This window comes from Streptomyces sp. NPDC058308, assembly GCF_042880275.1.
Taxonomy (GTDB): Bacteria; Actinomycetota; Actinomycetes; order Streptomycetales; family Streptomycetaceae; genus Streptomyces.
Window position 1 is genome coordinate 115344 of record NZ_JBHVZA010000014.1, and the last position, 115343, is coordinate 230686.

Sequence of the window (115343 nt, forward strand, 5' to 3'; positions counted from 1 at the left end):
TCGGGCCGCCCTTGTCCGCGTAGACACCGGCGGCGGCACGGTTGGAAGCGGTCACCACGAGCGCGCTGTACGGCGCGAGCCGGGCGCCGCCCGCGGACGCGTCCAGCGCCTGCCGCTCCCCTTCACCCCGTGCCTCTTCACCCCGCGCCTCGCCCGGCTCGCGCCCTGCCGTGCGGCCCGGGACCTCGTCCGGTCCGGGTGCCGAATCGTGCTCCACGCGCGCGTGCCCGTCGCCCCTGCTCACGCCCCGGCTCCTTCGCGGCTCCACGTCCCCGACTTACCGCCGGTCTTCTCCTCGACGCGTACGTCGGTGATGACGGCGCCCTTGTCGACGGCCTTGACCATGTCGACGACCGTGAGGGCGGCGACACTCACCGCGGTGAGCGCCTCCATCTCGACGCCCGTGCGGTCGGTGGTCTTCACGGTGGCGAGGATCTCGACGGCGTCGTCCGCCACCGAGAGGTCGAGCTTGACTCCGGAGACGGCCAGCGGGTGGCAGAGCGGGATGAGGTCAGGGGTGCGCTTGGCGCCCATGATTCCCGCGATCCGCGCGGTGGCCAGGGCGTCGCCCTTGGGTACGCCCTCGCCGCGCAGCAGTTCGATCACGCGGGGCGAGACCCGTACGCGGCCGCTGGCGCGGGCGGTGCGGGCGGTCACGTCCTTGGCCGACACGTCGACCATGCGGGCCGCGCCCGCCTCGTCGATGTGGGTCAGTCGCTGCTGCTCAGGGGCTCCGGGGGTGTCCCCCCGGGAAATCGCGGTCATGTGCTTGGCGCTCCCGGTCCGGGCTCCGCGCGGTGCGGCGCGCGGGCCTGTTGTGCGCGACACGGTACCGCGCGGGCGGCCCCCTCAGCCGAGCAGGACCACCTCGACCTCGGCGCCCGGCTCCACCGAGGTGTCATCCTCGGGGATGACGATCAGCGCGTCCGCGTGCGCGAGGGCGGCGATCAGATGCGAGCCGGAACCGCCGACGGGCGTCACGCGGCCCGCCTCCGCGTCGTACCTCCCCCGCAGGAACTGACGGCGCCCCGACGGCGAGCGCAGCGCCTTGTCCGCGAGGAGCTCCGCGCGCGCGGTGGGCCGGTGGACCGTGGGCAGCCCCATGAGCGTGCGGATCGCGGGGCGCACGAAGAGCTCGAAGGAGACGTACGAGGAGACGGGGTTGCCCGGAAGGGCGAGCAGCGGGGTGTGGTCGGGGCCGATGGAGCCGAAGCCCTGCGGCTTGCCCGGCTGCATGGCGAGCTTGCGGAACTCCACGCCGCTGCCCGCGCCCATGCCGTCCTCGTCCTCCGGGTCGCCGATGGAGGACAGCGCCTCCTTCACGACGTCGTACGCGCCGACGCTCACGCCGCCCGTGGTGACGATGAGGTCGGCGCGGATCAGCTGGTCCTCGATGGTGGAGCGCAGCGTCTCCGCGTCGTCGGCGACCGCGCCCACGCGGTAGGCGATGGCTCCGGCGTCGCGGGCGGCGGCGGTGAGGGCGAAGCTGTTGGAGTCGTAGATCTGGCCCTCGGCCAACTGCTCGCCGGGCTGGATCAGTTCGCTGCCGGTGGACATGACGACCACGCGGGGGCGGGGGCGCACCTTCACCGTGCCGCGCCCGATGGCGGCGAGCAGGGCGATCTGCGGGGGGTCGAGGACGGTGCCCGCGGTCAGGGCGCGGTCGCCGGTCTGGACGTCGCTGCCCCGCGCGCGGACGTGCGCGCGGGCCTCTGCGGGGCGGTGCACACGGACCTCGCCGGAGGCTCCCTCGGGGGAGGCGCTGTGGGCCCGCATTCCGGAGACGGGGCCCTCGCCCAGGCCGCCGTCGGTCCACTCCACGGGGACGATGGCCTCGGCGCCGGGCGGCAGCGGGGCGCCGGTCATGATGCGGGCCGCCTGGCCCGCGCCGACGGTGGGCTGCGCGCCCGCGCCCGCGGCCACGTCGCCGATGACGGTGAGGACGGCGGGGAACTCCTCGCTCGCGCCGTCGACATCGGCGACCCGCACCGCGTACCCGTCCATGGAGCTGTTGTCGAAGGGCGGCAGCGAGACGGGCACCGTGACGTCCTCGACCAGGACGCAGCCCTGGGCGTCGAGGAGTTGGAGCTCGATCGGTTCGAGCGGGCGGACGGTCTCGAGGATGTCGTCCAGATGCTCGTCCACCGACCAGAAGTGGTCCTGGGCGGTGATCGGTGTCGTCGTGCTGCTGCTCAAAGTGCTACATCTCCTCGGTGACGTAACTGCGGAGCCAGGCCTGGAAGTCCGGGCCCAGATCTTCACGTTCGCACGCGAGTCTGACAATGGCACGCAGATAGTCGCCACGGTCACCGGTGTCATAGCGGCGGCCCTTGAAGACGACGCCGTGCACCGGGCCGCCGATCTTCTCGTCCGCGGCGAGCTGCTGCAGTGCGTCGGTGAGCTGGATCTCGCCGCCGCGGCCCGGCTCGGTCTTGCGCAGTATGTCGAAGATGTGCGGGTCCAGGACATAGCGGCCGATGATCGCGTAGTTCGACGGGGCGTCGGCCGCGTCGGGCTTCTCGACCAGTCCCGTGACCTTGACGACGTCGCCATCCTCGGTGGCGTCGACCGCCGCGCAGCCGTAGAGGTGGATCTGCTCGGGGGCCACCTCCATGAGGGCGATGACGCTGCCGCCGTGCCGCTCCTGGATCTCGACCATGCGGGCCAGGAGGGGGTCGCGCGGGTCGATGAGGTCGTCGCCGAGGAGTACGGCGAACGGCTCGTGTCCGACGTGCGGCGCGGCGCACAGGACGGCGTGACCGAGCCCCTTGGGGTCGCCCTGGCGTACGTAGTGCATCGTCGCGAGGTCGCTGGACTCCTGGACCTTGGCGAGGCGGGCCTCGTCGCCCTTCTTCAGGAGGGCCGACTCCAGTTCGTAGTTGCGGTCGAAGTGGTCCTCCAGCGGGCGCTTGTTGCGACCCGTGATCATGAGGACGTCGTCGAGACCCGCGGACACGGCCTCCTCGACCACGTACTGGATCGCCGGCTTGTCGACGACCGGCAGCATCTCCTTGGGGGTCGCCTTGGTGGCCGGCAGGAAGCGCGTGCCGAGACCCGCGGCAGGGATGACCGCCTTGGTGATCCGGGCGTGGGGGGGGTGAGACTCAGTCATGGCGCCACCATATCCGGTGCGTATGTGCGGAATCTGTGGATCCGGATAAGTCGGCGGCATATGCGCCCACCAGGAAGGAATTGCGAGATCCCCATGAGCGGAACCAGTGGAACCAGCGGCACCGACGGCGGTACCGGCAGCGGCGCCAGCAGCGATGCCGACAGCGGTGCCGAGGCCGGTGGCCAGCCAACCAAGCGCATGTTGCGACGAGGCTTCCTCGCGGTGAGAAGCGCGTTGACTGAGGATGACGCGCAGAAGGCGGCCGCGGTTCTCGCCGACCGCGCACTGGAACTGCCGGAACTCGCCGAAGCGCGCACCGTCGCGGCGTACGTCTCCGTGGGGAGCGAGCCCGGCACGCGCGCCCTGCTCGACGCCCTGCACGCGCGCGGGATCCGCGTCCTGCTGCCGGTGCTGCTCGCGGACAACGACCTCGACTGGAGCGCGTACGACGGGGCGGGCTCGCTCGTCCGCGTGCAACACCAGGGGAAGATCGAGCTGTTGGAGCCCTCGGGGACGCCTCTTGGGCCCGACGCCGTCCTCGCGGCGGACGCCGTGCTGCTGCCGGGGCTCGCCGTCGACGCGCGCGGCATGCGGCTCGGGCGCGGCGGCGGCTCGTACGACCGGGTCCTGGCCCGCCTGGAGCGCGCGGGCGCCCACCCCGTCCTCGTGGTGCTCCTGTACGACTCCGAAGTGGTGCCGTACCTCCCCGAAGAGGCACACGACCAGCCGGTGCACGCCGTCGTGACACCCTCCGGCGTGCGCCGCTTCCGCTGACCCCTCGGGGCTCTCCGGGACCCCGAAAGGGCCCTCCACGCGCGCGTGGCGGGCCCTTTCAGTGCGTGCCGTGAGCGGCCGTCAGGGGCGCAGCACCAGCTTGTCGCTCGTGCTGTCCTCGACCGCCTTGTCCGTGTAGGACCACGGAAGGAGCTCGCCCTTGGCCCACTTGTCCGTCTGGTCGGTGTAGTGGTCGTTGTAGGCGTGTCCCGAAGCGCCGGTGAGGTTGATCCACTTGGACTTGTCCAGGTCCTTGAGGTTCACCACCATCCGCATCGACGGCACCCAGACCACTCCGTAGCCGCCCGCCGCGTTCCAGCCGGTCGCGTTGACCGCGGCCTCGCCGCCGCCGAGGTTCCACGGGCCGCGGTTGAGCACGAACTGCACCCAGCCGGGTCCGTCGGTGCCGAGCGTCTGGTTCTTCAGCGTGAGGCGGTGCAGACGGCCCCAGCTCCACGTGTCGACGTCCTTGCCGAGCTTGGCCGTCAGGTCCCAGCGCGCGTCCTCAAGGGCCCGCTTGAACAGCTGGTCGCGGTTCTTGGTCTCCTTGTCGGTGCGGGTCGCCGGCGCCTTCCACCAGGCGTTGGTCTCGTCGTCGATGATCTTGCGGACCACTTCGTAGTAGCGGTCGCCGCCGTCCGGCTGGGCCAGGTCGGCTTCGCGCTCACCGCACTCGCGCACCTTCGTGCCCTCGTCGGCCGGGCCGGTGTTGTCGGCCGGCTCGACGTTCAGGCACTGTCCCTTCACCCGCAGCTCCTTGGGGAGCTTGTTGCCGAAGGCCAGCTTGAGGATGTTGCGCCAGACGGAGTTGAAGTACGCGGCGGCCGCCGAGTCGGCGTCCTGGGTGTAGTCCCAGCCCTCGAGGAGCTTCTGCGCCTCGCGGACGTACTTGTCCTTGATGTCGATCTTCAGCAGCTTGGGCACGAGCAGCTTGGCGATCTCGCTGCTGTTGTCCATCTGCATGAGGCGCATGTCCTCGGTGGAGATCTTGCCACCGTTCTTGATCTTCGACTGGATGAGGTCGTCGATCCGCTGGCTGCGCGCTCCGTAGCCCCAGTCCGAGGTGAGCTTGTACGGGTACTTGGCCTGGTCGACCACGGCCTGGTTGGCGGTGACGATGTAGCCGCGCTTGGGGTTGTACTCGTACGGCAGCGCGTCCTGCGGGATGTACCCCGTCCAGCGGTAGTCGGGGTCCCAGCCCGGCGCCGGGAGCGAGCCGTCGCCCTTGCCGCGGGTGGGGATCTTGCCCGGCGCCTGGTAGCCGATGTTGCCCTTGGTGTCGGCGTAGATCAGGTTCTGGGAAGGCACCTCGAAGGAGCCCGCCGCCTTGCGGAACTGCTTGAAGTTCTTGGCCCGGTTGAGGTCGAAGACGGCGTCCATGGACTTGCCGGGGCTCAGCGCGGTCCAGCGCAGCGCCACTCCGTAGCCGTCGCCCCGGTCGGGGGCCGCGGTGTCGACGTGGGCCTTCTTGCCGACCTTGACGAGTTCGTCGTCGCGGTCGGAGATGAGCGGGCCGTTGTCGGTCTCCCGGACCGTGATCTTCTTCGAGTTGCCGCCCGCGACCTTGATGGTCTCCTCGCGCGAGGTGAACGGCACGACCTTGTCGCCGGACAGGTAACCGTCCCCGGTGAACTTCTCCAGGTAGAGGTCCGTCACGTCGGCGCCGAGGTTCGTCATGCCCCAGGCGATGTCCTTGTTGTGGCCGATGACCACGCCCGGCATGCCGGAGAAGGTGTAACCGGAGACGTCGTACTGGCACTTTTCGGAGACCGACCGGCAGTGCAGGCCCATCTGGTACCAGACGGAGGGCAGCTGCGGCGCCAGGTGCGGGTCGTTGGCGAGGAGCGGCTTGCCGGTGATGGTGTGCTCTCCGGAGACGACCCACGAGTTCGAGCCGATGCCGTTGCCGTTCGGGCCGAGGATAGAGGGGACCTCGTCCAGGGCGCCGGAGAGACCCGAGAGCTGCGAGGTCATGCCCTCGGTCGACTGGGTGCCGCCCGCGATACCCGTACCCGCGGTACCGCCGGTGCCGGTCCCAGTCCCGGTGCCGGTGCCGGTGCCGGTCCCAGCGCCAGTCCCGGTGCCAGTTCCTGTTCCCGTCCCGGTACCAGCGGTCCCACCAGCCCCCGTCTGGGCACCCGTGCCGCTGCTGGTGCCCTTCGGGTCGTACTCCTCGGTGGCGCTGCTGTAGGCGCCCTCCCGGACGATGGGCTTGTTCCGCTTGTACGGGTACTCCGGGTACAGGTCCTTGATCTGCGACGGACCGAGGCGGCTCGTCATCAGGGAGCGGTCGATCTCGTCCTGCATGTTGCCGCGCAGGTCCCAGGCCATGGCCTTGAGCCAGGCCACGGAGTCGACGGGGCTCCACTCCTGAGGCTTGTAGTCGTTCTTGAAGCCGAGCGCCGCGTACTCGACGGAGATGTCCTTGCCGTCCTTGCCGTCGAGGTAGGCGTTGACTCCCTTGGCGTACGCCTGGAGGTACTTCTTCGTCTCCGGCGAGAGCTTGGAGTCGTACTCCTTCTTCGCCACCCGGTGCCAGCCGAGCGTGCGCAGGAACTCATCGGTCTTGACCTGGCTCTTGCCGAACATCTCGGAGAGCCGCCCGGAGGTCATGTGACGACGTACGTCCATCTCCCAGAAGCGGTCCTGCGCCTGGACGTAGCCCTGTGCCATGAAGAGGTCGGCATCGGACTCGGCGTAGATCTGCGGGATTCCGTTTCCGTCGCGCTTCACGTCGACGTTGCCGGCCAGGCCGTCGAGCTTGATCGATCCCTTGGTCTGCGGGAAGGAGGCGCGCACGGTGCTCACGCTCCAGTACGCGCCGAAGCCGATGCCTCCGACGATGGCCAGGACCAGGACGATCACGACGAGTCGGGCTCGGCGCCCCTTCTTCTTCTTGCCGGACTTATGACCGGAAGAGGCGGTGGTGTTGGAGGGCATCGCTGTCCTTGCTGTCCTTACGCGAGCGGCAGGGCGGGCTGTGCTGTCGACTTGGGGCGGCTCTGGGAGCGCTGGAGCAACCATAGGCGCAGGGCGTTGCAGCTCCGGACGCGGAGTCAGGAACCCGGCCGCCATGAGATCGAATAGTCATTCGATGACATCAAGAAAGCGTTAACAATTAGGTAAGGTAACGAAGTACTCCTACGTAGTGCCCGGCTCCGCTACGTAGTGCTCAGCTCCACGGAAGGAACGGCCCCTGACTGTCCACCACCTCAACCAGCTCCTGCTCGTCTGCTCGCTCGTTCTGCTCGTCGCGGTGGCGGCGGTCCGCATCTCGTCGCGCAGCGGGCTCCCCAGCCTGCTCCTTTACCTGGGCATCGGCGTCGCCATGGGCCAGGACGGAGTGGGCGACGTCCACTTCGACAACGCCGAACTGACGCAGGTCATCGGCTACGCCGCCCTGGTCGTGATCCTCGCCGAGGGCGGCCTCGGGACGAAGTGGAAAGAGATCAGGCCGGCCCTGCCCGCGGCAGCCGTGCTCTCGACCGCGGGTGTCGCCGTGAGCGTCGGCGTCACGGCCGCCGGAGCCCACTACCTGGTCGGGCTCGAGTGGCGCCAAGCGCTGATCATCGGCGCGGTGGTCTCGTCCACGGACGCGGCCGCGGTCTTCTCGGTACTGCGGAAGGTGCCGCTCCCCTCGCGTGTCACGGGCATCCTGGAGGCGGAGTCGGGGTTCAACGACGCCCCTGTGGTGATCCTCGTCGTGGCGTTCTCCACGGCGGGACCGGTGGACGACTGGTACGTACTGATCGGCGAGATCGCCCTGGAGCTGGCGATCGGCGCCGCGATCGGCCTCGCGGTCGGCTGGCTCGGCGCCTACGGCCTGCGGCACGTGGCCCTGCCCGCCTCCGGCCTCTACCCCATCGCCGTCATGGCGATCGCGGTCGCCGCGTATGCCGCAGGCGCCATGGCGCACGGCAGCGGATTCCTCGCCGTCTACCTCGCCGCGATGGTGCTCGGCAACGCCAGGCTGCCGCACTGGCCCGCCACCCGCGGCTTCGCCGAAGGGCTCGGCTGGCTCGCCCAGATCGGCATGTTCGTCCTGCTCGGCCTCCTGGTCACCCCGCACGATCTGCTCGACGACACCTGGCCCGCGATCCTCATCGGCCTGGTCCTGACCGTGGTGGCACGCCCCCTTGAGGTCGTCCTCAGCCTGCTGCCGTTCCGCCTGCCCTGGCAGGAGAAGGCGCTGCTCTCCTGGGCCGGGCTCCGCGGCGCCGTGCCCATCATCCTGGCGACGATCCCGATGGTGAGCGGCGTCGAGGACAGCCAGCGGATCTTCAACATCGTCTTCGTGCTCGTCGTCGTCTACACCCTCATCCAGGGCCCCACGCTGCCCTGGCTGGCCAGGAAGCTGCGGCTCGGCGACTCCTCCGAGGCCGCCGACCTGGGCGTCGAGTCCGCGCCCCTGGAGCGGCTGCAAGGGCATCTGCTGTCGGTGGCCATCCCCGAGGGCTCCCTCATGCACGGCGTCGAGGTCGGCGAGCTGCGGCTGCCCCCGGGCTCGGCCGTCACACTGGTCGTGCGCGACGGAGAATCGTTCGTCCCGCTGCCGACGACGGTGCTGCAGCGCGGCGACGAGCTCCTCGTGGTGGCGACCGACCCGGTGCGGGACGCCGCGGAGAAGCGGCTGCGCGCGGTCGGCCGGGGCGGCAAGCTGGCCAGTTGGCTGGGAACCGACGGAGAAAAACACCAATCGTAGGTGGCGGGGGTCTCATCGGCCCCAATCACAGGGCCGAATGAGATCTCTCCCTGTACGATGAAGGCACCTGATCGAACCAACTCTGCCTGAAGCAGAGCTGGCGCGACCGTATGGCGGCCGTGAAGCCCTCGCAGTGGGCCCGGCATCTACCGCAGTTCCGCGCAAGAGGACAGCTCTCGGCGCCCCCGCACGGGCGCGCTACCAGGCGGCAGAAAGGCACGGGCCGTGGCATCCACGGTCACCGAATCCCGCCCCGGCTACGGACAGCTGCTGCGTACCCCGCGCGCCTGGACGTTCCTGCTGCCCGGCTTCGCGGCACGACAGCCGTTCGCGATGCTGACCATCTCCATCGTGCTGCTCGTGCAGCACACCACCGGCTCTTACGGTGCCGCCGGCGCCGTCTCGGCCGTCACGGGCGTCTCCATGGCGCTCTTCGCCCCCTTCAGCGGCAAGCTCGCCGACCGGTTCGGGCAGCGCGCCGTGCTGGTGCCCGGCATCCTCGTGCACTCCGCCTCCGTCATCACCCTGACGGTCCTCGCGCTCTCCGACGCCCCCCTGTGGGCGCTCTTCGTGGCCGCCGTGCCCGCGGGTGCCTCCACGCCTCAGGTCGGCCCCATGGTGCGGGCCCGCTGGGGCGTCAAGCTCCAGGACTCGCCCCTGGCCACCACCGCGGCCGCCTTCGAGTCGGTCACCGACGAGCTGACGTTCGTCCTCGGCCCGCTCTTCGCGACCGCGCTGTGCACCACCGTCGACCCCTCCGCCGGTCTCCTCACCGAGGCCGGACTCACCCTGGTGGGCGGTCTGCTCTTCGCCGCGCAGAAGGGCACCCAGCCGAAGCCGTCCTCGCACCACGACGGGCACGCGCGCGTGGAGCACGTCTCCGCACTGCGCGTCCCCGGAGTGCGGGTCCTCATCGTGACGTTCCTCGGCATCGGCGCCGTCTTCGGCGGCATGCAGGTCTCGCTGGCCGCCTTCACCGAGTCGATCGGCGAACCCGGCCTGAACGGTGTCCTGTACGGGACGTTCGCCGCGGGCAACATGCTCTCCGGCATCGCCTGCGGCGCCATCGCCTGGAAGATCTCCCCGCAGCGCCGCCTCCTCGTCGGCTACGCGGCCCTGACCCTGATGGCCTCCGGCCTGTGGGCCGCGCACTCCGTGCTGCTGCTCGCCGGGCTCGGCCTGCTGGTCGGCGTCTGCATCGCGCCCGCGCTGATCACCGGCTACACCCTGGTCGACAAGCTGGTCGCGCCGACCGGCCGCACGGAGGCCTTCACCTGGCTGACCGGCGCGGTCGCCCTCGGGCAGGCGGCGGCCGTCACGGTGGCCGGACAGCTGGAGGACCACTTCTGGGACGGGGCCGGATTCCTGGTCCCGCTGGGCGGTACGGCCATGGCTCTCGTGGTCCTCGTGGCACTCCGTTCGCGGCTCGTGCCCAAGGCCTCGGGCCGCACCGTCGCGCGTGGCGTGGGTCACCGCGTGCCGGTGACAGTGGACTGATCTCGCGGAATACGTCACTATGGACCGTCGTTAGCACTCATCGAGTGAGAGTGCCAGGAGGAAGCAAGTGCCGACGTACCAGTACCAGTGCACCGAGTGCGGCGAGGGCCTCGAGGCGGTGCAGAAGTTCACCGATGACGCCCTGACCGTATGCCCGAACTGCGACGGACGCCTCAAGAAGGTGTTCTCGGCGGTCGGCATCGTCTTCAAGGGCTCCGGCTTCTACCGCAACGACAGCCGCGGCTCGTCGTCGAGCAGCACACCGGCGACCGCGTCGTCGAAGTCCTCGACGTCCGACTCGGCCTCGTCGGGCCCCTCGGACTCGAAGGCCGCTTCGTCGTCCTCGTCCTCGGATGCCAAGTCCCCCGCCTCCTCCTCGACGTCCACGTCGTCGAGTTCGGCCGCGTAGGACCCTGCGCACGCTTTCTGTGTGACCCCGCCGTCCCCGGACGGCGGGGTCGTCGGCGTTCCCCGCCCCGGCTACCGTGCGGGCCATGGTGAACACGGCGAACGCCGCGCGGGCCGAGATCGGCGTGATCGGCGGCTCCGGCTTCTACTCCTTCCTCGACGACGTGACCGAGACGCAGGTCGACACTCCTTACGGAGCTCCCAGCGACTCCCTCTTCCTGGGTGAGATCGCGGGCCGACGGGTCGCCTTCCTCCCCCGGCACGGCCGCGGTCACCATCTGCCGCCGCACCGCATCAACTACCGCGCCAACCTCTGGGCGCTGCGCTCGGTGGGCGTGGCGCAGGTCCTCGGCCCGTGCGCGGTCGGCGGCCTGCGGTCCGAGTACGGGCCCGGGACGCTGCTGGTGCCCGACCAGTTCGTGGACCGCACGCGGACCCGTGCGCAGACGTACTTCGACGGGGCGCCACTGCCCGACGGCAGCGTCCCGAACGTCGTGCACGTGTCGCTCGCCGACCCCTACTGCCCCGCAGGCCGCGCGGCGGCGCTGGAGGCGGCCCGCGGACGCGACTGGGAGCCGGTGGACGGCGGGACGCTGGCTGTGATCGAGGGGCCGCGCTTCTCGACGAGGGCGGAGTCTCGCTGGTACGCGGCGCAGGGCTGGTCGGTGGTGGGCATGACCGGCCACCCCGAGGCGGCGCTCGCCCGCGAACTGGAGCTCTGCTACACGTCGTTGGCGCTGGTCACGGACCTGGACGCGGGCGCGGAGACCGGCGAGGGCGTGTCCCACGACGACGTCCTGCGGGTCTTCGCCGCCAATGTGGACCGGTTGCGGGGCGTGCTGTTCGACGCGGTGGCGGGGCTGCCGACGAACGACGACCGGCGGGACTGCCTGTGTGCGGGAGCGCTCGGCGGAGTGGATCCGGGGATCCGGCTGCCGTGATCGAGAGGGCGGAAGTTCCCCTTCGGGTGAGGGAGTTGTCCACAACCGGCGAGTAGTCCACGGGCCTCAGCGGGAATCGGCGCGAGCCCGCATCGTGAGAGCGGAAGCCGAGCTCCTCGCATCGCAGGCGGTGGTTGTCGTGACCCATGTCCCTCCTCAGACCCGACCGGCGGACAGCTGTCCGGTCCCCCACTTCCCGCCCGTGCGGGTGCGCGGCGGTCATCCGCGGCTGCGCCGGCTGCTGCGGCACCGGCGGCGGGCCCTGGCCGTGGGCCTCGCGATGACCGCCGCCGCCCTCGTGGCCACGGCACCGCGGGCTCCCGCACCGCCTCCGGCGCAGGAGGCGGCCGCCGCGGAGCCCGCGCGGGAGGGACGGCCCCTCCCGGTCTCAGCGGAGCGGGCGAGAGTGACGGCGCCGGTGCGGATCGCCGACGCGGACACGGTGCGTCTGCTGCGCCCCGGCGACCGGGTGGACGTGATCGCCGCCGACGGATCGTCCGGGGGCGGTGCGCAGCCGCGCGTGGTGGCGGCGGGGGCGCGGGTCGCCGAGGTGCCCGAGCCGGGGGACGGCCCCGCCGAGAGCGGTGCGCTGGTGGTCTTCTCCGTCCCGAGGGACACGGCGGCACGGCTCGCCGGGGCCGCTGCGAGCATGCGCCTGGCGGTGACCCTGCGATGAGCCGGAACGTTCACGATCGCACTGACAGCCTGTCAAGTAGCTCGATGGTGGGTGGCAATTGGACAGGTCCGCCATGGTCTGACGTAGGTTGCGAAGTTGTTTGGCCAGCAACCCGCACATGCAACGAAAGGCCTCGTGGTGAGCGAGAAGAAGGAACCGGGTCTCTGGGACGGCTTCAAGGCCTTCCTGATGCGCGGCAATGTCGTCGACCTGGCGGTCGCGGTGGTCATCGGAGCCGCGTTCACGAACATCGTGAACTCCGTGGTCAAGGGCGTCATCAACCCGCTCGTCGGCGCCTTCGGGACGAAGGACCTCGACCACTACCACTCGTGCCTGAAGTCGCCCTGCGAGATGAACGACGCGGGCGAGGTCGCCAAGGGAATCCCGATCATGTGGGGTTCCGTGCTCAGTGCGGTCCTGAGCTTCCTGATCACGGCGGCCGTCGTGTACTTCCTGATGGTGCTCCCCATGGCCAAGTATCTGGCGCGGGTGGCCGCCAGGCGGGCGGAGAAGGAGGGCACGAAGGAGGTCATGGAGATCACCGAGCTGGAGGTGCTCAAGGAGATCCGCGACGCCCTGGTGGCGCAGCGCGGCTCGGGGCACCGCGAGGAGTAGCGCGGGCTCAGAGGTGGTGGGGCGGCTTCTCGTCGAGGAAGCGTGCCAGGTCGGCGGCGCTGCCGTGGCCGGGCTCAGCCCGCTCGCCCCACCCTCGGTCCGTGTCGTCCGAAGACTGCTGCGACAGCGGGTCGTCGAAGGTCAGCGCGTTCCCCGACCGCTTCTTCGGGTCCTGCGGGGTCTTCGGCCTGTCCGGATCTCGCGGTTCGGGGGCGGGGGCGGTGCTCATGTCTCCAGGGTACGCCGGGGGCGCGGGCGGCCGCCGCGAGCAGCTACCGTCAGCTGGCCTTGAGGCCCTGAGCTGCGAAGATCTCCTTCGCCCCGGCCACCTGCGCCGGGGTGGGCGAGGGGGTGGCGCGCAGCGCGAAGTCCTTGCCGAGCGCGTCCCACTTCGCCTCGCCCAGCTTGTGGAAGGGCAGCACGTCGACCCGGGAGACGTTGCCGAGCGAGGCGGCGAAGCGGGCGACGCCCTCGATGTTCGCGGGATCGTCGGTCAGTCCGGGGACGAGGACGAAGCGGACCCAGACGTTCTTGCCGAGGCCGGCCAGCCGGTGGGCGAAGTCGAGGGTGGGCCGCAGGGGGCGCCCGGTGACCTTCCGGTAGGTCTCGGGGTCCCAGGACTTGATGTCGAGCAGGACCAGGTCGGCGTCGCGGAGCAGGGCGTCGGTGGCGCGTGCCCCGAGGAAGCCGGACGTGTCGAGGGCGGTGTGCAGCCCCAGTTCGTGCTTGAGGCGGTGCAGGAGTTCGCCGGTGAAGACGGGCTGCAGGAGGGGTTCGCCGCCGCTGAGGGTGGCTCCGCCCCCGGCCGCGGAGATGAACTTGGTGTACTTGGCGGCCTCGGCGATCACCTCGTCGGCCGTGGTCCGCTTGCCGTCGCGCATCCGCCAGGTGTCGGGGTTGTGGCAGTACAGGCAGGTCAGCGGGCATCCGGCGAGGAACGCGACGAAGCGCGACCCCGGCCCGTCCACGCCGGTGGACAAGTCCCAGGAGTGCACGGAGCCGGTGACGGGGCGGTGGGTCGCGGCCGCCGCGGGGGTGGCCGCGTCCTCGCCGGCCCCGCGGGGGCGTACGGGGATGTCGGTACCGAGCAGAACAGCCATGGCGGAACTCCCGAACTACTGGCAGTGCGTGGTGTGCGCGGCGCCCGGGGCCGGGGTGAGGGCCCGGCCCCGGGGCCGCGGTTCAGGGGCGGCTCCCCGGAGGGAGCCGGTGGCTCAGAGGGAGCCGTGGAAGGTGCGGTTGATGACGTCGAGCTGCTGGTCGCGGGTGAGCCGGATGAAGTTGACCGCGTATCCGGAGACCCGGATGGTCAGCTGCGGGTAGTTCTCCGGGTGCTCCATGGCGTCCTGCAGCGTCGCCTTGTTGAGGACGTTGACGTTCATGTGGAAGCCGTCGCTGGCCATGAAGCCGTCCAGGACACCGGCGAGGTTCGCGACCCGCTCCTCGGGGGTGCGGCCGAGCGCGTCCGGGGTGATGGTGTTGGTCAGCGAGATGCCGTCCTCGGCGTCGTCGTAGTCGAGCTTGGCGACCGACATCGCGGAGGCGATGTAGCCGTGCTCGTCGCGGCCGTTCATCGGGTTGGCCCCGGGGGCGAACGGCTCGCCCGCGCGGCGGCCGTCGGGGGTGTTGCCGGTCTTCTTTCCGTAGACGACGTTCGAGGTGATGGTCAGCACCGACTGGGTGTGCACCGCGTCGCGGTAGGTGGGGTGCTTGCGGACCTTCGCCATGAAGTCGTGCACGATGCGGCGGGCGATGTCGTCGGCACGGTCGTCGTTGTTGCCGTAGGCGGGGTAGTCGCCCTCGATCTCGTAGTCGACGGCGAGACCCGTCTCGTCGCGGACCACCTTGACCTTGGCGTGCTTGATCGCCGAGAGCGAGTCGGCGGCGACCGAGAGACCTGCGATGCCGCACGCCATGGTGCGCAGGATCTCCTGGTCGTGCAGCGCCATCTCGATGCGCTCGTAGGCGTACTTGTCGTGCATGTAGTGGATGACGTTGAGCGCGTGCACGTACGTCTTGGCGAGCCAGTCGAGCATCGCGTCGTACCTGCGCACGACGGTCGCGTAGTCGAGGTATTCGCCCTCGATGGGTGTGAAGCCCGCCACGATGGTCTTGCCGGACTTCTCGTCGCGGCCGCCGTTGATCGCGTAGAGCAGCGCCTTGGCGACGTTCACGCGGGCGCCGAAGAACTGCATCTGCTTGCCGACGGCCATGGCCGAGACGCAGCAGGCGATCGCGGTGTCGTCGCCGTACTTGGGGCGCATCAGCTCGTCGGACTCGAACTGGATGGCCGAGGTGTCGATGGCGACCTGTGCGGCGAACTCCTTGAAGCCCCGCGGCAGTCGCTGCGACCAGAAGACCGTGAGGTTCGGCTCGGGGGCCGGGCCGAGGTTGTAGAGGGTCTGCAGGGCGCGGAAGGTGGTCCGCGAGACCAGCGGGCGGCCGTCCTCGCCGATGCCGGCCATCGACCAGGTGACCCAGGTCGGGTCTCCGGAGAAGCCCTCGTTGTACTCGGGGGTGCGCAGGAAGCGGACGATGCGGAGCTTGATGACGAAGTCGTCGATGAACTCCTGGGCCTCGGCCTCGGTGATGCGGCCCGCCTCGATGTCGCGCTGCAGGTAGATGTCGAGGAAGTTGTCGATGCGGCCGATCGACATGGCCGCGCCGTTCTGCTCCTTCACGGCGGCGAGGTAGGCGAAGTACAGCCACTGGACGGCCTCGCGGCCGGTGGCGGCCGGCTGGGCGATGTCGTAGCCGTACGACATCGCCATGGCCTTCAGTTCCTTGAGGGCCTTGATCTGCTCGGCGATCTCCTCGCGTCCGCGGATGACGTCCTCGGTCGCCCACTTCTCGCCGAGGGCGGCCTTGTCGGCCTCCTTCGCGGCGATCAGGCGGTCGACGCCGTAGAGGGCGACGCGGCGGTAGTCGCCGATGATCCGGCCGCGGCCGTAGGCGTCCGGCAGGCCGGTGATGATGCCGGAGGAGCGGCAGGCGCGGATCTCGGGCGTGTAGGCGTCGAAGACGCCTTCGTTGTGGGTCTTGCGCAGGTGCGTGTAGACGTCCCTGACGTCGGGGTCGGCCTCGTAGCCGTAGGCGTTGAGGGCGCTTTCGACCATCCGCCAGCCGCCGTTGGGCATGATGGCGCGCTTGAGCGGGGCGTCCGTCTGCAGGCCGACGATCAGGTCCTTGTGGTCGGCGGCGGTGCCGTCGACGTAGCCCGGCTTGAAGGCGTCGATCCGGGAAGGGGTCCGCACGTCCACGTCGTGGATGCCGCGCTCGATCTCCGTGGGGAACATCGAGAGGAGCTTCTGCCATACCTGGGTGGTGCGTTCGGTTGCGCCGGCCAGGAAGGAGGCGTCGCCTTCGTACGGGGTGTAGTTCTGCTGCACGAAGTCACGGACGTCGATGGCGTCCCGCCACAGACCGCCCTTGAAGCCCTCCCAGGCCTCGCCGTTCACTGTCGTTTCCGCAGGAGTGGCAGTCATGACCCGCACCTTCCGTCTCGCTTCTTCGCTATGCCTCCATTCCACTCCTCTTTGATCGATCAAAGGGGCAGCAATGGTCCTCGATCAGGGACCCAAGGTCCCTTTCCTGTGCGAGAGAAACATCGGGCACCCCACCTGACCAGGCATTTCCTGTGGGACTTTGGACCCAAGTTCACTTGTGAACGCATTCACAAGAATTTCCGGGGAATCCCGTGGTAACCGGCCGCAAAAAGAGGATGGGCCGAGTGCTCCCACACTCGGCCCATCCGGACCGGATCGCTCACGCCGTCCTGGCGTCAGCTGGGCGACTCCGCGCCCTTGCGGGCGTAGAACCACCAGGCCACCGCGATGCAGCTGACGTAGAAGGCCACGAAGCCCCACATGGCGCTGGTGACCGCGAAGTTGGCGAACATCGCCGGGATGAAGAAGAAGCCGTACGCCGCGATCGCGGAGGTGAAGCCGGTCACCGCGCCCGCTTCCATCTCCGACTGCTTCAGCGCCTTCGCGTACTCGGGCGTGCCCTCGGTCAGGCCCTTCAGGTGCTGGTTGCGGAAGATCACCGGGATCTGGCGGAACGTGGAGCCGTTGCCGATGCCCGAGAAGAAGAACGCGCAGAGGAAGCAGGCGAAGAAGCCCCAGAAGTTGCCGTGGTCACCGCCGGAGGGCAGGAAGTTGATGACGCCGATGATCGAGAGCGCCATGCCGACGAACGAGATGATGGTGACCTTCGCACCGCCGATCTTGTCCGCGATCCAGCCGCCGGCCCAGCGGGCGAGCGCGCCCACGGCCGGACCCATCCAGGCGTACGTGGCCGCGGAGTAGGCCGCGTCGATCGGGGTGAAGGTGGTCTTGATGAGCATCGGCAGGGCCGCGGCGAAGCCGATGAAGGAGCCGAACGTACCGACGTAGAGCCAGGTCATCAGCCAGTTGTGCTTGCGCTTGAAGATGATCTTCTGCTGGCTGAAGGGGGTCGAGGCGACCTTGAGGTCGTTCTGGCCGAACCACGCGACGGCCGCCAGGATCACCAGGACCGGCACCCACAGGAACGCCGCGTTCTGCAGCCAGATCGCCGACCCGTCGGCCTTGTGCTGGGCCGAGCCGACCGCGATGACCGAGCTGGTGATGACGATCGGGGTGAGGAGCTGGACGACGGAGACGCCGAGGTTGCCGAGACCGCCGTTGATGCCGGTGGCGTTGCCCTTGTCCTTCTTGGGGAAGAAGAAGCCGATGTTGGCCAGCGACGAGGCGAAGTTGGCGCCGCCGATGCCGCAGAGGGCCGCGATGGCGATCATCACGCCGTACGAGGTGTCGGGGTTCTGGACGGCGATGCCGAGCCAGATCAGCGGGACCACCAGGACAACCGTGGAGAGCGCGGTGAAGCGGCGCTGGCCGATCATCGGGCCGAGGAAGGTGTAGAGGATCCGGGCCGTGCCGCCCGTCAGGCCCGGCACCGCCGTCAGCCAGAACAGCTGCGAAGTGGTGAAGCCGAAGCCGACGTCCTTGAGGTTGGTCGCGGTGACCGACCACACCTGCCAGACGACGAAGGCGACCAGGAGGGCAGGGACCGCGATCCACAGGTTGCGCGCGGCGACCTTCCTGCCCGCGGACTTCCAGAAGAGTTCGTTCTCCGGCTCCCAGTCGGTGATGGTCTTGCCGGGGCGGTACTGCGCGGGGTCGTACGAGGTGCCCGTGGGCGCGGTCCGCGTCTCTTGGGCGGCAGGCGATCTCATATTGATTCCCAGTTCCCTCAGGGTCCCGACCTTGCTACGGGGCCTGACGTATCCACGATCACGCGCGCGGCGCTCCGGAAGCAGAGGCGTAGGGCACCTGCCGACCAGGCCAAAGAGCGGGAAAGTGACGGGACTTCAGACCTCGGGCGCCATGGCTCGGCGTGCTCAGACCTCGGGCGGCATGCCCCGGCGTGCTCAGACCTCGGGCGGCATGCCTCGGCGTGCTCAGGCCTCGTGCACCGGCAGCGTGACCGACGGGTCGTCCCGACACCGGCCGGTCCGCAGGTCGAACTCCTGCTTGTGCATCGGCGAGGCCACGACGGGGCGGCCGTCACGCGTGCCGAGGATGCCGTGGGCGATCACGTCGGCCCCGGAGTCCATCTGGGCCTCCAGTTCGGCGCAGATGCCCAGCGAGTCGTCGATCAGGACCGAGGTGAGGTGGTCGAGGCCGCCGACGCGCTCGAACCACGGAACGGTGCGCTCGAGCCGTTCGCCGGTCAGCAGGTAGTACATGAGAAAGCGGTCGACGAGGCCGAAGAGCTCGGCGGGGGACAGGTCGGCGGCGAGGAGGTCCGAGGCCGGCCACAGGCCCGCCCGGCCAACCCGCGGACCCGCGCCCCGGCACTGTGCGTCGCCCGGGTGTCGCAGCCGTGCCCTTCGGCGCCGCGGCCTGATCCGGGGGCCGATTTCTGCTGTTCTGAGGGGATGACATCCACTCCCGCCTCCCCCGCCCCCGGAGGCTCTTCGCCCTCGCCTGCCTCCGGAGGGACTGTCCCCTCGTCCGCCGCCAAGCCGCTGCGCCCCCTCCGTGCCCGCGGGCGCGACGAGGAGCACCGCGCCGCGACCCCGCTGGAGCTCTTCTTCGACCTGTGTTTCGTCGTGGCGGTGGCGCAGGCCGGGGCCGAGCTGGTGCACGCCGTCGCAGAGGCGCACACGGGCGAGGGCATCCTCAATTACGCGATGATCTTCTTCGCGCTGTTCTGGGCGTGGGTCAACTTCTCCTGGTTCTCGTCGGCGTACGACAACGACGACGTGCTGTACCGCGTGGTCACGCTGATCCAGATCGCCGGAGTCCTCGTCTTCGCCGCCGGGGTGACCAAGGCCTTCGAGGAGCACGACTTCCTTTTGGTCTGGCTCGGCTACCTGATCATGCGGATCGCGCTCTCCACCCAGTGGCTGCGCGTCGCCAAGGCCGCGACCGGCGCCGAGCGCGGCACCGCCCTGCGGTATGCGGCGGGTGTGGTGGTCTGTCAGATCGGATGGTCCGGGCTGCTGTTCCTGCCGGAGCACGCCCGGCCCTGGCTGTTCCTCGTGATGGCGGTGGCGGAGATGTGCGTGCCGGTGATCGCGGAGCGCGCGTACACGACGCCCTGGCACCCGCATCACATCTCCGAACGGTACGGCCTGTTCACCATCATCGTGCTCGGCGAGACCATCGCGGCGGCGACCGTCGCCGTGAAGTCGGGCATCGAGGAGAACGACGCGCTCGACGAGCTGCTGCCCATCGCCGCGGGCGGCCTCCTCATCGTCTTCGCCGCCTGGTGGATCTACTTCGTCGTGCCCATCCACGGCCGTCTCCGCGGCAACCGCCAGGCCTTCCTGTGGGGTTACGGGCAGTACGTGATCCTCGGCTCGGCCGCCGCGATCGGCGCCGGGATCGAGGTGGCGGTGGAGCAGGCCGTCGGCAAGGCCCACCTCTCGACGCCGGCCGCGTCCGCCGCAGTGACCGTGCCGACGGCGCTCTATCTGTTCACCGTGTGGGCTCTGCACTCCCGTTACTACAAGGTGGGGGCGGCGCAGCAACTGGTATTGCCGGTGAGCGCGTTGGCGGTGCTGGCGAGTACGTTCGCGGGGCGCTGGGCCGTGCTCGTGGCGGGAATCGTGACGGCTGCGACGGTCGCGACGGGGGTGACGCTCACCGCCCGGATGGCCCGCCGCACGTGACCGCGCCCCGTGGTACGCCTGCCCCATGACCTCTGACACCCATGACGTCCATGACACCTCTGACACCTCTGATGCTTCTGCTGGCTCTGATGCCTCTGCTGGCTCTACCGGCTCTACCGGTTCCCTGACCGATGTCGCCGGTCTTCGCGTCGGGCATGCCACGCGGACCGGAGACGGCCGACTCACCGGCACCACCGTGGTCCTCGCGCCCGAGGGCGGTGCCGTCGCCGCCGTGGACGTGCGCGGTGGCGGCCCCGGCACCCGTGAGACGGACGCCCTCGACCCGCGCAATCTGGTGCAGCGCGTCGAGGCCGTCGTCCTCACCGGCGGCAGTGCGTACGGCCTCGACTCCGCGTCGGGCGTGGTGGCCTGGCTGGAGGAGCGGGGCCGGGGCGTGCGGATCGGCCCCGACCCCTTCCACGTCGTCCCCGTCGTCCCGGCCGCCTGCGTCTTCGATCTGGGCCGTGGCGGTGACTTCCGGGCCAGGCCGGACGCGGCGGCCGGCCGGGAGGCCGCCGAGGCCGCCGCGCGCACCGCGCCGTTCACCCCCGTCGAGGAGGGCGGCGTCGGCGCGGGCACCGGCGCGGTGGTCGGCGGCTTCAAGGGCGGTGTGGGCAGCGCGAGCGTCCGCCTCGGCTCGGGGATCACGGTCGCCGCGCTGGTCGTGGCGAACGCCGCGGGCTCGGCGGTCGATCCGGCGACGGGCGTGCTGTACGGGCGGTACTTCGAGGGGCGGCGGGTGGACTACCCCGCGCCCGGGACCCACGAGGAGGCGAAGCGGCGCCTCGCCGAGGCCGCCGCCGAGAACGGCCCGCCGCCCCTGAACACCACCCTCGCCGTGGTCGCCACCGACGCCGCGCTCACCAAGGCCCAGGCGCAGAAGCTGGCCGGCACGTCGCACGACGGCATGGCGCGTGCGGTGCGGCCGGTCCATCTCCTCAACGACGGCGACACGGTCTTCGCCCTCTCCACCGGCGAACACGCCCTGGCCGCCGACAGTCCGCTCGCCCTCAACGAGATCCTCGCCGCGGGCGCGGACGTCGTGACCGCCGCGATCGTACGGGCGATGCTGGCGGCGGACTCGGTGAAGACGCCGGGCGGCTCCTTCCCCGCGTACCCCGACCTCTACGGAAACCAATGAAGGAACCAACGGAGAAACCAACGGAGGAACCAATGAAGAAGCCTAAGAAGGAGCCAGGGAAGAAGCCGACGAAGAAACCAGCGAAAAGGCATCAATAAGGCCAAATCGCCACCATGGCCCACCCGTTGGACTCGGATGTGCCCACACTCACACCGTTCGCCGGGAACCTCCGGACGCACAGGCGCGCTCTTCACTCGTACTGGATCAGAACACGTACTGGATCAGAACACGTACTTGGAGCAGCCCGTGACAAGGTCGGTCATAGTCAACCCCCGGCGCCGTGCCCTGCTGGCCGCCACCGCGCTCGCCGCCGTGGGCGCGCTGACCCTGTCGGCCTGCGGGGGTGACGCGGACGCCAAGGGCGACAAGCAGGGCGACTCGGCCGCCAAGGGCGCGGACATCACCATCTCGTCCAAGGACGGCGCCACCGACGCCTCGATCAACGCCACCGGCGTGAAGGTCAAGGGCGGCAAGCTGACCAGCGTGAAGATGACGTCGGTGACGTCCGGCACGGCGGTCGAGGGCACGATTTCCGGTGACGGCACGAGCTGGAAGCCCAAGTCCCAGCTGGAGCGCGGCACGAAGTACAAGGTGACCGCCAACGCCAAGGACGCCAAGGGCAACGCGGCGACCGAGAACGCGACGTTCTCGACGGTCTCCTCCGCCAACAGCTTCATCGGCACCTACACGCCGGACGGCGGGGCCACGGTCGGCGTCGGCATGCCGGTCTCCTTCAACTTCGACAAGGCGATCACGGAGAAGAAGGACGTCCAGTCGCACATCACGGTCACGTCCAGCAGCGGCCAGAAGGTCGTCGGCCACTGGTTCGGCAACCAGCGCCTGGACTTCCGGCCCGAGGACTACTGGAAGGCCGGCTCCAAGGTCACGATGAAGATCAACCTGGACGGCGTGAAGGGCGCGAACGGCGCCACCGGCGTCCAGAACAAGACCGTCACCTTCACCGTCGGCCGCGCCCAGGTCTCCACGGTCGACGTCGGCGCCAAGAAGATGACGGTCGAGCGCGACGGCAAGGTGATCAAGTCCGTCCCGATCTCCGCGGGCAGCCCGTCGAACCCGACGTACAACGGCAAGATGGTCATTTCGGAGAAGTTCACTCAGACCCGGATGAACGGCGACACGGTCGGCTTCGGCGGAGAGTACGACATCAAGGACGTGCCGCACGCCATGCGCCTGTCCTCGTCGGGCACCTTCATCCACGGCAACTACTGGGGCTCGCCCTCGATCTTCGGCAGCGCCAACACCAGCCACGGCTGCGTCGGCCTGCAGGACGCCCGGGGCGCCGGCGACCCGAACACCCAGGGAGCCTGGTTCTTCAACAACTCCCTGATCGGAGACGTCGTGACGGTCAAGGGCTCCCCCGACAAGACCGTCGCCCCGGACAACGGCCTCAACGGCTGGAACATGTCCTGGAGCGAGTGGACGGCGGGCAGCGCGAGCTGACGCCGCGCCCCTGAGGCACCCCCAACCGAGCGAGCCACGCGGGAACTTCCCCCGTGGCTCGCGCGTTTTCCGGTTCCCGGACATGATGTCGGACCCAGGGGCTACGGTATGCACTCACCAGGTGACATGTAGCAACGCCGGGAGAAGAACCTTGAGCGTTCCGTACGACACCGCGTACGAGCCACCCGAGTCGCCCGAGCCGCACTCCCCGGAGGAGCATCTCGAGCGACTCCTCGGCCGCGCCCTGAACTCCTTCGATCTGCCGGACGAGGTGATGGCCCGCCTCGACTCCGCCCTCGCCCACGACAGTTCCCTGCACTCCGCCCACCACAGCTCGGGCCTGCACCGCGAGACGTACAGGCACACCTGGCTGCTCGCGGACGCCACCGTGCTCACGCTCTGGGAGCTCGTCCACAACACCGCGCCGGGCAGCGCCCCGACGCACGAGATCTACGCCGACGAGGAGGAGGCGGGCGTCGCCACCTCACGGCTGCCGCTGCCGCCCGACACACCCGCGTGCGGCCGGCCCGTCATGCTCCAGCTCCCGGTCGACACCGAGCCCCGGCATGCGTACGCACCCGACGACTCCGCGGACCACGCGCGCCGGCTGCTGCGCCGCGCGGAGAACCCGGACGGCGACCGCCCCGGCAGGAGAGTGGAGCGCCTGCTGCGTGCGGCGTTCGCGCACCAGATCACCCAGGCCTTCGGCCGCCCCTGCCTTTCCGGCGAGATCCGCATGTGCTTCTCGCTCTACGAGCACGCGTTCCTGCTCTTCGACGGCGGCGAGACCAGTCTGTGGGAGGTCGAGCACACGCTCACGCCCGACGGGCGCCACATGTGCGAGGTGTACGACACCGAGGAGGCGGCCCGCGCCGCGATGGAGCGCCGGGCCCAGGAGTGGATGCGGAGCCGGGACAGCCGGGCACAGGGCTGAGCGTGCGAGCCCCCCAAGGGGGACGGTGGGGGGGGCGCGAGTAGGGGGCCGGTGAGGCCGCGAGGCCGCGCGTCAGGGGCGGCCGTCGCCGAACTGCCGTACGAGACCGGCGAAGGCGTCCCGCTCGTCCGCCGTGAGCTCCACGGTCTCCGCCCGCGGAGGGCCCTGCTGGGCCGGAAGCGCGCGGAGCGTCTGCGCCTGCGCCTGGTGCAGCCCCTCCGTGTCGAAGCGGTCCCTGCGCATCACCCGCACCAGGCCGACGGCCCAGACGGCGGTCGCCACGGCCAGCGCGGCCACGCCTATCTGCTGAACGATCGATACATCCTGGAACATGCGGCCCAGTAGACAACAGGGACGGGGTCTTTCGACAGGGGAGATCAGGACTTAGGTCCCGAAGTGACGCAACTCGCACACTCCGGGCCCTGCACCCTTTTATCCGCTTCCCGAACCCTTTAATCCCCTTCCCCACCTTCGCGCACGCCCCTACGGGCAGGCACTCAGACTGCCGCCGACGCCCGCTTGTTTTCGGCCACTTCCGCCACCGGAGCGTCTGCGGCCACTGCCTCGTCCGCGCCCGGAGTCGGCGTCTTCCTCGCGCTCTTGAGCAGGACGACCACGAGCGTCGAGACGCCGACACCGGCCGCGATCGCGAGGGGATAGAGCAGCGGCTGCCCGATCAACGGGACCACGAAGACGCCGCCGTGCGGAGCGCGCAGGGTGCAGCCGAAGGCCATCGACAGGGCGCCGGTGACCGCGCCGCCCGCCATGGAGGCGGGGATGACGCGCAGCGGGTCGGCGGCCGCGAACGGGATCGCGCCCTCCGTGATGAAGGAGGCGCCGAGGAACCAGGCCGCCTTGCCGTTCTCCCGCTCGGTCCTGGTGAAGAGGCGTCCACGGACCGTCGTGGCGAGCGCCATGGCGAGCGGCGGGACCATGCCGGCCGCCATCGTCGCGGCCATCACCTTGAGGCTTCCGTCGGTCGGATGGGTCAGGCCGCCGATCGCGAAGGCGTAGGCCACCTTGTTGAGCGGGCCGCCGAGGTCGAAGCACATCATGAGGCCGAGGATCACGCCGAGGATGATCGCGTTGGCTCCGGAGAGGCCCTCCAGCCAGTCGGTCAGCGCGCTCTGCAGGGAGGCGATGGGCTTGCCGACGACGAGGAACATCAGGAAGCCGACCACCGCCGAGGAGATCAGCGGGATCACCACCACCGGCATGATCCCGCGCAGCACGGCCGGGATGCGGACCCGTTGGATCCCCATGACGACGGCGCCCGCGAGGAGACCCGCGGCGAGACCGCCGAGGAAGCCCGCGTTGATGGTGACGGCGACCGAACCGCCGACGAAGCCGGGGACAAGTCCGGGCCGGTCGGCCATGCCGTACGCGATGTAGCCCGCGAGGACCGGGACCAGGAAGGCGAAGGCGAGGCCGCCGATCTGGAAGAGCAGCGCGGCCCAGCTGGTGTGGTCCGTCCAGATGAAGTGCTCGGCGACGGACGGCGCCTTGTCGATCTTCCAGCCGCCGATGGCGAAGCCGAGGGCGATGAGCAGGCCCCCCGCCGCGACGAACGGGACCATGTAACTGACGCCGGACATCAACCACTTGCGGAGCTTGGTGCCGTAGCCGTCGCCCTCGTCCCCGGCGCCTTCCACCGGCGTGGGGCCCGCGGGGGCGGTGGTCTCGCCGCGGGCCGCCTTCTCCCTCGCCTCGGCGATGAGTTCGGTGGGCCGGTTGATCCCGGCCTTCACCCCTACGTCGACGGTGGGCCTGCCCGCGAAGCGGGGCTTGTCCCGTACGGGGACGTCATGGGCGAAGATCACGGCATCCGCGGCGGCGATGACCGCCGGGTCGAGGCGCGTGAAACCCGCCGACCCCTGCGTCTCCACGGTCAGTTCGACGCCTGCGTCGCGGGCCGCGTTCTCCAGGGACTCGGCCGCCATGTAGGTGTGGGCGATGCCCGTGGGGCAGGAGGTGACGGCGACGATGCGGAACGGCTCGGCCGCGCCGGGACCGCAGTCCTCGGCTTCCTGCTCGGCGACGGGGGCTTCGGCCGGTCGTTCCTCGCCCCTGATCAGGGCCGCCGCCTCCGCCGCCGTCGAGGCGGAGCGCAGCGCGCCCGTGAACTCCCCGTCCATCAACTGCCGTGCCAGCGACGAGAGGATCGTCAGGTGGGCGTCGTCCGCGCCCGCCGGGGCGGCGATCAGGAAGATCAGGTCGGCGGGCCCGTCCGGCGCGCCGAAGTCGATGCCCCGCGCCGAGCGGCCGAAGGCGAGGGTCGGCTCGGTGACGTGCGCGCTGCGGCAGTGCGGGATGCCGATGCCGCCGTCCAGGCCCGTCGGCATCTGCGCCTCGCGCGCGGCCACGTCGGCGAGGAACCCGTCCAGGTCCGTCACGCGCCCGAGAGCCACCATGCGCTCCGCGAGGGAGCGGACCGCGGCTTCCTTGACCGCTCCGGCCTCGTTGGCCGCTCCGGCCTCGTTGGTCGCTGCACCCTCTTCGGTCGCTGCGCCCTCTTCGGTCTCTGCGGTCGCTGCCGTTTCCTTCGCTGCCGTTTCCTTCGTAGCCGCGGACCGGTCGAGTTCGAGGTCGACCAGGTCCGCGGTGATCATCTCGCTCATCGCGGGCTCCTTCGCACGCGTATCGCCCGGCGGGCGGGGGCTGCTGGGGGGACGGTGGCAGGGGGCATCATGCGGCGGGCTCCGTCAGTACGCGGTCCAGCGGGACCTCGTCCGTCACGGTGACCGCCTCCGGCGCGAGGTCCGCGGGGGACGGCATCACGCTGCCCGGCAACTGGACCGCGGCGGCGCCGTGCGCCACGGCCGAGGCGAGCGCGCGGGGGCCTGAGCCGCCCGCGATGAGGAAACCGGCCAGGGAGGAGTCGCCGGCGCCGACGTTGCTGCGCACGACGTCGACGGGGGCGCTCGCGAAGTACGCGCCCGACGCGTCGACCAGGAGCTGGCCGTCGGCGCCGAGGCTGGCGAGGACGGCGCGCGCGCCCGCCGCCCGCAGCTCCCGCGCCGCCTCGACCGCTTCCCCGACCGTCGTGAGGGGGCGGCCCACGGCCCCGGCGAGCTCCTCGGCGTTGGGCTTGACGACGTCGGGGCGTTCGGCGAGCGCGGCGAGCAGTGCGGGCCCTGAGGTGTCCAGGGCGATCCGGGCGCCCGCCTCGTGCGCGCGGGCCACCAGCTCCGCGTACCAGGAGGGGCGCAGACCGCGCGGCAGGCTGCCGCAGCAGGCGATCCAGTCGGCGCCCTGCGACCGCTCGCCGACGGTGGTGAGCAGCAGCTCCCTTTCCTGGTCGGAGAGTTCGGGACCGGGGGCGTTGATCTTGGTGAGCGTGCCGTCGGGCTCGGCGACCGCGATGTTGGAACGGGTCTGTCCGGACACCGGCACCGGGGCGACCTCGATGCCCTGCCCGTCGAGGAGCTGGGCGACGAGCGCGCCGGGCGCGCCGCCCAGCGGCAGCACGGCGACCGTCCGCACGCCCGCCGCCGCGACGGCCCGCGAGACGTTGACGCCCTTGCCGCCCGGGTCCATGCGGTCGCCGGTGGCGCGGACGACCTCGCCCCGGTCGAGCGCGGGCACCTCGTAGGTGCGGTCGAGGGAGGGGTTGGGGGTGACGGTGAGGATCATGCGCGTACCGGCTGCTTCGTCGCTCGTGCGCGTACCGGCTGCTTCGTCGCTCGTGCGCGTACCGACTGCTTCGTTGTTCATGCGCGTACTACTTCCGTGCCTGCGGCCTCGATGGCGGCGGCGTCGTCGGGGTCGAGACCCGTGTCGGTGATCAGCAGGTCCACGTCGGCGAGGCCGCCGAAGCGGGCGAAGTGCTCCTGGCCGTGCTTGGCGGAGTCCGCGAGCAGCACGACACGGCGGGCCGCGGCGACGGCCGCGCGCTTCACGGCGGCCTCGGCGAGGTCGGGGGTGGTGAGGCCGCCCGTTGCCGAGAAGCCGTTGGCGGCGAGGAAGAGGACGTCGGCGCGGATCTCGCCGTACGCCCGCAGGGCCCACGCGTCCACCGCCGCACTGGTGCGCTGCCGGACCCGGCCGCCGATGAGGTGGAGCTGGATGCCGGGGTGGTCGGCGAGGCGGGCGGCGGTGGGCAGTCCGTGCGTGACGACGGTGAGCGTCGACTCCAGCGGGAGCGCCGCCGCGAGCCGCGCGACGGTGGACCCGGCGTCGAGGATGACGCTGCCCTCGGCGGGCAGTTCGGCGAGGGCGGCGCGGGCGATGCGGTCCTTCTGGTCGGCGGCGGTGCCTTCGCGCTCGGCGAGATCCGGCTCGAAGTCGAGCCGCCCGGCGGGGATGGCGCCGCCGTGCACGCGGCGCACGAGACCGGCGCGGTCGAGCGCCTTGAGGTCGCGCCGAATGGTCTCCGCGGTCACCTGGAACTCTTCGGCCAGCGACAGCACGTCGACCCGTCCGCCGTCCCGCGCAAGGCGCAGGATCTCCTGCTGCCGCTCCGGTGCGTACATGTCCGTCTGCCTCCGCCGCATGCCCGAGTCTGTGGTTTCACCGGCACAGTACGGCTGGATTTCCGGAAAGTAAACAGATCCGGGCTCGACTCAGACACAAACGGACTTAAGTACCGGGGCCTGCAACCCCTAGGGCCCGAACGAGGCGGCCCGAACGGCACGGCTCGAACGCACGACCCGAACCCACGACCCGCACACACCGCCCGAACACACGGCCCGAACGCACGGCCCGCCACGACCAGGGACTACGGCCAGCGGAACCCGTCGAGCGCGTCCAGGCACCGCTCCGCGAGCGCGGCCGGACCCTCGGCGCCCCGCGCCGGATCCGTCCCCACCGCCCAGGTCTCCACCGCGACCCGCACCGCCGCACTCGCGACACCCGCCGCGAGGCGCAGCTCCAGCGCCGGCCCGGCGGCCGCATCCGGCGCCCCGGCCCCCGACCGTTCGGCCAGGACCGCGAGCAGTGTCTGCTCCGAGGCGTGGCACGCGTCCGCCCACACCGAGCGCAACGCCGCGCTCTCCGCCGCCATGCGCAGCAGCGCGCGCACCCAGTCCAGGGACTCCGCCGCCGCCGCGCCGTCGGCCGCGAGGGCGTGCGTGACCGCGTGCCGCAGCGCGTCCGGCACCGGCAGCTCCGCCGGCGCCCGGCGCACCGCCTCGGCCCACTGCTGCGCGCCCGCCGCGAAGAGCGGCGCCACCGACTCCTCCTTGGTGGCGAAGTACCGGTAGAACGTGCGCGGCGCGACACCGGCCGCGCGGGCGATGTCCTCGGCGCGGGTGGCCCGCAGCCCGTCCGCGACGAAGAGCGCCGCCGCGGTGCGGGCGATCTCCAGGCGAGTCTCGTTCTTACGTCGCTCCGTCAGCGAACTCGCAGGAACGACAGGCGCATCAGGCACGACAGGTGCATCAGGCACGGCGGGCGCACCAGACACGGCAGGCGCATCAGGCATCTCAGGCATGCCAGGCAGGTTATGCCAGCCGCCACACGTAGACCTGGAGTCCGGAGTCCGGAGGCCCGAGGCCGGAGGCACAACACGCCTGTGTGGCAGAATCTGCCACCGAAAGGCGCGGTGCGGGCAGCGCGCACCCGCGCATGCGGTGCGAGCAAAAGGTGGCAACAGCGGTGCGTCGTCGGCAGTTCCTTCTCCACACGGTCGGCCTCACCGGCGCCACCGCCCTCGGCGCCAGCGGCCTGAGCGCTTGCTCCGCGGAGACCGACACCCCGCTCAAGCTCCTCGTGGCCAGCTACGACAAGAGCGTGGGCTCCTCGATCGGCGACCAGTGGGGCAGCCTCATCGCCGCCTTCGAGAAGGCCCACCCGGACATCAGGGTCGACCTCGAACGCATCCCGTTCGCCAAGCTCGACCGCACCCTGGCCCGGCGCGTGAAGGACGGCGACGCCCCCGACATCGCCCAGTCGAACTTCTTCGCGCCCTACGCCGAGGAGGACAAGCTCTACGGCGCGTCCGACCTCTTCGACGTCCGCACCGAGGGCGACTTCCTCCGCTCCTACGCGGAGGCGGGCATGGTCGACCGCGTCCAGTACGGGCTGCCCTTCCTGGCCAGCACCCCGCGGCTCTTCTACAACAAGGCGCTCTTCAGGCAGGCCCGCATCAAGGCCCCCCGCTCCTGGGCCGAACTGCGGGACGCCGCCAAGGCGTTGAAGGCGATCGGCGTGCCCACCCCCTACGGCCTGCAGCTGGGCCCGGAGGCCGCCGAGGACGAGGCGCTCGCCTGGCTGCTCGCGGACGGCGGCGGTTACGCCGGACTCACCGGCTACGACTTCGCCACCGCGGGCAACATCGACACCCTGACCTGGCTACGCGACAACCTCGTACGGCCGGGCCTCGCGGGCGCCGACCCGAAGTCGCTGACGAGGACGGACGCGTACGCACAGTTCCTGCGCGGCAGGATCGGCATGATGATCGCGCACCCGGTTCTGATGGGCGCCGCCGACCGGGCCAAGTTCCCGTACGCGCACGCCCCGTTCCCCAAGAGGCTCGGCGGCGCGGCGCCGCCCGTGGGGCTCAACGACTGGCTGATGGCGTTCAGGCGGAACGGGCGGCGCGAACAGTGCGGCACGTTCCTGAGCTATCTGTACGGCCGCAAGTCCGCTCTGGCGTACGGCGGGAACCAGGCCGCCCTGCCGGTGACGAGCTCGGCGTCGGACGCCCTGCGCGAGGACCCGAAGCAGCGCCCGATGTGGGACTTCATCGACCAGATGCCACAGGCGCAGTTCCAGCCGACGAACCTCGGCTCGTGGCCGGAGGTCAGGAGCGCCGTACGCCGGCACATCGGCGAGGCGGTGGACAGGGGCGGCGATCCGAAGGGCGTCCTGGAGTCCCTGGACACGGCGGCGACCCGGGCCGAGCTGTAACGCCCGGCCGGACCCCGCGAGCCGCACACCCAGGGCGCCCTCCCGGATCAGGCCCGGATCAGGAGGTCAACGCCGGTTCCTGCACAGGCAGTTCGTCGCCACCGTCCGAGGCAGGACCCTCGTCCAGCCCGCTCCCCTCGACGTGCTGCCGAGGCTTCGCGGGCAGCGCGAACATCAGCAGGAAGATGATCACGAGGACGCCCGTCACCCACCACAGCGCGTTCTGGAACCCGTCCGCGAACTCCGCCGGGATGCGGTTCGGCGCGACGTGCTCGTCGATCACTCCGAAGAAGGCCACCGAGACCAGACCGAGGCCGAGCGCGTTGCCCATCTGCTGCACGGTGTTGATGAGGCCGGAGGCCGAACCGGCGTGCTCCTGCGGGACGTCCGAGAGGACCGCGTCGGTGATCGGGGCCACGATCAGGCCCATGCCGACGCCCATCACCACGAGCGGCAGCGCCATCTGCCAGGACGCGATGCCCGCGCCGTACCGGTCGGCCTCCCAGATGTAGATGAGCACGCCCGCGGCCATCGTCAGGGCTCCGGCCTGCAGCACCTTGCGGCCGAAGCGGGGCACGAGCTGCTGCACGGAAATGCCGGCCGCCGCCGAGACGGCGATCGAGAACGGCACTCCGGTGACCCCGGCGTGCAGCGCGGTCCAGCCGAGGCCGACCTGCATGTAGAGGGTCCAGACGAGGAAGAAGATGCCGAGCGCGATGCCGAACACGGTCTGCACCGCGATGCCCGCGGCGAAGCTCTTCACCTTGAACAGCGAGAGCTCCACCAGCGGCGAACCGTCCTTCGCGGCCTTCCACCTCTCGTACGCGATCAGGGCGCCGAAGACGACGAAGGCGCCCGCCATCATGACGTACCCCCACACCGGCCAGTCCAGCTCGCGGCCGCGGGTCAGCGGGTAGAGCAGCATCAGCAGGCCGAGCGAGACCAGGACGACACCGACGAGGTCGAGTTTGAGGGCTCGCGGCGCCTTGGACTCGGTGATGAACTTGCGGCCGAGCAGCAGGCCCGCGATGCCGACCGGCAGGTTGATGAGGAAGATCGGCCGCCACTGGAGGCCGAAGATGTTCCACTCGGTGAGCAGCGCGCCGAGCAGCGGCCCGGAGACCGCGCCGAGGCCGACGACCATGCCGAAGAGGCCGAAGACCTTGCCGCGCTCGTGCGCCGGGAAGGTCGCGTGCACGATCGAGAGGACCTGCGGCACCATCATGGCGGCCATGCCGCCCTGGAGGATGCGCGAGGCGACCAGCATCTCCGGGTTCACCGCGAAACCGCAGAGCGCGGAGGCGATGGTGAAGCCGGTGATGCCTATGAGGAAGAGCCGTTTGCGGCCATGGATGTCACCGAGCCGCCCGCCGGTGATGAGGCCGGCGGCGAAGGCGAGCGCGTAGCCCGCGGTGATCCACTGGATCTGGCTGAGGGAGGCGCCCTCGTTCCGCTGGATGGACGGGATCGCGATATTGACGATCGTCACGTCGACGAGGTCCATGAAGGCGGCCGTCATCACGATGGCCAGGGCGAACCAGCGCCGCCGGTCGCCGGCGGCCACCGGCGTCCCGGGTACTGAAGTGGTGCTCGGTGAAGTCATGCCGATCAGGCTAGAGGCCATGTAGGACAGCTCACGACCTAATTCTCCGGCATCCTGGACGCTATGAGGACGACGTGAGGATGGGCGACGTGGCAACGGGCGGCACGGCGACGGGCGACATGACGACGAGCACCGTGACAACGGACGGCGCGAGCCCGAGCGGCGGCCGGGCGCCCGGAACGACCACGACGAGGACGAGCGGCACCGACACCCCCGCCCGGCTCTTTCAGCTCCTCTCGCTCCTCCAGACGCCCCGCGAGTGGCCCGGCGCCGAACTCTCCGAGCGGCTCGGCGTCAGCAGGCGCACGGTGCGGCGCGACATCGACCGGCTGCGGGACCTCGGCTACCCGGTGCGGGCCAGCCAGGGCGCGGCCGGCGGTTACCGCCTGGTCGCGGGCAAGGCCATGCCTCCGCTGGTCCTCGACGACGAGGAGGCGGTGGCCATCGCGGTCGGCCTGCGGGCCGGGGCGGGACATGCGGTGGAGGGCGTCGAGGAGGCGTCGGTACGGGCGCTCGCCAAACTGGAACAGGTGCTGCCGTCCCGCCTGCGCCACCGGGTCTCCGCGCTGCAGATCGCGACGACGCCACTGACCAGCGGAGACGGGGCGAGCATCGCGCCGGAGACGCTGACGGTGATGGCGTCGGCCGCGGCCGGCCACGAACGTCTGCGGTTCGCCTACCGCGCGGGCGACGGCACGCAGTCGCGGCGGCTCGCCGAGCCGTACCGCCTGGTGTCGACGGGGCGGCGCTGGTATCTCGTGGCGTACGACATCGACCGCGAGGACTGGCGGACGTTCCGGGTCGACCGGGTGAGCGAGCCCTTCGCGACGGGTGCGCGCTTCGCCCCGCGGGCGCTGCCCAACGGGGACGCCGCGCAGTTCATCCGCGACTCGGTGTGGCGCGGCCGTCCGTCGTACGACCTGGACGTGACCTTCGCCGCGCCCGCGGAGTTCGTCACCGCGCGCATGCCGTCGGGGGTCGGCCCCCTGGTCTCCCTGGACGACCACCGCTGCCGCCTGCGCACCACGTCGACGGACTCCATCGAGTGGCTGGCCGTCCGCCTGGCAGTCATGGACTGCGACTTCACGGTGCACGGCCCCGCTGAACTGGTCGCGTGCGTAAGGGAGATGGGCGCACGCCTGTCGAGGGCGTCGGGTAACACCGCAGAATGACAGCGGGCTGCCCAAAGGGGCGGGCTGCTCAAGGGGCGGGCGGGGAAGACCTCGCGCGAGGCGCGAGAGAACCCTGGCGGAAGCGCGAGCGAACCCCGGCCCCGGGGGACGAATCGGTACCCCAACCCCGTGCCCCCGCTGAGCCGGCCGCCCTAGGCCGCCGCGTCGAAGCCCGTGTCCCGCGCCAGCTTCTTCAGTTCGAGCAGCGCGTGCTTCTCGATCTGCCGGATCCGCTCGCGGGTCAGCCCGTGCTCCTTGCCGACCTCCGTCAGCGTCCGCTCCCGGCCGTCGTCGATGCCGTACCGCATCTTGATGATGGAAGCCGTGCGCTGGTCGAGGCGGCCTATCAGGTCGTCGAGCTCCTCGCTGCGCAGCAGGGAGAGAACGGACTGCTCGGGCGAGACGGCGGAGGTGTCCTCCAGGAGGTCGCCGAACTGGGTGTCGCCTTCGTCGTCCACGCCCATGTTCAGCGAGACGGGGTCGCGCGCCCAGTCCAGGACGTCCGTGACGCGCTCGGGCGTCGAGGAGAGCTCCTTGGCGATCTCCGCGGGCTCCGGCTCCCGGCCGTTCTCACGGTTGAACTCGCGCTGCACACGGCGGATCCGGCCCAGCTCCTCCACCAGGTGGACGGGGAGGCGGATGGTGCGGGACTGGTCGGCTATGGAGCGGGTGATGGCCTGGCGGATCCACCACGTGGCGTACGTGGAGAACTTGAAACCCTTGGCGTAGTCGAACTTCTCGACGGCGCGGACCAGGCCCGCGTTGCCCTCCTGGATCAGGTCGAGGAGGGGCAGGCCGCTGCGCGGATAGCGGCGGGCCACCGCGACGACCAGGCGGAGGTTCGAACGGATGAAGACGTCCTTGGCCCGCTCGCCGTCGGCGACGAGCGCCTCCAGCTCCTCGGGGCCCGCGGTGACCTTGCTGTCCTCGACCTCGCCGTCCAGGATCTTCCTGGCGTACACCCCCGCCTCGATGACCTGGGAGAGCTCCACTTCCTTGGCGGCGTCGAGCAGTGGCGTACGCGCGATCTCGTCGAGGTACATGCCGACCAGGTCGCGGTCGGCGATCTCCCCGCCTACGGCGCGAACACTGCGCGCCGCGTCGCTTCCGCCGGAGGCGGACTTACGACGGGCGACGGCACGGGTTGCCATGCGTGCTCCCTTGCGATGTGGTTGTCCTGGTCGGCCCATGTGTGGGGCCTCTGTGGTGGATGGCACACCCTCGAGTGCCCTGCATCCGATGGAAACAACGACTGGAATCCGGACAGAATTCCCAAGCCGACCATCTTTTTTCCTGACGGTGCAGTACCCTGTGCGGCCACGCAGGGAGGCCGGATGGTGTCGGAGTGTGCAGAGGTCCAGGTCAGGCCGGGCGCCGACGCCGACCTCGAAGCCCTGACGGACCTCTACAACCACTACGTGCGTGAGACGGCCGTCACCTTCGACACCCCGTCCTCCGCCCGGAAGAGCGCCGCCCTTGGCTGCTCTTCCGCCCCTGAAGACGGCCCGCACCGCCTGTTGGTTGCTCACCGGCGCGAGTCCGGTCCCCACTCTGATCGTGTGCTCGGTTACGCGACGAGTAGTCCTTTCCGACGGCCCTTTCCGGCAGTCCCTTCCGACGGTCCTTTCCGACCGAAGTCCGCGCCATGAGCGTTCCGGGTTCCGGGTTCCGGGTTCCGGCACTGGGAGGTACAAGACGGGTGCGAGCTGCTCCTCGACCCCCGGACCTAGGCCCCGAGACCGTTCCCCGTCCGCAGGTCAGCGGCCTACGGTCCCCCCATGAACGACACAGGCGCAGGCGCCACGACGGGCGACACCACGGGCACCCTCGACGAAGCCCTTGAGCGCCTGCACGCCGCCGGGCCCGAGCGGCTCGGCCGGCTCACCAATCACGCGCCGATGGCCGTCGAGGCACTCGCCGCGCGCGGGCAGGCCGGCGCCGTTCACCGCTGGCTCGATCTCTACGCCCCCAAACTGGAGGAGTTTCCCTCCTCGGTCGAGCCGGTCACCGGGGCGAACTGGCCCGCGGCGCTGGGCGACCCGCGCCGCGCCGCGGACTGGATCGCGTACTTCCGCCGGGAGACCGGGGAACGGCCCTGGCGCGACGTGCTCGCCGAGTGGTGGCCGCGCCTGCTCCCCGGCCTGTACGGCGGCTCCACGCACCCGGTGATCAGGGTGGGCCACGCCGTGCGCACCCTGGCGGAGCGCGGCGGCACCGGCCCGCGGCTCGCCGAGCTCGCGCACGGCCTCGGCTACTGGGCCGCCCGGCACCGCCCCGTCACGGGCATCACCCCGCTGCCGAGCGCCCTGAGCGCGGCGGACGCCCTGGAAGCTGTGCCGCCGATCGACGGAGGTACGGCGGGCAGCTTCCCTGAACGGCTCGGGCGGGTCGGCGCCCTGCCGCGGTGGGGCGCCGATGTGACGGGCCCCGAAGAGGCGCGGCGCAGGCTGACCGAGCTGGTGCGGGCGGCCACCCACCGGTACGCCACGCACGGCCACGGCGAGGAGACGATGCTGGTGCACGCGGCGACCGCGCCCAACGCCGTGCTGCGCGCCCTGCCCGCACTCCCCCGCACCCTGTGGGTGCCGAGCCTGCACGCCGCGTGGACCGCGTCGGCGGCGGTCACCGCCATGTACGCGCCGGACGAGCCGGTGGCGTACGCCGCGCCCGGCACGTACACCGCCGACGAGGTCTTCGAGCGGGCCCTCGCGCACGGCGACGAGCACGTCATCAAGCTGACGGACACGGCGCTGGACGTCGGCGACGAACAGGCCCTGGCGGCGGCCCTGCGCGCGATGGAACTCAGCGAACCGCTCGCCTGATGCCCGTCACGGCGCCCTTCGCCCGACGACCGTCACGCAGCACGTCACCCGAACTGCACCGACCTCTTCGCGAGCCCCATCCAGAACCCGTCGATCACGCTGCGCTGCCCGGCGAGGTCCCCCGCGGCCTCGGCCGCGCCGAGCGTCACGAAGAGGGGTGCGAAGTGCTCGGTGCGCGGGTGGGCGAGCTGCCCGGCCGGGGACTTGTGCCCGAAGTCGAGCAGCGCGTCCACGTCGCCCGCCTCCAGGGCCTCGTACCCCCAGGCGTCGAACTCCGCCGACCAGGAGGGGACGCCGCCCTGCCGCAGCGCCGCCAGGTTGTGCGTGAAGAAGCCGCTGCCGACGATCAGCACGCCCTCCTCGCGCAGCGGCGCCAGCTTGCGGCCGATGTCCATGAGGCGGCGCGGGTCGAGGGTCGGCAGGGAGATCTGGAGGACGGGGATGTCGGCGTCCGGGTACATCTCCACGAGCGGCACGTACGCGCCGTGGTCGAGCCCCCGATCCGGCACGTCCTGCACGGGCGTGCCCGACGCGCGCAGCAACGCCCGTACGGAGGCGGCGAGTTCGGGGGCGCCGGGGGCCGCGTACGTCACCTGGTAGTAGTGCTCGGGGAAGCCCCAGAAGTCGTACACGAGCGGCAGCGTCTCGGTGGCGGACAGGGCGAGCGGCGCCTCCTCCCAGTGGGCGGAGACCATGAGGATCGCCTTCGGGCGCGGCAGCCCCGCCGACCAGGCGGCCAGCTCGCCGGGCCAGACCGGGTCGTCGGCGAGCGGCGGGGCGCCGTGGCTGAGATACAGGGCGGGCATGCGGGACATCGCGCACCTCCGAACGGGATCAAGCGGGATCAGCGGGATCAGCGGGATCAAGCACACCCAAAACTACTTGAAAGCTCAAGCTCTACTCTCCGAGCGTACGCATGGTTTGTTCAAAGTTCAAGGAACCACCTCGTACAGTGGGGTACATGGATACGGCAGCGACCCCTCCCCCGGCCGACGACCCGCGCTGGCTGGACGGCGATGAGCAGCGCGTCTGGCGCGCCTACCTCCAGGCGACCACGCTCCTGGACGACTTCCTCGACCGCCAGTTGCAGCGCGACGCGGGCATGCCGCACATGTACTACGGCCTATTGGTCCAGCTGTCCGACGCCCCCCGGCGGCGCCTGCGGATGACCGAGCTGGCCAAGACGATGAAGATCACCCGGTCCCGTCTCTCGCACGCGGTCGCGCGCCTGGAGAAGAGCGGCTGGGTGCGCCGCGAGGACTGCCCCTCCGACAGGCGCGGGCAGCTCGCGATCCTCACGGACGAGGGGTTCGAGGTGCTGCGCAGGACGGCTCCCGGCCATGTCACCGCCGTCCGCCAGGCCCTCTTCGACCGGCTCACCCCCGAACAGCAGAAGTCCCTCGGCGAGATCATGACGATCGTCGCCGAGGGACTTCAGCCGAAGGAGGCCGGGGCGGACCTCCCCTGGCTCCGCTAGACGCTCCGCTCTGGAGGGGCGGTCAGGAAGCTGTGGGCCGGATCGCGCCGGTCGCGCAGTTCCCCGCGCCCCTTAAGGGCATCAGTGCGCCAGCACCGGCACCTTGACCTCGTCCTCCACGCCGTCCTCCGAGGAGGCCGAGGCGTTGCCGCCCTGGGCGCCGGTGGTGATGAACGTCGCCGCGATCACCGCGGAGACCACCAGGATGCCGACCGCCCACCAGATGGCGCTGGTGTAGCCCTCGACCATGGCGCGGGCCTGGAGGAGCTTCGGGCTGGTCGCGCCGGCCGCGTGGTCCGTGAGGTACGCGGTCGTCGCCGAGGCGGCGATGGTGTTCAGGAGGGCCGTGCCGATGGCGCCGCCGACCTGCTGCGAGGTGTTGACCATCGCGGAGGCGACACCGGCGTCACGGGCCTCGACGCCGTGCGTGGCCAGCGACATGGCGGGCATGAACGCCGTACCCATGCCCAGACCCAGCATCAGCTGCGCGGGCAGGATCAGACCGGCGTACGAGCTGCCGGTCTCCATCTGCGTCAGGAGCAGCATGCCGAGGGCGGCGAGCAGGAAGCCCGGAGCCATCAGCAGGCGCGGCGGGACGCGGGTCATCAGCCGGGCGCCGATCTGCGTGGAGCCCGTGATCATGCCGACCATCATCGGCAGGAAGGCGAAGCCGGTCTTGACGGGCGAGTAGCCCTTCACGACCTGCAGGTAGTACGTGAGGAACAGGAACAGGCCGAACAGCGAGATGACGGCGAGACCCAGCGACAGGTAGACCCCGCCGCGGTTGCGCTCGGTCAGGACCCGCAGCGGCAGCAGCGGCGACTTGACCTTGGCCTCGGTGCGGACGAACGCGGCGAGCAGCACGACGGACGCGACGAACATCGTCACGGTCACGCCGTCCGACCAGCCCGCGGACTCGGCGCGGGTGAAGCCGTAGACCAGCGCGACCAGACCGAGGGTGGACAGGACCACGCCGGGGATGTCGAGCGGCGAGCGGTTGCGGCCGCCGGCCGGCTCACGGATGACGAAGTACGCGCCCAGGGCGGCGATCACCGCGAACGGGACGTTCACGAAGAAGGTCCAGCGCCAGTTCAGGTACTCGGTGAGGAAGCCGCCGAGAACCAGGCCGACGGCGCCGCCGCCACCGGCGATCGCGCCGTAGATGCCGAAGGCCTTGGCGCGCTCCTTGGCGTCGGTGAACATCACCGCGAGCAGCGAGAGGGCAGCGGGCGCGAGCAGCGCGCCGAAGACGCCCTGCAGGGCGCGGGCGCCCAGCATCATGGCCTCGCCGGTGGCGGCGCCACCGAGCGCGGAAGCCGCGGCGAAGCCGATCAGGCCGGTCACGAAGGTGCGCTTGCGGCCCCACAGGTCGGCGATGCGGCCGCCGAAGAGCAGCAGTCCGCCGAAGGCGAGCGCGTAGGCCGTGATGACCCACTGGCGGTTGCCGTCGGATATGCCGAGGTCCTGCTGGGCGGAGGGCAGCGCGATGTTCACGATGGTCGCGTCGAGCACGACCATCAGCTGGGCGAGAGCGATGAAGACCAGCGCTCTCCAACGGTTGGTGTCAGGCCCTGAAGCGGGCTTGAGGGCTGTGTCAGACATAGAGGTAGCCACCTAGCGGTACGGAGTGTGCAAGAAGAACGGCCTGCGGAAGAGCGGCCGGAGGACAAGAGGCGTCGACGGTCCTGTCAGTGGTCCTGTGAGTGGTCCCGTCGGAGGTCCTGTCAGTGGTCCTGTAAGAGGCCCTGTCAGTGGTCCTGTCGGAGGTCCTCAAGAGTCGCCGCCTCCCCCGGGAGCTCGGACCGTGCGGGAGCCATCAGGCCGTCCAGGAAAAGTTGCAGATGACGGTGGATGAAGCCGTCCATGCCCGGGCAGGCCGTGCCCGGCAGCGGGCGGGTGAGCTGGGAGAGGGCGACCATCAGGTCTCCGACGGCGATGTCGGTGCGCAGCTGCCCGGCCGCGCGGGCCCGCTCCATGAGGCCTTCGATGGTCAGTTCGAGCTGCTCACGGGCGTCGAGCAGATCGGGGTGGAAGGGGTCGAACTCAGGCGACAGGATCGGGCACATGGCGCCGATCCGCTCCTCGGCGGCGGCGTGCACGAAGGTGCGCAGCGCCCCGAACGCGTCACCCTCGGCGGCGTCCGCCGTCGCGATGCCCTGTTCGGCGAGGGCCGCGACGCGCTCCATGACCGTGCGGACGACCTGGCGGACCAGTTCGCCGCGGTCGGCGAAGTGGCGGTAGACCGTGGCGTTGCCGACTCCGGCCCGGCGCGCGACCTCGTCGAGGGGTACGTCCGCCCCGTACTCCACGAACATCTCGCGTGCGGCGGCGACGATCCGCTCCCGGTTGCGCAGGGCATCGGCCCGCGGGCGGGCGGCTCGGCGCTGCGGGGCGGTGGCGGTGTCCACGGCTGCTCCTCGGTTTCCAGGGGGCTCGGGGCCCCGACGTTGTGGTGCTCGGCTCCGGCGATGCGGGGAGTAACTCCCCGTTTCGCGCGAACACCCTTCTAAACGGGGAGAGAGTCCCCGGATATTTCCGTCCACCCACCCGGATTCCTGTGACCTGAGTCACCCCCGCTGTCCCGAGAAACCCACGATCGGTCGCGCCCAGCGAGCGCCCGCGCACCCCCCGGCACAGGGTGATCGGACAGGGTGCAGCCAGGACGGGCGGCTGCCGCGGAGCGGAGGGCCATGCATGCAGCAGCCGACCCGGATGCAGATACGCCCCGCCCGCCGCGGCATCGCCCTCCTCTCCGTGGCGGCGCTCGCCCTGGCGGTGACCACGTCGGCGAGCGCCGGACGACTGGCGACGGACTCGGGCAGCGCGGCAGGACCGGTGTCCCTGGCCCGGAACGCCGCCCTCAGCCCCTGCATGATCAGCGGCACGATGGGCGTACAGATGTCGGAGGGCATGCCGACGCCCCCTGGCTACGCCCGCTCAACAGGCACCGTCCGGGCCCTGAACCTCATGATCGACTTCTCCGACGCGCCCGGCCAGGGCAGCGCGAAGGACCGCTTGGCGGAGTTCTTCCCGCAGACCACCGAGTGGTTCAAGACCAGTTCGTACGGCCGCCTCGACTACCGCCCCGAGACGCCGCTCCCGGACTGGCTGCGGATGCCCAAGTCGTTCGCGGAGTACGGCATAGAACGCGGCGCCCCCTTCGACCCCGGCTACCGCACGCTCGTCCAGGACATCGTGGCGGCCGCCGACCCGGACGTGGACTTCCGCACGTACGACCTCGTGAACATCCTGATCACCCCGAACGCGGGCCCCTCCGCGCTCGACACGGTCCTCTCGGTGACCTTCGCGGGCAACCACGAGGCGCCGGTCGCGGACGGGGTGCCCGTCTCCAACGCGTCCTTCGTCTACAGCCGTCAGGACGACGGCTCGGGCAGCTACCACGAGACCGGCTACCGCGTGCTTCCCCACGAGAACGGCCACGTCTTCGGCCTGCCCGACCTCTACACGCAGGACGGCGGCGGCGCGGCGGGCCACTGGGACATCATGAGCGAGGACTGGGGCGCCAACAACGACCTGCTGGCCTGGCACAAGTGGAAGCTGGGCTGGCTCGACGACGACCAGATCAGCTGCGCCGCGGATCCCGGCACGACCGAGCACGTCCTGACCCCGCTGGCAGGACCCGGCGGCACGAAGCTGGCCTTCGCCCCGCTGACCGAGAAGACGGGGTACGCGATCGAGGTCCGCACCCAGGCGGGCAACGACGAGGCGGTCTGCAAGCCGGGTGTCCTGGTCTACCGGGTGGACGCGGACGTCGACACCGGCCACGGCCCGATAACGGTCTCCGACGCGGCGCCCGACAGCGGCGGCTGCACGCGCCGCCCCAACGTCCACGCGGAGCTGTCCGACGCCCCCTACGGCATCGGCGAGACCTTCACCGACAGCAAGACGGGGGTAGGGGTGACGGTGGCGGGAGTGACTGATGAGGGCCAGTACCGCGTGCGGGTCACGCGGCCGTAGCGTCCCCGCCGGAGTGGGCCCCCGGGACGGTCTGGCGGATCTGCCGCAGGAACGCCGCGTTGCTCGGCGTCTTCTTGATCCGGTCGAGCAGCGTCTCCAGGGAGCCCTGCCCGTCCCTGCCGTGCAGGGCCCGCCGCAGCCCGCGCAGGGCGGTCAACTCGGCGCCGGACACGAGCAGTTCCTCGCGCCGGGTGCCGGACGGGGTGACGTCGACGGCCGGGAAGACGCGCCGGTCGGCGAGGGAGCGGTCGAGCCGCAGCTCCATGTTCCCGGTACTCTTCAGCTCCTCGAAATAATAATCGTCGGCGCGCGAGCCGGTCTCGACGAGCACGGTCGCGAGCATGGTCAGGGAACCGCCCTCCTCGGCGAGGCGCGCGGCCCCGAAGATCCGCTTGGGCCCCTGCACGGCAGCGGCGTCGACACCGCCGCTGAGGGTGCGCCCACTGCCGGTCGCGGCGTTGTTGAACGCGCGGCACAGCCGGGTGAGCGAGTCGAAGAGCATCACCACGTCCTTCCCGTCCTCGACCATGCGCTTGGCGCGCTCGACGGCGAGTTCGGCGAGGGCGATGTGCTCCTTGGCGGGCCGGTCAAAGGTCGACGCGAGCACCTCACCACGGACCGAACGCCGCATGTCGGTGACCTCCTCGGGCCGCTCGTCGAGGAGGACGACCATGAGGTGGCACTCGGGGTGATTCTGGGCGACGGCCGCGGCGATCTGCTGGAGCAGCACGGTCTTGCCGGTCCGCGGCGGGGCGACGATCAGCCCGCGCTGCCCCTTGCCGACGGGCGCGACGAGGTCGACGAGCCGGGTGGCGGCGGGCCCGTCAGCGGTCTCCAGACGGAGCCGTTCGCGGGGATGCAGCGGGGTGAGATCCCCGAACCGGGGCCGCCCGCGCAGACCCTCGACAGCCCGCCCGTTGACGCGCTCGGCCCCGGCGAGCACACGAGGCCGCCCACAAACGCCCTCGACGAAGTCCCCGGTACGCAGCCCGAGTTGACGAATGACAGCAGCGGGAACCTGCACATCGCGGGGCCCGGCCAGCCCCCCGCCCCCACGCAGGAACCCACGCCCGTCCCGCCCAATGTCGAGAACTCCCGTACAGGCATGCCCAGTCGAGACCCCCCGCTCAGCGGAGTCAGCTTCAGTTTCAGATTCAGTGATGGATGAGGCTTCAGTGATGGTGACACTCATGGCGAGTTGATCCTTTCGCGGACACGCGACAGAAGAAGGCCCGACGGGGCGGAAATGACCACACCCCGCACGACGGGCGGAGAAGAGAACTGCTGCAAGAACTACTGCGAAGCAGGAAGAAGAAGGCCAACGCGGCCTGACTCCTCCCGGAGAACCGGGAGAGGGGATTGCAGCACGGGCGCCCGGAACGGGGCGTCACACACGTACTGCTTGCAAGGTAACACACGAACGGCGGAGCGCCCCAGACCTTCCCAACCCAGGCGGCGCCCCCGAACAGAACACATAAGTTAGGTTAGCCTTACCTAAAATTAACTGGGGAGGTAGCTCACACCATGCCGGAGCACATACCGCACGAGTCCCACGCCGAGGGTGAGTTCGCCGGGCGGACGGCTCTGGTGACCGGCGCGGGCCAGGGCATCGGCGCCGCGGTCGCCGCCGCGCTCGCCGCCCGGGGCGCGCACGTGGTCGCCACCGACCGCGACGCACACGGCATCGACGAACTGGCCGCCGCTTCGAGGGCGGCCCCCGGCACGATCACCCCCCGCGTCATGGACGTCACCGACGCCGCCACGGTGAACACCGTCGTCGCCGACACCATTCATCGCCACGGCGCCCTCGACCTCCTCGTGAACGTGGCGGGCATCCTCCGCGGCTCCGCCGTGGCCCAACTGACCGACGCGGACTGGGCCGACACGTTCGCCGTGAACGCCACGGGCGTCTTCCACACCTCGCGCGCCGCCGCCTCCCACATGACGGCGCGCGGCTCCGGCTGCATCATCACCGTAGGCTCCAACGCCGCCGGTATCCCCCGTACCGGCATGGCCGCGTACGCCGCGTCCAAAGCCGCGGCCACGGCGTTCACCAAATGCCTGGGCCTGGAGATCGCCCGCAGCGGCGTGCGCTGCAACGTCGTGGCCCCCGGCACCACGGACACGGCGATGCAACGCTCGCTCTGGCCCGACGACTCGGCGCCCGAGGCCCCGCCCGGCGTCCTCGACGGCGACCTGCGGACGTACCGCACGGGCATCCCGCTCGGCCGCATGGCCGCCCCCCAGGACATCGCCGACGCGGTGCTGTTCCTCGCCTCGGACCGCGCCAGGCACATCACGTTGCAGGAGCTGTACGTCGACGGCGGCGCAACGCTGCGCTGACCCCCACGGGCCCGTAGTGGCAGACGCGCGCGAGGGGCCGTGGGGGGTATGTGCGCACGGAGCACCGAGCACACTGTGCCGCCTTTGTCCGCACGACGTGACGCAGGGATAGCGAGTACGCACATACCCCCCACGGCCCCGCCCCACGACACCCCGCCCCACGAGCACCGCACCCCGCCGACACCCCGCAACCCCCCGACCACCCTTCACGCGCCCCACCCGCACCCACTCCCAAACCCTCCCGCCCAAGCCCCACCCGAGAATTGGAGCCCCCGTGTCGACGGCACCCGAGGTCGCCCCGCACGTCACGACGGCCGAGCAGCCGCACCCTGTCGTAGGAGCGGCCACCGCGCTCCTCGCCGCCTACACCCCCGGGAAACGCTTCCTGGCCACCCCGACCCGCACCCTGCTCACCACCGGAACGCACGCCGAAGTCCCGCACGACGAAAGACCGTTGCCGACCCGCGTGACCACCACCCTGGCCGAAGCGAGCCGCGCCGGAATCAACGAGCCGTACGTCGTCGGCGCGGTCCCCTTCGACCACACAGCGCCCGCCGCACTCACCGTCCCCGAAACCCTGCGCACCGCGCCCCCGCTCGCCGCGGACCCCCTGATCGCGCTGCCCACCGAGACCCCGGACCCCGCCGGCTGGCAGCTCCGCCCGGTGCCATCGCCCGAGGAGTACGGGGCAGGCGTGGCCGCCGCCGTGGACCGCATGTGGCGCGGCGACTTCAGCAAGGTCGTCCTCGCCCGCACCCTCGAACTCACCGCGCCCGCCCCGCTGGACCTCCCCGCGATGCTCCAGCGCCTGGCCCGCCGCGACCCCTCCGGCCACACCTTCGCGCTGCCGACGGCCCCGGGCCGCACCCTCATCGGCGCCAGCCCCGAACTGCTCGTCTCGCGCCGCGGCCGGCAGGTCGTCGCGAACCCCCTCGCCGGTTCGACGCCGCGCAGCGACGACCTCGCCGAGGACGTGCGCCGCGCCGCCGCGCTCCTGGAGTCGGCGAAGGACCTGCACGAGCACTCCGTGGTGGTGGACGGCGTGCACCAGGCGCTCGCGTCCTTCTGCACGGACCTGACCGTCCCGCCCCACCCCACCCTCGTCCGCACCGCGACGATGTGGCACCTGTCCACCACGGTGACCGGCACCCTCGCCACCCCCGACGCGTCCGCCCTCGAACTGGCCTGCGCGCTGCACCCCACCCCCGCGGTCTGCGGCACGCCGACAGCGACCGCGCGCGAGGTGATCCGCGAGACGGAGCCGTTCGACCGCGGCTTCTTCGCGGGCGTGGTCGGCTGGGGCGACGCGAACGGCGACGGCGAGTGGGTCGTGACGATCCGCTGCGCCGAGGCCGAGGACCGCAGCCTGCGGCTGTACGCGGGCGCGGGCGTGGTCGCCGCGTCGGACCCGGCGGCGGAGACGGCCGAGACGGGCGCGAAGTTCCGTACGTTCCTGAACGCGGTGGGAGTAGACCTGTGAACACACCGAGCACCCCCAAAGCGCCCACCCGCCCCAAAACCCGCACCCGACCCGAAGCCCCCACCCGACCTGAAGCCCTCCCCCAACCCGACGCCCCCACCTGGCCAAAGGAGTTCGCGGACCGCTACCGCGCAGCGGGCTGGTGGCGTGGCGAGACCTTCGGGCAGATGCTGCGCGAGCGCGCGGCCGCCCACCCGGACCGCGTAGCGATCGTGGACCCGGGCGGCCCGACGCCACGCCGCTGGACGTACGGCGAACTGGACCGCCGGGCCGACCACTTGGCCGCGGGCCTGCTCGCGCGAGGCATCGGCAAGGGCGACAGGGTGGTCGTCCAACTGCCCAACATCGCCGAGTTCTTCGAGACGGTCTTCGCCCTGTTCCGCATCGGCGCGCTGCCGGTCTTCGCGCTGCCCGCGCACCGCGAGACGGAGATCCGCTACTTCTGCGAGTTCACCGAGGCGGTGGCGTACGTCATCCCGCAGAAGCTCGGCGGCTTCGACTACCGCGGCCTGGCGGCAAAACTGATCGACGACGTCCCCACGCTGAAGCACGTGTTCGTGGCGGACGGCGACGCGGGCCCCTTCGAACCCCTGTCACAGGCGGCCACGGAGCCGACCGGGACCCCGCCCCCGCCCGCCCCTTCCGACCTGGCGTTCCTCCAGCTCTCCGGCGGCAGCACGGGCGTCCCGAAGCTGATCCCGCGGACCCACGACGACTACATCTACTCGCTGCGCGGCTCCAACGAACTGTGCGCGGTCGACGAGGACAGCGTCTACCTCGTGACGCTCCCCGCGGCCCACAACTTCCCGCTCTCCTCGCCGGGTTCGCTCGGCGCGCTGTACGCGGGCGCCCGCGTCGTACTCTGCCCGCAGCCCAGCCCGGACGTGGCCTTCCCTCTGATCGAGGCCGAGGAAGTCACCATCACAGGCCTGGTCCCGCCGCTCGCCCTGCTCTGGACGGAGGCGGCGCCGTCGACCGCGTACGACCTGAGCAGCCTGGAGGTGCTCCTGGTGGGCGGCGCGAAGTTCAGCGAGGAGGCGGCGCGCCGGGTGAAACCGGCGCTGGGCTGCACGCTGCAGCAGGTCTTCGGCATGGCGGAGGGCCTGGTCAACTACACGCGTCTGGACGACTCCCCGGAGACGATCGTCACCACACAGGGCCGGCCGATCTCCCCGGACGACGAGATCCGTGTCGTCGACGACGAGGACAACGACCTGCCGCTCGGCGAGAGGGGCCACCTGCTGACCCGCGGCCCGTACACGATCCGCGGCTACTGGAAGGCGCCCGAGCACAACGCCCGTTCCTTCACGGCGGACGGCTTCTACCGCACGGGCGATGTCGTACGCCTCACCGAGACCGGCCACATCGTCGTCGAGGGCCGGGCGAAGGACCAGATCAACCGGGGCGGCGAGAAGATCGCGGCCGAGGAGGTGGAGAACCACATCCTCGCCCACCCGTCCGTGCACGACGCGAACGTGGTCGCCGAGCCCGACGCGTACCTGGGCGAGCGGACGTGCGCGTACGTGATCCTGCGGACGGGCACGAAGCCGCCGAAACCCGCCGCCATCAGGAAGTTCGTGCGCGAGAGGGGCCTCGCGGCCTACAAGGTGCCGGACCGCGTCGAGTTCGTGGCGGCCTTCCCGCACACCGGGGTGGGCAAGATCTCCAAGAAGGACCTGCGGGCGGCCGCACCCCGGACGCCCGCACCTCCCGCCCCCTCCCCCGCCTCGTAGACCCGACCCTCCCGGCCCTCCCGACCCGAAACGGAACGCCCGCCACCATGGCCCTCCCCGCCATCACCCCCTATCCGATGCCGACGCCCGACGAGCTGCCCGCGAACCGCGTCGGCTGGAAGGTCGACCCGTCCCGCGCCGTGCTCCTCGTGCACGACCTGCAGAACTACTTCCTCTCGACGTACGACCGGACGGCGCCCCCTGTACCGGAACTCCTCGCCCACGTCGCTGAGTTGAAGCGTGCGGCGGACCGGCTCGGCGTCCCGGTCGTGCACACCGCGCAGCCCGGCGGCCAGACCCCCGCCGAGCGCGGACTCCAGCAGGACTTCTGGGGCCCGGGTCTGCCCGACGACGCGCACGCGGCGGCGATCGCGGCGGAGATCGGCCCGGCGCCCGCCGACACGGTGCTCACCAAGTGGAAGTACAGCGGCTTCGTCCGCACGGACCTCCTGGAGCGGATGCGCGAACAGGGCCGCGACCAGCTGGTCATCACCGGCGTCTACGCCCACATCGGCGTCCTGATGACGGCGTGCGACGCGTGGATGCAGGACATCCAGGCGTTCGTGGTCGCGGACGCGGTGGCGGACTTCTCGGCGGACGACCATGCGATGGCGCTGCGCTGGGCGGCGGGAAAGTGCGCGGTCGTCACGACGACGGGGGCGGTGTTCGCGCCGGAACCCTAGAGCCTCGTCCCACCCCGCCGCCGCAGCCAGTCACACCGGACAGTCACCGCAGCCGGTCACCGCAAGCACTCACCCCAGGCATTCACTGCAAGCACTCACCGGAGACGATGCGCTCACCGCCGTCGAGAGAGGCGGTTAGCGCGTTGAGCCGCGCGCGCAGCTCCCGCACCTCACCGAGGGAGAGCCCGGTGGACTCGGCGATGGCGCGGGGCACGGCCCGGGCCTTCTCACGGAGGGCGTCCCCTTCGCCGGTGAGCCGGACGGCCACGGACCGCTCGTCCTCGGCGCTCCGTCGCCGCTCCACGTACCCGGTCGCCTCCAGCCGCTTGAGCAGCGGCGAGAGCGTCCCGGAGTCCAGCCGCAGCCGCTCCCCGATCTTCTTGACGGGCAGCTCGCCGTGCTCCCAGAGCACGAGCATCACCAGATACTGGGGATAGGTCAGCCCCAGCTCCTTCAGCGCGGTCCGGTAGACGCCGTTGAAGGCGCGGGCGGCCGCGTGCAGCGAGAAGCAGATCTGCTCGTCGAGCCGGAGAAAGTCCTCGTCCCGTACGTCGTCGTCCATACCCCCAGAGTACAAGGCACCACTGCACCCCATTCAATTGCGCACAACTAAGTTGCACACAACAAAATAGCGTGCTCTACTCGTACACAGACGCACCGGACGAACGCCGAACAGGCCGAACAGGCCGAACAGGAAGAAGAGGACCACCATGGACGCGCTGTACACCGCAGTAGCCACCGCCAACGGCCGCGAGGGCCGCGCCGTCAGCTCCGACGGCCAGATCGACCTGCAGCTCGGCTTCCCCGCGGCCCTCGGCGGCAACGGCCAGGGCACCAACCCCGAGCAGCTCTTCGCCGCCGGTTACGCGGCGTGCTTCGCCAGCGCGATGGGCAACATCGCGCGCCAGGAGAAGATCGACATCACGGACGTCTCAGTGACGGCCGAGGTCAGCATCGGCAAGGACACCGACGGCGGGTTCGGCCTGGCCGTGGTCATGCGGGCCGAGCTCCCGGACCACCTGCAGGGCCCCGCGGGCGAGGAACTCCTGAAGAAGACGCACGCTTTCTGCCCCTACTCCAAGGCGACCCGCGGCAACATCCCGGTGGAGCTGGTCATCGAGTAGGACCTGCGCGCCCACCCGGGCCGACCGTCAAGAGGCCTCACTCAGCGCCGAATCGACACTGGGCGCCGAGGCGGAGACCGAGACGGAGGCGGAGACCGAGGCCGAAGCGGAGGCCGGAGCCACACGCCACACGCGAGCGAGCTCGGCCAGCGGAACGCCGAGGACCTCACTGAGCCGGACGACGGTGCCGAACGCGGGCGTGGGCAGCCGGCCGGTCTCGATCTTACGAAGCGTCTCCGGCGAGATATCCGCCGCCAGGGCCACGTCGACGGGGCTGCGCCCGGCCCGGGCGGCGCGCAGCGCGGCCCCGAGGCGTCGGCCCGCCTCGATCTGTTCGGGGGCGAGCGGGTGGCGAACCATGCGAACAGGGTAGGGGCGCCACAGTTCGAGCAGCAACCACCTCACCCGCGTCTGGTATAAATATACCGGCCAAACTGTACCGGTATATTTATACCGACCGCTCCGGGGAATTCGAGGATCGCAGTGATCGAGCACAAGTCACCCAGGGACATCGAGCGCATGCACGTGACCGGCAGGTTCGTCGGCCAGGTCCTGGAGGAGCTCGGCGATCTCGCCGCGGTCGGGGTCGACCTGATGGACCTGGAGCACCACGCCCGCCGCCGACTCAAGGAGCGCGGCGCGGAGTCCTGCTACTGGGACTACGCCCCCTCGTTCGGCAAGGGCCCCTTCCGCAACGTGGTGTGCCTCTCGGTCAACGACGCGGTCCTCCACGGCCTGCCGCACAGCTACAAGCTGCGCGACGGGGATGTGCTGACCATGGACATGGCCGTGACGATCGACGGCTGGTCGGCGGACTCGGCCCACACCGTCATCGTCGGCACCCCGGACGAGGAGGACGTACGGCTGATCGAGGCCACGGAGGTCGCCCTGGACTCCGCGATCAAGGTCGCCCTGCCGGGCAACCGCCTCGGCGACATCTCGGCGGCGATCGGCGCGGTGGCAGCGGAGTACGGCTACCCGGTCAACCTGGAGTTCGGCGGCCACGGCATCGGCCGCACGATGCACGAGGACCTGCACATCCCCAACGACGGCCGGCCCGGCCGCGGCTGGAAGCTGCGCCCCGGCCTGACGATCGCCATCGAGCCCTGGTTCGCCCGCGGCACGAACAAGATCATCTACGACAAGGACGGCTGGACGATCCGCTCGGCCGACGGCTCCCGCACGGCCCACTCGGAACACACGGTAGCGATCACCGAGGGCGCCCCCCTGGTCCTCACCCACCGCCCCCGCCACCTCGCAAAGACGGAGCCCGCCCCGGCCACGCACTGATCCTCCACCAGGGGTGGGGGCCCGCTCCTCCCCACGCACCCCCACCCCGACCGGGAGCCCCTACCCCCGAAATCTCCACCAGCTACACTGTCGGCGGTGGCACGGGCCAGCCCACACCACCAAAGAACTGCCGGAAAGCCCTCAACAAGCTCTCCGACAGCTCCCCGCCTTCGTAGCTCAGGGGATAGAGCACCGCTCTCCTAAAGCGGGTGTCGCAGGTTCGAATCCTGCCGGGGGCACAAATTGCATCTCGTACGAGATGCGCTGCTTGAGCGAGGGCCCGCGACCGGGTGGTCGCGGGCCCTTGTGCGTGCCTGGGCACACCGCTCCGACCGCCGACTGGACGTACACGTTGAAGCGTCCAGGCACGCGACCCTGGCTGACCGCGACTTCTCGATCTGAATTCCCAAGTGCGCGGGCGTCGGAAGAGCCATTAGGTTCGGGCACATGGTGACTGCGACTGTCCGCGAGTGGCGCGACGAGGAAGGTTGGGGCGTGCTCGATTCCCCCGAGACTCCAGGCGGCTGCTTCGGCCACTTCGCCGACATACAGATGCCCGGGTTCCGCACCCTGTCCCCCGGGCAGCAAGTGGACCTCACATGGGAAGCTCCCGGTTTCAAGCAGGACGGGTACGACTACCGTGCGGTGAGCATCGTGCCTCGCTGATCTGTCCGACATCCACCCCTCACCACCCCGTACAGATCCGAGATGCGAACGGGTGCTGGCGATTCGGGTGCTGGCGACTCGCTCATGTCCCGAACCCACCGCACGGCGGATAGCGCAGCAAGTCACGTAGTCGTCGCCCGAGTTCGGATACCCGCATCGCCAGCACCAGCGGGCTGGGGCGCTCGCCGGCCTCGTCGGCCAGGGCGTCGTGGGACGCGTCGATGGTTCGTTGGTGTGCGTGCCACGCCATGCTACCCTCGCCCGACTCTGCGGCGGCGACCGTTGCGGCGGGGAGGCGGCGCCGGATTTCGTGCCGCAAGCGGCGACAGGTGTCGGTCAGCGTCTTGGGCGGGGGCAGCGCGCGGCACGCGGTGAATGCCGTGGTGAGGAGGACGTCGACGTAGCCGCCCCCGATACACGGGCGGCACGCGCGGGGAAACCAGCACGCGACTTCGTCGAGGCGCGTCAGCTTGTGGGGGCCGAGGTCGACGGCGGTTTCGGTGCTCAGGGTGACGCCGCAGAACACGCAGCCGGTGCCCCGTACTTGGGCTTCGGAGAGGACGTTGACCGACGGCAGCAGCGGGGCCGAGAGGCGGTCGGTGAGGGTCATCGGTCGCCCCCTGTGCGCGTGCCGATGGCGACGAGTGCAGCCACGGCCGGTACGGGGCACAGGGCGCCCACCGCGGAGGGGCGCACAGCCCAGTGCAGGCCGACCGGTCCCGTGAGGTCCGCGGCGGGCACGCTGAGGAACTGGCCTGATCCCAGCATGGCGGCCTGGTACCCGTAGGCCCATCGGGCAGGCGGGTAGGGATCGGTGAGCGCGTAATACATCTGCTGCGGGTTGTTGTGGATCACCGGGCCGTCGAGCAGCTCCGCGAGCGTCCGGGTCACGATGTCGAAGTCCGTGGTTCCGGCGCCTGCGTGCACGATCCGCGCGGACAAGCACACGGCGTTGAACCTGGTGCCGAGCGGCAGCAACGCGGCACCGCGCTCCGTCCACTCCCGGTGAGCCTGCTGCGGCTCCTGCTGGGCGTGCGCCAACCAGTCGAAGGCGGCGCTCGCGGGGGCGTGCTTTGTCTGCGGGGTTTCGTCCATCGCCGTCTCCGAGTCGCGTCCGCATGGTCGCGACGTCGGCTTTCGCCTGCGGGGGTAAGCCGACGCCGCATCATGTGGATCACGCTATGGACTCGCGCGATCGCAGCCCAGTGACGAGCCGTCCCAGTCCAGGGATCAGGTAGGACGCAGCGCCCTACCTCAGCATGCCCAGCCGATCCGCCAGCCCGTTTACTGGCGCGTCACGTCGTGCGACACGCCCACGGAGTTCCTCGATCAAGCGGCGCGAGGTCGAGTGGTAGCGCATCCACTCGGGGGCGTCCTCCTCGGCGGCGAGCAGGGCACCTACTGCTTGGCGGTCCTTGTCCATGTCGCTGAAAGCCAGGGCTCGATCAACGTGGAAGCGAGCCCGCCATGTCGGAGGCAGCGAATGAAGGTTGGGCACCTTGCGCGAGGCCTGAACGGCGTCGTCGGCGTGCTCCATCTCCACAAGGAAGTTCACCCGTGCCACGCCCGCGTTGGTCGGGCCGAAAGGCGTGGCGTACAGCAGCAGATCGCCGTCCATTGTCTCGGCGGCGCCCTTCGCCATCCGGAGCAGGCTCAGTACCTGCTCATGCTTCTTCTGGCGCACGGCGGCGGTGGCCGCGCGCAAGAGCACGATCCCCCAAAGGGCCAAGTCCTGCTGCGTGCTGCGGAATCCCGGCTCGATGGCTTCGGCTCGTGTCAGCGCGACGCGCTCGGCGTCGGCGAGACGGCCCTGCTTGGTGAGGACGTAGGAGAGGGTGGAGGCGGCCATGGTCTCCAGGCCGGGATCGTCACAGCCCTGGACCGCGAGCAGTGACCGTTCCATCGCAGTGAACGCGGCGTCCTCCTTGCCGAGCCCGGTAAGCGTGACTGATGCCACCTGATAGGCGAGGGCGAGTACGGAGTTGGCCGCTGCTCTGTCGCTGCCAGTGGAGGCGTGGACGACGGCACGAGCGTCCTGGATAAGCGGCGGCAGCAGTACGCCGATCTCGCCCATGCGCCCCTCGCGGCGGATGGCCTCCGTAGACCTGAGCGATGCCTGGAGATCTTGGATGCTGGGCGGATCCTCGGGATCGCCCTCACCGCCGAGCAGGTCGGCTACCGGGGAGATCGCCTGACGTAGAGCCAGGACTGAGGGGGAGTCCTCTTCCGGCCTGCCGTGAGTCTCGAACGTTGTGGGTTGACCGACCAGGTAACTGGGTTCGGTGTCGAGTGCTCGGGCCAGTGCGTTGATGGTGGTGAGCCGGGCTGTCTTCCGGCGTCCTTGCTCCAGCTTGCGCACGACGTCGACCGAGACTTCCGCGCGCTCGGCGAGTTCCTCTTGCGTAAGGCTTCGCCTGTACCTGAGTTCCGCGATGCGGTCACCCATGCCTGAATCGAAAGGCCTGTTCACTGATACCCCCGCCAGAAGGTGTTGTCTCCACGCTACTCCCGGCACTAGAACCCGGATACGACGCACGGCCCCTCCCCCGCCCGAAGGCGGAAGAAGGGCCATGCCAGTACATGCGGCGCTGCGGGTCCAGGGCTGCCTGTGGTGTGGGGCTGTCGTCGGGCTCGGGCGGCGGTGCTCCATCGCCACGGCACACGAGCGCGTCCGGGTCACCGGGGTCACCGGCCGACGCCTGAAGGCTGTACCCATCCGGGCACGATGGCCCGGCGCCGCCCCGACGAGGAGCAAGGCGACGGCGATGAGCGTGGTGCGGCGCGTGGTTTCCCCCAGCGAGCGTGAGGCCCGGAGCGTCGGCCAGTTCCACGGAACTCGCCAGGCGCGTTCAAAGGCGGTCCGTCCGCTCGCCTGGCGAGGCCCGCCGCGCGTGCGGAGCGCACTTCCGGGGGGGCAGGTCTCCGCCATGGCCCCACGACACGATGAGGTCCGCGACGGAGCGCAACCTGGTGTTGGTGTGCTGGGAGACCTCCACATCGACTCTCCGGTGCGGGGTCCGAGGGCCGGTACGCCGTCGGCGTAGGGGCGCCGTCCTGTCGGAAATCCACTCGACCAGCGCACAGGCCCCGTCCCCCACATGGGTGGGGACGCGGATTCCGCGGTGGGCGGGGCATGGCGGCCGTTCGGATGATTTGAGGCTCAGGGCGATTGCTCGCCGGTCCGATTCGGGGAAGCCCGTGGTGTCCCTTCACCCCTCTCAGAGAGGCCACACATGCGTATCCGCACTGTTTTCGCTGCTGCCGCAATCGCCGCCCTCACCGTCCTGGGCGGCGCGGGTGCCGCCTCCGCCAACGACGGCTTCGACGGCTTCGACGGCATCAGCAACGGCAACGGCATCGGCACCCACATCTCCGAGACCTCCGTTGCCGCCTTCGGCGACATGGAACTGGACTGACCGGTCCCCGCATCTCGGCAACGGCATCGGCATTGGCATCGGTGACATCTGTGGTGACCGGTAGCTGATGTGCAGTGGCGTGCGTCCCCTCTCCCTGTCGGGGAGCGGGGACGCACGCGCATGTGCCGGGTGCGGGACGGGCCCGATCAAGTGCGGATCCGGACCCCGTACCGCGTACGCATGCGGCGCAGCTCCCACAGGGCCACCGCCGTGACCGAGACCGGGCCGCCCAGCACCGCGCACCACTGTGCCGCCGGCGGGCCGGGCGGCAGGCCGCCCTCCAGCGCGACGCTGCAGACCGTCAGTTCCCAGACGAGTACGACGGTGAGCACGGCCGGGAGTGCGGCGTGCACGGTGGACGTGTTGAAGGCGTAGCGGGCCGCGTAGGCCGAGGCGAAGAGCAGGAATGGCAGGAGCCAGATGAGGCCGAGCAGGAGGGCGAGCGCCACCAGGCCGTTCACGAGCGTGCCGTAGTTCTGCTTCAGGAGCAGGGCGCTGCCCGCCAGTACGAGGCCCACGCCGACCAGGATCCCGACGTACCAGCCCACGGCCTTGAGCGGCGTGCGCAGCCGGGAACGGAGCTCGGACCGGTGCTCGGCGGGTACGTAGCGGATGAAGCCGAGGACGACCAGCGGGCCGGTGAAGATCAGCAGCAGCGGGGCGAGGAGCAGTTTCACGACACCGTCGTTGGCGACACCGCTCCAGCCCTCGTCCGCACCGTAGGTGTAGATCAGGTAGAGGGTCGCGGCCGCGCCCGCGAGCGCGCGCCACAGCTGGACCTGGGAGACCAGGCGGTCCGCGACGTGGCCCGCGCCCGGCCGGTTGAAGACCGCCTCGGCGCGGCGGCGGGCGGAACGGATCACCGGGACGAGCGGCGAGACGAAGAGGAAGCCGAGACCGGAGCGTCGTCGCCGGACGGGCTGGGGGTACGAAGGTGGATAGGGGCCCGGGTGCGGGGGCATGGGTGGGTACGGGGCCGGGGCCGGGGCCGCCGGTGGTGGGATGTACGGGTGTGGGGCGCCGCCACCCTGTGGTGGGGCGTTCCGCGGTGCCCAGCCCTGATGTCCCCCGTGTGCCACTGTTCTCCCTCGTCTTCCCGCGCGCGCCGTATGCCCGAATCGCTGCTGAGTCGCTGCCGGATCGCATCTGAATGGCTTCCGGATGGCTTCCGGATCGCTTCCGGATCGCTTCCGGATCGCTTCCGGATCGCTTCTGGGCGGGCGCAGTTTACTGGCCTGAATCCGACTGAGGGCACCTGTGCACAGAGGCCGTCGGGAACCCGGCCCGTGCGAAGGGCGGTTACTCCGGTACGCGCCCCGGGCCGGTGGTGGGCGCCGGTGGTGTGCGCCGGCGACGGTGAGGAGTGGTGAAGGGGTGGACATGGGGATTCCTGGGCCTGAGCCGCAAGATGACGGTGGCGTCGGGGCCATCGCGGCGGCCGGCGGGCTGCACCTTTATCAGTTGTGGCTCCATGCGGAGTACGGGCCCGTCGCGCGGTTCCAGTTGCCGGGCGCGGGCACCGCCGTGTCCGTCGCCGATCCCGTGCTGCTTGAGGCCACCGCCCGGATCGACGAGCGGCCCGCAGCGCTGTTCGACTTCCTCTCACCGTTGTGTGAGGCCGGGAATCTGCAGGTCATCGGGGCCGAGGAGCACGGGCCCTGGCGGCGCGTGCTGTTGGAGGTGCTCGCCGGGCGGCCCTCGCACGAGCGGCACTTCGGGGAGTTCGCCGCGTTGGTCGAGGGGCTCGCGGACCGGTGGGGCGCGCTGGGCGACGGTGCGGCCGTCGGTCTGCAGAAGGAGCTGACGGCGCTGTCGCTGCGGATGATCTGCGCGTACGCGCTGGGCGGCGACGACCGGGGTGTCGTCGATCCGGACGGGGTCGTCGACGCGTTCGAGACCGTGCTCACCGAGTCCTTGGGGCAGCAGTATCAGGTGCCGAGGGACGAGGAGGACCGGACGAAGCGGGTCGAGGGCGCGCTCCGGTATCTGCGGGCCACCGTCGACCGCGTCCTCGACGCACGCCGAAGCGAGGCACGCCGAAGCGAGGCACGCCAGAACGAGGCGGGCCAAAACGACGCACCCGGAAGCGACGCACGCCAAAACGACGCACGTCAGGACCCCGCCCATCCGGACAGCGCACGGAGCGACCGGAGCGCACAGAGCGACCGGAGCGACCTCATCGGCGCCCTCGTCGACGCCGGCATGTCCCCCGCCCGCATCCGCGACACCGTCATGGTGACGATGCTCGCCGCCCACCACACCACCGGCGTCGCCGTCTCCTGGACCCTGCATCTGCTCGGGCGCCACCCCGACGTCGCCGCACGCGTCACCGAGGAGCTGGACCGGGTCCTCGGCGACCGTGCCGTGCCCGACTACGCCGACCTGCGGCGGCTCACGTATCTGGACATGGTCCTGAAGGAGTCGATGCGGCTCCGCCCGCCGGGGCCCTACGGCGCCCGCGAGACGACCGAACCGCTCGTCGTCGGCTCGTACGGGTTTCCGGCCGGGACCACCGTCTTCTACCCCTTCTGGGCGGTCCACATGAACCCCGACCACTGGCCGGACCCCGAGCGGTTCCTGCCCGAGCGGTTCAGCCCGGAGGCGGTGGCCGAGCGGCCACGGCTCGCCTACATCCCCTTCGGGATCGGGCCGCGCAGCTGTGAGGGCGCCCAACTGGCCATGGTCGAGGCCGCACTCGCGCTGGCCGTCCTGCTGAAGCGGTTCCGCTTCCGGCCCGTACCGGGGCACGAGGTGACGCCCGTCGAACGGTTCGTGCTCTGGGCCGACGACGACATCCGCATGACCGTGAGCCCGCGGGTCCCGGGGTAGACCGCCGCACCCCAAGCCCCAAGCACCCCACACGCCCCAAGCACTCCACGCACCCCACACGCCTCCGCCAACACCCGCGGACCCACCGGTTTTCAGCCGATCCGCTCCCCGTACACGCGGTCGACCGTCATCGTCATGAGCACCCGGCGGTCGGACACCATCGCCGACCGGTACTCGTCCCAGTCCGGGTGCTCCCCGGCCGCTGTCCGGTAGTAGCGCACCAGCGCCTCGACCTCGGGGCCCTGCGGATCGGTGCCCGGTCCGGTAAGGGTGGCCGTGCCCTCGACGGTGGCCCAGGAGCGGCCGTCGGGGCCGGTGACCTCCAGCGTGGCCCGCGGATCCCTGCGCAGGTTCGCCGTCTTGGCGCGGCCCTCCGTCATCGAGACGTGGACGACCCCTGCGTCCCGGTCGTAGAACGGCATGACGGGCGAGAGCTGCGGGCGTCCGTCCGCCTTGATCGTGGCGAGGACACCGAGCCTGCTCTCCGCGAGGAGCGCGTAAGGGTCGTACGGCTGCGGGGTGGCGTTCATGGGCGGGCCTCCGGGGCGGTGCGGGTCGGTGGGCGACGGTACGGGTGGTCCGGACAAGACAGGACCGGACAGGGCCGGACCAGACAGGGCCGGACCGAACAGGGCCAGACAGGACCAGACCAAGCGTGCTCCTTCAGCAAGCACACACGAGCCCGCCTCATTCCCCGCAGCGGCAAATACCGCCCCCCTCGCGCCAGTTGATGTCATCGCGCTATCACGAAATGGCATCGGTACGAACAGGCCCCGCCCTCCCGATACTCGTCCCGACCGGAAGCCGCACCCGCAGGCCTCCTGTCCCGGGACCCCGGCCACCCCCGCGTACCGGCCCGTCCCGGCCACCCCCATGGCCCGTCCGCGGGCCATCCCGGAAGGGACACACCCCCATGAACAGATCCAGGACCAGCCTCGCCGCCGCACTCGGCGCCGCCGCACTCGTGGCCTCGCTGGCCGCCGCCCCCACGGCGTTCGCGGCACCGGCCCCGGCGCCGGAGTCCGTGCAGCCCGCCGCCGCGACCAGCACGTCGTCGTACACGGGCGGCGACCAGGCAGCCAACCGGCAGTTCTTCGACGCCGTCATGAAGTCGGCGCTGAAGAAGCAGGCGGCGCAGCCCGGCATCCAGGTCGTCACCGTCAGGTACAGCACGACCCGGGCCCCCAGCTTCCGCACCCAGATAGCGCAGAGCACCCAGATCTGGAACTCCTCGGTCTCCAACGTGAAGCTGCAGGAGAGCAGTTCGGGTGCCGACTTCTCGTACCGCGAGGGCAATGACTCCCGGGGCTCGTACGCCTCCACCGACGGGCGCGGCCACGGGTACATCTTCCTGGACTACCGGCAGAACCAGCAGTACAACTCCACGCGCGTGACGGCCCACGAGACGGGTCACGTGCTCGGTCTGCCCGACCACTACTCGGGCCCGTGCAGCGAGCTGATGTCCGGTGGCGGACCCGGCACGTCCTGCACCAACGCGTACCCCAACGCCCAGGAGCGCGCACGGGTCAACAGCCTCTGGGCCGCCGGTGTCGCCGTGCTCAAGGACCAGGGCGAGCTGACGAAGATCCGCTGACCCCGCGGCCTCCCCGCGGGCGGGCTGTTACGTACCGCTAACGGCCTCACGGCCAACCCGGCCGCGTGCGGCGCGCTCTCCTCCGGCATGGGGACACATGCTCAGGAGAAGAAGTCGCGCCGGCGCGGCCGACGACGGCTCGTGGACTACCCGCGCACCGGCAGGAGCGGCGTACGCCGCTGGGTCCCGTCGTGGCGCCTGCTCCTCGGCACGGCGGGACTCTTCGTCACCGCCGTCGCCACGCTCTTCATCTGCGTGTACGTCAGCGTGGACATCCCGGACGAGAACGAGGCGGCCCGCCGCGAGGCCAACGTCTACTACTGGTCCGACGGCACCCAGATGGTCAGCACCGGCGAGGTCAACCGGCAGAACGTGGAGCTCGGCCAGATCGCCCCGTCCGCGGTGAACGCGGTGATCGCCGCCGAGAACGAGACGTTCTACGAGGACTCCGGGGTCTCCCCCAAGGGCCTGGCCCGTGCCGCGGTCAACATGGTCCGCGGGCAGGAGACGCAGGGCGGCTCCACCATCACGCAGCAGTACGTGAAGAACACCTACCTCTCGCAGGACCAGACGGTCACGCGGAAGGTCAAGGAGTTCGTCATCGCGCTGAAGCTGGACCGCAAGAAGAGCAAGGACGAGATCCTCAAGGGCTACCTCAACACCAGCTGGTTCGGGCGCGGCGCCAACGGCATCGAGGCCGCCGCCCACGCCTACTACGGCATCCCCGCGAAGAAGCTGAACCCCAGCCAGGGCGCGATGCTCGCCGCCATGCTCAAGGGCGCCGACCTGTACGACCCGGCGGTCGGCGCCGCCAACCACGAGCGGGCGCGGGAGCGCTGGGAGTGGATCCTGGACCGGCAGGTCGGGGTCGGCCTGATGACGAAGAAGGAGCGGGCGAAGTACCGGACCTTCCCCGAACCGCGCAAACGGTCGCGCTCCACCAGCCTCGGCGGCCAGACCGGCTACCTCGTCGACGTCGCCAACCGCTACCTCAAGCAGCGCACCGGCCTCACCGACAGGGAACTCGCCCGCGGCGGCTACGAGATCCACACCACCTTCGACAAGGACAAGGTGCGCGCCCTGGAGCGCGCCGTGCGACGCGTCCTGACCCGCGACACCGACCCGGACAAGCGCCCGGCCGACCGGCACGTGCAGGTGGGCGCCGCGTCCGTGCGGCCCTCCGACGGGGCGCTCGTGGCGCTGTACGGCGGGCCCGACGCCACCGCGCACTTCACCAACAACGCCGACACCTCCGGCGTCCCCGTGGGTTCGGCCTTCAAGCCGTTCGTGCTGGCCGCGGCCCTGCAGCACGGGATGGCCCTACGGGAAGTCCCGGTCACCGAGGCCCGCCTCGCCCGCGCGCCCGACATGGGGCCGGGCATCCTGGCCGACAGCTATTACGCGGCCGACGGCACCCTGCGCCCGGCCACCGGCGCCACCGACCCCGACCACCCCACGCTCCGCCGCGCCCTGGCCTCCGGCGGCAACGCGACCTACGTACGCCTCGGCGAGGACGTCGGCCGGGACACGGTCCGCCGCACGGCCGTCGACGCCGGGCTGCTGAGGCAGAGCATGGCCCGCCTGGAGCCGGCCTTCTCCATCGGCACGTCGACGCCCAGCGCGATCCGGATGGCCACCGCGTACGGGACCTTCGCGGCCGACGGGATCCGGCACGACCCCTACTCGGTCACCAAGGCCCTCAGGGACGGCGAGCGCCTGCCGGGCCTGACCCCGCCCTCGGCGAGCCGCGCCCTTGACCCGCAGGTGGCCCGGCAGGTCACCGACGCCCTGCGCGAGGTCGGCAAGGACCTGGGCACGGACGTGTCCGCGGGCCGCACCGGCGACCAGGACCGCCTCAAGTCGGCCTGGTTCACGGGGTTCACGAAGGACCTGTCGACGGCGGTCACCCTGTTCCGCCTCGACCCCGACGACCCGCAGCTGCTCCCGATGTCGGGGGTCGGCGGCAAGAAGTCCCGGCGCGGGAACGCGCTCCCGCCCCGGATCTGGCAGGAGTACGTGGCAGGGGCGCGGAACTGAACTGACCGTTGGCGCGGCGCCTGTTGACTCGGCCCGTGTCGGCTCGGCCTCCGTCGGCTCGGCCTCCGTCGGCTCTGCCCCTGCTTGACTCTGACCCTGTCCGACCCTGCTTGACTCTGCCCCTGGGGCAGACCTCACCTTCTGGGTCATCGGGCCGACCGGCCCGGTGACGGAGGATGACCTCGTGAACGTGGAACCACGACGACCGGCGCGGCCCGGCGACGGCCTGCTGTCCATCGGCGAGTTCGCCGCCCGCGCGCGGCTCTCCCCCAAGGCGCTGCGGCTGTACGACCGGCTCGGGCTGCTCGCGCCCGCCCACGTCGACGAGGTCAGCGGGTACCGCTCCTACCGGCCCGACCAGATCGAGCGCGCCCGCACGGTCGCGCTGCTGCGCCGCCTCGACATGCCGCTCGCGGCCATCGCCGAGGTCGTGGAGCTGGACGGGGAGCGGGCGGCGCGCTCGCTCGACGGCTACTGGGCCGGGGTCGAGGAGCGCTTCGCCGAGCAGCGGACGCTCGCGCGCTACCTCCGTGGACGACTGTCGGGAAGGAATGCCGAGTTGTACGCGACGTTCGAAGTGCAGACCGTGGACGTACCGGAGCAGTACGTCATCAGTGAGACCAGGCACGTGCGCGGCGGCGAGCTGTCCGCCTGGATCGGCGCCAGCGCCGAACGCCTGGAGCGGGCCGCCGGGGAGTGCGGGGGCGTCGCCGCCCCGCACTTCGTCGTCTACCACGCCGAGGTGACCGAGGAGAGCGACGGGCCCGCCGAGTCCTGCGTCCCTGTGGTGGACGTGCGGGCCGCCCGCGCGTGGGCGGCGCGGCAGGGCCGGGCCTCGGACGTCCGGGTCCGGGTGGAGCCCGCGCACCGGCTCGCCTACACACGGATCACCAAGGCGCAGGTCTCCTATCCGCAGATCATCGCGGCGTTCGACGCGGTGGAGGCGTGGGTCGCCGGGCAGGGGCTCGCCCTGGCCGGGCCGTGCCGGGAGGTGTACTTCGCGGACTGGGCGCGGACGGGACCCGATGACCAGGTGTGCGATGTGGCGTTCCCGGTCGCGCAGGTGTTCCCCGGCGGATAGCCCGGCGTACTCCCTCCGCGTGCAGCCGGGGCGCCTTTGGCCTCCCCCGCGCCTATTCTGAGGAAACATGGAGGGGGATGCGGAAGCTGCGGACGGGGGCGTCAACTCTCCGATGGATCATTCGAGTTGGCGTGTGCGGCTGCGACGGTGGGCGGCCTCGGGGAGCGGCGACGTCCTGGGCGCCGGGGTGCTGTTCGGCACCGACCGGGTCCTCACCTGCGCCCATGTGATCCGCGACCCGGCGACGGGCCGGCGTCCCGACCGCGTACAGGTCGAGTTCCCGCTGCTCCAGGGCCTGGAGCGGACCCCGCACCGCACCGCGACCGTGGAGGCCGGGCACTGGGTGCCCGCCTTCGGCAAGGCGCAGGGCGACCTCGCGGTGCTCGTCCTGGACGGCCCCGCGCCCCTGCCCTCGCCGGTCACCCTGCACCGCACACTCGACTACCGGGGAGCCACGGTCCTCATAGACGGCTTCCCGGCGCACCGGTCGGGCGGCCAGTGGCTCACCGGCGCCTGCCGGGGGCCCGGCGGCGAGGGCGACGAGCGGGTGCAGATCGACCTCACCGGGGCAGGCACGGAGGCGGGCCGGACGCCGCGGCTGCGGGGCGGGTTCAGTGGGGCGGGCGTGCGGGAGGAGGGGACGGACCGGCTCCTCGGCATCCTGGCGCAGGCCGACGAGCGGGGCGAGCGCGGGTACATGATCCCGGCGGCCACCGTCGCCAAGTACTTCCGGCGGTTCGCCGAGCGGTACGTGACCGGGCCGCACGCCATCCCCGGCCACCGCGTCGTCTCGGCGGACGCCGCCCGCACGGCCCGCCCGCACGGCCTGCAGCGCACCGTCACCCGCTGGCTGAACGGCGAGACGGACGCGTGGGACACCGAGGTGCTCTTCATCGCCGAGGACGACGACCGGGCGCGGCAGGCCCTGTACGTCGTCCTGAACATGGCCGACCGCGAACAGTCGCCCCAACTGGCCGTACGACCCGTGGAGTGCGCGGAGAGCGGCGCCTCGCTGCTGTCCCGCGCCGGTATCGCGCCGCGGGTCGGCAGCATCGCCCTCGCCCTCGACCTGGAGGGCGCCGCGCTCGACGAGCCCGACCGGCCCGAGCTGCGCGAGGCCCTCGCGGTCCTGCGGCACGAACTGCGCCACGCGGCGCGCGGCCACACCACCGCCCGGCGGCGCCCCGCCGTCGCCGTCCTGCACGCCGACCGCTCCGCCACCGATCCGGCCACCGCCGCCCGCGTCCTGGGTGAACTGGCCGACGCGGGCGCCCGGTTGCTGCTCGTGGTGTGCTCAAGCACCCACGGCTTCACCTACGCCCTCGCGGAAAGGCTGCTGCCCGCCGAGCGCGCCGCGCAGTGGCTGCAGCGGATCGGCGCCCGCGTCGACGTCCTCGCCGACACCGAACGCAACGCCCGGCGGCTCTTCCACCGCGTGGAGCCGCACGTCGTCGACCCGCCGGTCGCCACCGCGTACGCGGCGCGGGCCGCGCTGTGGACGGTGCAGCTCAGCGACGAACTGCGGCCGTCGGCGGGGCGGGGCGGCCCGCGCCTCCTGGAGAAGCTCTCGTACGCCGAGCAGGCCGTGGAGACCTATCTGTTGCGGGCCGAGCGGGCCGAGAGCGGGCTGCGCGGGGTGCTCGACGAGCATCTGCGGCTGCGCGGGCTGCTCCGGGACCACCTGGCCCGGCTCGCCCGGCGCGGCCTCGCCGAGCACCCCGACGCGGTCGGCCCCTACCGCGAGGCGCAGCGGCTCCTGATGGCGGGGCCCTGCCCGCTGGCCGACGCCGAGCGGGCGGTCGCGGCCTTCACGCGGGTGGTGCGGCGCCTGGCGGACGGGGCTCCGGACGCGGTCGTGGATGCGGACACGGTCGTGGGTGCGGACACGGACACGAACACGGATGCGGATACGGATACGGACGGTGACGCGTGACGCCCGTCAAGGCCTGTCCGCACCCCGGCTGTTCGGGCACCGTCACGCCCACCGGCTACTGCCTGGCCAGCGGCGAGCGCGTCGACCCGCGGACCGGGCTGCACTCCGCCGTGGACCGCCCGGCGAGCGACACCGGCACCGGCACCGGTTCCGGTTCCGGTTCCGGTTCCGTCCTCACCTCCGGCTCCGGCTCCGGCTCTCGCTCCGGCCCCCAGGAACAGGAGTCCTCCCAGCACTGGATCGTCGAACCGGGCTTCGCCACCGGGCCCCCGCCGCGCCCCGCCCGCGTCGACCTGCCGCCCGAGCACCCCGACCCCACCGTCCTGCCCGAGATCACCCTCCTGGACCGCGCGGACAGCGGCGGCCCGGGCCCGGACGCCCCGAGCGGGCTGCCGCTGCCGCCCGGCACCCTGCTCGCCGGCCAGTACCGCCTGGTGCGGCCGCTCGGGTACGGCGGGATGGGCGAGGTCTGCCTCGCCCACGACACGAAGGTCGACGACCGCGCGGTCGCCGTGAAGATGCTGCACGCGGAGCTCGCCACGGACTCGTACAGCCTCCTCAAGGTCGAGCGCAAAGAGCTGGTCGAGCTCAACCACGACGGGTTCATCCGGGTGTTCAACTACGGGCACCACTCCGGCGTCGGGGACTTCCTCGTCCTGCAGTACGTCGACGGGCTCAACCTCGAAGAGGTCAGGGACCGCGCGCACGCCCACCCCGAGGAGTTCGGCCGTGAACGCTTCCTGGAGTTCGTGCTCGCGTACGGCGTGCGGATCCTGGCCGCGCTCGCGCACCTGCACGCCCCCGAGCGCGGCAAGGTGTACGGCGACCTGAAGCCGCCGAACGTGATGCACGACGGCTCCACCACCAAGCTCGTCGACGTCGGCAGCGTGCGCCGCGCGGGCGCGCCCGGCCTCACCACCGCCCCCTTCCGCGCGCCCAGCGTCGGCGAACGCGGCGAATCCGTGCCGCAGGACGACCTGTTCAGCCTCGGCGAGACGCTGCGCACCCTGTGCGGCATCGGCGCGACCCGGCACGACCTGGCGGACCTGGCGGCGCTCGCCCCGCTGAACGACGCCGTCGCGGACCACCGCGGGCTCGGCCTCGTCTCCCTCGCCAGGGTCCTGCGCCGTGCCACCCGCACCGGGCGCGCGGGCCGGTTCGCCACCGCCAGGGAGATGGACGAGCAGCTGCGCGGCGTCTTCCGCGAACTGCGCTCGCTGCGGACCGGGGCGGAGACGTTCGAACCCTCGCCGCTCTTCCTGCAGTCCGCGTACGCCCTGGACGGCGGCCTCGGCGCGGCCCCCGAGGTGTCGCGCTGGGCGGCGGCCCCGCTGTCGCCGCCCAGCCACCCCGTGCCCGACCCGCCCGAGGTGGCCCGGCGCCTTCCGGTGCCGCGCCCGGACCCCGACGACGACCACCACGGCGAGCTCAGCAGGCTCAGCGACGACGACCCCGAGGCGCTGCTCCAGCACACCGGCGACTGGCGGGACTCCCCCGAGGTGCACCTGCTGCGGTGCAGGCTGCGGCTGCGGACGGCGCCGCGCACCGACCGCGGGCCGCTCACCGGCGCCGAGACCGCGCTCGCCCTGGCCGAGGACGCCATAGGTCCCGCCCACGCCCCGTACGACTGGCGGCTCGACTGGCACCGGGGGCTGCTCGCGCTGGCCCGCTCGCGGGTGGCGGAGGCCCGCGGCCACTTCGACCGGGTCTACGGCGCGATCCCCGGCGAGTACGCGCCCAAGCTGGCGCTCGGCTACTGCGCGGAGCGGCTCGACCGGCGGCACGAGGCCCTGACGTTCTACGAGGCGGTGCGGCTGCGCAACCCCTCGCTGGGCAGCGCCGCGTTCGGCGCCGTCCGGGCCCGGCTCGCGCTGGGCGGGCCCGACGCCCTCACGGCCGCCATCGCCGCCCTCGACGCGGTGCCCCAGCACTCCCGGCACCGCACCGCGGCCCGTACGGCGGCGGTGCGCATCCGCGTCGACCACGCCAGGGACGCGGCCGGGCTCGGCGCGGCGGTGCGGGCGCTGGCCCAGCTCTTCTCGGCGCACGGCCTGACCGACGAACAGTCCCGCGTACGGATGAAGGCGGAGGTGTGGGGCGCGGCGCACCGCCTGCTCGACGCGGGCGGGAGCGCGGGCGGGGGTGGCGACGAGAGCGAGGGCGGCGGCTTGACCGCCGCCGAGCTGCGGGCCGTCGCCGCGCACGCCGACCCGCTGCTCGAATTCCCGGCGGACGAACGGGGGTTGCGCACCGACCTCGCCGGTTTCTACCGGGGCCTGGCCCACCAGGCGGCCCGCGACGCCCCGGCCGCGGCCGACGGCACCGGCACCCCGCTCGCCGAGCTCCTCCTGGACCGCGCGTACGCGGTACGCCCCTTCGGACTCCGGCACTCCCGACTCGGCAAGGACACCCCATGGCTGGGCAAGAAGATCAGGAACCGGCCGCCTCGGTCGCCCTCGAAGTGAGCCAGGTCGTCGAGCTGCCCCGCCCCCGCTCGCCGGGCGCGGCGGAGGCGGCCCGGATGTACGCCGTCCTCACGGTGAGCGTGCGCAGACCCGGCACCGCGCCCGTGCCGCCCGAGGCCACCGTGCCGCCCGAGGCCACCGTGCGCCCCCGGCTCGCCGAGGTCCTGCTCATCGACCACTCCTCGTCGATGGTGCTGCCGCCGAGCCGGCTCGCCGCCGCCCGCGCCGCCGCCGTCAGCGCGCTGGCCCGCATCCCCGACGGCTCGCTGTTCGCGCTGGTCGCCGGGGGCGACAGGACCGCCATGATCTATCCGAGGCGGCCCGGCCTCGCCGTCGCGCACGCCGAGTCGCGGGCCGCGGCCGAGACCGCCCTGCACGACTGCACCCCGGGCGGCGGCACCGCGATGGGCACCTGGCTGGAGCGCGCCAGGCACCTCTTCCGCGACCTGCCCGCCGCCGGCGCGGGCGGCTACGTACGCCACGCGCTGCTGCTCACCGACGGCAAGAACGAACCCGGTTACGAGACGCGCGCCGAGCTGCGCGAGCGCGTCGAGCGGTGCGCGGGCGCCTTCGCCTGCGACGTCGTCGGCATCGGGGACGCCTGGGAGACCGAGGAACTCCTGCTGATCGGCGGTGCGTTGGGCGGCCGCACCCGCGCCGTCGCCGACCTGACCCGGCTGCCGGACGAGCTGGCGGCGCTCACCGGACAGGCCGCCGACCGCGACGTCACCGGCCTGCGGCTGCGCCTCTACCACCGCGCCGGGGTGCGCCCGTACTCCTTCGAGCAGGTCCATCCGACGCGGGCCGCGCTCAGCCCCGACCACGTCGACCTGTCCGGCGTGGCCACGGGCGCGGGCGGCCCCGTCGAGGAGTACGGACTCGGCCCGTGCGGCGAGGAGACCCGCGCCTACCTGCTCTGCGTCGGCGCGCCCTACGACCCGGCGCAGCTCGGCAAGGAGCTCCTGCTCACCGAGGTCGAGCTCGACACGGACGGCCCGGCAGGGCTCGGACTCCCCCCGCCACAGCCCGTGTTGATGCGCTGGACCGACGACGCCGACCTCTACAGCCGCCTCGACCCGCAGGTCGCCCACTACCGGCACGAGGAGGAGCTGCACCGCACCTTCGAAGAGGCCTGCGCGGAGCTGAAACACGGCAGGCGCCCGGCGGCCCAGAAGCTGCTCGGCACGGCCTGGCGGCTCGCCGCCGAAGCGGGCGACACCGCCATGCAGGAGCATCTGCGGCGCCTCGTGCGCGTCCGCGACTCCGGCCGGGGCGAGGTCGAACTCCGCGACCGCATCGCGAAGTTCGACGTGGAGGCGGCCCGCATCCAGTCGAGCACGACCGTCCTGCCCGGCACCTTCCCAGCCACCGGCGGCACCCCGTGACGGCCCGCCGTCACACCGCCCGGCTGATCGCGGCCGGCGTGCTGCGCGGCCTGCTGCGCTACGCCTGGCCCGCGCCGCTCGCCGAACGGCCGCGCAATCGCGCCTACTTGCGCGAGCGGCTCGTCGCCCTGCCGCTGCTCACGGTCCTCGCGGCCGCCGCGTTCGGCTGGGCGTACACCGGGATCCGCGACGACTCGGCGGCCCTGCGCGACAGCTTCACCCCCGCGCTCGTCGGCCTCGCCGAGGCCGAGACGTCCCTGCGCATCGCCGACCGCGAGGCCGAGGAGAGCCTGGCCGCCGGGGAGGCGGTCCAGCTCGGCGGCCTGAGCAAGCGGTACAGCACCCGCACCACGCGGGCCGTGCAGCGCCTCAACCAGGTGGCCCGCAGCGGCGCCCTGACCACCGCCGAACGCCAGGAGCTCGACGTGGTCTCCGGGCTCGTCGTCGACTACGGCACGTGGATCGCGTTCGCGCAGAACAACGTCGCCGACCCGGCGCTGCGCGGCGCCGGGCTCTCCTACGCCCGCAGCATGCTCTGCTCGGCCCCCGCGACCGCCCGGCGGGCCGGACCGGACGGCTACCCGGCCTGCCGGCCCGGCACCGGATCCGACGCGACCGCCGTCGTCGACCGCATCACCACCCTGGAGAACCACCTGCGCGACCGGCTCGCGGACCGCGCGGCGCTCGGCGGCCCGCTGATCGCCGCGGCCGTGATCGCCGCGATCGCCCTCGGCCTGCTCGCGTGCGGCCTGTGGCGCACCCAGCTCTTCCTCCACCACCGCCTGCACCTGTACGTCAGCGTCCCCCTCCTGGTGGCCGCGGTGCCGCTGCTCGCCGTGCCGTTCCTGACCACCGACGCCGTCCTCGCCCACCGCGCACAGCAGCGGGTGGTGTCCACCGCGGGCGACCTGGCCGACCGGACGTCACCGGCGATCGAGTCGGCCGCCGACGACCACCCCTTCGGCCGCCCGGACCCGCTGCTCATCGCGTCCCTCGACGCCCGCGCGCGCCACGACCTGGCCGCGGGCCGCCTCGCGTCGCTGGACGGGGCCGCGCCCTGGGTGACACCCGTCGGGCTCGCCGGCGCCGCCCTCACCGGCGTGACGCTCTACGCCTACCGCCGCGAGTACGTCCTCATCTCCCGCCAGGGGGCCGCCACGTGAACCGTCCGTACACCGTCCTGCGTCGCGTCTCGCGCGGCGTCTCGTGTGCCGTCCTCGCGGCCTGTCTGCTGGCCGGCGCCGCCGCCTGCGGGGGCGGGCGGCCCGAGACGCTCGTCGTGCTCGGCCCCTGGACGGGCCCCGAGGGCGAGGCGTTCGAGGCGATGCTGCACCGCCTCGACGACGGCACCGGGAAGACGTACACCTACCAGGGCACCCGCTCCCTGCGCGAGACGCTCGGCGCGCAGCTCGAGGCGGACGACCCGCCGGACGTGGCGATCCTCAACAGCATCGGCGAACTCACCGAGTACGCCCGCGCGGGCCGCCTCACCCCGCTCGACCGCGCCGCCACCGCCCGCGCCTACCCGCCCTGGACCCCGCCCCTCTCCGTGGACGGCATGCGCCGCACCTACTGGGTGCCGCTGAAGGTCGACCTCAAGAGCCTGGTGTGGAGCAGGAAGGGGCGGTCGGCCCCGGCGCCCGCGTGGTGCGTGGGCCTCGCCTCGCAGGCCACCTCCGGCTGGCCCGGCACCGACTGGGTGGAGGACATCCTGCTCCACCAGGCGGGCCCCACCGCGTACACGCGGTGGGCCACCGGACACCTCAGCTGGCACGATCCGCGCGTCCGCAGGGCGTGGACGACCTGGGCCGCGCTCCTCGGCGACCGCTCCAAGGCGTCGGTCGACCGGTCGCTGACCACCTCGTACGAGGGGACGCCCGACCCGGCGAAGGGCGGCGGCCCGCGCGGCCTCCTCGACACGCCGGCGCCCCGCTGCACGCATGAGCACCAGAGCGCCTTCATCCGCTACCTGTACGCGGACGAACGGGTCCGCGTCGATCCGGCGGCGGGCTTCCTGGGCGGCAGGACCGCGTACGACGGTGCCTACGAGGTGGCGGGCGACATGGCCGCGGTGTTCACCCGCGAGCCGGCCGCGCGCGCCCTCGTCGACCGGCTCTCGGGCAAGCGGGCCCGCACGCTCTGGCGGGCCGAGGCGAGAGCGGAGCTGCGGCCGCTCTTCCCCGACGCGGCCGACCCCCAGCCCACCGATCCCACGGGCCGGCGCATCGCGGGGATACTCACCACCGGCGCGCGGACGCTGTGCTTCGACGCCTCGGACGTGATGCCGCCGGGCCTGCGCGACGCGTTCCACCGGGCCGTCCTGCAGTACTTCAGGGACCCGTCCGACGGGCGGCTCGACGAGCTCCTCGACCAGCTCGACACCGTGCGCGCGACAGCCGCGGCGGACGCGGGCCCCGGACACCTGCCCACGTCCGGGATCTGCGCGCCGCCGGGCGGCTGACGGCCGCGTCAGAGCCCGCGGGGTCTCGGAGCCCGCAGGGCCTCAGCGGCGCATCTCCTCCGGGCAGGGCGTGCCGCGGGGCAGCTGATAGGGCGAGCCGAGCCGGTAGGTGCCCGCCTTCGGCGCGAGCAGCTCGACCCACTCGTCGCCGTTGTGGTCCTCCTCGGCCTCCAGCAGACAGCCGTTGACGTTGGAGTACTCCCTGGGCTGCCGGTCGTCGCGCTCCCGCTGCCGCTTGGACGCCTCGGTCTCCCGGGGCCTCTCGACGCCCTTGCCCTTCGCGTCGACGACGCTCAGCCACGGCGAGTACGGGATCCGGATCAGGACGCGGCCCGGCTCCTTCACGCGCAGGGTCATCTCGCCCTGCTCGGCGCGCTCCACGACGGCGTGCGGTCCTGCGAGCGCGATCGGGTCGGTGACCTCGTACAGCTTCCAGTTGGAGTCGACCCACACCTGCTTCAGGTACGGCAGGCCGTCCGAGATGAGCTGCGTCTCGCGCTTGCCGCCGTCGCCGTCGGGCTCGCCCTTGGGGACCGCCACGTAGTGCACGGCCCAGCGCTGCAGCCACTCGTGGTAGTTCGCGGAGTTGAGGGTGTCGTCGTAGAAGAGCGGGTTGCGCTCCATGTCGGCCTGCCGGTTCCAGCCCCGGGCGAGCTGTACGTACGCGGGGAGCGCGGACGCCTCGCGGTGGCTGCGGGCCGGCACCACCTCGACGCGGCCCTTGGCGGCGCCCCGCTCCTTCAGCTCGTGCACCAGCGGCGCGACCTCACGCGTCCAGGAGGCGTCCGACGAGGTGTGCACGATGTCGTCGACGGCCTTGTAGCCGATCCACCCGGTGAAGCCGGCGAACGCCACGACGATCACGTACCACTTGCGGGACTTCGGCACGGTGTAGGGCAGCGCGGCGAGCAGCGCGACGCCCGCGAAGGACATCGCGAGGCGCGAGATGTTGGAGCCGATCTGCGAGTTGATCAGCCAGACGCCGAGCACGAACGCCGCGTACACGGCCGTCGTGATCCGTACGGTCTTCCACTCCCGCGGTACGGCGAAGTAGACGAGACCGGCGAAGAGCAGCGGCAGCGACGCCGAGCCGAACGACATCGGCTGGGTGCCGGAGAACGGGAAGAGCCACGCGGAGAGACCGACGACGATGGCGGGCGCGATGCCCAGCGCGTAGGCCCCGGGATAGCGCTTGCTGAGGAACAGCGCGACGGCGACGAGCCCGACGAAGAGCCCGGCCACCGGGCTGCCCATCGTGGCGAGCGCCGCGAGCGGCGCCGCGACCAGCGCCTTCGCCCACCGCTTGTAGCGCCAGCGGTGGGGCCAGCAGAAGACGGCGGCGACCGCCATGAGCGCGAACATCTGCCCGAGGCCGTACGTCACGCGCCCCGACACCGCGTTGCACAGCAGCGCGAAGACGCCCGCGACGGTGGGCCAGAGGAGCCCCCGCACCGCGCGGCTGCGCATCAGGATCAGCGTGAGCAGCGTGGCGGAGACGGTCCCCGCGATCATCATCGTGGTCCGCACGCCGAGCACGGACATGAGGTACGGCGAGATGACGCTGTACGAGACGGGGTGCATGCCGCCGTACCAGCCGAGGTTGTACGCGGAGGCGGGGTGCCGTCCGACGAACTCGGCCCAGGCGTCCTGCGCCGCGAGGTCGCCCCCGCTGTTGGCGAAGACGAAGAACCAGACGACGTGCAGGACGGCGGCGACCGCCGTCGTGATCGTCACCGGGTGACGGAGGAAGCGCCGCGACCGCGAGGGGACGGGCCCGTCCTCGGATCCGCGGCGCTGGCCCGGCAGCTGTATTCGCGTACCGCTACGGCGCCCTTCGCCCGTGTCAGGCGCGGCGGCGTCGTGATCGGCGCGCGTCGGCTCCGCTGTGGCCACTGGAGGTTCTCCCCGTGTCGTCCGTGTTTCCGGAGTGCCCCGGGTCCGTGCCGACGAGAGTTCGTCCCGGAACACTCGTTTTCCGCCCCGGCGTACTACCCCCCGAGTTTGTGACGCTAGCACGCGGGCACGGGAGGATACCCGGGGTGGGGCATCCTCCTGTGGGGGTCCGACGGGTTCTCGCCGGGGTCAGCCGACGCGGGTCAGCTTGGCGCCGAAGCCCGGTTCGGCCAGGTCCTTCTGGAGCGCGACCGGCACCTCGACGGCGTCGCCCTTGCCCTTGCCGTCGCCCACGTGCAGCACGCCGACCTCGGTGCCCGCCTTCGCCGTGTGCGGGACGGTCTTGCCCTTCTCCTCGTCGAGCATCAGCTTGACGGTGAGGCCGGACCAGCCCACCGCGGAGACGTCCTTGGTGGCGACGACGGGGGTCGTGCCGCCCAGGCCGTCGTCGACCTGGCCGACGACAGCGCCCTTCTTCACGATGGTCTTGGCGGTCAGCGCGTCCTGTCCGGCCTCGATGAGCTTGCGGGTGACGCCGGTGACCTCGTCGATGTTGGCGACGCCGTTCCTGCCGTACTGGCCGAGGGCGGCGCCGATGATCGTCTGCTTCTTGCCGTCGACCAGCTTCTCCGCCGCGAAGAGGATATTGCCGCCCGCCGCAGTGGTCGTGCCGGTCTTGATGCCGATCGCGACGGTCGGGACGAGCCCGAAGAAGTTGTTCTGCTTGTCGCCGTTGAGGTCCTTGTAGCTGGGCTGGCGGGAGATCTCGTTGAAGACCGGGTTCTCCATCGCGGCACGGCCGAGCTTCACGAGGTCCTCGGCGGTGGAGACGGTCGTCTTGTCGAGGCCGCTGGGGTCCGTGTAGCGGGTGTTCTTCATGCCCAGCTCCTTGGCGGTCTTGTTCATCTTCTCGACGAACGCGTCCTCGGAGCCGCTCTTGGTGTCCCACCGGGCGAGCAGCTTGGCGATGTTGTTCGCGGACGGCAGCATGACCGCCTGCAGCGCCTCGTACTCGGTGATCTTCTGGCCCTCGGTGACCTTCACGACGGACTCGTTCCCCGCCTTGCCGGTCTCGTAGTGCTTCTGCGCGGCGGCGTCGACCGGGATCTTCGGGCCGTTGTCGCCGCCCTTCTTCAGCGGGTGGTCGCGCAGGATCAGGTAGACCGTCATGACCTTGGCGATACTGGCGATCGGCACGGGCTTCTGGTCGCCCGACGTACCGAACGTGCCGATGCCGTTGACGTCCATCGCGGCCTGGCCCTGACCCGGCCACGGCAGGGACGGCTTGCCGCCCTCGAAGGAGACGGACTCCTGCGCGGTGAGCTGCAGCGTGGGCGTCGGCAGCGGTCGCACGGTCTGTACGACTGCAAAGACGACGATCATGAGCAGCACCAGCGGCGTCCAGATCTTGACCCGGCGCACCGCGGTGCGGACCGGCGTCTCGGGCGGCGGCGGAGTGTTGGTCAGCTCGGCGAGCAGGTCGATCGGCGGCTTCGGCGGCCGGGGCTGCTGGGTGGTCGGCTCCACGGGCGGGGGCGCCTGGGGGGTGGCCGGGGCGGGCTTGGACGCGGCGGCCGAGGCCGCTGCGGTGGTTGCGGCGGCGCCCTTGAGGCCGGTCTTCGGGCCCGCCTTCGGGGCGGCGGTCTTCGCCTCCGGCTTCGGGGCGGCCTTGGAGTCCGTCTTGGGTGCCGCCTTGGGTGCCGCCTTGGCGGACGGCTCGTCGAGGGGCTTCAGCGCGACGAACTTGCTGGTCCGCTCGGCTTCCGTCTCGGACTTCGCGGTGTCCTTGGCGTTCTTGGCGTTCTCGCGGTCGCCCAGCTTGAGCATGGTGGTGGGCTGGTCGACGTCCTTGCCGGGCTTCTTCGCGGTCGCCTCGGCGGCATCCTCCGAAGACGGCATCTTGAAGACGGCGGTGGCCTGGTCGACGCCGGTGGACTTGGGATCGTCGCCCTTGGCCGGAGCGTCGTCGTCCTTGGCCGGGGTGGCTTCGCCCTTGGCCGGGGTGGCTTCGCCCTTGGCCGGGGTGGCTTCGCCCTTGGCCGGGGTGGCTTCGCCCTTGGCCGGAGCGTCGTCCTTCTTGAGCGGAGCGTCTTTACTCTTCGCCGGAGCATCGTCGCCCTTGGCGGCCGGAGCCCCGTCCTTCACGGCGGCCGGGGCGTCGCCGCCCTTCGCCGGGGCATCGTCGTCCACCGCCCCGCCCCCGTCCGCGTCCGCGTCCGCGGCATCGGCGTCGGCATCGGCCTCCGCAGAAGCGTCACTGCCGGTCGAGGGCTCGTCCCCGGCCGGTTCCCCGCCCTCGGGCGTCTCCTCGTCCGAGGTCGCGACCCACGCCGCCACCGCGTCCCGCAGCCGCGCGTCGCCGTTCGCCGCCCCCTTGGGGGCAGACTCGGACTCGGACTCGGACGCGGAGCCGGACTCGTCCGAGCCGCTCGCCGCTTCGCCCTTCGCGTCGTCGTTCGCGTCGTCCTTCGCGTCGCCCTCGGAAGCAGGCCGGTCGGAACCGGCCGCCTTCCCTGCGACGTCCTTCGTCGAGAAGACCGCGGTCGCGTTGTCCTCCCGAACCTCCGGCGTCTCGCGGGTCATCGCGAGACGCGGGTCTCGTTCCTCCGGCGCCGGCTCAGAAGAATCCGCCGCAGTCGGGTTCCCCGACGACTTCCGCTGCTTCGACCTGTCGGGGGTCTCGCCCGCCACCGATGCCTCCTCGTACGCCATGCCGTATGCCGATGCTGAATGCTGACCGTGCGCAAAACCGGGTCGGACCCACTGTCCGAACCGTGTACCAGTGTCCTGTGTGAGGGCTTAACCCCCGTGGTAGACGAGACGACATACCTACTGGTTCCCGTACATCCCGCCCACGCGCTCTCGACAGACCAATGTGAGAGGGGTCACCCTGTCATTCATCCACGCGGGGAGGCATGGATGGGCAGGAGCCGCAGAACAATTCCGGAGGAGCTTCTGCTGCTCGCTTTGGACCCGGCCACGGGTACCACAGCGCAGCCGCAGTCGCTCGACCTCGGTCTGGCCGGAGCACAGCTAGTGGAGCTGGCGCTGGCCGGACGGATAGCCCCAGACGGGGATCGTATCGCCGTGGTGATGCCACGGCCGACCGGAGATCCGACTCTGGACTCCGCACTGGAACTGCTGCGCAGGCGCGGCAGCCCGGTTCGGGCGGTCCACTGGATTGGCGGGCCCCGACTGGGGCTGCGCCAGATTTACCTCGCGCACCTGGAGCGGTGCGGCATGGTGCATGCCGTTTCGGGCCAGATGTGCGGAGTGCTGCCGACGACTCGCTACCAAGCGACGGACACGGCAATCAGCCGGGACATCAGGTCCCGGCTGGACAGTGCGATCCGCACCGGCGTACCGCCGGACCCGCGGACCGCCGCGCTCGCCGCACTGGCCCACGCGGTCGGTCTCGGCAAGCATCTGTACCCCGGGAACGAGGGGCGTTCATCGCGCTCCCGGCTCCGGGACCTGATCAGGCACGACCCGATGGGCGGCCTCGTGGCGCACGCCGTGATGGACGTCCAGAACGGCGTGGCGGCTCAGCCGCGCCGCAGTGCCGCACCGGCAGGCCCCACGGGGCCGGGCGGTGGGCGGCAGCCGGCCAGGGCGACAGCGGACCCCGGCGGGGTTCCTCTGCAACCGCGCCGCGGATCCATGGCACGCGCCGTCGCTCACTGAGAGCAGCGCGTCCCGGCACCACCGTCACGTAGCACCACCGTCACGCAACCGCTCAGCACCACCATCACGTAACCGCTCAGCACCACCGCACCAGCGCCGCGCCGCAGTCCCCAGACCCGGTTCGGGAGCCGCTGGGCCGCGCGGGGAGGCCGTACCGGAGGACGGACGACGACACCTCGGTACCACCGCCCCGCGCGGCCGCACGCATCGCGGCGCCGCAGGGCGGGACGGCACACCTCGCACACCCGCCCTCACGTCCGCATATCCGCTGTTTCCCAGCGGTGTCAGCCCAGTTGGTGGCACCCTGCTGAGCAGTAGATACGCAAAACAGAGGCAGGCAAGCCGGAGGTGCACGTCCCGTGGCGTCCAATGTCAATCCCACTGTCAGGCGACGCCGGTTGGGCCAGGAGCTCCGTCGGCTCCGCGAGCTCAAGGGCATGACGGCCGAGGAGGTCGCCGAGCGCCTGCTCGTCTCGCAGTCGAAGATCAGCCGCCTCGAGAACGGCCGCCGCTCGATCAGCCAGCGTGATGTCCGCGATCTCTGCGGCGTCTACGAGGTCGAGGATCACCGCGTCGTCGACTCGCTCATGCAAATGGCCAAGGACTCGCGCCAGCAGGGCTGGTGGCACTCCTTCGGCGACATCCCGTACAGCGTGTACATCGGTCTGGAGACGGACGCGGCGTCCCTGCGCGTGTACGACCCGCAGGTCGTCCCCGGTCTGCTGCAGACCCGCGCGTACGCCGAGGCGCTCATCACCGGCGCGCTCCCGGAGACCACTCCGACCGACATCGAGAAGCGCGTCCAGGTGCGCATGCGGCGTCAGGACCGCGTCGCGGCGCCGGAAAGTCCGCTGCGCCTGTGGACCGTGCTCGACGAATCGGCGCTGCGCCGTGTCGTCGGCTCCCGGCATCTGATGCGCGACCAGCTGGAGCACCTCGTCGAGCAGTCCCAGCTGCCGCACGTGACCGTCCAGGTGATCCCCTTCGAGATGGGCGCGCACCCGGGGCTCAACGGTCAGTACGCGATCCTTGAGTTCCCCGACGCGGCCGACTCCAGCGTGGTCTACATCGAGGGTGTCACCAGCGACCTGTATCTGGAAAAAGCGAATGACGTCCAGCAATACAGCGTCATGTACGAGCACTTGCGGGCCCAGGCGCTCAACGTCGAGCAGTCCAGACAGCTCATCGCGGAGATCGCGAAGGGCTACGCACGCTGACGGACGGACGTATCCGCGCGAAATTGGCGCACGGTACACCCTTGGCTCGTCGGCGCGGAAGACCCCCCTGGTATATGCCATCCGGTTGAGTGAACGATCCCTTCACGCCACGATGTTGGCGAGTAGCGTCATTTACGCCACCGAGCAAGAGCGGTGGCGCCACCGCGGCAATGCGGCGACAGCAACTCGACAACTGGAAAGAACCGGAGCGAACATGGCAATTCAGCAAGGTGCCTCGCACACGTGGGTCAAGTCCTCCTATTCCACGGGGAACGGTGCGTGTGTGGAGGTCAAGTCACCCGTGCTGCGCGGTATTTCGGTACGTGACTCCAAGGTCACCGAGGGCCCGGTCCTCGCCTTCCCCGCCGAGTCGTGGAACGCGTTCGTCAGCGAGGTGAGCAGGGGGGCTGCCGACCTCGCGTGAGACCACAGCGCACCCCGGCAGCGGAACAACCGCATGAGCAGCACCGCATGAGCACCACCGAAGGAGCCCTCTCGACTGGCCCGCCGTCCCGGCCGAGGGGGCTCGGCCCCGCCCGCGCCATCAGCGCGGCCCGGAACATCAGCGCAGCGCGTCGACGTACGTGTCCGTACCCGGCACCGTGGGAACGAACGGCGCCACCAGCTCGACCCGCCCCAGCCCCGACTCCGCCACGGCCTCGTCCCGCCCGGTGAACCATGCCTCCCAGCAGTCCCGCGGGTCCTCCTGGAGGAACCAGAGCAGAGTCAGCCGGGCGTCGACGCCCTCGACCTGCTTCACATACGTCATCCGGTCCCCCGGCAGCGGCGTCGGGCGGAACAGCGTGACCATGGCGGCAGGCGCTGTGACCTCTCCCCGAGGGGCGAGGGCGCGCGGCAGGTGCCGGGCCCGCAGCCACTCCAGGAGTTCGCCCCGCTGCCGCGGCCCCTCGGCGTCGATGACCTCCAGGACCAGGCCCTTGTACGGATGGTCGAGCGCGTGGAAGTCGCGCGGGCCCGCCGCGCCGTCCCGATAGACGGTCGCCTCGTGGTCCTGGAAGGCGGTGAAGACGTGGGTGCGGTCCTGGTAGACGCGGCCGTCCCGGTTGAGCCGCTTGTTGATGCCGACGGTCCACTTCATGTGGTCGTCGTAGCGCCCCTCCGTCACCCAGTACGTGGACAGGTAGCACCCCGCGGTGACCGGCTCGGCGACCGCGGACTTGGCGGGGTAGCGCAGGAGCTGGAGTTCGCGCGTGGCCACCCAGCGGCGCCCGGCGTACATCCAGGGCATGGCCATCGCGCCGGCGTAGTAGTGGTCGTCCTCGTACCAGCGGTTGTACGCGTACTCGTGCCCCGGGTCCGGTTCGACCATGGTGATCAGGGCGTGCCCCGGGTGCACCCCGTAGGGCCCGACGGCGGCCAGCTCGGCGTAGACGTCGCTGCGGGTGTCCTCGCTCATGCTTCTCCCCTGTCTCCCTCTTCCTTCCTCCGGTGGACGCCCATACTCTGACGCCCCGTCAGAAAAACTGCCAGAGCCGGGAGGCGCCCCATGGAGTCGTCGCTCCTCGAGTCGAAGACCGTCGTCGTATCGGGCGTCGGCGCCGGGCTCGGCCACCAGGTCGCGGCGGCCGTCGTGCGCGACGGCGGGAACGCCGTCCTCGGGGCGCGCACGGAGGCGAACCTCGCCAAGAGCGCCGCCGAGATCGACCCCGGCGGCACCCGCACCGCGTACCTGCCCACCGACATCACCGACGAGCGGCAGTGCCGGGCCCTGGCCGAGCTCGCCCGCGAGCGCTTCGGCGGTGTCGACGCGGTCGTCCATGTCGCCGCCTGGGACAGCTACTTCGGCGGAGTGGAGGACGCGGACTTCACGACCTGGCAGCAGGTGCTCGACGTCAATCTGCTCGGCACGCTGCGCATGACGCGCGCCTGCCTGCCGGCCCTCAGGGAACGGCGGGGCGGCTCGGTGGTCTTCATCGGCACGCAGTCGGCGGTCGCCTCGCCCTCGCAGGTGCGGCAGGCCGCGTACGCGGCGTCGAAGGGCGCGCTGACCTCGGCGATGTACTCGCTCGCACACGAGCTCGGTCCGGACCGCATCCGGGTCAACACCGTGCTGCCGGGGTGGATGTGGGGGCCGCCGGTCCAGGCGTACGTCCGGTTCACCGCGGACACGGAGGGCGTGCCCGAGGAGGAGGTGCGGGATCGCCTTGCCTCCCGTATGGCGTTGCCGGATCTGGCGACGGACGGGGACGTGGCGGACGCGGTGGTGTTCCTCGCGTCCGACCGGGCCCGCTCCATCACCGGGCAGTCACTGTTGGTCAACGCCGGTGAACTGATGCGGTAGTTGGTCGGCCGTGCGGCCGTTGTGGCTGGTCGCGCAGGTCCCCGCGCCCCTTGAAGGGGCGCATTTTTGTGCCCCGAACCGGAATTCCGCTGACCATGTATGTGAATGTAGGTCAGTTAAGCGAACGAATTTACTTGCTCTTGACCTTGCGGGCGGTTGTCGGCGGGCTGTGGCCGAACCCACGATGAGCGGGCGCTTCCGGGCCGTCCCCGGCCCCATCGGCCGGTTCTTGCGGAGTGCGAGCCGGCTACGCGCAGTTCACCAGGCGGACCCCTGGAGGGCCATATGAACAGTCTCGACTGGACCGTGCTCATCGGCTACTTCGGCGTGATGGTCGCGATCGGCCTGTGGTCCCACAAGCGGGTCGACAACGTCAGCGACTTCTTCACCGCGGGCGGCAGGATGCCCTGGTGGCTCTCCGGCATCTCGCACCACATGTCCGGGTACAGCGCCGTGATGTTCACCGGGTACGCGGGCATCGCGTACACCTACGGAGTGACGTCCTTCGTCACCTGGTCCTTCCCCATCGCGCTCGGCATCGCCATCGGCTCCCGCCTCTTCGCCCCCCGCATCAACCGGCTGCGCTCCCGGCTGCACGTGGCCTCGCCCCTGGAGTACCTCAAGAACCGCTACAACCTGGGCACCCAGCAGGCACTCGCCTGGTCCGGCATGCTGCTCAAGATCGTGGACGTCGGCGCCAAGTGGGCGGCCATCTCGACCCTGTTGTCCGTCTTCACCGGCGTCTCCCTCAACCAGGGGATCCTGATCACCGGCGTGATCACGGCGATCTACTGCACGATCGGCGGGCTGTGGGCCGACGCGCTGACCGAGCTCGGCCAGTTCATCATCCAGCTCCTCGCCGGTGTCGCCATGTTCGTGGCGGTCGTCTCCGAACTCGGCCCGCACGGCGGCTTCTTCGGCGTCTGGGACGAGCCGGAACTCGCGGGCCACGGCAAGCCGCTCGTCGGCCCCTACGGCACGGTCTTCCTGCTCGCCTTCCTCTTCATCAAGCTCTTCGAGTACAACGGCGGCATGCTCAACCAGGCGCAGCGCTACATGGCGACCGCCAACGCCAAGGAGGCCGCGCGCTCTGCGAGGCTCTCCGCCGCCCTGTGGCTGGTCTGGCCGGTCGTCCTCTTCTTCCCGATGTGGATGTCCCCGCTCCTGGTGGACGCGGAGAAGCCGGACGGCTCGGACGCGTACGCCCTGATGACCGAACAGCTGCTTCCGCACGGCCTGTTGGGCCTGGTCATCGTCGGCTTCTTCTCGCACACCATGGCGATGTGCTCCTCCGACGCCAACGCGATCGCGGCGGTCTTCACGCGGGACGTGGCCCCGGCGTTCTCCGCGCGGGCGCGGGCCTGGACCGAGCGGAAGGGCCTGATCGCCGCGCGCCTCACCACGGTGATCTTCCTGGGACTGTCCATGGCGGTCGCCACCCAGGTGAACTCCCCCACGTTCAAGGACATCATCACCGTCGTCATCAAGTGGGTCGCCGGTCTGATGGGGCCGATCGCGATCCCGATGATGCTGGGTCTGCTGCGTACGTTCCGCAGGTCCGGGCCGACCGCGGCGCTGACGAGCTGGGCGCTCGGGCTCTTCGCCTTCTACCTGGTCAACTACCCGATCGACGACGCGGTCGAGGGCGGGGTCGCGCTCCAGTACCAGGTGTCGATCCCGCTGGCCGTCTCGCTCGTCCTCTACGTCGTCATCGGGTGGACCAAGCCGGAGGACACGCCGGAGCGGGATGCTCTCATCGAGCGGATCAACACGGATGATGACGGGTCCGCGGGGGCGGCGGCCGTGCCTGTGGCTGCGTCTGCGCCTGCAGAGCCGCGGGGCGGGGCGGTGGCTGCGCCGGCTCAGGACTGAGCGGGGCTCCTTCGGAGGGAGGGTGGGGGATGTGTGCTCAGCATGGGGGCGGCCGCGGGTATGTGGGGGTTGCTCGCGCCGTTCCCCGCGCCCCTAAAAGGGGCCCACAGGCCCACGCCAGGGGCGCGAGGAACTGCGCGCTCAGCACACGACAACCCGCAGCCGCATCCGCGGGGATCTCTGCAGACGCGGCTGCGGGCATGTGGGGGTCGCTCGCGCCGTTCCCCGCGCCCCTAAAAGGGGCCCACGGGCCCACACCAGGGGCGCGAGGAACTGCGCGCTCAGCACGCGACAACCCGCAGCCGCATCTGCGGGGATCTCTGCAGACGCGGCTGCGGGCATGTGGGGGTCGCTCGCGCCGTTCCCCGCGCCCCTTAAGGGGCCCAAGGCCCGACAAGGGGCGCGGGGAACTGCGCGCTCAGCACGCAACAACCCGCAGCCGCGTCTGCGGGAATCTCTGCAGATGCGGCTGCGGGCATGTGGGGGTTACTCGCGCCCCCTGGCGGGCGCGTCAGACGCCGGCGCGCTCCGGCGTTGCCGTGTCGGACTCTGCGACCTTCCGCAGGTGCGGCGTACGCGGCGCGTGCCGGGCCGTGAGGCCGACCAGGGCGACGGCCACGACCAGGACGAAGGCGGCCCCGGCGATGGCGAAGCTCAGCGTGAACTGGCTCTCCTGCGGCAGCGCGGGCATGCCCTTGGGCAGCGGAATCGTCTTCGACGCGAGCAGCGACGTGATCATCGCGCTGGCGATGGCGCTGCCGACCGAGCGGGAGATGGAGTTGATGCCGTTGGCGATGCCGGTCTGGTGCGCCGGGACGCTGGCCACTATGAGCGCCGGCATCGAGGCGTAGCCGAAGCTGATCGCCAGGCCGATGACCATGCCCGCGCCGATCACGGAGGCGCTGGTGTCGTGCGCCAGGGTCAGCCAGGCGAAGCCGATGACGCCGAAGGCGGCGCCGGTGGCGAGCGTGACGCGCGCGCCGATCCTGCGGACCAGGATCCCGCCGAACTGGGCGCCGATCAGCGAGACGATCGTGGTCGGCAGGAGGTAGACGACGGAGGCCCCGAGGACCGAGGCCCCGAACCCGTAACCGGCCACGCTCTCCGGCATCTGCACGAGGTACGAGACGCCGATGAACTGGGCGAACATCGCGAAGCCGAGCAACAGTCCGGCCAGGTTGGTGAAGAGGACGGGGCGGTGGGCGAACATCTTCATGTCCACCATCGGCTCCTTGACCTTGAGCTCGGTCAGGACCCAAACACCCGCCATGACGACGGCGCCCGCGAAGGAGCCGAGGGTGCGGCCGGAGGTCCAGCCCCACTCGTGGCCCTGCGAGATCGGCAGGAGCAGCAGGACGAGGAGGAGCGCGAGGGTGCCCGCGCCCAGCCAGTCGGTGCGGCCGCCGGTCTTCGAGCGCGAGGCGGGCACCGCGAGGACCACGCCGACCAGCGCGAGCACGGCGAGGACGACCGCGAGCCAGAACACCCGGTGGTAGTCGGGGTCGGAGCCCTGGGTCAGCAGGCCCGCGCCCACCAGGGCGAGGCCGCTGCCGAACGCCAGGGTGCCGCTGACCAGGGCCATGGCGCCGTGGAGCTTGGCGGGCCTGATCTCCTCGCGGAGCACGGAGAGCGCGAGCGGGAAGATCGCGGTGGCCGCTCCCTGCATGATCCGGCCGACGATGAGCCAGGTCAGGGAGGTCGTGGTGGCGGCGAGCACGGAGCCCGCGATCATCACGAGCAGGACGCCGATCAGGGTGGGCTTCTTACCGTGCTGGTCGCCGAAGCGGCCGAGCAGCGGGGTGAAGACGGCGGCCGAGAGCAGGGTGGCGGTGGTCACCCAGCTCACGCCCGCGGTGGTGGCGTCCAGGTCCTTCTGGATGATCGACAGGATCGGGACGACCAGGGTCTGCATCATCGAGACGACCATGGCGGCGAGCCCGAGCACCAGGACGACGGCGGTCTGTCCGGTGGGTTTCGACGGTGCCGCGTGCGGTGTGTGGGACACGGTGACTTCTTCTCCAGCTGCTCAACTACTTAAGAACCTCGATACTTGAGGACTTCAAGTAACGTACTAAAAGGTAAGCCTCGATATTTGAGATAGTCAAGTTTTATGGCGTAAGGTGGCTCACATGCCTGGAACCCCACGCGTCGACAAGGCCCAGCTCATGGAGTTGCTGGCGGTGTCGCTCCGCGCCTACTACGGGGACTTCACTGAGGCGGCCGCGAGCGAGAACCTCACCGCGAGCCAGGGCAAGACGCTCAGCGTGCTGCGCCAGGGGCCCGCCGCGATGCGGGTCCTCGCCCGGACGCTGTCCTGCGACGCCTCGAACATGACGGGGATCATCGACCGCCTGGAGAAGCGCGGCCTGGTGCACCGGGAGCCCAGCCCCACGGACCGCCGCGTCAAGAACGTCGTCCTCACCCCCGAGGGCGAGCGGGCCGTCGACGCGATCCGCGCCAGCATGCACACCACCCTGGCGGGCCTGGACGCACTCGACGACGACGAGCGGGCCACCCTGCACGACCTGCTGAGCCGCACCTTCGAGGCCGGGCGTCAGGCCCTCGGGTAGCGGGCCAGCCAGCCCGGCGAGGAGAGCGCGGGGCCGTGCAGCGCGGGGCCCTGCGTCATCTCCATGGCGAAGTCGTCCGCCAGCTCCAGCATCGTGGGCCGGCCCTCCAGCTCCGTGAGCCACCCCGGCGGCAGCGCGGTCTCCCCGTGCAGCGCGCCGAGCAGCGCCCCGCACAGCGCGCCGCACGCGGCCGAAGGGCCGCCCTGATTCACGGCGAGCCGCAGCCCGTGCCGGATGTCCTCGCCGACCAGGGCGCAGTACACGGCGGCGGCCAGCACGCCCTCGGCCGTCCCGTCCGTGCCGAGCTCCTCGACGCGCGCGGGCGTCGGCATGCCCTGCCGTACGGCGCCGAGCGCGTGCCGGAGCGCGTCCGTGACCGGCTGGTGGCCGGGGCGGGTGGCGAGCAGGGCGAGGCATCGCTGGACCGCGCCGTCGAGGGATCCGCCGCGGGCGAGGCCGTGCACGATGAGGGTGTGCGCGCCCGCCGTCAGGTGGGCGGTGGGGTGACCGTGGGTCTGGACGGCGCACTCGACGGCGAGCTGCAGCACGAGCTGCGGCTCCCAGCCGACGAGCAGTCCGAAGGGCGCGGATCTGACGGCGGCCTCGGCGCCGCGTTCGCCGGGGTTCTTGGGGGCGTCGAGGGTGCCCATGGTCTCGTCGCCGAGCCCGGTCAGGCAGGCGCGGGCCGGGTCGCGCCGCGCGTACAGCCACTCCTCGCGGGCCAGCCAGCCGTCCTCCTTGCGCCGCTCGTCCGGCCCCCAGTCGCTCTGGGTCGCGGCCCAGCGGCGGTAGGCGCGGTGCAGGTCGGTCGGCGGGTGCCACGCGCCGGTGTCGCGCCGCACCTGGGCGCGTATGAGCCCGTCGACGGTGAACAGGGTGAGCTGGGTGGCCGCGGTGACGGCGCCCCGCCGCCCGTACGCCGGTACGGGCCCGGTGATCCCCTCGGACCCGTGCGCCTCACGTATCGCGTCGAGGGAAAGACCGTCGACGGGCGCCCCCAGGGCGTCGCCCAGGGCGGCACCGAGGAGGGTGCCCCGCACGCGGCTGCGGAAGTCCTGCTGCTCGGCGCGGCCCCAGACACCGGTGGCTGCTGCGGTACCCACGCGGGCCTCCCTCCGTGCAGTGACATGCAGTGACGTGTGTGCGGTACGTGCGTCCGGTACGTGTGTGCGGTGACATGCGTGCGATGACGTGCTCCGACGCGTCTCCGCGTGCCGTGGCCTTCGGCAACTTTGCAGCACTGTAATCGACCGCGAACGATCGATTCAGTCGCCAAGTGGTATGCGAAGAGTCGCCCTTGAGGCGGCTTTTGAACGACGTTCACGGGAGCTTCGCACTTGCTACGGATTCACCGGACTCCTGCCACCTCCGGGGCCCGTCGACGGGGGTCCGTGGCCCGTGGCGAGGACCGCGGCTTCGTCGGCGTGCGCGGCCAGGACGCCGCGCTCGCGGACGGTCTGCTCCAACTCCCTTACCGGGAAGGTCTTTCCGGCTCCGCTCGTGCCGCGGACGGGGAAGAGGAAGCAGTGCCGCTCTGGTGAACAACAGGGGTCGTACCGCAAACGTCCGGATCACGTAACGGAGTTCCTGCAGTGTGCAACCTTCCTCCGCGGGGTGCTGTCTCCTCCTACGTCACAGACGTTCGCCACAGGAGGACCCGTGCCCCGCCGCACACTCGTCAGCGCCATCGCCGTCGCCGCGCTGACCGCCCCTCTCGCCGTCTCTGCCGCCTCTGGCACCGCGGCGGCCGCCCCACGGCCGCCCCGCACGCCGGTCACCGACTTCAACCACGACGGGTACGCCGACCTCGCCGTCGCCGCGCCCCACGGCACCGTCGACGGCGTCGAGAAGGCGGGCTACCTCTCCCTCGTGTACGGCACCGCCTCCGGGCCCGGCACCGAGCGCCACCAGCGCATCAGCCGCGCCACACCGGGCGTTCCCGGCGAACTCCGCGGCACGTACGCCTTCGGCGCCCAGACGCTCCCCGCCGACCTGGACGCCGACTCCTACACCGACCTCCTCGTGACGGGCGGCGACGACAACGGCAACAGGGCGACCGTCCTGTGGGGTTCCAAGGACGGTCTGACCGGCAAGGACACCGTCCTGCCCCACGACTACTCCGAGTTCGCCACCGGCGACTTCAACGGCGACGGCAAGCGCGACCTCGTCGTCAACGACACCCCGAGCGACGACCCCGACGTCTCCGGCATGACCATCCAGTACGGCCCGTTCACCCGCACCGGCAAGCCCACCGCCAAGGACACCATCACCACCGGCGACGGGCCCTCCGGTCTCGCCCGCTTCATCACCGGCGACCTGACGGGCGACGGCGTCGACGACATCGTCACCACGCACGGCTTCGAGGAGATGACGCACGACGCCCGCTTCTGGAAGGGCGGCCGCAGCGGCGTCGGCCACACCTCCAAGACCCTCGGCACGGCCTACAGCGGCACCGTCGGTGACGTCGACGGCGACGGGTACGGCGATCTGATCACCCGCGACATCGGCAGCGTCACCGAGGTCATCGACTCAGCCCCGGGCAGCATCACGATCCAGTACGGCAGTTCGACCGGGCCGACCGACGCGCGCAAGAAGGTCATCACCCAGGCCACCGCGGGCGTCCCCGGGACCAGCGAGGAGAACGACGCGTTCGGCGCCTCGCTCAGCGCGGGCGACGTGAACGGCGACGGCAAGGCGGAGGTCGCCGTCGGCGTCCCCGGCGAGAGCCTCGGCGCGAGCACCGGCACCGGCGCGGTCGTCCTGCTCAAGGGCGCGTCCAAGGCCGACGGCGGCATGACGGGCAAGGGAGCCGTGGCCTACAGCCAGTCCACGGCCGGTGTGCCCGGCGTCTCCGAGACGGGCGACGACTTCGGCCGCCAGGTGCGCCTCACCGACCTCGACAAGGACGGCAAGGCCGACCTGACCGCCACCGCCCCCGGCGAGGACGGCACCTTCACCGACTCGGGCGCCCTGTGGAACCTCTTCGGCTCCGCGGGCGGCCTGACCACCACGGGCGCGGGCACGCTCGCCCCGGCGAAGCTCGGCGATCCCGAGCAGGACGCCAAGTTCGGTCTGCTGCTGGGCAGCTGACCGCCCCACGACCACCTGACCGCACGACCACTCGACACGATCTCTCTGGAGGACCAGTGCGTCGCTCTCTCATCACCGCCGTGGCAGTCGCCTCGCTCACGGCACCGATCGCCCTCGCCACCGCGGGTTCGGCCTCGGCCGCGCCCACCCCGCCGAAGGCCCCGGTCACCGACTTCAACCACGACGGGTACGCGGACCTCGCCATATCCGCCCCGGGCAACTACGACAACGACGTCCCCGGCAGCGTCTCGATCGTGTACGGCTCGGCCAACGGCCCGGACAAGGCGCACGCCGTCACCATCAGCCGCGCCACGCCCGGCGTACCCGGATCGGCGTCCGACGGCGGGCACTTCGGCAACCAGACGGCCGCCGCCGACCTCGACGGCGACGGCTACACCGACCTCGTCGTCAACGGCGGCAAGAAGGCCGTCGTCCTGTGGGGCTCCGCCCAGGGCCTGTCCGGCGAGGGCAGCGTCGAGCTGGCCTCGAACGGCGCGCACGTCACCGCCGGCGACTTCAACGGCGACGGCAAGCGGGACCTGGTCACGGCCGAGTACCCGGAGCCCGAGGACCCGATGGACAACGACGACGCGGGCATGACCATCGCGTACGGCCCGTTCAAGCGGGACGGGAAGGCCGCGAGCAGCCAGCAGATCGTCACGAGCCAGACCTTCGGCCCCGGCGACTTCGTCGTGGGCGACGTGACCGGCGACGGCACCGACGACATCGTCAGCAGCCACGGCTTCGAGGAGATGGCCCACAAGAGCCAGCTGTGGAAGGGCGGCAAGGACGGGGTGGCCACCACCTCGCAGAAGCTCGCGCCCTCCCTCGGCGGCGCGGTCGCGGACATCGACGGCGACGGCTACGGCGACTTCGTCACCCGCGACATCGGCACCAGCTTCGAGGACATGCCGTACCAGAAGGGCACGGTCCTGGTCCGCTACGGCTCGGCCTCCGGCCTCTCGGACCGCTCCACGAAGATCACCCAGGACACCGCGGGCGTGCCCGGCGCCGGTGAGGATGGCGACGAGTTCGGCTCCTCCATCAGCGCGGGCGACGTGAACGGCGACGGCTTCGCCGACGTGGCCGTCGGCGTCCCCGGCGAGGACATCGGGACCACCGCCGACGCGGGCAGCGTCGTCCTGCTCAAGGGCTCCCGCACCGGCCTGACCGGCACCGGATCGCAGGCCTTCGACCAGTCCAAGGACGGTGTCCCCGGCGCCTCCGAGAAGGGCGACAAGTTCGGCGCCCACGTCCTGCTCTCGGACCCGAACAAGGACGGCAAGGCCGACCTGACGGTGGCCGCGCCCGACGAGGACGGCTCCGTCGCCGACACCGGTTCGGTCTGGCACCTGCGCGGTTCCGCGAGCGGTCTGACCGTCACGGGCATCGACTCCTTCGGCCCGGCCGCGATCAACGCCCCGGCCACGGCCGGCGTCCGGTTCGGTGACGGCCTGGCCGGCTGACACCCGTAGCTCGGTAAAAACCCGCAGGGCCCCTGGGGGCCCTGCGGTGCCGGTGAGCGCCCGCGCAAGGCAAGGCCGCCCCGGAGCGGGGCGGGGGACGACGACTCCCCCGCCCCGGCAGGACGGCCTACGGCTCAAGCACCGGAAGCAGCTCCGGCAAGTGCCCGTCCGAGACCGCCGCCGCCCGCTGCCGCTCCTCGGGCACCTCTCCGTACAGCGTCGTGCGGGGCTTCGCGGGGCGGCCCGCCGCGTCCGCGATGGCGACGAGGTCCTCGATCGAGCGGTAGGAGCCGTAACTGGAGCCCGCCATGCGGGAGATGGTCTCCTCCATCAGCGTCCCGCCGAGGTCGTTCGCGCCGGACCTGAGCATCTCGGCGGCGCCCTCGTGGCCGAGCTTCACCCAACTGGTCTGGATGTTGGGGATCAGCGGGTGCAGCAGGACGCGCGCCATGGCGGTCACCGCGCGGTTGTCGCGGGTGGTCGGGCCGGGCCGGGCGATCCCCGCCAGGTAGACGGGCGCGTTGGTGTGGATGAAGGGCAGCGTCACGAACTCCGTGAACCCCTCGACGCCCTTGGCCAGGGCGGACTCCTGCATGGCGGCCAGGGTGCGGAAGTGGCCGAGCCAGTGCCGGGGCTGGTCCACGTGTCCGTACATCATCGTGGAGCTGGACCGGATGCCGAGCTCGTGGGCGGTCGAGACGACCTCTTTCCACGTGGCCGTCGGCAGCTTGCCCTTGGTGAGGATCCAGCGCACCTCGTCGTCGAGGATCTCGGCGGCCGTCCCCGGGATCGAGTCGAGCCCCGCCTCCTTGGCGGCGGTCAGCCACTCGCGGATCGAGAGGCCGGTGCGGCTCGCGCCGTTGACGACCTCCATCGGCGAGAAGGCGTGCACGTGCATGCCCGGCACGCGCTCCTTCACCGCCCGCGCGATGTCGAAGTAGGCGGTGCCCGGCAGGTCGGGGTGGATGCCGCCCTGCATGCACACCTCGACGGCGCCGACGTCCCAGGCCTGCGCGGCCCGGTCGGCGACCTGGTCGAGGGAGAGCGTGTAGGCGTCGGCGTCCGTCCTGCGCTGGGCGAAGGCGCAGAAGCGGCAGCCGGTGTAACAGACGTTGGTGAAGTTGATGTTGCGCGTGACGATGTACGTGACGTCGTCGCCGTTGACGCTCTTTCGGATGTCGTCCGCGACGGAGCAGAGCGCGTCGAGGGCGGGCCCGTCGGCGTGCAGCAGCGCGAGCGCCTCGTCGTCGGTGAGCTTCGCCGGGTCGTCCGCGGCCTGCTTCAGGGCGGCCCGCACGTCGCCGTCGATACGGGAGGGCACCATGCCGGGCGCGGCCTGCTCGCGCAGCGCCTCCCAGTCGCCGTACACCTCGTCGAAGTCGTCGCGCCGGTCGGTGGTGCGTCCGGTGGTGTCGATGGTGCGGTGCAGGTCGGTGCGGCCGGACGAGGCGACGAACCCCTCGTCGGGCTCCTGCCAGGGGTGGCCCTCGACCACCGCGTCGGGCCGTGCGAGGCCGGTCTCCGGGTCGGCGAGGGCGCGCAGGTGCGGCAGGAGGCGCGGGTCGAGCCAGGGCTCGCCGCGCCGCACGAACTCAGGGTAGACGCAGAGGCGTTCGGCGAGGGCGAAGCCCGCCGCGGCGGACCGCCCGGCGAGTTCGTCCAGCTGCGGCCAGGGCTTCTCGGGGTTGACGTGGTCGATCGTCACCGGGGACACGCCGCCCCAGTCGTCGATGCCCGCGCCGATGAGCCGCTCGTACTCGCCCGCGATGAGGTTCGGCGGCGCCTGGATGTTGCCCGCAGGTCCCATGATGTGCCGGGCGACGGCGACCGTCGCGACCAGGTCGTCGATCTCGGCGTCGGGCATGCCGCGCATCGCCGTGTCCGGCTTGGCGCGGAAGTTCTGGATGATCAGTTCCTGGACGCCGTGGTACGAGCGCGCGACGCGGCGCAGCGCGAACAGCGCGTCGGCGCGCTCCTCGTACGTCTCGCCGATGCCGATGAGCAGCCCGCTGGTGAACGGCACCGAGGAGCGCCCCGCGTCCTGAAGGACCCGCAGCCGGACGGCCGGTTCCTTGTCGGGCGAGCCGAAGTGCGGCTGCCCCGGCTCGCTCCACAGCCGCTCGGCGGTGGTCTCCAGCATCATCCCCATGCTGGGCGCGACCGGCTTGAGCCGCTGGAAGTCCGTCCAGGTCAGGACGCCCGGGTTGAGGTGGGGCAGCAGCCCGGTCTCCTCCAGGATGCGGATCGAGATGGCCCGTACGTACGCGATGGTGTCGTCGTACCCCTCGGCCTCCAGCCACTCGCGCGCCTCGGGCCAGCGGTCCTCCGGCTTGTCGCCGAGGGTGATGAGGGCTTCCTTGCAGCCCAGTTCCGCGCCGCGCCGGGCGATGTCGAGGACCTCGTCGGGGGACATGAACATGCCGTGGCCCTCGCGCCGCAGCTTGCCGGGGACGGTCACGAAGGTGCAGTAGTGGCACTTGTCACGGCAGAGGCGGGTGAGCGGGATGAACACGCTCTTCGAGTACGTGATGACGCCGGGCCGGCCCGCGGCGGCGAGTCCCGCGTCGCGCACCCGGGCCGCGGACGCGGTGAGGTCGTCGAGGTCCTCGCCCCGCGCCCGCAGCAGGACGGCGGCCTCCGTCACGTCGAGCGCGACGCCGTCCCTGGCCCTCCTGAGCGCGCGCCGCATGGCGTTGGCGGTGGGTCGTCCGGCCTCCGGGGGCTGCGCGCTGTTGGTCATGTCTCCGAGCATACGAGCGATAACTCCTGACTCATACAGATACTTCCGCCTGCTGAACTTCCCATGACATCACCGACCCCACCGCCGCCACCGGCCCCGGGACCGGCACCGGCCGGCTCACGGGCCCACATGCCGCCCGAGCCCGTCGAGCGCCGCGCACACCTCCGCGTCCCCGCCCGGCGGCAGCTGCACGATCACCTCGTCGACGCCGAGCTCCCGGTAGTACGCGAGCTTGCCGGTGTCCGGCTCGACTGCCGTCACCGTCACATACAGGTCGTCCGGCTCGCGGCCCGCCTCCGCCCACGCCTCCCGCAGCACGGGCAACGCGTCGCGCAGACCGCTGCCGCCGACGGGCATCCAGCCGTCCGCGTACTCCGCGATGTGTGCGAAGAGCCCCGGCCCCGCGGCCCCGCCGATGAGCGTGCGCGGCCCGAACAGCGGCCCCTTCGCGAGCCGCTTGCGGGGCGTGCGCCGGGGCTTGGGATGCACCTCGCTGGCCCGCACGGCGCCGAACTCGCCCTCGTACGGCTTCGGGTGGTCCGCCCAGAGCGCCCGCATGACCGCCATCCGGTCACGCACCACCGCCCGGCGCCGGGGCCACGGGACGCCGTGGTCCTCGGCCTCCTCGCGGTTCCAGCCGTAGCCGATGCCGAGCGTGACGCGGCCGCCGGACAGGTGGTCGAGGGTCGCGATCTGCTTGGCCAGGTCGATGGGGTCGTGCTGGGCGACCAGGGCGATGTTCGTGCCGAGCGTGATCCGCTCCGTGACGGCGGCGGCCTGGGCGAGGGCGACAAAGGGGCTGAGCATGCGGGCGCACTCGGGCGGCAGCTCACCGCCGGGGTAGGGGGTCTCGCGCGGGAACGGGATGTGGGTGTGCTCGGGAAGGTAGAGCCCGGCGAAGCCCCGCTGCTCCACTTCCCGGGCCAGGCGTATCGGCGTGATCGTTCTGTCGGTCATGTAGAGCGTCGCGGAGATGCGCACGATTCCTCCGAGCGTGTCCGGGAGTGTCGGTCGGTCCGGGGCACTCTTCCTATCCCTGGAAACCCGGTTGGTCCATGCCCGCGCACTCATTAACCTGACGCCGGTGAACAGACGGAAGCAGAAGAAGCTCACCCATCGCCTGGTCTGGGCCGCGGCGGTGGGCGACACGTTCACCGTGCGCACCGTGCTGCGGTCCGGCATCGACCCGGAACTGCCCGAGGCAGACGGCACGACGGCGCTGTACGCCGCGTCGGTGCACGGCGCCGCCTCCACGGTGCGGGCGCTGCTTCGGGCGGGCGCCCGGCCCGACACCGAGAGCGAGGGGCTGACGGAGGGCACCCCGCTGTGCGCGGCCGCCGCCTGGGGCCACCTCGCCACGGTGCGCGAACTCCTCGCCCACGGCGCCGACCCGGACCTGCGCGAGGACCACGGCACGGGGAGCAGCCCGCTGTGGTGGGCGCGCAACGGCGCTTCCGGGCCGCACCCGGAGACCGAGGCCGCGCTCCTCGCGGCGGGCGCCGGCGGCGAATCGGTCGGCAACCGGGCGTAAACGCGTCAACCGCCTTCCCTTGACGCGCAGTTCACGGCTCAATACCAGGGTTGCCCGCACCACCCACGTCACCACCGACACCCTGGGGAGCCGCAGCATGTGCGAGGACCACCCGCAACACGGCGGAATGAACCGGCGCGGACTGTTCGTGACGGGAGCCGCCGCCACGCTTACGTTGGGGAGCGTGAGCTTCGCGAGCGGCGCCGAGCGGCGCGCCCCCGCGCGTGACGAGGCGCCGGGGGCCAAGGAGACGAGAACGGTGCGCGGCACGCTGCCCACCGGCTCCCCCGACTACGTGTACCTGCCGGTCGAAGTCCCCCGCGGGGTATCCGAGTTCCGCGTCGCCTACACCTACGAGAAGCCGACCGTGCCGCCCGGCACCCAGGGCAACGCCCTGGACATCGGCGTCTTCGACGAGCGCGGCACGGAGCTCGGCGGCAAGGGCTTCCGCGGCTGGTCCGGCGGCGCCCGCACCGAGTTCTTCATCCGCGCCGACGAGGCGACGCCCGGCTACCTCCCCGGCCGGGTCCACGAGGGCACCTGGCACATCGCGCTCGGCCCGTACACCGTCGCCCCCGAGGGCCTCCCCTACGAGGTGACGATCACCCTCACCTACGGGGCGCCCGGCACGACCCCGAAGCCGGCCTACCCGCCCGAGCGCGCCAGGGGCCGCGGCCGCGCCTGGTACCGCGGCGACTGCCACCTGCACTCCGTGCACTCGGACGGCAAGCGCACCCTCGCCGAGATCGCCGCGCTCGCCCGCGCCGCGGGCCTCGACTTCATCAACAGCTCCGAGCACAACACCCACGCCGCGCACGCCCACTGGGCCGAGCACGCGGGCGGCGACCTCCTGATCATGCTCGGCGAGGAGGTGACGACCCGCAACGGCCACGTGGTCGCCCTCGGCGTCGACCCCGGCACGTTCGTCGACTGGCGCTACCGTGCCCGCGACAACCGCTTCGGCAAGTACGCCCGGAAGATCCGCGACGCGGGCGGCCTGGTCGTCCCCGCCCACCCGCACGCCACCTGCGTCGGCTGCAACTGGAAGTTCGGCTTCGGCGAGGCCGACGTCATCGAGGCGTGGAACGGCGCGTACACCCCGGACGACGAGATCGCCCTCGCCGACTGGGACAGTCAGCTCGTCGCCTCCGTACGCGGCGGCAAGCCGTGGATCCCGGCGATGGGCAACAGCGACGCGCACCGCGACCCCGACCGCATCGGCGGCCCGCAGACCGTCGTCCTCGCCGACGACCTGACCCGCGAGGCCATCCAGGACGGCATCCGGCGCGGCCGCTCGTACGTCGCCGAGTCGAAGGACGTCGCGCTCACCTTCTCCGCGGCCGGTGGAAAGGGCCGCCACGCGGGCATCGGCGAACGCCTCGACGTCGACCTCGACGCCCCGGTCACCGTCCGCGTCGAGGTCGAGGGCGCCCCCGGCTGCACGGTCCGCTTCGTCACCGACCAGGGCGTCCTCCACACGAGCGCGCCGCTCCCCGCCTCGGGCCCCGACGCGGGCAGGGGCACGGTCGAATGGCGCACGACCGCGTCGTACGCGGCGTACGTGAGGGCGGAGGTCCGCCACCCCGCGACGACGCCCCCGCTCCCCGGCGCCCTGACGGCGTTCACCAACCCGGTCTTCCTGGGCCGGGCGTAAGAGCCTGTCTCTCACCTCAGCCCGGGGTGAGGCGCTGTCTCACCCCGGCCAGACGATCGACTGCAACTCGCTGTACGCGTGCAGGGCGTACGACCCCACGTCCCGCCCCACTCCGCTCTTCTTGAAGCCGCCGAACGGCGCCTCCATGTTCCGCCCGATCGTGTTCACGCCGACGCCGCCCGCGCGCAGCCGGCGGGCCACGCGGAAGCCGCGGGCGACGTCGCCCGACCACACGGAGTCGATGAGGCCGTAGTCGCAGTCGTTGGCGAGGGCGACGGCCGTCTCCTCGGCCTCATCGGGTCCTTCGGCGTCGAAGGGGACGACGGCCACGACCGGCCCGAAGATCTCCTCGCGGACCACCCGCATGTCGTTGGTGCAGTCGGCCAGGAGGGTCGGCGCGACGTAGAAGCCCTTCGCGAACGCCGGGCGCTCGCCGCCCGCGACCAGCCGCGCCCCCTCCTTGCGGCCGAGGTCGACGTACGCCTCGATCCGGTCGCGGTGGGCCGCCGAGATGACGGGCCCGACGACGGTCCCCCGCTCGCGCGGATCCCCCACCTTCAGATACCCGGCATAGGCGGCGAGCTTTTCCACCAACCGCTCGTACACGCCCCGTTGGACGATGACACGGGTGGGCGCCGTACAGATCTGCCCGCTGTAGAAGGAGAACGTCGTCCCGATGGCCGCCACCGCGGCGTCCAGGTCGGCGTCGTCCAGGACGATCGCCGCGCCCTTGCCGCCCAGCTCCATCAGCTGCCGCTTCATGTCGCGGCCGCACACCTCGCCGATGCGCTGCCCCACGGCCGTCGAGCCGGTGAAGCTCACCATGTCCACGTGCGGGGAGGCGACGGCCGCCTCGCCCACGGCCACGTCCGTGCCCGAGACCACGTTCACCACCCCGGGCGGCGCCCCCGCCTCCGCCAGCGCCGCCGCCATCCCGTACACCGACAGCGGGTCCTGCGGCGCCGGCTTCACGACGACCGTGTTCCCCATCGCAAGGGCGGGCGCCACCTTGCCCGCGGGGTTCGCCCAGGGATTGTTGTAGGAGGTGACGCAGGTGACGACACCGACCGGCTGCCGGACGGCGAGCGCCCCCACGACGCCCGCCTTCCCGAACGGCCCGGCGTCGCTGATCTGCGGCGGCAGGCCCTGCTCGACGGGTTCGAGGGCCCCCTTCGCGTACCGCTGGAAGCGCGCCACCGCCACCGCCACCTGCATGCCGCGCGCGGTGCCGGTCGTCGCGCCGCTCTCGGCCCGGGCCAGTTCGGCGTACTCGTCGAAGTCCCGCCGCAGGACGGCGGCCGTACGCTCCAGGAGCGCCGCCCGCTCCTGCGGCTTCGTCCGCGACCACCCCTCGAACGCCTCCCGCGCCGCCGCCGTCGCCTCGTGCACCTGCGCGGCACTCGCCTCGGGCGCGAGCCCGACGACCTCCTCGGTCGCCGGGTCCACCACCTCGTAGTGCCCGCCGTCGGGCTCGGTCCACTCGCCGCCGATGAAGAGCCGCCGGGCCCGCGCGGACCCGCTCACCTGGTGCTCACCGTCCGGGTGTCGCGCCCGGAGCGCAGCACCTTGCCCGGCACGGCCCCCGTCACCACGTCCTCGCGGATCACCTCGACGCCGTTGACCCAGACCGCGTCGACGCCGATCGCCTTGGAGTCCAGGCGCGGGCTGTCGCCGGGCAGATCGTGCACCAGCGTGGCCTTGCCCGCGTCGATCCGCTCGGGATCGAACAGCACCAGATCGGCGTGGAACCCCTCGACGATCCGCCCCCGCTCGCGCAGCCCGAAGAGCCGCGCCGGATCATCGGTGAGCATCTTCACGGCCTGCTCAAGACCCATCAGCTTCCGCCCGCGCAGACAGTCCCCGATGAACCGGGTCGTGTACGGGGCCCCGCACATGCGGTCCAGGTGCGCGCCCGCGTCCGAGCCGCCCAGCATGACGTCCTCGTGCTGCCAGGTCTCGGCACGCAGGGCCCAGGAGTCCGGGTCGTTGTCGGTGGGCATGGGCCACAGCACGGTCCGCAGCTCGTCGTTGGCGCAGATCTCCACGAGGCAGTGGAACGGTTCCTGCCCGCGCTCGGCGGCTATGTCCCCGACCACCCGCCCGGTGAGCCCCTGGTTCGCCTCGGAGTACGTGTCTCCGATGACGTACCGGTCGAAGCGGGCCAGGCGCCGGAAGACGCCCGCTTCCTTGCTGCCCGCGCGCCGCAGCATCCCTGCGCGGACGTCCGGGTCCCGCAGCCGCGCGATCCGCTCGGGCACGGGCAGACCGAGCACGTCGCCCCAGCCCGGGATGAGGTTGAGGGCGCAGAACGTGCCGAGCGACATGTTCATGGGCGTGAGGATCGGCATGGTGAGCGCGACGACGCGGCCGCCCGCCTTGCGGGCGCGCTCACTCGCCGCGAGCTGGCGCGGCACGCGTTCGGGGACGGCGGCGTCGATGGTGAGCACGTTCCAGTTGAGCGGCCGCCCCGCCGCCGCGCTCATCTCCACGAACAGCTCGATCTCGTCGTCGCTGAACTGGTCGAGACACCCGGCGACGATGGCTTCGATCTGCGTCCCCTCGTGCTCGGCGACGGCACGGCTGAGGGCGAGCAGCTCCGCGGGCCTGGCGTGCCGGGACGCCACCGGCTGCCCGTCGCCGTCCGAGTGCGTGGACGACTGCGTGGTGGACAACCCCCAGGCCCCCGCGTCCATCGCCCCATGGAAGAGCCGCAGCATCTCCTCCATCTGCTCGCCGGACGGCTGCCCGCCGACCGCGTCCGCGCCCATCACGTACCGCCGCAGCGCGCAATGCCCCACCATGAACCCGGCGTTGACGGCGATGCGCCCCTCCAGCGCCTCCAGATACTCCCCGAACGAACTCCACGTCCAGGGCGCCCCTTCCTCCAGGGCCACCAGCGACATGCCCTCGACCTTCGACATCATCCGCCGCGTGTAGTCGGCGTCACCGGGCCGGTCGGGGTGCAACGGCGCGAGCGTGAACCCGCAGTTGCCGCCCGCGACCGTCGTCACACCGTGGTTGAGGGAGGGCGTCGCGTACGGGTCCCAGAAGAGCTGGGCATCGTAATGCGTATGCGGATCGACGAACCCGGGCGCGAGCACACGCCCCCGCGCGTCCTCGCTCCCCCGCGCCTCCTCGCGGACGGCACCGGGCTCGGCGATGACGGCGATGCGCCCGTCCCGTATCCCGACATCGGCGACGAAGGCGGGGGCACCGGTCCCGTCGACGACGGTCGCACCCTTGATGAGGTGATCGAGCATGAGGAGGAGGTCTCCTTTCGGAGGGTCGGGGGAGCGCAGCCCGTCCGGCGTTTGAGGACGAGCCCGCAGGGCGATGCTTGAGCCCGCATTCCAGCCCGCCCGGCGTTTGAGGACGAGCCCGGGTTCCAGCCCGTCCGGGGTCTGGGGGACGAGCCCGCATTCCAGCCCGTCCGGCGTTTGAGGACGAGCCCGCAGGGCGATGCTTGAGCCCGGATTTCAACCCGCCCGGCGTTTGAGGACGAGCCCGGGTTCCAGCCCGTCCGGCGTTTGAGGACGAGCCCGCAGGGCGACAAACGGGGTCCGGGGCAGCGCCCCGCGACGGCAACCACAACACCGCCGCCCGCCCGGCGAGGGCCCCGGCCTCCGTCCGGGAGAGGAAGCCGGGCCGGCCCGGAGAGAAGCGCTCACGCCCCCGCGGCGGACCGGAACCGCGAAGTCCGATGCACCGGATCCGTATCGATCTTCGGAATCACATGCTCACCGATCAACTTGATCGTGTTCTTCGTGTCCTCGGGCGAGATCCCGATCGGCAGCCCGAAGCTGAGCTGATCCGCCCCCGCCTGCTCCCACCGCTTGCACTGGGTGAGGACCTCGTCCGGGTCGCCGCAGATCATCAGCTCCTCGGCGATGAGCAGCTCGATGATCTCCTCGCTGTACTCGGGGAGGAGTTCGGGCCACTCGGGGATGCCTTCGGGGCGCGGAAAGGTGTCGTGGTAGCGGAAGAGCAGCGACTGCAGATAGTTCAGCCCACCGCCGACCGCGATCTCGACCGCCTTCTTGTGGGTCTCCGCGCAGATCGCCGTCGACGTCACCATGACGTTGTCGTTGACGAAGTCACCGATGGCCTCGGCCTCCTTGACGGCCGACTTGTAGGACTCCAGGACCCACTCCATGTCGGAGACCTTCTGCACGCTGAAGCCGAGGACCCCGAGCCCCTTCTTCCCGGCCATCGCGTACGAGGGCGGGGACCCGGCGGCGTACCACATGGCCGGGTGCGACTTCCCGTACGGCTTGGGCAGGATCTTGCGGGGCGGCAGCGACCAGTGCTTTCCCTGGAAGCCGACGTACTCGTCCTGGAGCCACATCTTGGGAAACTCGGCGATGGTCTCTTCCCAGATCTCCTTGGTGTGGTTCATGTCGGTGATGCCCGGCATGAAGCCGAGGATCTCGTGCGAACCGGCGCCGCGCCCCGTGCCGAACTCGAAGCGGCCCTCGCTGAGATGGTCGAGCATGGCGACCTTCTCGGCGACCTTCACCGGGTGGTTGACGGGTGCGAGCGGGTTGAAGATGCCCGAGCCCAGGTGGATGCGCTCGGTCGCGTGCGCGAGGTACCCGAGGAAGACGTCATTGGCGGAGAGGTGCGAGTACTCCTCCAGGAAGTGGTGCTCGGAGGCCCAGGCGTACTTGAAGCCCGACTTGTCCGCCTGGATGACGTACTCGGTCTCCTCGATGAGCGCCTTGTGCTCCGCTTCGGGGTCGACCTTGGCCCGCTGGGCGGGCACGTATCCCTGTACAAAGAGACCGAATTCCAAGGAGGTTCACCGTCCTCGTGAGGTTCTGACGGTTGCTGACGACCCGTCAGATCGTGATGCGTCGACTGTTCCACCGGCGCGAGGGGGCGTCAATAGCTGATACAGCGTCAGACGACGCTGACGCCCGCGAGCCAGCCGCCGTCGATGACGAACGGCTGCCCGGTGATGTACGCCGAGTCGTCCCCGGTCAGGAAGAGCGCCAGCGCGGCCACCTCCTGCGGCAGCCCGATCCGCCCCAGCGGCACCAGCTTCTTGTACAGCTCCGCGACCGCCTCCCGGGCCGCCTCGGGGTCGGCGGCCGGGTCGAGCTGCGCCGGGTTGGTCATGGGGGTGTCGACCGCCCCCGGGCAGACGGCGTTGACCCGGATGTTCCGGCCCGCGAGCTCCAGGGCGGCGACCCGGGTCAGCCCGAGGATGGCGTGCTTGGTCGCGGCGTACGCGCCGACGAATGCCATGCCCGTGAGCGCCGTGTAGGAGGCGGTGTTCACGATCGTGCCGCCGCCGGCCGCTGCCATCTCGGGCGCTACGGTGCGAATGCCGAGGAAGCAGCCGATCTGGTTGACCCGGATGATCTGCTCGAACTCCTCCAGCGGGGTGCTGACCAGCTCGTTGAACCGTAGGATCCCCGCGTTGTTGACGAGCCCGTCGATCTTCCCGAACCTGTCCTTCGCGGTGGCCGCGGCCCGCTGCCAGTCGGCCTCTGTCCCGACGTCCAGATGGATGTACGCCGCCGACTCCTCGCCCAACTCCTGTGCCAGAGCCTGCCCCTGGTCGTCCAGCACGTCGGTGATGACTACCTTGGCGCCCTCCTCCACGAAGAGGCGCGCCTCCTGCTCTCCCTGCCCGCGTGCCGCGCCCGTCACGATGACGACACGGCCGTCCAGCTTGCCCATGCGGTGCTCCCTGCTGGTCGTTGAGGTCTACTCATTGAGGTGCGGAGCCACGTTCGCGGCGAACGCCGCTATCTGGTCGGTGAGTTCGGTACGGCTCCGGCTGCGGAACCGCACCTGGATCTGGTCGACGCCCATCGCCGCGTACTCCCGCAGGGACTCGGCGATCGCGTCAGGCTTGCCGGTGAGCGTGCGGCGGCCCACGGGGCGGCCGGGGGCGCCCACGTACAGGGCCTCGGTGATCGCCCCGACCGTGATCGGTTCATCGACCCCCGCCTCCTCCCGCAGCCGCCTGAGCCGGGCTATCTGCGCGGGCAGTTTGTCCCGCGGGTCGCCTTGCGGCAGCCAGCCGTCGGCCCGGGTCGCGGCGCGGCGGACGGCGGCGGGTGAGGAGCCGCCCACCCAGATGGGCACGCGGTTCTGGGCGGGGCGCGGCTGCTGCCCGAGGCCGCTGAAGTCGTAGCGCTCACCGTGGTGTTCGGGGTACTCGTCCGGTCCGAGCGCCGCCTTCAGCGCGTCGACGGTCTCGTCCAGGAGGGGGCCGCGCCGCTCGAAGTCGACGCCGAGCACCTCGAACTCCTCCGGTACGTGTCCGGCTCCGACCCCGAGGATCAGCCGGCCGCCGCTCAGCCGGTCGAGGGTCGCGTACTGCTTGGCGGAGAGGAGCGGGTGGCGGAGGCCGACGATGGCGACGTGACTCATCAGGCGGACGTTCTCGGTGACGCCCGCGAGGAAGGAGAGGGTGGCCACGGGGTCGTACCAGACGGTGCTCATCGCGTCGGCGAGGCGGCGCGGGATGGCGACGTGGTCGCAGCTCGCGATGTAAGCGAAGCCCTCGCGGTCGGCGGTGCGGGCGATCTCGGCGAGGTCTTCGGGGGTGGCGGTGGCCTCCCACTCCTCGGCATACAGGGAACTCTGCGACTGAATCGGAAGCTGCATTCCGTGAACGAGCATGGATGTCCCCATTGTTGGTGTCGGCTGGGCACGTGCGGGGTTCGTCGGGGCGGGGGCGTGGGGGTATGTGCGTACTCGCCATCCCTGCGTCACGCTGCACGGACAAAGACGCCAGAGGATGCTCGGTGCTCCGTGCGCACATACCCCCACGCCCCCTCAGGCCGCTCGGGCGGCTGCCGGGCTGGTGGGGGCTGACTCCTTCTCGTGCGACCCGTCGCGGGGCAAACGCCCCCGCCCCTACCCCCGCCATACGTCGCGGGGCAAACGGGTGGGCGGGTGGGATAACTCCGCCGCGAAGCGGCGGGCCTGTTCGTACCCGCAGGGGAAACCGGGGGGAGACACCCACCCACCCCCGGCCCCCTCCGCCGCGAAGCGGCAGGCCGCCCGGCCCTGTGTGGGCCCGCAGGGGAAGGCGAGGGGAGCCCCACCCACCCACCAGTCACAAGCGGGGGGCACCCCCACGCCACAACCCCTCCGCCGAAAGACCGAGCAGGTCAATCGCGTTGCGGCGCACGATGCGGTCCACCACGTCCCCGTCCAGGTGACCCATCTGCTCCTCCCCGACCTGCCGGGACTTCGGCCACGTGGAGTCGGAGTGCGGGTAGTCCGTCTCGTAGAGCACGTTCCCGACCCCGATGGAATCGAGGTTCTTCAGGCCGAACGCGTCGTCGAAGAAGCACCCGTAGACGTGCTCGGCGAAGAGTTCGGACGGCGGTCGCATGACCTTGTCGGCGACGCCGCCCCACCCCCGGTTCTCCTCCCAGACGACGTCCGCGCGCTCCAGGATGTACGGGATCCAGCCGATCTGCCCCTCCGCGTACATGATCTTGAGGTCGGGGAAGCGTTCGAACTTGCCGCTCATCAGCCAGTCGACCATCGAGAAGCAGCAGTTGGCGAAGGTGATGGTGGAGCCGACGGCGGGCGGCGCGTCCGCGGAGGTGGACGGCATCTTGCTGGACGAGCCGATGTGCATGGCGACGACCGTGCCGGTCTCGTCGCAGGCGCGCAGGAAGGGGTCCCACTCGTCGGTGTGGATGGACGGCAGTCCCAGGTGGGGCGGGATCTCGGAGAAGGCGACGGCCCGCACCCCGCGGGCGGCGTTGCGGCGCACCTCCGCGGCGGCGAGCCCGGCGTCCCAGAGGGGGATCAGGGTGAGGGGTATGAGGCGGCCGTGGGCCTCGGGCCCGCACCATTCCTCCACCATCCAGTCGTTGTACGCCTGGACTGCGAGGAGTCCGAGCTCCCGGTCCGCGGCCTCGGTGAAGGTCTGCCCGCAGAAGCGCGGGAAGGTGGGGAAGCAGAGGGCGGACTGGACGTGGTTTACGTCCATGTCGGCGAGGCGGTCGGGGACGCTGAAGGAGCCCGGCCGCATCTGCTCGTAGGTGATGACCTCCAGTTTGATCTCGTCCCTGTCGTACCCGACGGCGGTGTCGAGGCGGGTGAGCGGCCGGTGCAGGTCTTCGTAGATCCACCAGTCGCCGATGGGCCCTTCATCCCCTTTCGCCCCCATCACCGGGGCGAACTTCCCGCCCAGGAAGGTCATTTCCTTGAGGGGTGCGCGGACGATGCGGGGGCCGCGGTCCTGGTACTTGGACGGGAGCCGGTCCCGCCAGACGTTGGGGGGTTCGACCGTGTGGTCGTCCACCGAGATGATCTTCGGGAAGATTTCCGGGCTCTCCATGGTCTCCATGGTCTCCATGTGGCCCACGGTAGCGTTGAACTGACGACCCGTCAGCTACTCGTACGCGGACTCTGTGCGTGACCCCGGCGCCACCCGGCCGACGCCCCTCGGCCACTCGGCCGCCTCCCATGGCGGGAAAGCGATGCGGAATGTCGTGCGAGGACCCTGTGAGAGCCGTCTCGCACGGCTGACGCATCCGCCATGAACAAGGCAAACTGGCGGGGAGCAAGAACCGAGCGGCGAGTACGGAGCACCACGCGGGCGGGCAGACCCGCGACCGGCAGGATTGGGAACGGCAGGGCGGCAGGGGGAGCGATGGTCGATGTACCGCGAGTACCGGAGCAGCGGCGTCCGGCCTCGGGGAACACCCCCGAGGAGCGGACCGAGGGGCACCCCCCCGAGGTCCCGGCGTCGCGCTTCAGCGTGCTCGGACCGGTGCGCGCGTGGCACGGAACGGAACAGCTCAACACCGGTTCCCCGCAGCAGCGGGCGCTGCTCGCGGCCCTCCTGCTGAGGGACGGCCGTACGGCCACCGCCGCGGAGCTGATCGACGCCCTCTGGGGCGAGGAGCCGCCCTCGCAGGCACTGGCAGCGGTACGTACGTACGCGTCCCGGCTCCGCAAGGTGCTGCCTCCGGGAGTCCTCGTCAGCGAGTCCGGGGGCTATGCCATCCAGGCGGTGGACGGCGCCCTGGACCTGGCCGCGGCCGAAGACCTCTGGGCGGCCGCCGAGAAGGCCCGCAGCATCGGCGACCTGTGCCAGGCGCGCACGCTGGTCAACCAGGCCCTTGACCTCTGGGACGGCGAACCCCTGGCCAACGTGCCCGGGCCCTACGCCGACACCCAGCGCACCCGCCTCGACGAATGGCGCCTGCAGCTCCTGGAGACCCGCCTGGACATGGACCTCGAACAGGGCTGCCACGCGGAGGCGGTCTCGGAGCTGACGGCCCTGACCGCGGCGCACCCGCTGCGGGAGCGGCTGCGCGAACTGCTGATGCTCGCCCTGTACCGCAGCGGCCGCCAGGCCGAGGCCCTGGCCGTGTACGCGGACACGCGGCGCCTGCTCGCGGACGAGCTCGGCGTGGACCCGCGGCCGGGTCTCAAAGAGCTCCAGCAGCGCATCCTGCAGGCCGACCCCGGGCTCGCGGAGCCCTCCGCCCCCGCCCAGGAACCGGCGGCGACGGTGGTGCGCCCGGCGCAGCTCCCCGCGACGGTCCCCGACTTCACGGGCCGCGGCTCCTTCGTGGACGAGCTGAGCGACATCCTGTCCGCCGCCGAGGGCCGGGTGATGGCGGTCTCCGCGCTCGCGGGCATCGGCGGCGTGGGCAAGACGACCCTCGCCGTCCACGTCGCCCACGCGGCCCGGACCCACTTCCCCGACGGTCAGCTGTACGTGGACCTGCAGGGCGCGGGCGCGCGGGCGGCGGAGCCGGAGACGGTCCTGGGCGCCTTCCTGCGCGCCCTCGGCACGGCCGACTCGGCGATCCCGGACTCCCTGGAGGAGCGCGCGGCCCTGTACCGCTCGGTCCTGGACGGCCGCCGGATCCTCGTCCTCCTGGACAACGCCCGCGACGCGGCCCAGGTCAGGCCGCTGCTGCCGGGCATGGAGGGGTGCGCGGCGCTGGTGACGAGCCGGGTGCGCATGGTGGATCTCGCGGGCGCGCACCTGGTGGACCTGGACGTGATGTCCCCCGAGGAGGCGCTCCTGCTCTTCACCCGCATCGTCGGCGAGGAGCGCGTCACCTCGGAGCGCGAGGCGGCCCTCGACGTGGTGGCGGCGTGCGGTTTCCTGCCGCTCGCCATCCGGATCGCGGCGTCCCGCCTGGCGGCGCGCCGCACCTGGACGGTCTCCACGCTCGCGGCGAAGCTCGCCGACGAGCGGCGCCGCCTGGACGAGCTCCAGGCGGGCGACCTCGCGGTCAAGGCGACGTTCGAACTGGGCTACGGCCAGCTGGAGCCGGCCCAGGCGCGGGCGTTCCGCCTCCTCGGCCTCGCGGACGGCCCCGACCTCTCCCTCGCGGCCGCCGCGGCGGTCCTCGACCTGCCGCTCGACGAGACCGAGGACCTCCTGGAATCCCTGGTCGACACGTCCCTGGTGGAGTCGGCGGCACCGGGCCGCTACCGCTACCACGACCTCGTACGCCTCTACGCGCGTTCGTGCGCCGAACGCGACGAACAGCCCCCGGGCGAGCGGGACGCGGCGATGTCGCGCCTCCTGGACTTCTATCTGGCGTCGGCGGCGCGGGTCTATGCGATCGAGCGGCCGGGGGACCGGACGGTGGACCATCTGGAGATCACGCAGCACGCGGGCCAGGACTTCACGGACGACACGAAGGCCCTGGACTGGCTCCACTCGGAGGCGGCCTGCATCCTGGCGTGCGTGCAGCAGTCCCTGGGGCCGCGGACGCTGCGGCGGGCGGTGGATCTGCTCCTTGCGTCCAAGGACCTGACGGAGTCCGGGGCGAGTTCGCTCCGCTATGAACTGGCCACATCGGCCGCCCGGGACGCGGCCGCCTCCTTGGGGGACGCGCATGCGGAGGGCCGGGCGAGGGTCACGCTCACGCAGGTCCTCAACAACGCGGGGCGCTTCGAGAGGGCCGCGGCGGAGGCGCGCCGCGCCGCGGAGCTCGGCAGGGAGTCGGGTGACCCCTGGACCTGCGGCAACGCCCCCAACGAGCAGGGGATCATCGCGAACTGCATGAACCAGCACGCTGCGGGCGAGGCCTTCCTGGTCACAGCGATCGAAGCGTTCCGCGCGGACGGCAACCGCCCGGGCGAAGCCAGCGCCCTGTGCAACCGTTCCCGGAGCCTCGACTCGATGGGCCACACCTCCGCGGCGATCGAGCTCGTCAGGCAGGGGATGGCCATCTACGACGAGCTCGGTCTCACCTTCCGCCTCGCCAACGCCCGGTACGCCCTGGGGATCGCCCTCACCCACGCGAAGCGCTTCTCGGAGGCGCTGGATCAGCTCAACCAAGCCCTGGTGGTGTTCGCGGAGAACCGTCAGCGCCTGTGGGAGGGGACCACCCATTACCGCATCGCGCAGGTCCACCTCTCGGACCGCCGCCCGGCCCAGGCGGCACAGCACGCGGAGCAGGCCCTCACCACAGGATGCATCGGGGGCGACTGGATGCGCGCCAACGTGCTGACCCTGCTGGGCAGGTCCCTCGACAGCCTCGGGCAGGTCGACCGGGCCCGGGCCTGCTGGCTCGAAGCACTGGCCCTGCACAGCGGCGCGGGAACGGCGGAGGCGGAGGAAGTCCGGGAACTCCTGCATCCGATCGCGGCAGCCTGACGGGGGGGCGCTCGGGGCGTTCATCGAACGTTTATGGGCTGATGCCACTCTCTACTCAACGATCCGTCGCGTCGGGGGGCAGACGGGTCGCCTTGGGCCTCACAGATAAGGTGAGCGGCCCTGGAACGCCCGTTCGGCGACCCTCGGGGGAGTTGCCGAATGGGCGTTCTGCCCCAGCGAACCGTCTATTCCATGGGAGTACGACCATGAGCGACGCCACGAAGAAGCAGGACATCACCACCATGGGGGACAGCCACCAGCCCGCCCCGCCCAAGGACGGCAAGATCACGACCCAGGGCGACAGCCACCAGCCGGCGCCCCCGGCTCTCCTGGACGACAGCCACCAGCCGGCCCCGCCGGCCACGGACGCCTAAAGACTTCATTTCCGACGGGGGTCGGCCGCGGCGGCGCGGAGGGGAAGCCGCCGCGGCCGACGTATGTCCAGAACCGGGTACCAGCAGAGGGACGACGATCGCGCCCCGCCGTCGGCGGAATCGAACGTTCGGTCGCCTCGTCAGTAAGGTCGTTCGACGTTGCAAGTCCACCCCGTCAGAGGAGTTGGAATGACACGCGCCAAGAGGTTCCTCGTCAGCGCCGCCATCGCGGCGGCCACCGCAGGCGGAGCCGCGGCCCCGGCACTCGCCGACAGCCACGCCCCGAACCCGCCCGGTGACAGCCACACGCCGATCGCCGCGCAGGACAGCCACGTGCCCACCGGCCCGCTGGGCGACGGCCACATACCGGCTCCCCCGCAGGACTGACTCAGGGGCAGGCACCGCACCACCTCCAAGGGGGCCGAGCACACCGCTCGGCCCCCTTCCGCCGGGCGTCAGAGCGACAGGTGGGCCGACAGGGACCTCTTCACCGCCGCGACGAACGCGTCCCGCGTCTCCTCGTCGAGGAGGTCCAGGGACAGGTACGGGTTGAGGTCCTCCAGCTCGACCAGGAGCAGGTCACCGGACGGTGCTCGGCACGCGTCGACGCGCTGGATGCCGTGGTCGATCGCGTTCCAGTCGACGAAGTGCTGGGCGAAGGCCAGATCGGCGGGGGCGGGGGCGTAGCTCTCCAGGTGCCAGCGGCGGGCGGGGTCGGGGGCGTGCAGGGCGTACTGGAAGGTCCGGTCGACGAAGTAGAACGAGACCTCGTACGTGAAGTCGATGCGCGGCTGGATCAGGACCCCGGAGCCGCCGGGCCCCCGGGACGCGTTCGAGAGCGCCCCGATGCGGTCTCTCGGCACGAACTCCAGGCCTATCGAGTCCGCACCCGCCTTCGGCTTGACCACGTACGTGTCCGTCGCCGGGAGGCGGTCCGTCTCCCCGGGGTCGTCGACCGTGGGGATCACCGGGTAGCCGGCCGCCGTGAGGTCGAGCAGGTACTGCTTGCCGACCATGTCGGCCTTGCCGGTCAGCTGGTTGTAGACGCGGAAGCCGCCGCGCGCCGCTCGTTCCCTGAAGTCGTCCCACTGCGCCTGGTAGTTGAGGGCCGGGCCGCTGTTGCGGACCATCACCGTGTCGAACGCGCCGCTCTCCATCAGGGGCGCCGCGTCCAGCGGGTGGCACAGGGCCACGTCGAAGTCCTCGCGGAGGCGGGCGGTGAGGTGGATGTCCTCGTCGCAGTAGCGGCGGCCCTTCGCCTGGTAGGCGAGGTCCGTGACGAAGAGGATCCGGGGGCGGGGGTGAGGGCCGGAGCCCGGTCGTGCGGTGTGCATCGCGCCATCGTTGCAGAGTCGCGCACAGCGCCGTTGCCGAGGCTCGGGACGGCCGTGGCAGAGTCATGAACCTGCTCCGACAGCTGCCCGCATGTCGCCGACAAGGGGCCCGGACCTGCCCTCGGACCGGACCCCTCAGTGCGTGCTGCTACTCCTCGCTAGGCCGCTAGGCCGCTAGGCCCGCCGGGTGGAAGTTGATGCGCTCGCTGACGACGGGGAAGCCGGCCTTGGCGAAGTTCGCGGCCATGGGGAAGTTGCCCCGGTCCGTCGCTCCGCCGATGAACTCCGCGCCCTGCTCGACGAGGAGATGGGTGCACTCCGCGAGGAGGTCGTAGGCGTAGCCGCGACCGCGCTGTTCCGGGACGACTCCGATGAAGCCGATGGTCGGGCCGGAGGGGTTGTGGGCCGGGATGTGGATGCCGGCCAGGTCGCCCTCCGACGTGTGCGCGATCTGCCACCACTCCCGAGGGGAGGGGCACCAGTGGAAGAAGTCGAGTTCCTGCTGGGCGACCTGGTCGAGGCCGCCCTCCCCGATGGCCCTGAGCGCGTGGGCGTCCAGGGTGACGGAGTGGATGCGGCGCAACGCGTCGAAGAACACGGCGTCGTCGGGTTCGGCGCTGAAGCGCAGGCGTCCGGGCCGCTCGGGCAGACCTCGCTCCGGGGTCCAGCGGTACACGAGGCGCTCCACCAGGAGTTCGTACCCTGCGGCTCGTGCGGCGGCGAAGCGCGACTCGGCACCGGCACGCAGGCCGGCCTTCTCCCGCCAGTCGCCCGGCAGGTTGATCTCGAGTTCGACCTGCCAGGGAGCGGAGCGCAGGAGCTGGGCCCCGGCCTCCTCCTCGCCCTCGGCCACGTCGAACCAGTTGATGTTCACGGGCTCCGAGTCGTCGGGGCCGCCCCACCACGCGCCGCGTGCGACGACCTCGCCGTCGCGCAGGGCGACGCGCTTCCAGTCGGGGCGGAACCGGGTACGCCGATGGCCTTCACGGGCGCCCAGGGGGTCGGGGAGTGCGTCGAAGAGATGGGCGTCGCTCGCGGAGAGCGCGCGGATGACCGTATCGGTCATGGATTCCTCCGGGATACAGGCTGCTTGGAGCGCTCCCGGTCAGAACTCACGAACCACGCCGGGACAGCGGAAAGAGGGAGCGCTGGAAAGGTGTGAACCGCACGGCACTCGCCTCCTTCCATCCGTCTCAGGGCGTGGAGCCACACACTAAGTGGTCTGCCGCGGGCCCGTCCACGGATTTCCTTACGGGGGGGGAGCTACGCCTATCCGGCGGCCCGGCCCCGCAACTCCCCCTTGACCACCTTCCCGCTCGCGTTCCTCGGCAGTTCCGCCACGAACTCGACCCCGCGCGGGACCTTGTAGTTCGCCATCTCCCGGCGGGCCCAGGCGATCAGGTCGTCCGCCGTCACCACCGATCCCCGGCGCCGCACCACGTACGCCTTGCCGACCTCGCCGAGCCGCGGGTCCGGCACCCCGATCACCGCCACGTCCGCCACGCCGGGGTGCGTGCCGAGGAGCTGCTCTATTTCTGCGGGGTAGGCGTTGAAACCGCCGACGATGAACATGTCCTTGATCCGGTCCGTGATGCGGAGGTTGCCCTCCGTGTCGAGGACGCCCACGTCACCCGTGCGCAGCCACCCGTCGGGCGTCACGCACTGCTTCGTCCCCGCCGGGTCCTCGAAGTAGCCCTGCATGACGTGGTGGCCGCGGACGAGGATCTCACCCGGGCGGCCCGGCGCCAGCGGCTCCCCCGAGGGCGTCACCACCCGTACCTCCGTGTCGGGGATGGCCCGCCCCGACGTCGCCGCGACGACCTCGACCGGGTCGCCGCGCCGGCACATCGTGACGATGCCGCTCGCCTCCGAGAGGCCGTACGCCGTCAGGACGGTGGCGATCCGCAGCTCCGCCCGCAGCCGTTCCACCAGCTGCAGCGGCACCACCGCGGCGCCGGTCACCACGAGCCGCAGCGCGGACAGGTCGTGCTGGTCGCGCGAGGGGTGGTCGAGGATCGACTGGTGCAGGGTGGGCGGTCCCGGCAGGACCGAGATGCGTTCCGCGGCGACGTTGGCGAGGACGGTGTCGACGTTGAAGACGGGCTGCGGGACCATCGTCGCGCCCCGCATCAGGCAGGCGATGATGCCCGCCTTGTAGCCGAAGGTGTGGAAGAACGGGTTCACGATCAGATAGCGGTCGCCCTCGCGCAGCCCGGCCAGATCGCTCCACACGTCGTAGCAGCGCAGGGTCTGGGCGTGGGTGATCACGGCGCCCTTGGGGCGGCCCGTGGTGCCGGACGTGAAGATGATGTCCGAGGGCGCGGCGCCGTCGACCGACTCCGCGCGGGTGCGGACCGCGCCACCGGACACCGGGTCGCCGCTCGCCAGGAAGTCCTTCCAGGTCCGGAAGGACTGCGGGGCGTCGTCGGAGAGCACGACGACCTGCTCCAGGTGCGGCAGGCCGGGCAGCGGGCCGTCCCCGGGTCCCTCGGCCGCCGCGCGCCGCAGCGAGGCGACGTAGGAGGTGCCGAGGAACGTGCCCGTGATGAAGAGGAGCTTGGCGCGGCTGCGTGCCAGGACGTACGCCGTCTCCGCGCCCTTGAAGCGGGTGTTGAGGGGGACGAGGACCGCGCCGGCCGAGACCGCGCCGAGTGCGGAGACGATCCAGTCGAGGGTGTTCGGCGCCCAGACGGCGACGCGGTCGCCGGGTTCGACGCCGCTTGCCATGCAGGCGGCCGCGGCCCGCTCCACGCGCTCGCCCAGTTCCCGGTACGAGACGCGGGTGCGGCCCTCGACGACCGCCTCGCGCGGCCCGTACCGCTCGGCGGCCGCCCGCACCAGTCCCGGGATGCTGCCCCACTCCAGGTCGCCGCGCATCGCAAGCCCCTCCCGACGTGTAGCTGACTGCCCGTCAGATTAGCGGTACCCTGACGCCCTGTCAGCAGGCCGGACGCGCCTGCGGCATGGCGTCGGACCGCTACAGGGCCCGCAATCCGGAGGTGCCGCTGCCCATGGCTTCACTCAAGGACGCTACCGCGATAGTGGGGATAGGACAGACCCCCTTCGCCAAGCAACTCCCGCAGAGCGAGAAGGAATTGGCGTGCCGTGCCATCGTCGCCGCGCTCGCCGACGCCGGTATCGCCCCGTCCGAGGTCGACGCCTTCGCCTCGTACACGATGGAGGAGACCGACGAGGTCGAGGTCGCCAAGGCCGTCGGGGCGGGCGACGTGACCTTCTTCAGCAAGGTCGGTTACGGCGGCGGCGGTTCGTGCGCGACCGTCGCCCACCTCGCCGCCGCCGTCGCCACCGGACAGGCGTCCGTCGGCGTCGCCTGGCGTTCCCGCAAACGCGGCAGCGGCCCGCGCCCCTGGAAGAACACCGCGGTCCAACTCCCCACGCCCGCCCAGTGGACGCGCCCCTTCGGCCTGCTCCGCCCCGCCGACGAGATCGCGATGCTGGCCCGCCGCCACATGCACGAGTACGGCACGACCCGCGACCATCTCTTCAACGTCGCCCTCGCCTGCCGCAACCGCGCCAACCAGAACCCGGCCGCGATGATGTACGAACGCCCGCTGACCCGCGACATGTATATGACGTCCCGCTGGATCAGCGAGCCGCTCTGCCTCTTCGACAACTGCCTGGAGACGGACGGTGCGCTGGCCTGCGTGATCGTCCCGGCCGAGCGGGCGCGCGACTGCCGGCAGCGGCCGGTGTACGTCCACTCCGTCGCCCAGGGCCTGCCCGCCCAGCACCACGGCATGGTCAACTACTGGAACGACGACCCGCTCTCCGGGCCCGCCTGGACGGCCGCCCGACACCTGTGGAAAGAGGCGGACTTCGGCCCGCAGGACGTGGACGTCGCCCAGATCTACGACGCGTTCACCCCGCTCATCCCGCTCTCCCTGGAGGGCTACGGATTCTGCGGCCGTGGCGAGGGCGGGGCCTTCACGGAGGGCGGCGCGCTGGAGAGCGGCGGCCGCCTGCCGATCAACACGGGAGGCGGCGGCCTCAGCGAGGCCTACGTCCACGGCTTCAACCTCATCAACGAGGGCGTCAAACAACTCCGGGGCACGAGCACGGCCCAGGTCCCGAACGCGTCGACCTGCCTGGTGACGGCGGGTGAGGGCGTCCCGACATCGGCGATCCTGCTCCGGTCGCCCTGATGGGGGCCGCGCCCCTTAAGGGGCGCGAGGAACTGCGCGACCAACCACAAAGAGACCCGCGCCCGGCAACGAGCCCCTTAAGGGGCGCGGGGAACTGCGCGACCAGCCACTAAGAAGCCCGCACCCGGCAAGGGACACCCACATGGCAGACGCGACACCGGCCGAGACCCTCCTCACCCCCACCATCGACGACGACGGCGCGCCCTTCTGGTTCCACGCCGCCCAGGGCGAACTCCGCGTACAAGCCTGCACCCCCTGCGGCGCACTCCGCTTCCCGCCCAGACCCTGCTGCCCCCACTGCCAGTCCTTCGACAGCGAATGGCGCAGGATGAGCGGCCGCGGCCGCATCTGGTCCTACGTCCTCCCGCACCCGCCCCTCCTGCCCGCCTACGCCGCGCAGCCGGGCTACAACGCGATCGTCGTCGAACTCGCCGACGCCCCCCGCATCCGCCTCGTCGGCAACCTCGTCGCCGCCCCCGACGCAGCCCTGAACTCCGTGCCCCGGGAACGGCTGCGCATCGGCGCGAAGGTGCAGGCCGTCTTCGCGGACGTCGGCGGCGTCGTCGTCCCGCGCTGGATCCTGGAGCGGCCGTGACACCGCCGCCGGGGGTGACACCGGCGCCGGGGCCAGGGCTGCGCACGGCGGTCGACGAGGAGACGGGCGTGGCGGTTCTCACCCTGGACCGGCCGCAGCGCCACAACGCGATCGACCTCGACACGGCCGCCGAACTGACCGCCACCTGGCGGCGGTTCCGCCACGACGACACCGTCCGGGCGGTGGTCGTGACGGGGGCGGGCGAGAAGGCCTTCTGCTCCGGCATCGACCGCGCCGCGGAGGTCCCCCAGCCCGCCTCCCCGTACACGATCGACGATCCGCTCCGCACGATCGGCCCGAAGGCGAACGACCTCTGGAAGCCGGTGATCGCCGCGGTCAACGGCATGGCGTGCGGCGGCGCCTTCTACCTCATCGGCGAGGCCGAGTTCGTCGTCGCCGACGAGCACGCCACGTTCTTCGACCCGCACACCACGTACGGGATGGTCAGCGCGTACGAGTCGGTCCACATGGCCCAGCGCATGCCGTTCGGCGAGGTCGCCAGGATGGCGCTGATGGGCACGGCCGAGCGGATCTCCGCGCGCCGCGCGTACGAGACGGGCCTGGTCTCCGAACTGACGCCCACAGGTGGCGCGTTGGCGGCGGCCGTCCTGGCTGCCGCGACCATCGCCTCGTACCCCACCGAGGCGGTGCAGGGCACCGTACGGGCTCTCTGGTCGGCGAAGGAGGCGGCCCGCACCCAGGGACTGGCGCACGCGCCCCACCTGATCACGCTGGGGAACCTGCCGCCGGACCGCCAGGCGGCCCTGTTCGCCACCCGCCGCAGCGGCGGCTTCCGCACGAGATGACGCACCACGCACGGCCGCCGGGCGTCGCCGCGCAGGCGCGGGTTCACAGACAGGATCTCAGTCCCGCAGCTCCGCGACGCGCGGCTCCCGGCTCCTGGGGGAGTCGAGGCTGAAGGAGCGCGCATCGCCGAGTTCGTCGCGCACGAAGGCCTCGGTGGCGGCGACCGCCGCACGCAGCGCGGCATCGCCCTTCCCCCGCCGCCCTCCGCCGAAGACCCGCCACACCACCACCTCCGCCCCGACGTCGTACTCCCAGAGCCCGACGAGCCGCCCCCGGTCGACGATCATGTGCGCGGGCGCGTCGGCCAGGCCGCCGAGCCGCTTGCCGCCGAACTCCCCTTCCGCGTCGGCCGGTTCGACGATCCGGCCGAAGTCGCGGTGCAGGAGGTGGATGCCGTCGACGCCGGCGAGCAGGGCGTACGAGGGGTCGGCGGGCGCGGTGAAAGCCTCGAAGTCGTCGAGAAGGCCGGGCGGCATCAGCAGCCCGTCGCCCACGTCGACGAGGCCGAGCCCGGCGACCGCGGCCTTGGCGGCCGCCGCGGTGAGACCGGAGAACCACCGGAAGTGCGCGAGCGAGGCCGGGGCCGCCCAGTCGAAGTAGCGGCGGGCGAGTTCGGCGCGGGCGGTCTCGGGGGTGCGGTCGCCCAGATCGAGGTCCCAGACGACGTATCCGTACCGCTGCTGGTCGAGGCGGCCGCTCACCGGGACGCGGCGGATCCGGCCGCGCGCCTGCAGCAGTCCGAGGGCGAGCGGCAGGGTCGTGCCGAGCCCGCGCTTCTTGCCCTCGGGGCCGAGAGCGCGCACGGCGCCGCCCGTGGCGGCCTTGATCCTCGCGGGGTCCAGCGGTACGTCACCGAGGGCGTCGTGCACGGCCGCGCACAGGTCGTCCAGCTCACCCGAGGTGACCCCCAGATGCTTCGCGGCCTGCCGGGCCTCGGCCTCCGGGGCGTGGGCGCCGACGGTGAGGCCGAGGGCGAAGTCGACGGCGGGCAGTACGTAGGCACAGCCGCGGGCGGAGGGCAGCTCGTGGATGTCGAGCCGCGCGACCGCGCCGTCGACCTCCTCCCGGGAGGCGCCGCAGCGGGCGCGCAGGCCCAGATAGGGGCCGGAGCCCCCGACGGAGCGGGCCCAGCCGGTACGGGCCAGGACGTCGGCGGGGGCGGCGCCGATGAGGCTGCCGTCGAGGCCCTGGCGGTGCGACCACCAGGCCCGCAGGTGCGCGCGGTGTCGTTCTTCCTGCGCGCGGTGTCGTTCTTCCTCGTCCATGGGGGCCAGTCTGGCCACCTGGCGGGGGGCACGCACCCGGCGTAGCGTCGATCTTGAGAGCCGCGTACGGATGCGCAGAGCGAGACGCACGCCCAGGAGGCAGCCCGCCATGATCCGCAACGTCGTCGGGTCGGTCCTCGCTCTCATCGGAGCGACGGCCGCCGTATGGAGCCCCTTCCGAGCCTGGTACGACGGCCGTCACGGGCGTGACTTCCGCATCGAGGAGCTGTTCTCCGGCGGCGGCATCACCGGCGCGGGGGCGGAGCTCTTCGGCTCCCTCTTCCTGCCGTTCGCCTTCGCGGCGCTGCTCACGCTGGTCGGCCTGGTGCTGCGGTCCCGGCTCCTGGTGGCGCTCGCGGGCGTGCTCGTGCTCGGTTTCACGGTGCTGTGGATGGTCCGGCAGGGTCAGGCGGAAGGCGGTCTGGCCGTCGCGGGCGACGGCTCGGGTCTGGGCCAGGGGCTGCTCGGCAGCCTCGGCGGCGGCGTGCTGTTGCTGCTCGGCGCGGCGCTCATGAGCGGACGTGCGCGGCGCGGCTCCCGGGCGCGCGGGCGCGGGCGCCGGGAACCGGAGGTCATGGAACCGGCGGCCACGGGACCGGCCTCGGGCGCGTACGCGGACCCGGAGCCGTACCCGTACGGGGCACAAGAACCGCCCCCGTACCCGTACGAGACCCAAGACCCCCGCCCGTACCAGGACCAGCCCCCGTACCACCAGCCTCCCACCGCACCGCCAACGAGCGACACGGACACAGCCACGGGCGCGGACGCGGAGGCGGACACAGCCAGCTGGCCCCAGACCCCGCCCCCGTCGGCACCCCCGTCGACGCCCCCGTCCTGGCCGAAGCCCCCGGAGCGGTGACCGGAGCGGTGAGCGGGCGGGGCCACCCGGCGCCACTCCTACCTGGGTGACGTCCCCGTACCCCGCTCCGCGTCCAGCGCGTACACGCAGCGGTCCTTGCTGCATGCGTAGACGACGCCGTCCCGCACGACCGGCGCCCCGGTGATCTCCCCGCCCGTGGCCAGCTTCCAGCGGAGGCGGCCGTCGTCGGCCTTCAGGGTGTAGAGCAGGTGGTCGGTGGAGCCGAAGTGGATGCGCCGGTCGGCGACGACGGGCGCGCCGACAACTTCGCCGCCCGCCTGGAAGCGCCACTTCGGCGTGCCCGTGACCGCGTCGAGGGTGTAGAGGCCCTTGCCGCTGCCCACGTGGACGTGGCCGTCCGCGACGAGGACCGGTTCGATCGAGGAGCGGGACTCCGTGGCGATGCGCCAGCGGTCGCGGCCGTCCGTCGCGTCGAGGGCGTAGACCGTGCCGAGGTAGTCGGCGAGGTAGACGC

Annotated in this window: 97 protein-coding genes, 1 tRNA gene and 1 pseudogene (2 of these 99 cut by a window edge); 53 read left to right on the forward strand and 46 right to left on the reverse strand. The window is 71.5% G+C overall.

The genetic code is table 11. The features are described from left to right. From ACFVYL_RS20445 to galU, 4 genes are all read right to left on the reverse strand, one after another. Positions 1-106, reverse strand: the start of a protein-coding gene (locus tag ACFVYL_RS20445) for a molybdenum cofactor biosynthesis protein B (RefSeq protein WP_389718188.1). The gene continues 422 nt to the left of window position 1, outside the view; only the first 106 of its 528 coding nucleotides appear in the window; it begins with the start codon at positions 104-106; its stop codon lies beyond the left edge, outside the window. 134 nt (positions 107-240) lie between these two features. Further along, positions 241-765 carry a cyclic pyranopterin monophosphate synthase MoaC gene (gene moaC, locus ACFVYL_RS20450; protein WP_384262678.1) on the reverse strand — a complete coding sequence of 175 codons (525 nt, stop codon included), beginning with the start codon at positions 763-765 and terminating at the stop codon, positions 241-243. A gap of 84 nt (positions 766-849) precedes the next feature. Further along, entirely contained in the window at positions 850-2196 is a 1347-nt protein-coding gene (gene glp, locus ACFVYL_RS20455) for a gephyrin-like molybdotransferase Glp (protein ID WP_389717962.1), read from the reverse strand. 4 nt (positions 2197-2200) lie between these two features. Next, a complete protein-coding gene (galU, locus tag ACFVYL_RS20460; protein WP_389717964.1) occupies positions 2201-3112 on the reverse strand; it encodes a UTP--glucose-1-phosphate uridylyltransferase GalU in 912 nt (303 codons plus the stop codon). A gap of 198 nt (positions 3113-3310) precedes the next feature. Here galU and ACFVYL_RS20465 point away from each other — a divergent pair, with 198 nt between their 5' ends. Then, positions 3311-3886 carry a 5-formyltetrahydrofolate cyclo-ligase gene (locus tag ACFVYL_RS20465; protein ID WP_389718191.1) on the forward strand — a complete coding sequence of 192 codons (576 nt, stop codon included), beginning with the start codon at positions 3311-3313 and terminating at the stop codon, positions 3884-3886. Positions 3887-3967: 81 nt separating this feature from the next. Here the strand turns inward: ACFVYL_RS20465 and ACFVYL_RS20470 are convergent, their stop codons facing one another. Then, positions 3968-6826 carry a penicillin acylase family protein gene (locus ACFVYL_RS20470; RefSeq protein WP_389717968.1) on the reverse strand — a complete coding sequence of 953 codons (2859 nt, stop codon included), beginning with the start codon at positions 6824-6826 and terminating at the stop codon, positions 3968-3970. Between the two features lie 256 nt (positions 6827-7082). On the opposite strand from ACFVYL_RS20470, the gene ACFVYL_RS20475 reads away from it, so the two are divergent. The 6 genes from ACFVYL_RS20475 to mscL all read left to right on the forward strand — a co-directional run bounded on the left by ACFVYL_RS20475 (position 7083) and on the right by mscL (position 12725). After that, positions 7083-8588: a potassium/proton antiporter gene (locus ACFVYL_RS20475; RefSeq protein WP_389718193.1), complete on the forward strand. Its 1506-nt coding sequence runs from the start codon at positions 7083-7085 to the stop codon at positions 8586-8588. Between the two features lie 225 nt (positions 8589-8813). Beyond that, complete coding sequence (locus ACFVYL_RS20480; RefSeq protein ID WP_389717971.1) at positions 8814-10085, forward strand: MFS transporter; 1272 nt, start codon at positions 8814-8816, stop codon at positions 10083-10085. 67 nt (positions 10086-10152) lie between these two features. Then, the gene (locus ACFVYL_RS20485; protein ID WP_389717973.1) at positions 10153-10494 is read left to right on the forward strand and encodes an FmdB family zinc ribbon protein; all 342 of its coding nucleotides are present in this window, start codon (positions 10153-10155) and stop codon (positions 10492-10494) included. Positions 10495-10579: 85 nt separating this feature from the next. After that, a complete protein-coding gene (locus ACFVYL_RS20490) occupies positions 10580-11434 on the forward strand; it encodes an S-methyl-5'-thioadenosine phosphorylase (protein WP_389717976.1) in 855 nt (284 codons plus the stop codon). Positions 11435-11573: 139 nt separating this feature from the next. Continuing rightward, a complete protein-coding gene (locus ACFVYL_RS20495; protein ID WP_389717979.1) occupies positions 11574-12110 on the forward strand; it encodes a hypothetical protein in 537 nt (178 codons plus the stop codon). Positions 12111-12245: 135 nt separating this feature from the next. Further along, a complete protein-coding gene (gene mscL, locus ACFVYL_RS20500) occupies positions 12246-12725 on the forward strand; it encodes a large conductance mechanosensitive channel protein MscL (RefSeq protein ID WP_389717981.1) in 480 nt (159 codons plus the stop codon). A 7-nt stretch (positions 12726-12732) separates the two neighbouring features. Here mscL and ACFVYL_RS20505 read toward each other — a convergent pair whose 3' ends face one another. The 5 genes from ACFVYL_RS20505 to ACFVYL_RS20525 all read right to left on the reverse strand — a co-directional run bounded on the left by ACFVYL_RS20505 (position 12733) and on the right by ACFVYL_RS20525 (position 18453). After that, the gene (locus ACFVYL_RS20505) at positions 12733-12954 is read right to left on the reverse strand and encodes a hypothetical protein (protein WP_389717984.1); all 222 of its coding nucleotides are present in this window, start codon (positions 12952-12954) and stop codon (positions 12733-12735) included. Positions 12955-13003: 49 nt separating this feature from the next. Then, positions 13004-13825: a pyruvate formate-lyase-activating protein gene (gene pflA / locus ACFVYL_RS20510; RefSeq protein ID WP_389717985.1), complete on the reverse strand. Its 822-nt coding sequence runs from the start codon at positions 13823-13825 to the stop codon at positions 13004-13006. Between the two features lie 114 nt (positions 13826-13939). Continuing rightward, positions 13940-16210 carry a formate C-acetyltransferase gene (gene pflB, locus ACFVYL_RS20515; protein ID WP_389717988.1) on the reverse strand — a complete coding sequence of 757 codons (2271 nt, stop codon included), beginning with the start codon at positions 16208-16210 and terminating at the stop codon, positions 13940-13942. A gap of 296 nt (positions 16211-16506) precedes the next feature. Continuing rightward, complete coding sequence (locus ACFVYL_RS20520) at positions 16507-17940, reverse strand: NarK family nitrate/nitrite MFS transporter (protein ID WP_389717990.1); 1434 nt, start codon at positions 17938-17940, stop codon at positions 16507-16509. 225 nt (positions 17941-18165) lie between these two features. Further along, positions 18166-18453, reverse strand: a complete 288-nt coding sequence (locus tag ACFVYL_RS20525; RefSeq protein WP_389717993.1) for a nitrite reductase (NAD(P)H) small subunit — start codon at positions 18451-18453, stop codon at positions 18166-18168. Positions 18454-18645: 192 nt separating this feature from the next. Between ACFVYL_RS20525 and ACFVYL_RS20530 the strand changes: the two genes are divergently transcribed. The 4 genes from ACFVYL_RS20530 to ACFVYL_RS20545 all read left to right on the forward strand — a co-directional run bounded on the left by ACFVYL_RS20530 (position 18646) and on the right by ACFVYL_RS20545 (position 23420). Beyond that, the gene (locus tag ACFVYL_RS20530; RefSeq protein ID WP_389717996.1) at positions 18646-19884 is read left to right on the forward strand and encodes a low temperature requirement protein A; all 1239 of its coding nucleotides are present in this window, start codon (positions 18646-18648) and stop codon (positions 19882-19884) included. 124 nt (positions 19885-20008) lie between these two features. Then, positions 20009-21025: a P1 family peptidase gene (locus tag ACFVYL_RS20535; protein ID WP_389718196.1), complete on the forward strand. Its 1017-nt coding sequence runs from the start codon at positions 20009-20011 to the stop codon at positions 21023-21025. A 135-nt stretch (positions 21026-21160) separates the two neighbouring features. Further along, entirely contained in the window at positions 21161-22486 is a 1326-nt protein-coding gene (locus ACFVYL_RS20540) for an Ig-like domain-containing protein (RefSeq protein ID WP_389718000.1), read from the forward strand. A gap of 151 nt (positions 22487-22637) precedes the next feature. Next, positions 22638-23420, forward strand: coding sequence for a DUF6227 family protein (locus tag ACFVYL_RS20545; RefSeq protein ID WP_389718002.1), 783 nt, complete (start codon positions 22638-22640; stop codon positions 23418-23420). Between the two features lie 72 nt (positions 23421-23492). Here the strand turns inward: ACFVYL_RS20545 and ACFVYL_RS20550 are convergent, their stop codons facing one another. The 5 genes from ACFVYL_RS20550 to ACFVYL_RS20570 form a co-directional block, all read right to left on the reverse strand. Then, entirely contained in the window at positions 23493-23753 is a 261-nt protein-coding gene (locus ACFVYL_RS20550; RefSeq protein WP_389718004.1) for a hypothetical protein, read from the reverse strand. Positions 23754-23917: 164 nt separating this feature from the next. Then, positions 23918-26038, reverse strand: a complete 2121-nt coding sequence (locus tag ACFVYL_RS20555) for a fructose-specific PTS transporter subunit EIIC (RefSeq protein WP_389718007.1) — start codon at positions 26036-26038, stop codon at positions 23918-23920. 67 nt (positions 26039-26105) lie between these two features. Beyond that, positions 26106-27053: a 1-phosphofructokinase gene (gene pfkB / locus ACFVYL_RS20560; protein WP_389718199.1), complete on the reverse strand. Its 948-nt coding sequence runs from the start codon at positions 27051-27053 to the stop codon at positions 26106-26108. 77 nt (positions 27054-27130) lie between these two features. After that, the gene (locus tag ACFVYL_RS20565) at positions 27131-27892 is read right to left on the reverse strand and encodes a DeoR/GlpR family DNA-binding transcription regulator (RefSeq protein ID WP_389718202.1); all 762 of its coding nucleotides are present in this window, start codon (positions 27890-27892) and stop codon (positions 27131-27133) included. A 245-nt stretch (positions 27893-28137) separates the two neighbouring features. Next, entirely contained in the window at positions 28138-28842 is a 705-nt protein-coding gene (locus ACFVYL_RS20570) for a TetR family transcriptional regulator (RefSeq protein ID WP_389718204.1), read from the reverse strand. A 173-nt stretch (positions 28843-29015) separates the two neighbouring features. On the opposite strand from ACFVYL_RS20570, the gene ACFVYL_RS20575 reads away from it, so the two are divergent. Continuing rightward, complete coding sequence (locus tag ACFVYL_RS20575) at positions 29016-30269, forward strand: ABC transporter substrate-binding protein (protein WP_389718010.1); 1254 nt, start codon at positions 29016-29018, stop codon at positions 30267-30269. A 58-nt stretch (positions 30270-30327) separates the two neighbouring features. Here the strand turns inward: ACFVYL_RS20575 and ACFVYL_RS20580 are convergent, their stop codons facing one another. Next, the gene (locus ACFVYL_RS20580) at positions 30328-31872 is read right to left on the reverse strand and encodes an MFS transporter (RefSeq protein ID WP_389718013.1); all 1545 of its coding nucleotides are present in this window, start codon (positions 31870-31872) and stop codon (positions 30328-30330) included. Between the two features lie 80 nt (positions 31873-31952). Here ACFVYL_RS20580 and ACFVYL_RS20585 point away from each other — a divergent pair, with 80 nt between their 5' ends. Further along, positions 31953-33044: a helix-turn-helix transcriptional regulator gene (locus tag ACFVYL_RS20585; RefSeq protein ID WP_389718015.1), complete on the forward strand. Its 1092-nt coding sequence runs from the start codon at positions 31953-31955 to the stop codon at positions 33042-33044. A gap of 152 nt (positions 33045-33196) precedes the next feature. On the opposite strand, the gene ACFVYL_RS20590 is transcribed toward ACFVYL_RS20585, so the two are convergent. After that, the gene (locus ACFVYL_RS20590) at positions 33197-34195 is read right to left on the reverse strand and encodes an RNA polymerase sigma factor RpoD/SigA (RefSeq protein ID WP_389718018.1); all 999 of its coding nucleotides are present in this window, start codon (positions 34193-34195) and stop codon (positions 33197-33199) included. Positions 34196-34378: 183 nt separating this feature from the next. Here ACFVYL_RS20590 and ACFVYL_RS20595 point away from each other — a divergent pair. Both ACFVYL_RS20595 and ACFVYL_RS20600 read left to right on the forward strand, forming a co-directional pair. Continuing rightward, positions 34379-34636: pseudogene (locus ACFVYL_RS20595) on the forward strand (GNAT family N-acetyltransferase); the annotation flags it as partial. A gap of 186 nt (positions 34637-34822) precedes the next feature. After that, positions 34823-35866, forward strand: a complete 1044-nt coding sequence (locus ACFVYL_RS20600; protein WP_389718021.1) for a questin oxidase family protein — start codon at positions 34823-34825, stop codon at positions 35864-35866. A 44-nt stretch (positions 35867-35910) separates the two neighbouring features. Here the strand turns inward: ACFVYL_RS20600 and ACFVYL_RS20605 are convergent, their stop codons facing one another. Then, positions 35911-36681, reverse strand: coding sequence for a dioxygenase (locus ACFVYL_RS20605; protein WP_389718023.1), 771 nt, complete (start codon positions 36679-36681; stop codon positions 35911-35913). A gap of 146 nt (positions 36682-36827) precedes the next feature. Here ACFVYL_RS20605 and ACFVYL_RS20610 point away from each other — a divergent pair, with 146 nt between their 5' ends. Beyond that, positions 36828-37343 carry a MarR family winged helix-turn-helix transcriptional regulator gene (locus tag ACFVYL_RS20610; RefSeq protein ID WP_389718025.1) on the forward strand — a complete coding sequence of 172 codons (516 nt, stop codon included), beginning with the start codon at positions 36828-36830 and terminating at the stop codon, positions 37341-37343. Positions 37344-37424: 81 nt separating this feature from the next. Here the strand turns inward: ACFVYL_RS20610 and ACFVYL_RS20615 are convergent, their stop codons facing one another. Both ACFVYL_RS20615 and ACFVYL_RS20620 read right to left on the reverse strand, forming a co-directional pair. Then, entirely contained in the window at positions 37425-38945 is a 1521-nt protein-coding gene (locus tag ACFVYL_RS20615) for an MFS transporter (protein ID WP_389718028.1), read from the reverse strand. A gap of 146 nt (positions 38946-39091) precedes the next feature. Further along, positions 39092-39751 (reverse strand): TetR/AcrR family transcriptional regulator, encoded by a 660-nt coding sequence (locus tag ACFVYL_RS20620; RefSeq protein ID WP_389718030.1) that lies wholly within the window; start codon positions 39749-39751, stop codon positions 39092-39094. A gap of 304 nt (positions 39752-40055) precedes the next feature. On the opposite strand from ACFVYL_RS20620, the gene ACFVYL_RS20625 reads away from it, so the two are divergent. Further along, positions 40056-41321: a M6 family metalloprotease domain-containing protein gene (locus tag ACFVYL_RS20625; protein WP_389718207.1), complete on the forward strand. Its 1266-nt coding sequence runs from the start codon at positions 40056-40058 to the stop codon at positions 41319-41321. Here the strand turns inward: ACFVYL_RS20625 and rho are convergent. Then, entirely contained in the window at positions 41308-42513 is a 1206-nt protein-coding gene (gene rho / locus ACFVYL_RS20630) for a transcription termination factor Rho (protein WP_389718032.1), read from the reverse strand. The two genes, ACFVYL_RS20625 and rho, sit on opposite strands and share 14 nt — an antisense overlap. A 332-nt stretch (positions 42514-42845) precedes the next feature. Here rho and ACFVYL_RS20635 point away from each other — a divergent pair, with 332 nt between their 5' ends. The 4 genes from ACFVYL_RS20635 (at position 42846) to ACFVYL_RS20650 (ending at position 47560) form a co-directional block, all read left to right on the forward strand. Beyond that, the gene (locus tag ACFVYL_RS20635) at positions 42846-43664 is read left to right on the forward strand and encodes a 2,3-dihydro-2,3-dihydroxybenzoate dehydrogenase (RefSeq protein WP_389718035.1); all 819 of its coding nucleotides are present in this window, start codon (positions 42846-42848) and stop codon (positions 43662-43664) included. Positions 43665-43938: 274 nt separating this feature from the next. Then, positions 43939-45144, forward strand: coding sequence for an isochorismate synthase DhbC (gene dhbC, locus ACFVYL_RS20640; protein WP_389718038.1), 1206 nt, complete (start codon positions 43939-43941; stop codon positions 45142-45144). Beyond that, positions 45141-46877, forward strand: coding sequence for a (2,3-dihydroxybenzoyl)adenylate synthase (locus ACFVYL_RS20645; RefSeq protein WP_389718040.1), 1737 nt, complete (start codon positions 45141-45143; stop codon positions 46875-46877). Before dhbC ends, ACFVYL_RS20645 begins: the two co-directional genes overlap by 4 nt. A 47-nt stretch (positions 46878-46924) precedes the next feature. After that, positions 46925-47560, forward strand: a complete 636-nt coding sequence (locus tag ACFVYL_RS20650) for an isochorismatase family protein (protein WP_389718043.1) — start codon at positions 46925-46927, stop codon at positions 47558-47560. Positions 47561-47642: 82 nt separating this feature from the next. Here ACFVYL_RS20650 and ACFVYL_RS20655 read toward each other — a convergent pair whose 3' ends face one another. Next, positions 47643-48122: a MarR family winged helix-turn-helix transcriptional regulator gene (locus ACFVYL_RS20655; protein ID WP_389718045.1), complete on the reverse strand. Its 480-nt coding sequence runs from the start codon at positions 48120-48122 to the stop codon at positions 47643-47645. A gap of 148 nt (positions 48123-48270) precedes the next feature. Between ACFVYL_RS20655 and ACFVYL_RS20660 the strand changes: the two genes are divergently transcribed. After that, a complete protein-coding gene (locus tag ACFVYL_RS20660; protein WP_389718047.1) occupies positions 48271-48684 on the forward strand; it encodes an organic hydroperoxide resistance protein in 414 nt (137 codons plus the stop codon). A 27-nt stretch (positions 48685-48711) separates the two neighbouring features. On the opposite strand, the gene ACFVYL_RS20665 is transcribed toward ACFVYL_RS20660, so the two are convergent. After that, the gene (locus ACFVYL_RS20665) at positions 48712-49044 is read right to left on the reverse strand and encodes a helix-turn-helix domain-containing protein (protein ID WP_389718050.1); all 333 of its coding nucleotides are present in this window, start codon (positions 49042-49044) and stop codon (positions 48712-48714) included. 123 nt (positions 49045-49167) lie between these two features. Between ACFVYL_RS20665 and map the strand changes: the two genes are divergently transcribed. From map to ACFVYL_RS20680, 3 genes are all read left to right on the forward strand, one after another. Beyond that, positions 49168-49974 carry a type I methionyl aminopeptidase gene (gene map / locus ACFVYL_RS20670; protein ID WP_389718053.1) on the forward strand — a complete coding sequence of 269 codons (807 nt, stop codon included), beginning with the start codon at positions 49168-49170 and terminating at the stop codon, positions 49972-49974. Positions 49975-50140: 166 nt separating this feature from the next. After that, positions 50141-50213, forward strand: a tRNA-Arg gene (locus ACFVYL_RS20675). 208 nt (positions 50214-50421) lie between these two features. Continuing rightward, positions 50422-50640, forward strand: coding sequence for a cold-shock protein (locus ACFVYL_RS20680; protein WP_389718056.1), 219 nt, complete (start codon positions 50422-50424; stop codon positions 50638-50640). 82 nt (positions 50641-50722) lie between these two features. Here ACFVYL_RS20680 and ACFVYL_RS20685 read toward each other — a convergent pair whose 3' ends face one another. From ACFVYL_RS20685 to ACFVYL_RS20695, 3 genes are all read right to left on the reverse strand, one after another. Next, positions 50723-51250, reverse strand: a complete 528-nt coding sequence (locus ACFVYL_RS20685; protein WP_389718058.1) for a DUF6415 family natural product biosynthesis protein — start codon at positions 51248-51250, stop codon at positions 50723-50725. After that, positions 51247-51735, reverse strand: coding sequence for a hypothetical protein (locus ACFVYL_RS20690; protein ID WP_389718060.1), 489 nt, complete (start codon positions 51733-51735; stop codon positions 51247-51249). Before ACFVYL_RS20690 ends, ACFVYL_RS20685 begins: the two co-directional genes overlap by 4 nt. A 154-nt stretch (positions 51736-51889) precedes the next feature. Further along, on the reverse strand, positions 51890-53086 hold the full coding sequence (locus ACFVYL_RS20695) for a helix-turn-helix domain-containing protein (protein WP_389718062.1): 1197 nt from the start codon (positions 53084-53086) through the stop codon (positions 51890-51892). A gap of 787 nt (positions 53087-53873) precedes the next feature. On the opposite strand from ACFVYL_RS20695, the gene ACFVYL_RS20700 reads away from it, so the two are divergent. Then, positions 53874-54056, forward strand: coding sequence for a hypothetical protein (locus tag ACFVYL_RS20700; RefSeq protein WP_389718064.1), 183 nt, complete (start codon positions 53874-53876; stop codon positions 54054-54056). 146 nt (positions 54057-54202) lie between these two features. Here ACFVYL_RS20700 and ACFVYL_RS20705 read toward each other — a convergent pair whose 3' ends face one another. Next, the gene (locus ACFVYL_RS20705; RefSeq protein ID WP_389718066.1) at positions 54203-55018 is read right to left on the reverse strand and encodes a hypothetical protein; all 816 of its coding nucleotides are present in this window, start codon (positions 55016-55018) and stop codon (positions 54203-54205) included. Between the two features lie 418 nt (positions 55019-55436). On the opposite strand from ACFVYL_RS20705, the gene ACFVYL_RS20710 reads away from it, so the two are divergent. Then, positions 55437-56885 (forward strand): cytochrome P450, encoded by a 1449-nt coding sequence (locus tag ACFVYL_RS20710; RefSeq protein ID WP_389718068.1) that lies wholly within the window; start codon positions 55437-55439, stop codon positions 56883-56885. Positions 56886-56977: 92 nt separating this feature from the next. On the opposite strand, the gene ACFVYL_RS20715 is transcribed toward ACFVYL_RS20710, so the two are convergent. After that, entirely contained in the window at positions 56978-57415 is a 438-nt protein-coding gene (locus tag ACFVYL_RS20715) for a PPOX class F420-dependent oxidoreductase (RefSeq protein ID WP_389718071.1), read from the reverse strand. A 383-nt stretch (positions 57416-57798) separates the two neighbouring features. Here ACFVYL_RS20715 and snpA point away from each other — a divergent pair, with 383 nt between their 5' ends. From snpA to ACFVYL_RS20755, 8 genes are all read left to right on the forward strand, one after another. Next, positions 57799-58479, forward strand: a complete 681-nt coding sequence (gene snpA, locus ACFVYL_RS20720) for a snapalysin (RefSeq protein WP_389718073.1) — start codon at positions 57799-57801, stop codon at positions 58477-58479. An 87-nt stretch (positions 58480-58566) separates the two neighbouring features. Next, a complete protein-coding gene (locus tag ACFVYL_RS20725; protein ID WP_389718076.1) occupies positions 58567-60516 on the forward strand; it encodes a transglycosylase domain-containing protein in 1950 nt (649 codons plus the stop codon). A gap of 184 nt (positions 60517-60700) precedes the next feature. Beyond that, on the forward strand, positions 60701-61597 hold the full coding sequence (locus ACFVYL_RS20730) for a MerR family transcriptional regulator (protein ID WP_389718079.1): 897 nt from the start codon (positions 60701-60703) through the stop codon (positions 61595-61597). Positions 61598-61730: 133 nt separating this feature from the next. After that, complete coding sequence (locus ACFVYL_RS20735) at positions 61731-63530, forward strand: trypsin-like peptidase domain-containing protein (RefSeq protein WP_389718081.1); 1800 nt, start codon at positions 61731-61733, stop codon at positions 63528-63530. Continuing rightward, positions 63527-65995: a tetratricopeptide repeat protein gene (locus ACFVYL_RS20740; RefSeq protein ID WP_389718084.1), complete on the forward strand. Its 2469-nt coding sequence runs from the start codon at positions 63527-63529 to the stop codon at positions 65993-65995. The genes ACFVYL_RS20735 and ACFVYL_RS20740 overlap by 4 nt, the downstream gene beginning before the upstream one ends. Beyond that, entirely contained in the window at positions 65944-67380 is a 1437-nt protein-coding gene (locus tag ACFVYL_RS20745; RefSeq protein ID WP_389718087.1) for a VWA domain-containing protein, read from the forward strand. Before ACFVYL_RS20740 ends, ACFVYL_RS20745 begins: the two co-directional genes overlap by 52 nt. Further along, positions 67377-68543 carry a hypothetical protein gene (locus tag ACFVYL_RS20750; protein ID WP_389718090.1) on the forward strand — a complete coding sequence of 389 codons (1167 nt, stop codon included), beginning with the start codon at positions 67377-67379 and terminating at the stop codon, positions 68541-68543. The genes ACFVYL_RS20745 and ACFVYL_RS20750 overlap by 4 nt, the downstream gene beginning before the upstream one ends. Then, positions 68540-69841 carry an alpha-glucoside ABC transporter substrate-binding protein gene (locus ACFVYL_RS20755; RefSeq protein WP_389718092.1) on the forward strand — a complete coding sequence of 434 codons (1302 nt, stop codon included), beginning with the start codon at positions 68540-68542 and terminating at the stop codon, positions 69839-69841. Before ACFVYL_RS20750 ends, ACFVYL_RS20755 begins: the two co-directional genes overlap by 4 nt. A 42-nt stretch (positions 69842-69883) precedes the next feature. Here the strand turns inward: ACFVYL_RS20755 and ACFVYL_RS20760 are convergent, their stop codons facing one another. After that, a complete protein-coding gene (locus ACFVYL_RS20760; protein WP_389718094.1) occupies positions 69884-71734 on the reverse strand; it encodes an MFS transporter in 1851 nt (616 codons plus the stop codon). Positions 71735-71923: 189 nt separating this feature from the next. Further along, the gene (locus tag ACFVYL_RS20765) at positions 71924-74317 is read right to left on the reverse strand and encodes a D-alanyl-D-alanine carboxypeptidase (RefSeq protein WP_389718096.1); all 2394 of its coding nucleotides are present in this window, start codon (positions 74315-74317) and stop codon (positions 71924-71926) included. 336 nt (positions 74318-74653) lie between these two features. Between ACFVYL_RS20765 and ACFVYL_RS20770 the strand changes: the two genes are divergently transcribed. From ACFVYL_RS20770 to ACFVYL_RS20780, 3 genes are all read left to right on the forward strand, one after another. Further along, on the forward strand, positions 74654-75418 hold the full coding sequence (locus ACFVYL_RS20770; RefSeq protein WP_389718099.1) for a GPP34 family phosphoprotein: 765 nt from the start codon (positions 74654-74656) through the stop codon (positions 75416-75418). Between the two features lie 359 nt (positions 75419-75777). After that, on the forward strand, positions 75778-76635 hold the full coding sequence (locus ACFVYL_RS20775) for a helix-turn-helix domain-containing protein (RefSeq protein ID WP_389718102.1): 858 nt from the start codon (positions 75778-75780) through the stop codon (positions 76633-76635). 214 nt (positions 76636-76849) lie between these two features. Then, a complete protein-coding gene (locus ACFVYL_RS20780) occupies positions 76850-77059 on the forward strand; it encodes a DUF397 domain-containing protein (RefSeq protein WP_389718105.1) in 210 nt (69 codons plus the stop codon). Between the two features lie 138 nt (positions 77060-77197). Here the strand turns inward: ACFVYL_RS20780 and ACFVYL_RS20785 are convergent, their stop codons facing one another. Beyond that, on the reverse strand, positions 77198-78052 hold the full coding sequence (locus ACFVYL_RS20785; protein WP_389718107.1) for a hypothetical protein: 855 nt from the start codon (positions 78050-78052) through the stop codon (positions 77198-77200). A gap of 90 nt (positions 78053-78142) precedes the next feature. Here ACFVYL_RS20785 and ACFVYL_RS20790 point away from each other — a divergent pair, with 90 nt between their 5' ends. Further along, complete coding sequence (locus ACFVYL_RS20790; RefSeq protein ID WP_389718108.1) at positions 78143-78937, forward strand: SDR family oxidoreductase; 795 nt, start codon at positions 78143-78145, stop codon at positions 78935-78937. 285 nt (positions 78938-79222) lie between these two features. After that, entirely contained in the window at positions 79223-80809 is a 1587-nt protein-coding gene (locus tag ACFVYL_RS20795) for a sodium:solute symporter family protein (RefSeq protein ID WP_389718111.1), read from the forward strand. A 511-nt stretch (positions 80810-81320) separates the two neighbouring features. Here the strand turns inward: ACFVYL_RS20795 and ACFVYL_RS20800 are convergent. After that, entirely contained in the window at positions 81321-82814 is a 1494-nt protein-coding gene (locus ACFVYL_RS20800) for an MFS transporter (RefSeq protein ID WP_389718113.1), read from the reverse strand. A 124-nt stretch (positions 82815-82938) separates the two neighbouring features. Here ACFVYL_RS20800 and ACFVYL_RS20805 point away from each other — a divergent pair, with 124 nt between their 5' ends. Next, positions 82939-83379, forward strand: coding sequence for a MarR family winged helix-turn-helix transcriptional regulator (locus ACFVYL_RS20805; protein ID WP_389718115.1), 441 nt, complete (start codon positions 82939-82941; stop codon positions 83377-83379). Here ACFVYL_RS20805 and ACFVYL_RS20810 read toward each other — a convergent pair. Then, positions 83364-84482 (reverse strand): ADP-ribosylglycohydrolase family protein, encoded by a 1119-nt coding sequence (locus ACFVYL_RS20810; protein ID WP_389718117.1) that lies wholly within the window; start codon positions 84480-84482, stop codon positions 83364-83366. The two genes, ACFVYL_RS20805 and ACFVYL_RS20810, sit on opposite strands and share 16 nt — an antisense overlap. A gap of 288 nt (positions 84483-84770) precedes the next feature. Here ACFVYL_RS20810 and ACFVYL_RS20815 point away from each other — a divergent pair, with 288 nt between their 5' ends. The 3 genes from ACFVYL_RS20815 to ACFVYL_RS20825 all read left to right on the forward strand — a co-directional run bounded on the left by ACFVYL_RS20815 (position 84771) and on the right by ACFVYL_RS20825 (position 87935). Then, complete coding sequence (locus ACFVYL_RS20815; protein WP_389718119.1) at positions 84771-84920, forward strand: hypothetical protein; 150 nt, start codon at positions 84771-84773, stop codon at positions 84918-84920. A gap of 118 nt (positions 84921-85038) precedes the next feature. Then, positions 85039-86469 carry an FG-GAP and VCBS repeat-containing protein gene (locus tag ACFVYL_RS20820; protein ID WP_389718121.1) on the forward strand — a complete coding sequence of 477 codons (1431 nt, stop codon included), beginning with the start codon at positions 85039-85041 and terminating at the stop codon, positions 86467-86469. Positions 86470-86525: 56 nt separating this feature from the next. Continuing rightward, positions 86526-87935 carry an FG-GAP-like repeat-containing protein gene (locus ACFVYL_RS20825; protein ID WP_389718124.1) on the forward strand — a complete coding sequence of 470 codons (1410 nt, stop codon included), beginning with the start codon at positions 86526-86528 and terminating at the stop codon, positions 87933-87935. A gap of 127 nt (positions 87936-88062) precedes the next feature. Here ACFVYL_RS20825 and ACFVYL_RS20830 read toward each other — a convergent pair whose 3' ends face one another. After that, positions 88063-90675, reverse strand: a complete 2613-nt coding sequence (locus ACFVYL_RS20830) for a bifunctional FO biosynthesis protein CofGH (protein ID WP_389718127.1) — start codon at positions 90673-90675, stop codon at positions 88063-88065. A 117-nt stretch (positions 90676-90792) separates the two neighbouring features. After that, the gene (locus ACFVYL_RS20835) at positions 90793-91656 is read right to left on the reverse strand and encodes an LLM class F420-dependent oxidoreductase (RefSeq protein WP_389718129.1); all 864 of its coding nucleotides are present in this window, start codon (positions 91654-91656) and stop codon (positions 90793-90795) included. 103 nt (positions 91657-91759) lie between these two features. Here ACFVYL_RS20835 and ACFVYL_RS20840 point away from each other — a divergent pair, with 103 nt between their 5' ends. Both ACFVYL_RS20840 and ACFVYL_RS20845 read left to right on the forward strand, forming a co-directional pair. Then, positions 91760-92206, forward strand: a complete 447-nt coding sequence (locus ACFVYL_RS20840; RefSeq protein ID WP_389718131.1) for an ankyrin repeat domain-containing protein — start codon at positions 91760-91762, stop codon at positions 92204-92206. 97 nt (positions 92207-92303) lie between these two features. Next, on the forward strand, positions 92304-93860 hold the full coding sequence (locus tag ACFVYL_RS20845) for a CehA/McbA family metallohydrolase (protein WP_389718134.1): 1557 nt from the start codon (positions 92304-92306) through the stop codon (positions 93858-93860). A gap of 39 nt (positions 93861-93899) precedes the next feature. On the opposite strand, the gene ACFVYL_RS20850 is transcribed toward ACFVYL_RS20845, so the two are convergent. From ACFVYL_RS20850 to ACFVYL_RS20875, 6 genes are all read right to left on the reverse strand, one after another. Beyond that, on the reverse strand, positions 93900-95384 hold the full coding sequence (locus tag ACFVYL_RS20850) for an aldehyde dehydrogenase family protein (protein ID WP_389718137.1): 1485 nt from the start codon (positions 95382-95384) through the stop codon (positions 93900-93902). Beyond that, positions 95381-97120 carry an amidohydrolase family protein gene (locus ACFVYL_RS20855; RefSeq protein WP_389718140.1) on the reverse strand — a complete coding sequence of 580 codons (1740 nt, stop codon included), beginning with the start codon at positions 97118-97120 and terminating at the stop codon, positions 95381-95383. The genes ACFVYL_RS20850 and ACFVYL_RS20855 overlap by 4 nt, the downstream gene beginning before the upstream one ends. Before the next feature lie 404 nt (positions 97121-97524). Further along, entirely contained in the window at positions 97525-98652 is a 1128-nt protein-coding gene (locus ACFVYL_RS20860; RefSeq protein WP_389718142.1) for an LLM class flavin-dependent oxidoreductase, read from the reverse strand. A gap of 107 nt (positions 98653-98759) precedes the next feature. Further along, positions 98760-99545, reverse strand: a complete 786-nt coding sequence (locus tag ACFVYL_RS20865) for an SDR family NAD(P)-dependent oxidoreductase (RefSeq protein WP_389718144.1) — start codon at positions 99543-99545, stop codon at positions 98760-98762. Positions 99546-99572: 27 nt separating this feature from the next. After that, complete coding sequence (locus tag ACFVYL_RS20870; protein ID WP_389718147.1) at positions 99573-100481, reverse strand: LLM class F420-dependent oxidoreductase; 909 nt, start codon at positions 100479-100481, stop codon at positions 99573-99575. A gap of 454 nt (positions 100482-100935) precedes the next feature. Beyond that, on the reverse strand, positions 100936-102177 hold the full coding sequence (locus tag ACFVYL_RS20875) for an amidohydrolase family protein (protein WP_389718210.1): 1242 nt from the start codon (positions 102175-102177) through the stop codon (positions 100936-100938). 315 nt (positions 102178-102492) lie between these two features. Here ACFVYL_RS20875 and ACFVYL_RS20880 point away from each other — a divergent pair, with 315 nt between their 5' ends. The 3 genes from ACFVYL_RS20880 (at position 102493) to ACFVYL_RS20890 (ending at position 106232) form a co-directional block, all read left to right on the forward strand. After that, positions 102493-105471, forward strand: a complete 2979-nt coding sequence (locus tag ACFVYL_RS20880) for a BTAD domain-containing putative transcriptional regulator (RefSeq protein WP_389718150.1) — start codon at positions 102493-102495, stop codon at positions 105469-105471. Positions 105472-105677: 206 nt separating this feature from the next. Then, positions 105678-105845: a sigma-like protein gene (locus ACFVYL_RS20885; protein WP_389718152.1), complete on the forward strand. Its 168-nt coding sequence runs from the start codon at positions 105678-105680 to the stop codon at positions 105843-105845. A 189-nt stretch (positions 105846-106034) separates the two neighbouring features. Next, the gene (locus ACFVYL_RS20890) at positions 106035-106232 is read left to right on the forward strand and encodes a hypothetical protein (protein WP_389718155.1); all 198 of its coding nucleotides are present in this window, start codon (positions 106035-106037) and stop codon (positions 106230-106232) included. A 68-nt stretch (positions 106233-106300) separates the two neighbouring features. Here the strand turns inward: ACFVYL_RS20890 and ACFVYL_RS20895 are convergent, their stop codons facing one another. The 3 genes from ACFVYL_RS20895 to ACFVYL_RS20905 form a co-directional block, all read right to left on the reverse strand. Continuing rightward, positions 106301-107179, reverse strand: coding sequence for a hypothetical protein (locus ACFVYL_RS20895; protein WP_389718157.1), 879 nt, complete (start codon positions 107177-107179; stop codon positions 106301-106303). 166 nt (positions 107180-107345) lie between these two features. Continuing rightward, positions 107346-108245, reverse strand: a complete 900-nt coding sequence (locus ACFVYL_RS20900) for a GNAT family N-acetyltransferase (RefSeq protein WP_389718158.1) — start codon at positions 108243-108245, stop codon at positions 107346-107348. Positions 108246-108448: 203 nt separating this feature from the next. Further along, positions 108449-110056 carry a FadD3 family acyl-CoA ligase gene (locus tag ACFVYL_RS20905; protein WP_389718161.1) on the reverse strand — a complete coding sequence of 536 codons (1608 nt, stop codon included), beginning with the start codon at positions 110054-110056 and terminating at the stop codon, positions 108449-108451. A 134-nt stretch (positions 110057-110190) separates the two neighbouring features. Here ACFVYL_RS20905 and ACFVYL_RS20910 point away from each other — a divergent pair, with 134 nt between their 5' ends. The 3 genes from ACFVYL_RS20910 to ACFVYL_RS20920 all read left to right on the forward strand — a co-directional run bounded on the left by ACFVYL_RS20910 (position 110191) and on the right by ACFVYL_RS20920 (position 112743). Further along, positions 110191-111342: a lipid-transfer protein gene (locus tag ACFVYL_RS20910; RefSeq protein WP_389718163.1), complete on the forward strand. Its 1152-nt coding sequence runs from the start codon at positions 110191-110193 to the stop codon at positions 111340-111342. A 142-nt stretch (positions 111343-111484) separates the two neighbouring features. After that, positions 111485-111937, forward strand: a complete 453-nt coding sequence (locus ACFVYL_RS20915; protein WP_389718166.1) for a Zn-ribbon domain-containing OB-fold protein — start codon at positions 111485-111487, stop codon at positions 111935-111937. Positions 111938-111975: 38 nt separating this feature from the next. Next, entirely contained in the window at positions 111976-112743 is a 768-nt protein-coding gene (locus ACFVYL_RS20920) for an enoyl-CoA hydratase/isomerase family protein (protein ID WP_389718212.1), read from the forward strand. A 57-nt stretch (positions 112744-112800) separates the two neighbouring features. On the opposite strand, the gene ACFVYL_RS20925 is transcribed toward ACFVYL_RS20920, so the two are convergent. Then, complete coding sequence (locus ACFVYL_RS20925) at positions 112801-114009, reverse strand: DNA glycosylase AlkZ-like family protein (RefSeq protein WP_389718167.1); 1209 nt, start codon at positions 114007-114009, stop codon at positions 112801-112803. A 109-nt stretch (positions 114010-114118) separates the two neighbouring features. Between ACFVYL_RS20925 and ACFVYL_RS20930 the strand changes: the two genes are divergently transcribed. After that, positions 114119-114868, forward strand: a complete 750-nt coding sequence (locus ACFVYL_RS20930) for a hypothetical protein (RefSeq protein ID WP_389718170.1) — start codon at positions 114119-114121, stop codon at positions 114866-114868. A 38-nt stretch (positions 114869-114906) separates the two neighbouring features. On the opposite strand, the gene ACFVYL_RS20935 is transcribed toward ACFVYL_RS20930, so the two are convergent. After that, positions 114907-115343 carry part of the coding region annotated (locus ACFVYL_RS20935) for a PQQ-binding-like beta-propeller repeat protein (RefSeq protein ID WP_389718173.1) on the reverse strand (this coding region is incomplete at its 5' end). 1003 nt of the annotated region lie beyond the right edge of the window, so 437 of the 1440 annotated nt are shown.

Coding starts and splice junctions, on each gene's coding strand:
- ACFVYL_RS20530 (WP_389717996.1), top strand. CDS start 18,646: ATGACATCCACTCCCGCCTCCCCCGCCCCCGGAGGCTCTTCGCCCTCG.
- ACFVYL_RS20785 (WP_389718107.1), bottom strand. CDS start 78,052: ATGAGCGAGGACACCCGCAGCGACGTCTACGCCGAGCTGGCCGCCGTC.
- ACFVYL_RS20705 (WP_389718066.1), bottom strand. CDS start 55,018: ATGCCCCCGCACCCGGGCCCCTATCCACCTTCGTACCCCCAGCCCGTC.
- ACFVYL_RS20855 (WP_389718140.1), bottom strand. CDS start 97,120: ATGCTCGATCACCTCATCAAGGGTGCGACCGTCGTCGACGGGACCGGT.
- ACFVYL_RS20525 (WP_389717993.1), bottom strand. CDS start 18,453: ATGTACTACCTGCTGACCGGCGAACGGCTCGAGCGCACCGTTCCGTGG.
- ACFVYL_RS20650 (WP_389718043.1), top strand. CDS start 46,925: ATGGCCCTCCCCGCCATCACCCCCTATCCGATGCCGACGCCCGACGAG.
- ACFVYL_RS20725 (WP_389718076.1), top strand. CDS start 58,567: ATGGGGACACATGCTCAGGAGAAGAAGTCGCGCCGGCGCGGCCGACGA.
- ACFVYL_RS20555 (WP_389718007.1), bottom strand. CDS start 26,038: ATGAGCGAGATGATCACCGCGGACCTGGTCGACCTCGAACTCGACCGG.
- ACFVYL_RS20690 (WP_389718060.1), bottom strand. CDS start 51,735: ATGGACGAAACCCCGCAGACAAAGCACGCCCCCGCGAGCGCCGCCTTC.
- ACFVYL_RS20685 (WP_389718058.1), bottom strand. CDS start 51,250: ATGACCCTCACCGACCGCCTCTCGGCCCCGCTGCTGCCGTCGGTCAAC.
- ACFVYL_RS20770 (WP_389718099.1), top strand. CDS start 74,654: ATGGGCAGGAGCCGCAGAACAATTCCGGAGGAGCTTCTGCTGCTCGCT.
- ACFVYL_RS20615 (WP_389718028.1), bottom strand. CDS start 38,945: ATGTCTGACACAGCCCTCAAGCCCGCTTCAGGGCCTGACACCAACCGT.
- ACFVYL_RS20590 (WP_389718018.1), bottom strand. CDS start 34,195: ATGGCAACCCGTGCCGTCGCCCGTCGTAAGTCCGCCTCCGGCGGAAGC.
- ACFVYL_RS20680 (WP_389718056.1), top strand. CDS start 50,422: ATGGTGACTGCGACTGTCCGCGAGTGGCGCGACGAGGAAGGTTGGGGC.
- ACFVYL_RS20570 (WP_389718204.1), bottom strand. CDS start 28,842: ATGCCTGATGCGCCTGCCGTGTCTGGTGCGCCCGCCGTGCCTGATGCA.
- ACFVYL_RS20795 (WP_389718111.1), top strand. CDS start 79,223: ATGAACAGTCTCGACTGGACCGTGCTCATCGGCTACTTCGGCGTGATG.
- ACFVYL_RS20600 (WP_389718021.1), top strand. CDS start 34,823: ATGAACGACACAGGCGCAGGCGCCACGACGGGCGACACCACGGGCACC.
- ACFVYL_RS20905 (WP_389718161.1), bottom strand. CDS start 110,056: ATGCGCGGCGACCTGGAGTGGGGCAGCATCCCGGGACTGGTGCGGGCG.
- snpA (WP_389718073.1), top strand. CDS start 57,799: ATGAACAGATCCAGGACCAGCCTCGCCGCCGCACTCGGCGCCGCCGCA.
- ACFVYL_RS20745 (WP_389718087.1), top strand. CDS start 65,944: ATGGCTGGGCAAGAAGATCAGGAACCGGCCGCCTCGGTCGCCCTCGAA.
- ACFVYL_RS20830 (WP_389718127.1), bottom strand. CDS start 90,675: ATGACCAACAGCGCGCAGCCCCCGGAGGCCGGACGACCCACCGCCAAC.
- ACFVYL_RS20925 (WP_389718167.1), bottom strand. CDS start 114,009: ATGGACGAGGAAGAACGACACCGCGCGCAGGAAGAACGACACCGCGCG.
- ACFVYL_RS20910 (WP_389718163.1), top strand. CDS start 110,191: ATGGCTTCACTCAAGGACGCTACCGCGATAGTGGGGATAGGACAGACC.
- pflA (WP_389717985.1), bottom strand. CDS start 13,825: ATGGCTGTTCTGCTCGGTACCGACATCCCCGTACGCCCCCGCGGGGCC.
- pfkB (WP_389718199.1), bottom strand. CDS start 27,053: ATGATCCTCACCGTCACCCCCAACCCCTCCCTCGACCGCACCTACGAG.
- ACFVYL_RS20520 (WP_389717990.1), bottom strand. CDS start 17,940: ATGAGATCGCCTGCCGCCCAAGAGACGCGGACCGCGCCCACGGGCACC.
- ACFVYL_RS20540 (WP_389718000.1), top strand. CDS start 21,161: ATGTGCCCACACTCACACCGTTCGCCGGGAACCTCCGGACGCACAGGC.
- ACFVYL_RS20465 (WP_389718191.1), top strand. CDS start 3,311: ATGTTGCGACGAGGCTTCCTCGCGGTGAGAAGCGCGTTGACTGAGGAT.
- ACFVYL_RS20625 (WP_389718207.1), top strand. CDS start 40,056: ATGCAGATACGCCCCGCCCGCCGCGGCATCGCCCTCCTCTCCGTGGCG.
- ACFVYL_RS20505 (WP_389717984.1), bottom strand. CDS start 12,954: ATGAGCACCGCCCCCGCCCCCGAACCGCGAGATCCGGACAGGCCGAAG.
- ACFVYL_RS20930 (WP_389718170.1), top strand. CDS start 114,119: ATGATCCGCAACGTCGTCGGGTCGGTCCTCGCTCTCATCGGAGCGACG.
- ACFVYL_RS20665 (WP_389718050.1), bottom strand. CDS start 49,044: ATGGTTCGCCACCCGCTCGCCCCCGAACAGATCGAGGCGGGCCGACGC.
- ACFVYL_RS20765 (WP_389718096.1), bottom strand. CDS start 74,317: ATGACCCGCGAGACGCCGGAGGTTCGGGAGGACAACGCGACCGCGGTC.
- ACFVYL_RS20550 (WP_389718004.1), bottom strand. CDS start 23,753: ATGTTCCAGGATGTATCGATCGTTCAGCAGATAGGCGTGGCCGCGCTG.
- ACFVYL_RS20490 (WP_389717976.1), top strand. CDS start 10,580: ATGGTGAACACGGCGAACGCCGCGCGGGCCGAGATCGGCGTGATCGGC.
- moaC (WP_384262678.1), bottom strand. CDS start 765: ATGACCGCGATTTCCCGGGGGGACACCCCCGGAGCCCCTGAGCAGCAG.
- ACFVYL_RS20695 (WP_389718062.1), bottom strand. CDS start 53,086: ATGGGTGACCGCATCGCGGAACTCAGGTACAGGCGAAGCCTTACGCAA.
- ACFVYL_RS20880 (WP_389718150.1), top strand. CDS start 102,493: ATGGTCGATGTACCGCGAGTACCGGAGCAGCGGCGTCCGGCCTCGGGG.
- ACFVYL_RS20585 (WP_389718015.1), top strand. CDS start 31,953: ATGGGCGACGTGGCAACGGGCGGCACGGCGACGGGCGACATGACGACG.
- ACFVYL_RS20655 (WP_389718045.1), bottom strand. CDS start 48,122: ATGGACGACGACGTACGGGACGAGGACTTTCTCCGGCTCGACGAGCAG.
- ACFVYL_RS20700 (WP_389718064.1), top strand. CDS start 53,874: ATGCGTATCCGCACTGTTTTCGCTGCTGCCGCAATCGCCGCCCTCACC.
- ACFVYL_RS20565 (WP_389718202.1), bottom strand. CDS start 27,892: ATGTACGCACCGGAGCGGCAGCAGGAGATCCTGCGCCTTGCGCGGGAC.
- ACFVYL_RS20865 (WP_389718144.1), bottom strand. CDS start 99,545: ATGGGCAAGCTGGACGGCCGTGTCGTCATCGTGACGGGCGCGGCACGC.
- ACFVYL_RS20790 (WP_389718108.1), top strand. CDS start 78,143: ATGGAGTCGTCGCTCCTCGAGTCGAAGACCGTCGTCGTATCGGGCGTC.
- ACFVYL_RS20715 (WP_389718071.1), bottom strand. CDS start 57,415: ATGAACGCCACCCCGCAGCCGTACGACCCTTACGCGCTCCTCGCGGAG.
- ACFVYL_RS20915 (WP_389718166.1), top strand. CDS start 111,485: ATGGCAGACGCGACACCGGCCGAGACCCTCCTCACCCCCACCATCGAC.
- ACFVYL_RS20710 (WP_389718068.1), top strand. CDS start 55,437: ATGGGGATTCCTGGGCCTGAGCCGCAAGATGACGGTGGCGTCGGGGCC.
- ACFVYL_RS20470 (WP_389717968.1), bottom strand. CDS start 6,826: ATGCCCTCCAACACCACCGCCTCTTCCGGTCATAAGTCCGGCAAGAAG.
- ACFVYL_RS20660 (WP_389718047.1), top strand. CDS start 48,271: ATGGACGCGCTGTACACCGCAGTAGCCACCGCCAACGGCCGCGAGGGC.
- ACFVYL_RS20580 (WP_389718013.1), bottom strand. CDS start 31,872: ATGACTTCACCGAGCACCACTTCAGTACCCGGGACGCCGGTGGCCGCC.
- ACFVYL_RS20885 (WP_389718152.1), top strand. CDS start 105,678: ATGAGCGACGCCACGAAGAAGCAGGACATCACCACCATGGGGGACAGC.
- ACFVYL_RS20890 (WP_389718155.1), top strand. CDS start 106,035: ATGACACGCGCCAAGAGGTTCCTCGTCAGCGCCGCCATCGCGGCGGCC.
- ACFVYL_RS20780 (WP_389718105.1), top strand. CDS start 76,850: ATGGCAATTCAGCAAGGTGCCTCGCACACGTGGGTCAAGTCCTCCTAT.
- ACFVYL_RS20805 (WP_389718115.1), top strand. CDS start 82,939: ATGCCTGGAACCCCACGCGTCGACAAGGCCCAGCTCATGGAGTTGCTG.
- rho (WP_389718032.1), bottom strand. CDS start 42,513: ATGAGTGTCACCATCACTGAAGCCTCATCCATCACTGAATCTGAAACT.
- ACFVYL_RS20870 (WP_389718147.1), bottom strand. CDS start 100,481: ATGCAGCTTCCGATTCAGTCGCAGAGTTCCCTGTATGCCGAGGAGTGG.
- ACFVYL_RS20900 (WP_389718158.1), bottom strand. CDS start 108,245: ATGACCGATACGGTCATCCGCGCGCTCTCCGCGAGCGACGCCCATCTC.
- ACFVYL_RS20845 (WP_389718134.1), top strand. CDS start 92,304: ATGTGCGAGGACCACCCGCAACACGGCGGAATGAACCGGCGCGGACTG.
- ACFVYL_RS20635 (WP_389718035.1), top strand. CDS start 42,846: ATGCCGGAGCACATACCGCACGAGTCCCACGCCGAGGGTGAGTTCGCC.
- ACFVYL_RS20610 (WP_389718025.1), top strand. CDS start 36,828: ATGGATACGGCAGCGACCCCTCCCCCGGCCGACGACCCGCGCTGGCTG.
- ACFVYL_RS20895 (WP_389718157.1), bottom strand. CDS start 107,179: ATGCACACCGCACGACCGGGCTCCGGCCCTCACCCCCGCCCCCGGATC.
- ACFVYL_RS20875 (WP_389718210.1), bottom strand. CDS start 102,177: ATGGAGAGCCCGGAAATCTTCCCGAAGATCATCTCGGTGGACGACCAC.
- galU (WP_389717964.1), bottom strand. CDS start 3,112: ATGACTGAGTCTCACCCCCCCCACGCCCGGATCACCAAGGCGGTCATC.
- pflB (WP_389717988.1), bottom strand. CDS start 16,210: ATGACTGCCACTCCTGCGGAAACGACAGTGAACGGCGAGGCCTGGGAG.
- ACFVYL_RS20605 (WP_389718023.1), bottom strand. CDS start 36,681: ATGTCCCGCATGCCCGCCCTGTATCTCAGCCACGGCGCCCCGCCGCTC.